At 72.5% G+C, this 115,343-nt stretch carries 90 protein-coding genes, 2 tRNA genes, 1 pseudogene and 1 riboswitch (2 of these 94 cut by a window edge); of the genes and pseudogenes, 34 read left to right on the plus strand and 59 right to left on the minus strand.

Annotation, left to right across the window (positions count from 1 at the left end; genetic code table 11):
- The 7 genes from IE241_RS11170 to IE241_RS11200 form a co-directional block, all read right to left on the minus strand.
- Window positions 1–26, minus strand: the beginning of a protein-coding gene (locus IE241_RS11170) for an allantoate amidohydrolase (protein ID WP_190021564.1). It extends 1,165 nt beyond the left edge of the window; the window shows 26 of its 1,191 coding nt (coding positions 1–26); the start codon lies at window positions 24–26; its stop codon lies beyond the left edge, outside the window.
- Between the two features lie 152 nt (window positions 27–178).
- Window positions 179–1,837 carry a urocanate hydratase gene (gene hutU / locus IE241_RS11175; RefSeq protein ID WP_190021565.1) on the minus strand — a complete coding sequence of 553 codons (1,659 nt, stop codon included), beginning with the start codon at window positions 1,835–1,837 and terminating at the stop codon, window positions 179–181.
- 62 nt (window positions 1,838–1,899) lie between these two features.
- The gene (locus IE241_RS11180; protein ID WP_190021566.1) at window positions 1,900–3,423 is read right to left on the minus strand and encodes an FAD/NAD(P)-dependent oxidoreductase; all 1,524 of its coding nucleotides are present in this window, start codon (window positions 3,421–3,423) and stop codon (window positions 1,900–1,902) included.
- Window positions 3,420–3,785: a (2Fe-2S)-binding protein gene (locus tag IE241_RS11185; RefSeq protein ID WP_190021567.1), complete on the minus strand. Its 366-nt coding sequence runs from the start codon at window positions 3,783–3,785 to the stop codon at window positions 3,420–3,422. The genes IE241_RS11180 and IE241_RS11185 overlap by 4 nt, the downstream gene beginning before the upstream one ends.
- Complete coding sequence (locus IE241_RS11190) at window positions 3,776–5,023, minus strand: NAD(P)/FAD-dependent oxidoreductase (RefSeq protein ID WP_229899121.1); 1,248 nt, start codon at window positions 5,021–5,023, stop codon at window positions 3,776–3,778. Before IE241_RS11190 ends, IE241_RS11185 begins: the two co-directional genes overlap by 10 nt.
- Before the next feature lie 134 nt (window positions 5,024–5,157).
- Window positions 5,158–5,391: a hypothetical protein gene (locus tag IE241_RS11195; protein WP_229899124.1), complete on the minus strand. Its 234-nt coding sequence runs from the start codon at window positions 5,389–5,391 to the stop codon at window positions 5,158–5,160.
- Between the two features lie 79 nt (window positions 5,392–5,470).
- A complete protein-coding gene (locus IE241_RS11200; RefSeq protein WP_190021847.1) occupies window positions 5,471–6,646 on the minus strand; it encodes a helix-turn-helix domain-containing protein in 1,176 nt (391 codons plus the stop codon).
- Window positions 6,647–7,008: 362 nt separating this feature from the next.
- Between IE241_RS11200 and IE241_RS11205 the strand changes: the two genes are divergently transcribed.
- Window positions 7,009–8,355, plus strand: a complete 1,347-nt coding sequence (locus tag IE241_RS11205) for a type III PLP-dependent enzyme domain-containing protein (protein ID WP_190021568.1) — start codon at window positions 7,009–7,011, stop codon at window positions 8,353–8,355.
- Between the two features lie 51 nt (window positions 8,356–8,406).
- Here the strand turns inward: IE241_RS11205 and IE241_RS11210 are convergent, their stop codons facing one another.
- Window positions 8,407–9,009, minus strand: a complete 603-nt coding sequence (locus IE241_RS11210) for a hypothetical protein (RefSeq protein WP_190021569.1) — start codon at window positions 9,007–9,009, stop codon at window positions 8,407–8,409.
- Window positions 9,010–9,229: 220 nt separating this feature from the next.
- On the opposite strand from IE241_RS11210, the gene IE241_RS11215 reads away from it, so the two are divergent.
- Window positions 9,230–10,636, plus strand: a complete 1,407-nt coding sequence (locus IE241_RS11215; RefSeq protein ID WP_190021570.1) for an alpha/beta hydrolase family protein — start codon at window positions 9,230–9,232, stop codon at window positions 10,634–10,636.
- 7 nt (window positions 10,637–10,643) lie between these two features.
- Here IE241_RS11215 and IE241_RS11220 read toward each other — a convergent pair whose 3' ends face one another.
- The gene (locus tag IE241_RS11220) at window positions 10,644–11,501 is read right to left on the minus strand and encodes a MurR/RpiR family transcriptional regulator (protein WP_190021848.1); all 858 of its coding nucleotides are present in this window, start codon (window positions 11,499–11,501) and stop codon (window positions 10,644–10,646) included.
- 210 nt (window positions 11,502–11,711) lie between these two features.
- Window positions 11,712–13,091, minus strand: coding sequence for an acyl-CoA synthetase (locus IE241_RS11225; protein ID WP_373300644.1), 1,380 nt, complete (start codon window positions 13,089–13,091; stop codon window positions 11,712–11,714).
- Window positions 13,092–13,199: 108 nt separating this feature from the next.
- On the opposite strand from IE241_RS11225, the gene IE241_RS11230 reads away from it, so the two are divergent.
- A complete protein-coding gene (locus IE241_RS11230) occupies window positions 13,200–13,628 on the plus strand; it encodes a hypothetical protein (RefSeq protein WP_190021571.1) in 429 nt (142 codons plus the stop codon).
- A 421-nt stretch (window positions 13,629–14,049) separates the two neighbouring features.
- Here the strand turns inward: IE241_RS11230 and IE241_RS11235 are convergent, their stop codons facing one another.
- Window positions 14,050–15,453: a cystathionine beta-synthase gene (locus IE241_RS11235; protein ID WP_190021572.1), complete on the minus strand. Its 1,404-nt coding sequence runs from the start codon at window positions 15,451–15,453 to the stop codon at window positions 14,050–14,052.
- Between the two features lie 220 nt (window positions 15,454–15,673).
- On the opposite strand from IE241_RS11235, the gene IE241_RS11240 reads away from it, so the two are divergent.
- From IE241_RS11240 to IE241_RS11250, 3 genes are all read left to right on the plus strand, one after another.
- Complete coding sequence (locus IE241_RS11240) at window positions 15,674–16,714, plus strand: SGNH/GDSL hydrolase family protein (protein ID WP_190021573.1); 1,041 nt, start codon at window positions 15,674–15,676, stop codon at window positions 16,712–16,714.
- A 553-nt stretch (window positions 16,715–17,267) separates the two neighbouring features.
- Window positions 17,268–18,488 carry an acetyl-CoA C-acetyltransferase gene (locus tag IE241_RS11245; RefSeq protein ID WP_190021574.1) on the plus strand — a complete coding sequence of 407 codons (1,221 nt, stop codon included), beginning with the start codon at window positions 17,268–17,270 and terminating at the stop codon, window positions 18,486–18,488.
- A gap of 288 nt (window positions 18,489–18,776) precedes the next feature.
- Window positions 18,777–19,637, plus strand: a complete 861-nt coding sequence (locus tag IE241_RS11250) for a hypothetical protein (protein WP_190021850.1) — start codon at window positions 18,777–18,779, stop codon at window positions 19,635–19,637.
- A gap of 207 nt (window positions 19,638–19,844) precedes the next feature.
- Here the strand turns inward: IE241_RS11250 and IE241_RS11255 are convergent, their stop codons facing one another.
- Window positions 19,845–20,198, minus strand: a complete 354-nt coding sequence (locus tag IE241_RS11255) for a hypothetical protein (RefSeq protein ID WP_229899126.1) — start codon at window positions 20,196–20,198, stop codon at window positions 19,845–19,847.
- Window positions 20,199–20,296: 98 nt separating this feature from the next.
- Between IE241_RS11255 and IE241_RS11260 the strand changes: the two genes are divergently transcribed.
- Window positions 20,297–20,527 carry a DUF4287 domain-containing protein gene (locus tag IE241_RS11260; protein ID WP_030365184.1) on the plus strand — a complete coding sequence of 77 codons (231 nt, stop codon included), beginning with the start codon at window positions 20,297–20,299 and terminating at the stop codon, window positions 20,525–20,527.
- A 169-nt stretch (window positions 20,528–20,696) separates the two neighbouring features.
- Here the strand turns inward: IE241_RS11260 and IE241_RS11265 are convergent, their stop codons facing one another.
- Both IE241_RS11265 and IE241_RS11270 read right to left on the minus strand, forming a co-directional pair.
- Complete coding sequence (locus tag IE241_RS11265) at window positions 20,697–21,557, minus strand: Bax inhibitor-1/YccA family protein (protein WP_190021575.1); 861 nt, start codon at window positions 21,555–21,557, stop codon at window positions 20,697–20,699.
- 179 nt (window positions 21,558–21,736) lie between these two features.
- Window positions 21,737–21,819, minus strand: a tRNA-Leu gene (locus IE241_RS11270).
- Between the two features lie 460 nt (window positions 21,820–22,279).
- Here IE241_RS11270 and IE241_RS11275 point away from each other — a divergent pair.
- Window positions 22,280–23,062, plus strand: coding sequence for an ABC transporter ATP-binding protein (locus IE241_RS11275; RefSeq protein WP_190021576.1), 783 nt, complete (start codon window positions 22,280–22,282; stop codon window positions 23,060–23,062).
- 73 nt (window positions 23,063–23,135) lie between these two features.
- Complete coding sequence (locus tag IE241_RS11280) at window positions 23,136–25,655, plus strand: ABC transporter permease (protein WP_190021577.1); 2,520 nt, start codon at window positions 23,136–23,138, stop codon at window positions 25,653–25,655.
- A 56-nt stretch (window positions 25,656–25,711) separates the two neighbouring features.
- On the opposite strand, the gene IE241_RS11285 is transcribed toward IE241_RS11280, so the two are convergent.
- The 10 genes from IE241_RS11285 to IE241_RS11330 all read right to left on the minus strand — a co-directional run bounded on the left by IE241_RS11285 (window position 25,712) and on the right by IE241_RS11330 (window position 36,957).
- Complete coding sequence (locus tag IE241_RS11285; RefSeq protein WP_190021578.1) at window positions 25,712–27,028, minus strand: SAM-dependent methyltransferase; 1,317 nt, start codon at window positions 27,026–27,028, stop codon at window positions 25,712–25,714.
- A gap of 194 nt (window positions 27,029–27,222) precedes the next feature.
- Window positions 27,223–28,614 (minus strand): NAD(P)/FAD-dependent oxidoreductase, encoded by a 1,392-nt coding sequence (locus IE241_RS11290; protein ID WP_190021579.1) that lies wholly within the window; start codon window positions 28,612–28,614, stop codon window positions 27,223–27,225.
- Between the two features lie 380 nt (window positions 28,615–28,994).
- Window positions 28,995–29,936 carry a Ppx/GppA phosphatase family protein gene (locus tag IE241_RS11295; RefSeq protein ID WP_190021580.1) on the minus strand — a complete coding sequence of 314 codons (942 nt, stop codon included), beginning with the start codon at window positions 29,934–29,936 and terminating at the stop codon, window positions 28,995–28,997.
- On the minus strand, window positions 29,933–30,475 hold the full coding sequence (locus tag IE241_RS11300) for a DUF501 domain-containing protein (RefSeq protein ID WP_190021581.1): 543 nt from the start codon (window positions 30,473–30,475) through the stop codon (window positions 29,933–29,935). Before IE241_RS11300 ends, IE241_RS11295 begins: the two co-directional genes overlap by 4 nt.
- 91 nt (window positions 30,476–30,566) lie before the next feature.
- Window positions 30,567–31,031, minus strand: coding sequence for an FtsB family cell division protein (locus tag IE241_RS11305; protein WP_190021582.1), 465 nt, complete (start codon window positions 31,029–31,031; stop codon window positions 30,567–30,569).
- Between the two features lie 154 nt (window positions 31,032–31,185).
- A complete protein-coding gene (gene eno / locus IE241_RS11310; RefSeq protein ID WP_190021583.1) occupies window positions 31,186–32,466 on the minus strand; it encodes a phosphopyruvate hydratase in 1,281 nt (426 codons plus the stop codon).
- Window positions 32,467–32,687: 221 nt separating this feature from the next.
- Window positions 32,688–33,431, minus strand: a complete 744-nt coding sequence (locus IE241_RS11315; RefSeq protein ID WP_190021584.1) for a LysM peptidoglycan-binding domain-containing protein — start codon at window positions 33,429–33,431, stop codon at window positions 32,688–32,690.
- 3 nt (window positions 33,432–33,434) lie between these two features.
- Window positions 33,435–33,619, minus strand: a riboswitch (cyclic di-AMP (ydaO/yuaA leader).
- Window positions 33,620–33,879: 260 nt separating this feature from the next.
- Window positions 33,880–35,004: a transglycosylase family protein gene (locus IE241_RS11320; RefSeq protein WP_190021585.1), complete on the minus strand. Its 1,125-nt coding sequence runs from the start codon at window positions 35,002–35,004 to the stop codon at window positions 33,880–33,882.
- A gap of 113 nt (window positions 35,005–35,117) precedes the next feature.
- Window positions 35,118–36,410, minus strand: a complete 1,293-nt coding sequence (locus IE241_RS11325; protein ID WP_190021586.1) for a cytochrome P450 family protein — start codon at window positions 36,408–36,410, stop codon at window positions 35,118–35,120.
- Between the two features lie 103 nt (window positions 36,411–36,513).
- Window positions 36,514–36,957, minus strand: coding sequence for a DUF6479 family protein (locus tag IE241_RS11330; RefSeq protein WP_190021587.1), 444 nt, complete (start codon window positions 36,955–36,957; stop codon window positions 36,514–36,516).
- Between the two features lie 148 nt (window positions 36,958–37,105).
- On the opposite strand from IE241_RS11330, the gene IE241_RS11335 reads away from it, so the two are divergent.
- Window positions 37,106–37,858: a hypothetical protein gene (locus tag IE241_RS11335; protein ID WP_190021588.1), complete on the plus strand. Its 753-nt coding sequence runs from the start codon at window positions 37,106–37,108 to the stop codon at window positions 37,856–37,858.
- Window positions 37,859–37,902: 44 nt separating this feature from the next.
- Here IE241_RS11335 and IE241_RS11340 read toward each other — a convergent pair whose 3' ends face one another.
- Window positions 37,903–38,874, minus strand: coding sequence for a nucleoside triphosphate pyrophosphohydrolase (locus IE241_RS11340; RefSeq protein WP_190021589.1), 972 nt, complete (start codon window positions 38,872–38,874; stop codon window positions 37,903–37,905).
- Between the two features lie 88 nt (window positions 38,875–38,962).
- Entirely contained in the window at window positions 38,963–39,583 is a 621-nt protein-coding gene (locus IE241_RS11345; protein ID WP_190021590.1) for a SurA N-terminal domain-containing protein, read from the minus strand.
- 433 nt (window positions 39,584–40,016) lie between these two features.
- On the opposite strand from IE241_RS11345, the gene IE241_RS11350 reads away from it, so the two are divergent.
- A complete protein-coding gene (locus IE241_RS11350) occupies window positions 40,017–41,492 on the plus strand; it encodes a DUF2079 domain-containing protein (RefSeq protein ID WP_190021591.1) in 1,476 nt (491 codons plus the stop codon).
- Between the two features lie 11 nt (window positions 41,493–41,503).
- On the opposite strand, the gene IE241_RS11355 is transcribed toward IE241_RS11350, so the two are convergent.
- Window positions 41,504–45,286, minus strand: a complete 3,783-nt coding sequence (locus IE241_RS11355) for a wHTH domain-containing protein (protein ID WP_190021592.1) — start codon at window positions 45,284–45,286, stop codon at window positions 41,504–41,506.
- Window positions 45,287–45,381: 95 nt separating this feature from the next.
- Window positions 45,382–48,912: a transcription-repair coupling factor gene (gene mfd, locus IE241_RS11360; RefSeq protein ID WP_190021593.1), complete on the minus strand. Its 3,531-nt coding sequence runs from the start codon at window positions 48,910–48,912 to the stop codon at window positions 45,382–45,384.
- Window positions 48,913–49,081: 169 nt separating this feature from the next.
- Between mfd and IE241_RS11365 the strand changes: the two genes are divergently transcribed.
- Complete coding sequence (locus IE241_RS11365; protein WP_229899128.1) at window positions 49,082–49,672, plus strand: Uma2 family endonuclease; 591 nt, start codon at window positions 49,082–49,084, stop codon at window positions 49,670–49,672.
- A 74-nt stretch (window positions 49,673–49,746) separates the two neighbouring features.
- On the opposite strand, the gene IE241_RS11370 is transcribed toward IE241_RS11365, so the two are convergent.
- A complete protein-coding gene (locus IE241_RS11370) occupies window positions 49,747–52,320 on the minus strand; it encodes an ABC transporter permease (RefSeq protein WP_190021594.1) in 2,574 nt (857 codons plus the stop codon).
- Window positions 52,317–53,105: an ABC transporter ATP-binding protein gene (locus IE241_RS11375; RefSeq protein WP_190021595.1), complete on the minus strand. Its 789-nt coding sequence runs from the start codon at window positions 53,103–53,105 to the stop codon at window positions 52,317–52,319. The genes IE241_RS11370 and IE241_RS11375 overlap by 4 nt, the downstream gene beginning before the upstream one ends.
- Window positions 53,106–53,465: 360 nt before the next feature.
- Between IE241_RS11375 and IE241_RS11380 the strand changes: the two genes are divergently transcribed.
- A complete protein-coding gene (locus IE241_RS11380; protein ID WP_190021596.1) occupies window positions 53,466–55,262 on the plus strand; it encodes an MFS transporter in 1,797 nt (598 codons plus the stop codon).
- Window positions 55,263–55,381: 119 nt separating this feature from the next.
- Window positions 55,382–57,154 (plus strand): lytic transglycosylase domain-containing protein, encoded by a 1,773-nt coding sequence (locus IE241_RS11385; RefSeq protein ID WP_190021597.1) that lies wholly within the window; start codon window positions 55,382–55,384, stop codon window positions 57,152–57,154.
- A gap of 412 nt (window positions 57,155–57,566) precedes the next feature.
- Here IE241_RS11385 and IE241_RS11390 read toward each other — a convergent pair whose 3' ends face one another.
- From IE241_RS11390 to IE241_RS11400, 3 genes are all read right to left on the minus strand, one after another.
- Window positions 57,567–58,472, minus strand: a complete 906-nt coding sequence (locus tag IE241_RS11390; RefSeq protein ID WP_190021598.1) for a coiled-coil domain-containing protein — start codon at window positions 58,470–58,472, stop codon at window positions 57,567–57,569.
- Window positions 58,473–58,667: 195 nt separating this feature from the next.
- Window positions 58,668–61,463 carry an SUKH-4 family immunity protein gene (locus tag IE241_RS11395; protein WP_190021599.1) on the minus strand — a complete coding sequence of 932 codons (2,796 nt, stop codon included), beginning with the start codon at window positions 61,461–61,463 and terminating at the stop codon, window positions 58,668–58,670.
- 7 nt (window positions 61,464–61,470) lie between these two features.
- On the minus strand, window positions 61,471–62,448 hold the full coding sequence (locus tag IE241_RS11400) for an HNH endonuclease (RefSeq protein ID WP_190021600.1): 978 nt from the start codon (window positions 62,446–62,448) through the stop codon (window positions 61,471–61,473).
- A gap of 403 nt (window positions 62,449–62,851) precedes the next feature.
- On the opposite strand from IE241_RS11400, the gene IE241_RS11405 reads away from it, so the two are divergent.
- Both IE241_RS11405 and IE241_RS11410 read left to right on the plus strand, forming a co-directional pair.
- Window positions 62,852–63,448: a YwqJ-related putative deaminase gene (locus IE241_RS11405; protein WP_190021601.1), complete on the plus strand. Its 597-nt coding sequence runs from the start codon at window positions 62,852–62,854 to the stop codon at window positions 63,446–63,448.
- A gap of 5 nt (window positions 63,449–63,453) precedes the next feature.
- Window positions 63,454–63,963: an SUKH-3 domain-containing protein gene (locus IE241_RS11410; RefSeq protein ID WP_190021602.1), complete on the plus strand. Its 510-nt coding sequence runs from the start codon at window positions 63,454–63,456 to the stop codon at window positions 63,961–63,963.
- 201 nt (window positions 63,964–64,164) lie between these two features.
- Here IE241_RS11410 and IE241_RS11415 read toward each other — a convergent pair whose 3' ends face one another.
- A complete protein-coding gene (locus tag IE241_RS11415; protein WP_190021603.1) occupies window positions 64,165–65,565 on the minus strand; it encodes a sensor histidine kinase in 1,401 nt (466 codons plus the stop codon).
- Window positions 65,566–65,663: 98 nt separating this feature from the next.
- On the opposite strand from IE241_RS11415, the pseudogene IE241_RS11420 reads away from it, so the two are divergent.
- The 6 genes and pseudogenes from IE241_RS11420 to pth all read left to right on the plus strand — a co-directional run bounded on the left by IE241_RS11420 (window position 65,664) and on the right by pth (window position 70,608).
- Window positions 65,664–66,400: pseudogene (locus IE241_RS11420) on the plus strand (hypothetical protein).
- 30 nt (window positions 66,401–66,430) lie between these two features.
- Window positions 66,431–66,502, plus strand: a tRNA-Gln gene (locus IE241_RS11425).
- Window positions 66,503–66,619: 117 nt separating this feature from the next.
- Window positions 66,620–68,074, plus strand: coding sequence for a bifunctional UDP-N-acetylglucosamine diphosphorylase/glucosamine-1-phosphate N-acetyltransferase GlmU (glmU, locus tag IE241_RS11430; RefSeq protein WP_190021604.1), 1,455 nt, complete (start codon window positions 66,620–66,622; stop codon window positions 68,072–68,074).
- Window positions 68,075–68,147: 73 nt separating this feature from the next.
- On the plus strand, window positions 68,148–69,122 hold the full coding sequence (locus tag IE241_RS11435) for a ribose-phosphate diphosphokinase (protein ID WP_030365148.1): 975 nt from the start codon (window positions 68,148–68,150) through the stop codon (window positions 69,120–69,122).
- Window positions 69,123–69,343: 221 nt separating this feature from the next.
- Window positions 69,344–69,916, plus strand: a complete 573-nt coding sequence (locus tag IE241_RS11440) for a 50S ribosomal protein L25/general stress protein Ctc (RefSeq protein ID WP_190021605.1) — start codon at window positions 69,344–69,346, stop codon at window positions 69,914–69,916.
- A gap of 98 nt (window positions 69,917–70,014) precedes the next feature.
- Window positions 70,015–70,608, plus strand: a complete 594-nt coding sequence (pth, locus tag IE241_RS11445) for an aminoacyl-tRNA hydrolase (RefSeq protein ID WP_190021606.1) — start codon at window positions 70,015–70,017, stop codon at window positions 70,606–70,608.
- Between the two features lie 78 nt (window positions 70,609–70,686).
- On the opposite strand, the gene ppc is transcribed toward pth, so the two are convergent.
- A complete protein-coding gene (gene ppc, locus IE241_RS11450) occupies window positions 70,687–73,431 on the minus strand; it encodes a phosphoenolpyruvate carboxylase (protein ID WP_190021607.1) in 2,745 nt (914 codons plus the stop codon).
- A 194-nt stretch (window positions 73,432–73,625) separates the two neighbouring features.
- Between ppc and IE241_RS11455 the strand changes: the two genes are divergently transcribed.
- Both IE241_RS11455 and IE241_RS11460 read left to right on the plus strand, forming a co-directional pair.
- Window positions 73,626–74,606, plus strand: coding sequence for an acyl-CoA desaturase (locus IE241_RS11455; RefSeq protein WP_190021608.1), 981 nt, complete (start codon window positions 73,626–73,628; stop codon window positions 74,604–74,606).
- Window positions 74,603–75,295: a TetR/AcrR family transcriptional regulator gene (locus IE241_RS11460; protein ID WP_190021609.1), complete on the plus strand. Its 693-nt coding sequence runs from the start codon at window positions 74,603–74,605 to the stop codon at window positions 75,293–75,295. The genes IE241_RS11455 and IE241_RS11460 overlap by 4 nt, the downstream gene beginning before the upstream one ends.
- 253 nt (window positions 75,296–75,548) lie before the next feature.
- Here the strand turns inward: IE241_RS11460 and IE241_RS11465 are convergent, their stop codons facing one another.
- The gene (locus tag IE241_RS11465; protein ID WP_190021610.1) at window positions 75,549–76,343 is read right to left on the minus strand and encodes a trans-aconitate 2-methyltransferase; all 795 of its coding nucleotides are present in this window, start codon (window positions 76,341–76,343) and stop codon (window positions 75,549–75,551) included.
- Window positions 76,344–76,431: 88 nt separating this feature from the next.
- Here IE241_RS11465 and IE241_RS11470 point away from each other — a divergent pair, with 88 nt between their 5' ends.
- Entirely contained in the window at window positions 76,432–76,929 is a 498-nt protein-coding gene (locus IE241_RS11470; protein WP_190021611.1) for a MarR family winged helix-turn-helix transcriptional regulator, read from the plus strand.
- On the opposite strand, the gene IE241_RS11475 is transcribed toward IE241_RS11470, so the two are convergent.
- The 18 genes from IE241_RS11475 to rsmI form a co-directional block, all read right to left on the minus strand.
- Window positions 76,888–77,685, minus strand: coding sequence for a response regulator transcription factor (locus tag IE241_RS11475; protein WP_229899130.1), 798 nt, complete (start codon window positions 77,683–77,685; stop codon window positions 76,888–76,890). The genes IE241_RS11470 and IE241_RS11475 overlap by 42 nt on opposite strands.
- Before the next feature lie 343 nt (window positions 77,686–78,028).
- On the minus strand, window positions 78,029–79,201 hold the full coding sequence (gene galK, locus IE241_RS11480; protein WP_190021613.1) for a galactokinase: 1,173 nt from the start codon (window positions 79,199–79,201) through the stop codon (window positions 78,029–78,031).
- Window positions 79,202–79,209: 8 nt separating this feature from the next.
- Window positions 79,210–80,184: a UDP-glucose 4-epimerase GalE gene (gene galE, locus IE241_RS11485; protein WP_190021614.1), complete on the minus strand. Its 975-nt coding sequence runs from the start codon at window positions 80,182–80,184 to the stop codon at window positions 79,210–79,212.
- Window positions 80,181–81,242 carry a galactose-1-phosphate uridylyltransferase gene (gene galT, locus IE241_RS11490; protein ID WP_190021615.1) on the minus strand — a complete coding sequence of 354 codons (1,062 nt, stop codon included), beginning with the start codon at window positions 81,240–81,242 and terminating at the stop codon, window positions 80,181–80,183. Before galT ends, galE begins: the two co-directional genes overlap by 4 nt.
- A gap of 117 nt (window positions 81,243–81,359) precedes the next feature.
- On the minus strand, window positions 81,360–82,055 hold the full coding sequence (locus IE241_RS11495; protein WP_190021616.1) for a response regulator transcription factor: 696 nt from the start codon (window positions 82,053–82,055) through the stop codon (window positions 81,360–81,362).
- A gap of 297 nt (window positions 82,056–82,352) precedes the next feature.
- The gene (locus IE241_RS11500) at window positions 82,353–84,200 is read right to left on the minus strand and encodes an outer membrane protein assembly factor BamB family protein (RefSeq protein WP_190021617.1); all 1,848 of its coding nucleotides are present in this window, start codon (window positions 84,198–84,200) and stop codon (window positions 82,353–82,355) included.
- Between the two features lie 174 nt (window positions 84,201–84,374).
- The gene (locus IE241_RS11505; RefSeq protein WP_190021618.1) at window positions 84,375–86,186 is read right to left on the minus strand and encodes an ABC-F family ATP-binding cassette domain-containing protein; all 1,812 of its coding nucleotides are present in this window, start codon (window positions 86,184–86,186) and stop codon (window positions 84,375–84,377) included.
- Window positions 86,187–86,248: 62 nt separating this feature from the next.
- A complete protein-coding gene (locus IE241_RS11510) occupies window positions 86,249–88,777 on the minus strand; it encodes an ABC transporter permease (RefSeq protein WP_190021619.1) in 2,529 nt (842 codons plus the stop codon).
- Between the two features lie 83 nt (window positions 88,778–88,860).
- A complete protein-coding gene (locus IE241_RS11515; protein ID WP_190021620.1) occupies window positions 88,861–89,115 on the minus strand; it encodes a type II toxin-antitoxin system RelE family toxin in 255 nt (84 codons plus the stop codon).
- A 32-nt stretch (window positions 89,116–89,147) separates the two neighbouring features.
- Complete coding sequence (locus IE241_RS11520; RefSeq protein WP_190021621.1) at window positions 89,148–89,330, minus strand: DUF397 domain-containing protein; 183 nt, start codon at window positions 89,328–89,330, stop codon at window positions 89,148–89,150.
- The gene (locus tag IE241_RS11525) at window positions 89,327–90,136 is read right to left on the minus strand and encodes a helix-turn-helix domain-containing protein (RefSeq protein ID WP_229899132.1); all 810 of its coding nucleotides are present in this window, start codon (window positions 90,134–90,136) and stop codon (window positions 89,327–89,329) included. Before IE241_RS11525 ends, IE241_RS11520 begins: the two co-directional genes overlap by 4 nt.
- Window positions 90,137–90,250: 114 nt before the next feature.
- Window positions 90,251–90,691: a hypothetical protein gene (locus IE241_RS11530; protein ID WP_190021622.1), complete on the minus strand. Its 441-nt coding sequence runs from the start codon at window positions 90,689–90,691 to the stop codon at window positions 90,251–90,253.
- Window positions 90,692–90,740: 49 nt separating this feature from the next.
- Entirely contained in the window at window positions 90,741–91,640 is a 900-nt protein-coding gene (locus IE241_RS11535) for a 4-(cytidine 5'-diphospho)-2-C-methyl-D-erythritol kinase (RefSeq protein WP_190021623.1), read from the minus strand.
- 566 nt (window positions 91,641–92,206) lie between these two features.
- On the minus strand, window positions 92,207–93,085 hold the full coding sequence (rsmA, locus tag IE241_RS11540; RefSeq protein ID WP_190021624.1) for a 16S rRNA (adenine(1518)-N(6)/adenine(1519)-N(6))-dimethyltransferase RsmA: 879 nt from the start codon (window positions 93,083–93,085) through the stop codon (window positions 92,207–92,209).
- Entirely contained in the window at window positions 93,082–94,671 is a 1,590-nt protein-coding gene (locus tag IE241_RS11545) for a resuscitation-promoting factor (RefSeq protein ID WP_190021625.1), read from the minus strand. Before IE241_RS11545 ends, rsmA begins: the two co-directional genes overlap by 4 nt.
- A 111-nt stretch (window positions 94,672–94,782) precedes the next feature.
- A complete protein-coding gene (locus tag IE241_RS11550) occupies window positions 94,783–95,757 on the minus strand; it encodes a TatD family hydrolase (RefSeq protein WP_190021626.1) in 975 nt (324 codons plus the stop codon).
- 31 nt (window positions 95,758–95,788) lie between these two features.
- On the minus strand, window positions 95,789–96,283 hold the full coding sequence (locus IE241_RS11555) for a hypothetical protein (protein ID WP_190021627.1): 495 nt from the start codon (window positions 96,281–96,283) through the stop codon (window positions 95,789–95,791).
- Window positions 96,284–96,445: 162 nt separating this feature from the next.
- Complete coding sequence (rsmI, locus tag IE241_RS11560) at window positions 96,446–97,324, minus strand: 16S rRNA (cytidine(1402)-2'-O)-methyltransferase (protein WP_190021628.1); 879 nt, start codon at window positions 97,322–97,324, stop codon at window positions 96,446–96,448.
- 102 nt (window positions 97,325–97,426) lie between these two features.
- On the opposite strand from rsmI, the gene IE241_RS11565 reads away from it, so the two are divergent.
- From IE241_RS11565 to IE241_RS11580, 4 genes are all read left to right on the plus strand, one after another.
- Window positions 97,427–99,238: a dolichyl-phosphate-mannose--protein mannosyltransferase gene (locus tag IE241_RS11565; protein WP_190021629.1), complete on the plus strand. Its 1,812-nt coding sequence runs from the start codon at window positions 97,427–97,429 to the stop codon at window positions 99,236–99,238.
- A 180-nt stretch (window positions 99,239–99,418) separates the two neighbouring features.
- Window positions 99,419–101,044 (plus strand): penicillin-binding transpeptidase domain-containing protein, encoded by a 1,626-nt coding sequence (locus IE241_RS11570; RefSeq protein ID WP_190021630.1) that lies wholly within the window; start codon window positions 99,419–99,421, stop codon window positions 101,042–101,044.
- Between the two features lie 123 nt (window positions 101,045–101,167).
- The gene (locus IE241_RS11575) at window positions 101,168–102,559 is read left to right on the plus strand and encodes an acyltransferase family protein (protein ID WP_190021631.1); all 1,392 of its coding nucleotides are present in this window, start codon (window positions 101,168–101,170) and stop codon (window positions 102,557–102,559) included.
- 93 nt (window positions 102,560–102,652) lie between these two features.
- Window positions 102,653–103,504, plus strand: a complete 852-nt coding sequence (locus IE241_RS11580; RefSeq protein WP_190021632.1) for an EamA family transporter — start codon at window positions 102,653–102,655, stop codon at window positions 103,502–103,504.
- 29 nt (window positions 103,505–103,533) lie between these two features.
- Here IE241_RS11580 and IE241_RS11585 read toward each other — a convergent pair whose 3' ends face one another.
- A complete protein-coding gene (locus IE241_RS11585) occupies window positions 103,534–104,355 on the minus strand; it encodes an SDR family NAD(P)-dependent oxidoreductase (protein ID WP_229899137.1) in 822 nt (273 codons plus the stop codon).
- A gap of 51 nt (window positions 104,356–104,406) precedes the next feature.
- Here IE241_RS11585 and IE241_RS11590 point away from each other — a divergent pair, with 51 nt between their 5' ends.
- The 3 genes from IE241_RS11590 to IE241_RS11600 all read left to right on the plus strand — a co-directional run bounded on the left by IE241_RS11590 (window position 104,407) and on the right by IE241_RS11600 (window position 106,781).
- Complete coding sequence (locus IE241_RS11590) at window positions 104,407–104,826, plus strand: nuclear transport factor 2 family protein (protein ID WP_190021633.1); 420 nt, start codon at window positions 104,407–104,409, stop codon at window positions 104,824–104,826.
- 133 nt (window positions 104,827–104,959) lie between these two features.
- On the plus strand, window positions 104,960–106,213 hold the full coding sequence (locus tag IE241_RS11595) for a helix-turn-helix domain-containing protein (RefSeq protein ID WP_190021634.1): 1,254 nt from the start codon (window positions 104,960–104,962) through the stop codon (window positions 106,211–106,213).
- Window positions 106,214–106,547: 334 nt separating this feature from the next.
- The gene (locus IE241_RS11600) at window positions 106,548–106,781 is read left to right on the plus strand and encodes a hypothetical protein (RefSeq protein ID WP_190021635.1); all 234 of its coding nucleotides are present in this window, start codon (window positions 106,548–106,550) and stop codon (window positions 106,779–106,781) included.
- Between the two features lie 845 nt (window positions 106,782–107,626).
- Here the strand turns inward: IE241_RS11600 and IE241_RS11605 are convergent.
- From IE241_RS11605 to IE241_RS11620, 4 genes are all read right to left on the minus strand, one after another.
- Window positions 107,627–108,808: a serine hydrolase domain-containing protein gene (locus IE241_RS11605; RefSeq protein ID WP_190021855.1), complete on the minus strand. Its 1,182-nt coding sequence runs from the start codon at window positions 108,806–108,808 to the stop codon at window positions 107,627–107,629.
- Window positions 108,809–108,899: 91 nt separating this feature from the next.
- Complete coding sequence (locus IE241_RS11610; RefSeq protein ID WP_190021636.1) at window positions 108,900–109,724, minus strand: energy-coupling factor ABC transporter ATP-binding protein; 825 nt, start codon at window positions 109,722–109,724, stop codon at window positions 108,900–108,902.
- A 50-nt stretch (window positions 109,725–109,774) separates the two neighbouring features.
- Window positions 109,775–110,566, minus strand: coding sequence for a cobalt ECF transporter T component CbiQ (gene cbiQ / locus IE241_RS11615; RefSeq protein WP_190021637.1), 792 nt, complete (start codon window positions 110,564–110,566; stop codon window positions 109,775–109,777).
- A 2-nt stretch (window positions 110,567–110,568) separates the two neighbouring features.
- On the minus strand, window positions 110,569–111,903 hold the full coding sequence (locus IE241_RS11620) for an energy-coupling factor ABC transporter permease (RefSeq protein ID WP_190021638.1): 1,335 nt from the start codon (window positions 111,901–111,903) through the stop codon (window positions 110,569–110,571).
- 157 nt (window positions 111,904–112,060) lie between these two features.
- Here IE241_RS11620 and IE241_RS11625 point away from each other — a divergent pair, with 157 nt between their 5' ends.
- Together IE241_RS11625 and IE241_RS11630 are read left to right on the plus strand one after the other, a co-directional pair.
- The gene (locus tag IE241_RS11625) at window positions 112,061–114,112 is read left to right on the plus strand and encodes an MDR family MFS transporter (RefSeq protein ID WP_190021639.1); all 2,052 of its coding nucleotides are present in this window, start codon (window positions 112,061–112,063) and stop codon (window positions 114,110–114,112) included.
- A 266-nt stretch (window positions 114,113–114,378) separates the two neighbouring features.
- Window positions 114,379–115,343, plus strand: the 5' portion of a protein-coding gene (locus IE241_RS11630) for a helix-turn-helix domain-containing protein (RefSeq protein WP_308433671.1). The gene runs 139 nt beyond the window's last position; only the first 965 of its 1,104 coding nucleotides appear in the window; the start codon lies at window positions 114,379–114,381; its stop codon lies beyond the right edge, outside the window.

Consider the following 115,343-nt stretch of genomic DNA (forward strand, 5'->3'; position numbering starts at 1 on the left):
CCGACGGCGCCCAGGTCGGCCCACATCTCGTGGAACGAGGAGGGCCCAACCGGGCCCGCACTCGGCGACGGCGCGTCCGTTCCGCCAGAGGTTTCCGCTACGGCTGCGGGCCGGTGGTCGCGTTGTGCCCACCCGTTCCGCCCTGCGGAACGATTGCCCACAACGGGGTCGGGTCCGGTCATGAGTCTTCCCGCATCGGGACGCGGACGCCCCGCTCGGAGGCGACCGACTCCGCGATGTCGTACCCGGCGTCGACGTGCCGGATGACGCCCATCCCCGGGTCGTTCGTCAGGACGCGGCGGATCTTCTCGCCCGCGAGCGCCGTGCCGTCGGCGACCGTGACCTGGCCCGCGTGGATGGAGCGGCCCATGCCGACGCCGCCGCCGTGGTGGATGGAGACCCACGAGGCGCCCGAGGCGACGTTGACCATGGCGTTGAGCAGCGGCCAGTCCGCGATCGCGTCGGAGCCGTCCAGCATGGCCTCGGTCTCGCGGTACGGCGAGGCCACCGATCCGCAGTCGAGGTGGTCGCGGCCGATGGCCAGCGGCGCGGCGAGCGTGCCGTCGGCGACCATGTCGTTGAAGCGCTCGCCGGCCTTGTCGCGCTCGCCGTAGCCGAGCCAGCAGATGCGGGCGGGCAGGCCCTGGAAGTGGACCCGCTCGCCGGCCATCTTGATCCAGCGGGCGAGCGACTCGTTCTCGGGGAAGAGTTCGAGCATCGCCTTGTCGGTCTTGTGGATGTCGGCCGGGTCGCCGGAGAGGGCCGCCCAGCGGAAGGGGCCCTTGCCCTCGCAGAAGAGGGGGCGGATGTAGGCGGGGACGAAGCCGGGGAAGTCGAAGGCGCGGGTGTAGCCCGCGAGCTGGGCCTCGCCGCGGATGGAGTTGCCGTAGTCGAAGACCTCGGCGCCGGCGTCCTGGAAGCCGACCATGGCCTCGACGTGACGCGCCATCGACTCGCGCGCCCGGGTCGTGAAGTCCGCGGGCTTCTCGGCCGCGTAGGCGGCCATGTCGTCGAAGGAGATGCCGACCGGCAGGTAGGCGAGCGGGTCGTGGGCGCTGGTCTGGTCGGTCACGATGTCGATCGGGGCGTTCATCGCGAGCAGCTGCGGGAGGAGCTCCGCGGCGTTGCCGAGGACGCCGATGGACAGCGGGCGGCGGGCGTCGCGCGCCTCGACGGCCAGCTGGAGGGCGTGGTCGAGCGAGTCGGCCTTCACGTCCAGGTAGCGGTGCTCGATGCGGCGCTCGATGGCGCGCGGATCGCAGTCGATACAGATGGCGACGCCGTCGTTCATGGTGACGGCGAGCGGCTGGGCGCCGCCCATGCCGCCGAGGCCGGCGGTCAGGGTGATCGTGCCGGCGAGGGTGCCGCCGAACTTTTTGGCGGCGACGGCGGCGAAGGTCTCGTACGTGCCCTGCAGGATGCCCTGCGTGCCGATGTAGATCCACGACCCGGCGGTCATCTGGCCGTACATGGTGAGGCCGAGGTGCTCCAGGCGGCGGAACTCCTCCCAGTTGGCCCAGTCGCCGACGAGGTTGGAGTTGGCGAGGAGGACGCGCGGCGCCCACTCGTGGGTCTGCATGACGCCGACCGGGCGGCCGGACTGGACGAGCATGGTCTCGTCCTGCTTGAGCGTCTGCAGCGTGCGGACCATGGCGTCGAACGAGCGCCAGTCGCGGGCGGCCTTGCCCGTGCCGCCGTAGACGACGAGCTTGTCGGGGTGCTCGGCCACCTCGGGGTCGAGGTTGTTCTGCAGCATGCGCAGAGCGGCTTCCTGCTGCCACCCCAGCGTGCTCAGCTGGCTGCCTCGCGGCGCTCGTACGGGTCGCGGTCCGGACATGGTGCCCTGCCTCCCTGGCGGCTCTGAATAGAACACTGCACATCTTGGGTGGCTGAATAGCTCTAGTCAATGGGTGGCGGCTCCGCGAGGTCCCCGAGCCGCACCGGATGGGCCAGCGGCCGCCGGTCCATGGCGTGCGGATCGGCGACGGGGGCACCGAGGAGCGCCGCGGCGAGCTCGGCCGTGTTGCGCCCGCAGACGCGCCCCTGGCAGGCGCCCAGCCCGGCGCGGCACGTGAGCTTGAGCGCCCGCATCCCGTCCGCGCCGCGCGCCGCGACGGCGTCCCGCAGCTCCCCGTAAGACACCTCCTCGCACCGGCACACGAGCGTGTCCTCGCGCAGCCAGCCGCGCCAGCCGCCCGGGACGGGATGCGCCCGGGCCAGCGCCCGCGCGAACCGCCGCCCGGACCGCACCCGCGAGGCGGCGGCCGCGAGGCGGGCGGGGGACGGCGGCGCGAGGTGCGCCGCGGCCTCCGCGGCCCACGGGCGCTCCGCCAGGTCGGCCAGGTCCGCCAGGTCCGCCAGGTCCGCCACCGCTGCGAGCCCCGCCAGCTCGCCCTCCGCCGCCGCGGCCGGGGCGCCCGCGACGCCCGTGAGCTCGCCCGCCGCGTACACGCCCGGGACGGTCGTCGCCTGGCGCGCGTCGACGGCCACGTGCCCGCCGCGGACCGCGCAGCCCGCGGCCAGGGGGAGCTCCAGCTGCGGGGTGAAGCCGTAGCCGACGCACACGGCGTCCACGGGCCCGATGCGCTGCTCACTGCCCGCCACCGGGTGCCAGCCCGCATCCAGGCGGGCGACGGTGACGGCCTCGACGCGGTCCCGGCCGTGCGCGGCGACGACCGCGTGCCGCGTGCGGTACGGGACGCGGTGGCGGGCCAGCCCCGCGGCGTACGAGCCCAGCTCGGCGACCCGGCCGGGGCCGCCGTCGCGCAGGGCCGCGGCGGGGCTGCGCAGCCAGCGCGCCGGGTTCCCCGCCTCGTACACGCCCAGGACCCGCGCCCCCACCTCCGGCAGGGCCAGCGCGACCGGCAGCAGGAACGGCCCGGTGCCCGACACCACGACCCGGCCGCCGACGGCCGTCCGCTGCCCCCTGGCGAGCGCCTGCGCCGCGCCCGCCGTGACCACGCCCGGCAGCTCCCAGCCGGGGAACGGCAGCGCGCGGTCGAAGGCGCCGGTGCACAGGACGAGCGCGTCGGCCGCGAGGGTGCGCACGGGGCGTCCGCGGTCGTCGGCGGGGCCCTGCTGGACGTGGACGAGATGGCGGCCGGGCGCAGGCCCCGGCTCCGGGAGCGGCTCCAGGGCCCAGACGGTGGTGCGGGGCAGGTGGGCGATGCGGGGCTGGGTGGCGACGGCCAGTTCGAGCGGGTGCGCGGCGGAGGCGTCGGGCCCGCCCGCGACGGCCTTGCCCGCGACGGCCGGCTGCCGGTGGTACTGGCCGCCGATGCGCTCCCCGCTGTCGACGAGCGCGACGCGTGCGCCGCACCGGGCGGCGCTCAGCGCGGCCCGCGCGCCGGCGGGTCCTGCGCCGACGACGACCACGAGGGGCGGGGCGGTGAGGGGCGCGGCTATGTGGGACGGGGCGCTCATGCGACCCCGTCCGCGTCGCGTACGGGCTCGCCGGGCCTGGCGCCCTGGTCCGTACCGTCGCCGTCCGTACGAGGTACACGAGGTTCCGGAGGCAGCTCCTCCGTGGGCAGCCGGGCGCCGCGCTGGGTCTCCACCCGGTCCCCGTCGCACAGTTCGCGCCGGCAGGCCCGGACGTCGGGGAGGCCGTTGACGACGACCAGGCAGTCGTAGCAGACGCCGATGCCGCAGAAGATGCCGCGCGGGCGGCCGCCGAGGCGGGTGGTGCGCCAGGACCGGCGGCCCGTCGCGAGGAGCAGGGCCGCCACCGTCTGGCCGGGCAGGGCGCGGTGCCGCTCGCCGTCGACGTACACCGTCAGTGCCATCCGTTCTCCCTTCCGAAGCGTGCGGCTGCGAAGCGCTGGACCCGGAACGGCTCCGGATCGAGGTGCGGCGGCTCGCCCGCCCAGAGTTCGGCGAGCAGCTCGCCGGTGGCGGCGGCCAGGCCGATGCCGGCGCCCTCGTGGCCCGTCGCGTGCCACAGGCCGGGGCGGCGCGGGTCCTCGCCGACGACCGGGAGGTGGTCGGGGGTGTACGGGCGGAAGCCGCCGTACGCGCGCATGACGGGGACGCCGCCGAGGACGGGGAACAGCTGCGCGGCCCCGCGCGCCAGCGCGCGCAGCACGCCGGCGCGCAGCGTCCCGTCGAAGCCGCAGCGCTGCCGGCTGGAGCCGATGAGGACCGTGCCCGCCTGGGTCGCCTCGACCACGGCCGACACCTGCAGCCCCGGGTCCGCGCTGCGGGCGGTGTCCGCGTACCCGGCGTCGTAGACCTTGTGCCGCACCGTGCCGTGCGGCAGCGGTGCCGTGACGAGGACCGTGCCGCGGCGCGGCAGGACGGGCAGGGGTGCCCCGGCGGCCGCGGCGAACTCCCCGGCCCAGGGGCCGCAGGCGTTGACCACCGCCCCGCACGGAATGCGGCCCTCCGACGTCCGGACGCCCACGGCCCGCCCGTCCCGGCCGGTCTCCACGCCCGCCACGTCCACGCCGGTACGGATCCGGCCGCCCCGCGCGCGGACCGCCGCCAGCAGCGACGTCGTCGCCAGGACGGGCTGCAGCTGGGCGTCCTGCGGGTAGTGCACGGCGGCGCGCACGCCGGGCGTGAGGTGCGGCTCGTACGCGGCGGCCTCGCCCGGCGCGAGCTCGCGGGCGTCCACGCCCGCCGCGCGCTGGGCGGCGGCGAAGTCGCACAGGGCGGCGCCCTCCGGCTCGCCGGTGGCGACGGCGAGACCGCCCTTCACCTCGTACTCGCACTCCGCCCGGCCCGGGCCGAGCTCTTCGCGCAGCGCGGCGAGCAGCCGGGGCCAGCGGCTCAGCGAGGCCTGCGCGAGGGTGAGGCCGGGGCCGGGGGCCTTGTTCGAGACGAGGAGGTCGCCCTCGCCGCAGGCGGTGGTACCGGCCGCGAGCGGACCCCGGTCGAGGACGAGTACGCAGGCCCCGCGGCGGGTCAGCGCCTCGGCACAGGCCGCGCCGACGACTCCGCTCCCGACGATGACGACGTCGGCGCCGCCGCCACCGTCGTCCCGGACTTGCCGGTCTTCCCCGTCTTCCCGCAGAACGCGCACGCCAGTAGCACCGCCGTTCCCCCAGAGGCCGCCGCGACGCTATTCGCCCCGCGCCGGGCGGGTCAACACCCGCGGCGCGGTTCCCCGGTCCACGTTTGTGCAGGGCCGCCGCGCGGCGGGAGCGGCACCACTGTTCACGGCCGCCACCGCTGCGCGGCATTGACCGTGGCCACCCTGGCCCGCAGCTCCTCGGCGACGCCGACGGGCTCCAGATCCTCAAGGGAGGCGATCCACTCCCGCCCGCCCCCGAAGGCCCGGAGGAACACACGCGACGGCGTCGTCTGCATCACCTCACCGACGCGGTCGCGCCGCTTGTCCAGCACCATCGTTCCGACCGCGGGCATCGCTGCGTTCTCGTTCGTCTGCATGACACATGACGCTAAGGACCAGGCGTTTTGCCGGGCAATGGCACTCTGTGGCGGTGGTCGACGGAAGTGCCACCGCGCGTCACATGGGGACGCCGATGGCGTCGGCCAGGGACCGTATGCCGGGGGTGAGGGTTCTCCTCCGGCTGATCACGCGACCGAGGATGTCGTGTGCGTAGCGCTGGTTGGGCAGCCACTGGGGTGCCGCGGTCCGGATGCCCTGGAGGACATCGACCGCCTCCGCGTACTGCCGTGAGCGCACGTGGGCTTCGGCTACGTCCAGGAGGTGGCGGTTGCGGTTGTTGGACGTGGGGCGCATGCCGCCTACCGGCACTCGTTCGGCGAGTTGCAGGACGACGTCCGGCCGGTCGGCGATCATCGCGTTCTCCGCGCGCTTGAGGACGACGGTCACGGGGCCGAAGGCGCGCAGGAAGTCCCTGTCCGGGGCGAACTCCCTGCCCATGGCCACGGCTGCGGCGTGCGCCAGCCGCATGGAGTCCTCGGCTTCGCCGGGCCGGTTGTCCCTGATGGACGCGGCGGAGAGGCGCAGCAGCAGCCACCCCCATGCGCTCAGCTCGGCGACGGAGGCGCGGGACATGCGCGGCTCCACCTCGTCGGCCCACTCGGCCGCCAGTTCACGGGCTGTGGCCAGCCGGCCCTGCCGGAGCAGCAGCCAGCACTGGGTGCTCACGGTGGCGGCCCCATGGAGCTGGTCCGGCGCGTCGTCCAGGGACCGGTCGAGGGCGGAGTGCGCTGCGGCGAACTGCCGTGTCTGGGTCAGCAGCCACCCGGTCAGCTGCAGGACCCGGGCGCGCACCGCCCTCCCCTCGGGCCCGGCTGCGGCCAGCGCCTCGGCGTCGCGGATCAGCGGCGGCAGCAACGTGCTCAGCTCGGCGTACCGGTCACCGGAGAAGAGCGGCACGGCCGCGTCGAGGGTGCCGAGGACTCCGGCGACCGTGGGCGGCTCCTCGGGTCCGGGCGGCAGTGTCCCTGCAGCGAGGGCCTGCCGCACGGGCTCCCACCGGTCCCCGGCCGGGGGTTCTCCCCTGGCTTCCGGTTCCGCGAGGAGGCAGCTGGTCGTGACGCCCAACGCGACGGCGAGCTGCCGGGCCGTCTCCAGACGGGTGTCGTTCCGCTCTCCCTGTTCGAGTTTGCGGATCAGCGAGAGCGAGACACCGGACGCCGCGGCAAGTTCCCGTTGGCTGAGGCCCCGGCGCTTGCGCACGTCTTGGAGCCGTTGACCGATAGTGGCACCCATGGGCATGGGGCGAGCGTACGCCCCTATGAATACGGGAAGGTTGACGAATGGCCCGGACCGTCGGCGGGGCTCTCGCCGTCTCCGAGGAGCCGAACCGATGGCGGGTCCGTGGTGCGGCCCGGCCGCGTGTGCGAGGAACGGGCAGCCCAGGTACATGCCACCGCCGAGGCGGCGCCCATCGACCGGCACCGATGAACCGGTCGAAGGCGTCCCCATGCCCGGGCCGACCCGGTTCGCACCCCGTTCCGGCCCGCGGCGGCTCCGCGCACGCGCGGGCGTGCCGTCGCGCATGGAGCTCATCGTGTGCGGAAACCGCCCGCAGCGCATGCCATTTTCGCGGCCCGGTGTGGTGGAGTGGCTCCATGTCCTCCCGTGACATCCCCCTCGGCACCGTGGTGCAGGCCGCGATCCGGCAAGGGCTGCTGCCCGCCTGGTCCCCCGTCGCCGGGCTGCTCGACGTGCAGGGGATCCGCGCGGCCACCACGTCGCTGCGGGCGGCCTTCGAAGAGGCCGGGGCGGCGCGCGATACGACCCTGCACGCGTTCGCCGTGAAGGCCGCCGCCCTCGTGCCCGTGCTGCGGCTGCTGGCCGGGGAAGGGCTGGGCGCCGAGGTGGCGAGCCCCGGTGAGCTGGCGCTGGCCCGGGCGGCGCGGGTGGCCCCGGAGCGGATCGTGCTGGACTCTCCCGCGAAGACCACGGCGGAGCTCCGTGAGGCCCTCGCGCTGGGGGTGGCGGTCAACGCGGACAGCCGCGAGGAGCTCGCCCGGCTGGACGGGCTGCTGCGGGAGGCCGCCGGCCCGCCCCGCTCCTCGCTCGGCGTGCGTGTCAACCCCCAGGTGGGCGGCGGCACCATCGACGCGCTGAGCACGGCGACGGACACGTCGAAGTTCGGGGTGGCGCTGCGCGACGAAGGGGCGCGCGCCTGGCTCGTCCGCGCCTTCGCCGAGCGCCCCTGGCTGTCCCGGCTGCACGCCCACGTGGGCTCCCAGGGCTGCCCCCTGGAGCTGATGGCGGCGGGGGTGCGGGCCACGTACGAGCTGGCGGAGGAGATCAACCGGGCCGTGGGGCGCCGGCAGGTCACCACCCTGGACATCGGCGGCGGGCTGCCCGTGAACTTCGCGTCCGACGACGTGACCCCGACCTTCCGCGCGTACGCCCGTCTGCTGGCGGACGCCGCCCCGGGCCTCTTCGACGGGCGCTACGGGCTGGTGACGGAGTTCGGCCGCTCCCTGCTGGCCAAGAGCGGGGTGGTGCTGGCCCGCGTCGAGTACACCAAGACCGCGGGCGGGCGGCGGATCGCCGTGACGCACGCCGGCGCCCAGGTGGCCGTGCGCACGGTGTTCGCGCCCGCGTCCTGGCCGCTGCGGGTGGCGGTCTTCGACGCACAGGGGCGCCCGAAGACCGGGCCGCCGGTCGACCAGGACATCGCGGGGCCGTGCTGCTTCGCGGGCGACCTCGTGGCGGTGGGCAGGCCGCTGCCCCTGCTGGAGGCGGGCGACCACGTGGCGCTGCTCGACACCGGCGCGTACTACTTCTCGAACCACTACGCGTACAACTCTCTGCCCCGCCCCGGGGTTTACGGCTACGCGTCCGCAGAAGAGGAGAGTGACGGCGTGCGGTTCGCGACCGTACGGGCCCCGCAGACCCTCGGCGAGCTCGTCGCCGAGGGCGGGGGCGCCTACGCGGCGGAGCTCAGCGCGCTTCGCTGACCGGCCCCCGGACCTCGGACCCCGGACCCCGGCGCCCTCGCCGGGCAGGCGTCAGCGCGCTTCGCTGACCGCCGTCCCGGCCGGCACCCGTCCGGCGCGGCGCCGGCCGCCACCGGGAGCGGCATCGCCCGCGGCGAGCCCCGTGGACAGATAGCCGCGCACGGGCTTGGCGGCGGGGGACGCCTGCGCCCACTCCGTGCGGACCCACAGCAGGGAACCGCTCCGGCGCTCCAGGCCGCCCAGCCACAGGGCCTTCGCCCACAGGCCCGCACCCGCTCCGGCGAGCGCCAGGCCCGCCGCGGCCGGGATCGCGAAGGAGGAGCCCACGGCGGCGAGGAAGGCCAGGAGCAGCCACCAGCGGCGGGCGCGCCGCCAGTTCCGCCGGGTCACGGCGCGGTCCTGGAGGAAGACCGACCGGCCCGCCCGTGACGCACCGCGCGCCAGGGCCGCGTACCGCCTGCGGCGCACCGCGAAGACGGCGCCCGCGACGATCAGGAACAGCGCCGCCCCGGCGAGCACGCCGATCCGCCGCCCGGTGATCCCGGGCACCAGGACGCCGATGCCCGCACTCAGCAGGCCCGGCCACCACAGCCAGCCGGCCGGCGCTCTGACGACCACCGCCACCCGCGCCAGCGCATACGAACCGCGCCCCACGTCGAAACCCGCCTTTCCCTCTGAAATCCCCTCGATCCCGACTCGTCACGCGGCAGGCTAGCCAACGAATCTGAGTGCGAGCTGAGAATCCGCGGGATGTACCTCACAGGGGTCATACCCCGGTATCACCCCGGACTTGGCTCCTCCGTATGACGTGTGCGCAGTCGTGTGGTCCCTAAGGTCGTCCCTGCCGGGGAGGGACGAGCGGGAGGAGACGACGATGGCGGTCCAGGAACGAGGGGGCGAGCAGCCGGACCGCGGGCGGCGGGACGACGGTCTCCGGCGGCGGGCTGCCGTCGCGGCGGGGGCGCTGGCCCTGACCGGGCTGCTGAGCGCGCTCGTGCCCGCGCCGGAGGCCCATGCGGCGCAGGCCCCTGCCGCAGCCGGAGCCGAGGCCTCAGCCGGAGCTGGAGCCGGGGCCGGGGCCGGGGCCGGGGCCGCCGACCAGAGCACCCGGACCGCGCTGCCCGCGCCCACCGGCCCCCACGCCGTCGGCACGACCACCCGCCACCTGGTGGACACCGGCCGCAAGGACCCCTGGAAGCCGGAGCGGGGCGACCGCCAGGTCGCGATCAGCCTCTTCTACCCGGCGGACCGGGACGGGGCCACCGGCGGGAAGGGTCCCGCGCCCCACATGGACCCCTCCTCCGCCGCCCACTTCGGCTCCGCCCGGGGCGCGGGCAGCTTCAACTACCGCGTGCACCCGGACGCCGCCGACTGGACCTCCACGCGGACCCACGCGCGCGTGGACGCCCCCGTGGCGCGCGGCAGCAGGGCGCTGCCGGTCGTGCTGTACTCCGCCGGCCTGGGCGACCCGCGCACCTGGAACACCGGCCTGGTGGAGGAGCTGGCCTCCCGCGGCTACGTCGTCGTCACCGTCGACCACACCTACGACTCCTCCGAAGTGCGCCTGGCCGACGGCAGCCTCGCGGAGTCGGCGCTGCCGGCGCTCGCCGGCGCGTCCCCGGCCGAGGTCGACGCCGCGCTCCGCAGGGCGGTGCAGGCCCGGGTGGACGACACGCGGTTCGTCCTGGACACCCTCGGCTCGGCGCAGTGGCGGCGGGGCCTGCCGGGCGGCCTGGGGGACGCGGTGGACCTGCGCCGCGTGGGCATGGCCGGGCAGTCCGCGGGCGGCTTCACGGCGGCGCAGGCCATGCACGACGACCGCCGCATCAAGGCGGGGATCAACATGGACGGCCAGATGGACTTCCCCCTCCCCGACCGCACGGGCGGCAAGCTGAGCACCGTGGCGCGCGAGGGCGTGGACCGGCCGTTCCTCCTGCTGGGCTCCGACGGCCCGGGCGCGGCCGACAACCGGGCGTCGTGGTCGTCCTTCCGGCAGCACACGCGCGCCTGGCAGGCCGAGCTGGCCATGGCGGGCGCGGCGCACGGCACGTACACCGACGCGGTGTCACTGCTGCCGGCACTCGCCCGGCAGGGCGCGCTGCCGGAGGAGGACCTCCGCCAGGACGTCGGGACCGTCCGCCCGGAGCGGGCGGTGACGGCCACGCGCGCGTACGTGGCGGCGTTCTTCGACCGCTTCCTCAAGGGGCGGGACGACCGGCTGCTGGACGGCCCGTCGCCGCGCTTCCCGGAGATGCGCTTCCGGGCGGCGCCGGCCTCCTGAGCCCCGCCTACTCCACGAACAGCCCCCGCGCGACCGCCTTGGCGTCGAACTCCTCCAGGCGCGCCTGCGCGTCCGGCAGGGCGTCGCACATCGCCTCCAGCAGCATGCGCCCCAGCAGCATCGGGGCGCATGCGGTGTCGAAGGCGAGGCCGGTGCCGACGGCGGCGGGGAGCAGCAGGTCGCTGTGGCGGGCGACGGGGGCGAAGGTGGAGTCGGCGACGGTGACGACGGTCAGGCCCTGGCCCTGCGCGTACTCCAGCGCCTCGACCACCTCGCGCGGGTGGCGGGGCAGCGCGAAGCACAGCAGCGTGCTCGCCCCGGCCCGTACGGCCGCGTCTATGCGGTCGGTCAGGAGCGTGCCGCCCTCGTCCAGGAGCCGCACGTCCGGGTGGACCTTGCGGGCGAAGTAGGCGAAGCCGCCGGCCTGGGCGCCGGCGGCGCGCAGGCCGAGCACGAGCAGCGGCCGGGACTGCGCGAGCAGCCGGCCCGCGCGGGTGACCGGGGCGGGGTCGGCGAGGACCGAGGCGAGGTGGCGGAGGTTGTCGATCTCGACGTGGACGGCCTGCTGGTACTCGTTGTACGCGGTCTCGCCGTCGCCCGGCTCGGCCGCCGCGGGGACGACGTCGCGCAGGTGCCGGCGCAGCGCCGGGTAGCCGTCGAAGCCGAGGGCGACGGCGAAGCGGGTGACCGAGGGCTGGCTGACGCCGGCCAGCTCGGCGAGCTCGACGCTGGAGAGGAAGGGCGCGTCGGCCGCGCGGCGCACCATGCAGTGGGCGATGCGGCGCTGAGTCGGCGTCAGGCGGTGCCCTTCGAAGAGCTTCTGCAGCCGTGCGGTGGCTTCCGGTTCGCCCCCGGTGTCGCTCATCGGGCCCTCCATGGTCTTCGGCGGTCTGTCGTCGGCGGTCTGTCGTCGGCGGTCTTCGGCAGTGATCATTCATCGATCCCCACCCCTGCATGGAATTATGCAGGGGTGGAGAGCCTCACGGGTCCACATCCGCAGCCGCCCCCGCGATGACAGCGCCTACAGCGCCTAAGGCGGCTACAGCGCCTACAGCGCCTACAGCGCCTACAGCGCCTACAGCGGAGGCAAGAGCTTCTTCTGGGGCTTACCCATGGCGTTGCGCGGCAGCGCGTCGAGGAAGCGCACGCGGCGGGGCCGCTTGTGCACGGAAAGGTGGCCGGCCACGAAATCGATCAGCGCCTTCTCGCTGACGCCGTCCGCCACCACGTAGGCGACGATCTCCTGCCCGAGGTCCTCGTGCTCCACCCCGACCACGGCGGCCTCGCGGACCGCGGGGTGGTCGAGCAGGGCGTTCTCGACCTCGCCCGCCCCGACCCGGTAGCCGCCGGACTTGATCAGGTCGGTGGAGGCGCGCCCCACGATGCGGTGCGTGCCGTCCTCCTCGACGGCGGCGATGTCGCCCGTACGGAACCAGCCGTCGTCCGTGTGCGCGGCCGCCGTCGCCTCCGGGCGGCCCAGGTAGCCGCTGAAGAGCGTCGGCCCGCAGACCTCCAGCTCGCCGATGCCGCCCTCGGTGGCCGCCAGGCGCGTGCGGACGCCCGGCAGCGGGGTGCCCACCGCGCCCGGCCGGCGCTCGCCGTCGGCCCGGGCGGAGACGGTGATCAGGGTCTCGGTCATGCCGTAGCGCTCGACGGGCCGCTGCCCGGTGAGGGCCTCCAGGTCCCGGAAGACGGGCGCGGGCAGGGCCGCGCTGCCGGACACCAGCAGCCGGGCCTTGGCCAGCGACCGGGCCGCCGACGGCTCGCGCACGACCCGGGACCACACCGTCGGCACGCCGAAGTAGAGGCTGCCGCCCGCCGCCGCGTACGCCTCCGGAGTCGGCCGGCCGGTGTGCACGAGCCGGCAGCCGGTGCGCAGCGCCCCCAGGACGCCCAGGACGAGGCCGTGGACGTGGAAGAGCGGCAGCCCGTGCACGAGGGTGTCCTCGGCGGTCCACTGCCACGCCTCGGCCAGCCCGTCGAGGCCCGCGGCGACCGCGCCGCGCGGGATCAGCGCGCCCTTGGGGGCGCCGGTGGTGCCGGAGGTGTAGAGGATCAGCGCGGTGCTGTCCGGGGCGGGCTCGGCGCCGGACCAGTCGCCCTGCTCCGCGAGGTCGACCGGCAGCCCCTCGTCGCCGCCGACCACCAGGGCGGCGCCGGAGTCGCGCAGGATGTGGCCGCGCTCGGCCGGCCCCGCGTCCGGCGGCAGCGGCACGACCGGCACCCCGGCGAGCAGCCCGCCCACGACGGCCGCCGCGGTCTCCGGCGACGCATCGGCGTGCACGGCGACGGCGGGGGCGCCCGCGATGCGATGCGCCACCGCGGCGGCGGCGCCCAGCAGTTGCTCCCGGGAGAGCGCCCGTCCGGCGACGGTGAGGGCGTCCGGGCGGTCCTCGCCTCCGCCTGCGGCGAGCGCGGCGAGGGAGGTCAGCAGGGGTTCGGTCGGTCCGGGCACGGAACTGCTCCTTCCAGCGGCGCCCCGGCGTTCGCGAGGCTGCCCCTACGGCGGATACGGGTGCTAGCCCCACCGACGCGGGGCACCGCCGACCGTATCGTCGTACGCATGACGGCCCGCGACCATGAGCTGAAGAAGGACCTCGCCGCCACTCTGGAGACCCGCAAGGAGCTGGGCCCGGAGTACGAGGCGGAGCTGGTGGACGCCTTCCTGGAGAAGGTCGACCGCAAACTCGACGCCGAGATCGACCGGCGGGTGCGCCGCCAGTCGGCGGAGCTGCAGATGGCCGTCGCCCGCGGGGCACGGCCGCACCTCGACGGGCACGGCCCGGGAAGCTTCGGCGAGCGCTTCGGCTTCGCCGCGGTGTCCCTCGTGCTGGCGATCCCGCTGTCCGCGATAGCCGTGGTCAACGCGCATCTGGCGGGGCTGCTGGTGACCTGGGCGGGCATCGTGGGCGTCAACGCCCTGCACGTGGCGGGGCTGTTCCCGTGGCAGCACCGGCGGACCAAGCAGGAGAGCGCGTCCGACTGGGAGTGAACCCGGCGGAGCTGACGGCGGCCCGGTGGCATGCGCGCCCGAGGAAATGCGCGAGGGACCGCCGCACCCCGGCCGAGGCCGGAGTCGGGACGACGGCGGTCCCCCACGGGGACACGGGCCGGAGTCAGGGCCGGTGGACCGCGTCCGGACGGCTGTGGAGTCCGGGAGCCGCTCCGGAGTTTCCTGCCGCCGTTCGGGTGCCGGCCGGGGCTGGCCCGGGCCGACACCTCCAATATGCCGGACGGTTGTTAAGCCGGTGCTGCGCGCGCGTGACGCATACGTACCTTTTACGGGCCGCCCGTCCGTACCCCGTCCGCACCCCGTTCACGCGGCGGCCGGAAAAGGCCGCCGCGCAACGCACCGGGACGCCGCCCGGAAGGGCGGAATCACCGGGCTCACCGGGCTCACCGGGATACCGGGACTACTTGGCGCCGTTGGCCTTCCCGGCGCTCTCCGCGAGGAACGCCAGCAGGTCCTGACGGCTCACCACACCGGTGGGCTTGCCCTCGACGAGGACGATCGCCGCGTCCGCCTCGCCCAGGACGGCCATCAGGTCGCCGACGGGCTCGCCGGAGCCGACCTGCGGCAGCGGCGGGCACATGTGCTTCTCCAGCGGGTCGGAGAGGGAGGCGCGCTGGGTGAACAGGGCGTCCAGCAGCTCGCGCTCCACGACCGAGCCGATGACCTCGGCGGCCATCACATCGGGGTGCCCCGCGCCCGGCTTGACGATGGGCATCTGCGAGACGCCGTACTCGCGGAGCACCTCGATGGCCTCGCCGACGGTCTCCTCCGGGTGCATGTGCACCAGGGAGGGCAGGCCGCCGTCCTTGCGGCGCAGCACGTCGCCCACGCGGGCGGCGTCGCCGGCCTCCTCCAGGAAGCCGTAGTCCGCCATCCACTCGTCGTTGAAGATCTTGCTCAGGTAGCCGCGGCCACTGTCCGGCAGCAGGACGACCACGACGTCGTCCGGGCCGAGGTTCTCGGCGGCGCGCAGGGCGGAGACGACCGCCATGCCGCAGGAGCCGCCGACGAGCAGGCCCTCCTCCTTGGCGAGGCGGCGCGTCATCTGGAAGGCGTCCTTGTCGGAGACCGCGATGATCTCGTCGGTCACCGTGCCGTCGTAGGCGCTCGGCCAGAAGTCCTCGCCGACGCCCTCGATCAGGTACGGACGGCCGGAGCCGCCGCTGTAGACGGAGCCCTCCGGGTCGGAGCCGATGACCTTGACGCGGCCGTCGCTGACCTCCTTCAGGTAACGCCCGGTGCCGCTGATGGTGCCGCCGGTGCCCACGCCCGCCACGAAGTGGGTGATCTTCCCCTCCGTCTGCTCCCACAGCTCGGGGCCGGTGGAGTAGTAGTGCGAAAGGGGGTTGTTGGGGTTGCTGTACTGGTCGGGCTTCCAGGCGTTGGGCGTCTCGCGCACGAGCTTGTCGGAGACGTTGTAGTAGGAGTCCGGGTGCTCCGGGTCGACCGCGGTCGGGCAGACGACGACCTCCGCGCCGTAGGCCCGCAGCACGTTGATCTTGTCAGTGGAGACCTTGTCCGGGCAGACGAAGATGCACTTGTAACCCTTCTGCTGCGCCACGATCGCGAGGCCCACACCCGTGTTGCCGGAGGTCGGCTCCACGATGGTGCCGCCCGGCTTGAGCTCGCCGGACTTCTCCGCGGCCTCGATCATGCGCAGGGCGATCCGGTCCTTCACGGAGCCGCCCGGGTTGAAGTACTCGACCTTGGCGAGCACGGTGGCCTTGATGCCTTCGGTCACGCTGTTGAGCTTCACGAGCGGGGTGTTGCCAACGAGCTCAATCATCGAATCGTGATACTGCACGGTGATCTCCGCGGTCGGGGGCACTAGCGGTCTCGCGTACCCATACGGCCAGCCTAGAACGCATCCGGCCGCTCCAACGGCGCGTTGCAGATGCGGGCGCTCGGGGCAACCTGCTCATAGCGCGCTCTGCCAAGGGTGCGGGGCGTTCATGAATGCTTTATGAAGCGTTTGTAAAACCGTGTACGCGGCTCGGAGCCCGGCTGCGGAGGAGGTCCGGCCCATGTCACCCATCACCACGTCGCGGGCGAGGGTCGCCCGGCGCATCGCCTCGGCGGCGGCCTACGGGGGCGGCGGCATCGGCCTGCTCGGGGCCACGGCGGCCGGGGTCCTGCTGACCGAGGCACGGCTGGCCAGGCGGGTGGTCGGCGGCTCGAACGACGCCCCGCCCCACGCGGACGGCCGCTACGGCTCCGCCTTCGTCCACCGGCTCGGGCGCGAGCCGCTGCTGCTCGGCCTGCTCGGCGACTCCACGGCCGCCGGCCAGGGCGTGCACCGGCCCCGGCAGACGCCCGGCGCCCTGCTCGCCTCCGGGCTCGCCGCGGTCGCCGAGCGCCCGGTGGAGCTGCGCAACGTGGCCCTGTCCGGAGCCCGCTCGCACGACCTGGACCGGCAGGTCACCCTGCTGCTCGACGACGTGGAACGGGCCCCCGACGTCTGCGTGATCATGATCGGGGCGAACGACGTCACGCACGGGATGCCGGCCGCGCGCTCCGTACGGCTGCTGTCCGACGCGGTGCGGCGGCTGCGGGAGGCGGGCAGCGAGGTCGTGGTCGGCACCTGCCCGGACCTCGGCACGATCGAGCCGGTCTACCAGCCGCTGCGGTGGGTCGCGCGGCGGCAGAGCCGGCAGCTGGCCGCGGCCCAGACCATAGGGGTGATCGAGGCGGGCGGCCGCACGGTGTCGCTGGGCGACCTCCTGGGCCCGGAGTTCGCGGCGAACCCGCGGGAGCTGTTCGGGCCCGACAACTTCCACCCCTCGGCGGAGGGGTACGCGACGGCGGCGATGGCCGTCCTGCCGACGCTGTGCGCGGCGCTGGGCCTGTGGCCGGAGGACGAGGAGCGGCCGGACGCGGCCCGCCGCGAGGGGATCCTGCCGGTGGCCCGTGCGGCGGCGGAGGCGGCGGCCGAGGGCGGCACGGAGGTCACGGCGGCCCGGGGCCGCTGGGCCCTCCTCAAGCACCGCAAACGGCGGCGCCTGCCGGCGCACACGGAGCCGACGCCGCACCACGTGTGGTCACGGGCGGCGCGGGGCGGGCCGTAGGGCGCGGGGCGCCCAGGTGAAGGGGCGCGCCCCTTCACTCCGCCGCGGCGGCGCTCGGCCACGACGGTGGGGCTCGGCGGTGCCGTACGGGCTCAGGCCGGTCCGGCACCGCCGGAAGCCACCGCTACGGTTGCGCGCCGTCGCGGCGGATTCGAGGATGCAGGCGCATCCTTGACCGAGCAGGGCCGTACGGCACCGCCGGGCTCCACCGTCGTGGCCGAGCGCCGTCGCGGCGGATTCGAGGATGCAGGCGCATCCTTGACCGAGCAGGGCCGTACGGCACCGCCGGGCTCCACCGTCGTGGTTGCTCGCCGTCGCGGCGGATTCGAGGATGCGGGCGCATCCTCGACCGCACAGGGCCCGCACGGGCAGAGGTGCCCGCGCCCACCCCGGCCGTACGCCGGAGGCGGGCCCGCACGGGCAGGCGCCCGCGCCCATCCGCGCCGTACGCCGGAGGCGAGAGTGCGAGGGGTCACAGTGACCAAGCCGTGACCCGAAGCCTACGGGCGGGTAACTTCCACCCAGTCCTGCTTTCACACGCCCTGGAGCCGTGATGCCCGAAGCCGTGATCGTCTCAACCGCCCGTTCCCCCATCGGTCGCGCCTTCAAGGGCTCGCTGAAGGGGATGCGCGCCGACGACCTGACCGCGACGATCATCAAGGCCGCGCTCGACAAGGTCCCCGGTCTCGACCCGCGCGACATCGACGACCTGATGCTCGGCTGCGGCCTCCCCGGCGGCGAGCAGGGCCACAACCTCGGCCGCATCGTGGCCGTGCAGATGGGCATGGACCACCTGCCGGGCTGCACGATCACCCGCTACTGCTCCTCGTCCCTGCAGACGTCCCGCATGGCGCTGCACGCCATCAAGGCCGGCGAGGGCGACGTCTTCATCTCCGCGGGCGTGGAGACGGTCTCCCGGACCGTCAACGGCTCCTCGGACGGCATGCCCGGCAGCCACAACCCCTTCTTCGCCGAGGCCGAGGCCCGCACCGCCGCCCGCGCCGAGCAGGGCAGCGACGAATGGCACGACCCGCGCGAGGACGGCCTCGTGCCCGACGCGTACATCGCGATGGGCCAGACCGCCGAGAACCTGGCCCGGCTGAAGGGCATCTCGCGCGAGGAGATGGACGAGTTCGGCGTCCGCTCACAGAACCTCGCCGAGGAGGCCATCAAGGCCGGCTTCTGGGAGCGCGAGATCACGCCGGTGACCACCCCGGACGGCACGGTCGTCAGCAAGGACGACGGCCCGCGCGCGGGCGTGACCATGGAGGGCGTGGCAGGCCTCAAGCCGTCGTTCCGCGCGGACGGCCTGGTCACCCCGGGCAACTGCTGCCCGCTCAACGACGGCGCCGCCGCCCTGGTGATCATGTCGGACACGAAGGCGCGCGAGCTGGGCCTGACCCCGCTGGCGCGGATCGTCTCCACCGGCGTCTCCGCCCTCTCCCCCGAGATCATGGGCTTCGGCCCGGTCGAGGCCAGCAGGCAGGCGCTGGCGCGGGCCGGCATGAGCATCGGCGACATCGACCTGGTCGAGATCAACGAGGCGTTCGCGGCCCAGGTCATCCCGGCCTACCAGGAGCTCGGCATCGACATCGACCGCCTGAACGTCAACGGCGGCGCCATCGCCGTCGGCCACCCCTTCGGCATGACGGGCGCCCGCATCACCGGCACGCTCATCAACTCGCTGCAGTGGCATGACAAGCAGTTCGGCCTGGAGACGATGTGCGTGGGCGGCGGCCAGGGCATGGCGATGGTCATCGAGCGGCTGAGCTGAGCCGGGCCGAGCCGAGCCGAGCAGCAGTGGACCCGGTCGAGCAGCCGCACTGACGGCGAACGGCCTCACGAGGCACTGACGCAACCGTGACCGAATCGCCCCCAGGATGTGACCAACGTCCCGGGGGCGATTCGTTTCCGCAGGTCAGAGATGTTGAAGGGACAACGTCCGGGACGTAAGTCCCGCCCGCTTCATGACGTTTTGCACTGGGGTCGCCTGGGAGCACGCCTCAAGCTGAGGTAGGAATCTGGGGGATCCATAGCAACCGGGAGTACGTCAGTGAGCGCCATGTCCCTTGCCCTGCTGCTGGCCGCGGCCACCGCGACGGCCGCGGGCGCCGCCGCCCTGCACGCCACTCGCGGCCTGCGCCGCCAGATCACCGCCCTGCGCACCGAGCTCGCAGCCGCCACGGCCGAGCGCCGCACGACGCACCCCACCGTGCCCGCCGCCCGCCCCGCACCCGGCGCGGAGCTCGCGGAAATACGGGCGGCCGTCGCCGACGCCCTCGCCGAGGAGCGGGAGCGGGAGCTCGCCGAGGCCCGTGCGTTCTGGGCCGCCCAGGAGGCCCGCGACCTCGGCGGAGCCGGTGACGCCCCGTCCCTGCTGGGCCTGCCCGGCCTCGGCGACGACCTCGCCGAGGGCCCCTACGGCGGCCTCTACCTGCCCCGCCAGGCCGATCTCGTCGGCCTGGAGCCGCTGGCCGAGCTCACCGAACTGACCGAACTGACCGAGCTCGCCGAGTTCTCGGAGGCCGCGGCCGCCGAGGCCGAGGCCGCGGACTCCCCCGAGCTGGCCGCCGCACGGCGCCGCCACCCCTCCCACCCCGACTTCTCGCCCGTGCCGGCCACCGGCGACCACGAGAGCACGGTGGAGCGGCTCGGCGAGCTCGCGGACGCCCGCGTCCCGCTGACCGACGTGCGCCCCGGCCCGCTGGGCACGCTCGACGTCTACGTCTTCGCCGACGGCACGACCGTCTGCATGACGCCGGGGCACCGGGAGACGGCCGAGCGCCTCGCGGACGCCCTGCGCGCCGGTGACGCCCCCGTCCTGCTGGGCGGCTCCGGGGTCTCCGGTGCGTACGCTCTGACCTTCGGTTGCGGCACGGAGAAGGTGTACGTCCTCGCGGACCGGGTGATCGCGTCGCTGTGAGGCGCCCGCCTCCATGCAGGTCAAGGATGCTTCGCATCCTTGGAACCGCCGCCGCGGCGAGCAACCACGACGGTGGAGCCCGGCGGCGCCGTACCAGCTCAGGCAGCGTCGGCACCGCCGGACAGCACCGTCGTAGCTGATCGCCGTCGCGGCGGTTCGAAGGGGCGCGGCCCCTTCACCCAGGGCGCCGAAGTGCCCACAGCACCGCTACAAACCACACCGCTTCGCCGCCGCCTCGATCAGCGCCACCGCCTCCGCCGCGCCGGCCCCCTCCGGCGACCGGTTCCCGCCGTCGGCGTTCGCGGACGCCGCGGCCAGCGCTTCGGCCAAATCGTGACCGGCCACCGCCACTTGGTCGGCGACCGCGAACATCCCCGCTTCGGGCATTTCCCTCGGCACCGTGGTGCCGGGTTCCTCGATCCGCTGGGCCCACGCCGCCAGTTCCCGGGCGAGGGACAGCGCTTCCGCAGCCGCTCCCCTGCTCAGACGGGACTGCGGCAGGGCACGCAGCCGGTCGGCGAAAGCGTCCACGGCGGCCAGAAGAGACGTCACATCATCCACAGCGCGAGCCTATGCGCCGTTGCCGGAGTGTTGCCAACGTCTGCACACTCGGGCACGGTGACATGAAGGACCATCATTCGACGCGTCCGGAGGCGCCGATGTCCCACGTCTTCTCCGACGAGACCCACCGGAACCTGCTCTCCCGAATCCCCCATTGCACCGGCCGCGAAGTAGCCGACTGGCTGCGCACGGTCGAGGAAGGCCCTTCTCTCTTCCGCTTCGAGGAGAAGGTCAGCTGGCTGCGCGGAGAGCACGACCTCGCATATGGCCACGCCAAGGCGATCGTCCACGAGTACGACCTCCGACGGGCCGCCCGGAAGCTCCTGTAGCGCGGCGCACACCGCACACGTACACCGCATACGGCGGGCGACGCCCCCGTTCGTCCGCCTGATGCAGACCGATGCAGATGCAGACCTGAAGGCGCATACGGCGAAGGGCCCGGGAAATCCTCCCGGGCCCTTCGTTTCAGACTTCGCTCACTGCCGACCGGCTAACCGGCTAGTCCTCGTTGAGGACGCCGATCAGCTGCAGCATCTGGATGTAGATCCACACCAGCGAGAGCGTGAGGCCGAAGGCCGAGAACCACGACTCCTCGCGCGGCGCACCGTACTGGATGCCGTCCTCGACCTGCTTGAAGTCGAGCGCGAGCACCGCCGCGCCGATCAGCACGCCGATGACGCCCACGCCGACGCCCAGCCAGCCCGTGCGCAGGCCGAGGCCGTCACCGCCGCCGAACACGGCGAACAGTGCGTTCACCATCATCAGCAGGACGAAGCCGATCACGGCGCCCGTCACGAAACGGGTGAAGCGGCGGTCGACCCGGATCAGGCGGGTCTTGTACGCGATGAGCACGCCGACCGAGACGAGCATCGTGCCGAGCACGGCCTGGACCGGGGCGCCCTGCGCGTAGTGGTTGAAGGCCTTGCTGACCACGCCGAGGAAGAGGCCCTCGAACGCGGCGTACGCGAGGATCACCGCGGGGACCGGCTTGCGCAGGAAGATCGACTGAGCGAAGCCCAGGAGCATCGCGACGAAGCCGGCGCCGTAGCCGAGCGCGACCGGGAGGTTCAGCCCCCAGCCGGCGGCCGCGGCGAGGATGACCAGGCCGAGCGTCATGCCGGTGCGCGTGACGACGTCGTCCATCGTCATGCGGCCCGTGGTGGCGGGGGCCTGCGGATAGCCCTGCTGGAGATCCGGGCCGCCGCCCGCGTAGGGGTTGGTGGCGTACGGGTTGGCGGGCTGCTGCGCGTAGGGGTTGCCGCCCTGGGCCGCGGTCCCGGCCTGCGGCGCCGCGTTGAAGCCCGCGTAGCCGTTGTTGCCGCGGAACCGCCGCGAGAAGACCGGGTTGCTGCTCCTCATCCTCACTCCATCCATGGCCACCCTGCGCGGCCTTGCGACCAAGAGTAATAGGTAGGCAAAAGAATGCGCTCGTGCTTGGGAAGGATCTTTTCCTGCGCACTCCCCCCGCCACTACGGGGAGAACGCAAACGGGCGGCACTCGGTTCCCTACGGAGAGTGGGGGACACCGAGCAGCCGAGTGCCCGGAGCCGGACTTGAACCGGCACGGCCCGAAGGGCCAGCGAGGTTTAAGCTCGCCGTGTCTGCATTCCACCATCCGGGCAGCGCTCTCGGGCGTACAGGCAGGGAAAGGCGCGCGAGCCTCCCTGGTAAGAGGAGAGCAGGACGAGCCTAGCCGGGGAGAGCCCCCCAAACAGCGGAACGATGACCCGAGGTTGTCTTATTTTATTGGCAACTGAGGGTGCATCAGTGCAGGAACGACGCCAAAGGCACATGCCACGGGCCGATACCCCCCGTTCACCGGAGGACCCCGTACGGCCTGCGGAATTGTCGCAATCTCGCCGCCGCCGACCGCCTCCGGGGGCCGCCGGGGGCCGCCCCGGGCGGCAGAAGCGGCGTCATACCCGGCGCCAGACCCGGCGTCATACCCAAGGAGGAGAAGCGCCTCCCGGATCAGACCGAGGTCTGCCCCGGGAACGGGAGCTGGGTCTGATCCCGGGGGGCCGGGCGGCACGGACGATGGAGGGGTACCCGAAGCCGTCGTCCCGACAGGAGCCCGCCCCGTGACCACCTCCCCCTACGGCGTCCAGACCGCCGCCCGCTCCACCGCGGTGGCGGCCCGCGCCACGGACCTCTCCAAGGTCTACGGACAGGGCGAGACCCGGGTGGTCGCCCTGGACGCGGTCTCCGTGGAGTTCCGCCAGGCCGAGTTCACCGCGATCATGGGCCCCTCGGGCTCCGGCAAGTCCACGCTGATGCACTGCATGGCGGGCCTGGACACGGTCTCCGGCGGCTCGGCCCGCATCGGTGACACCGAGCTGACCTCGCTGAACGACAAGAAGCTCACGCGGCTGCGGCGCGACAAGATCGGCTTCATCTTCCAGGCGTTCAACCTGCTCCCGACGCTGACCGCGCTGGAGAACATCACCCTGCCGATGGACATCGCCGGCCGGAAGCCCGACCGCCAGTGGCTGGACATGGTCGTCGAGACCGTCGGCCTCTCCGGGCGCCTCAAGCACCGCCCCAACCAGCTCTCCGGCGGCCAGCAGCAGCGTGTGGCCGTCGCCCGCGCGCTGGCCGGCAAGCCCGAGATCATGTTCGCCGACGAGCCCACCGGAAACCTCGACTCGCGCTCCGGCGCCGAGGTCCTGGGCTTCCTGCGCAACTCGGTGCGCGAGCTCGGCCAGACCGTCGTCATGGTCACCCACGACCCCGTGGCCGCGTCCTACGCCGACCGCGTGGTCTTCCTCGCCGACGGCCGCATCGTCGACGAGATGCGCGAGCCCACCGCGGACGCGGTCCTCGACCGCATGAAGCGCTTCGACGCCAAGGGCCGCACGAGCTGAGAGACGGCTCCGCCGCTTCCCAGCCTCCCGACGACGGCCCGGCACGGGCCCACTCCCCCAGGACACACAGACCATGTTCCGTACCGCCTTGCGCAACGTACTCGCGCACAAGGCCCGGCTGCTGATGACCGTACTCGCCGTGATGCTCGGCGTGGCCTTCGTCTCCGGCACCCTGGTCTTCACCTCGACCATCTCCGCCGCCCAGAAGAAGAGCTCCGAGAAGGGCTTCACCGGCGTCGACGTGGCCGTCCAGCCGCACCGGCAGGACAGCGACAAGGGCAACCCCGGTGACGCCCCCAAGCTCACCCAGCGGCTGCTCGACCAGGCCGCCGCGGTGCCCGGCGCGGCCGGCGCCACCGGCTCCGTCAACGGCTTCGCCGCCATCGCCGACAAGCACGGCAAGCTCATCGGCGAGGGCTTCGACTCCACCGGCGCCAACTACTACCCCGGCACCGGCGGCAAGGACGCCCGCTACCCGCTCAAGAGCGGCCGCGCGCCCCACGGCCCCGGCGAGATAGCCCTGGACGCCAAGACCGCCGAGCGCGGCGGCTACAAGACCGGCGACACCGTCCGCGTCTCCGTCGACGGCCCGGTGCTGGAGCAGAAGCTCTCCGGCATCTTCACCACCGACGACGGCAACGTCTCCGCGGGCGGCAGCCTCGCCCTCTTCGACACTCCCACCGCGCAGAAGCTCTACGGCAAGCCCGGCGAGTTCAGCGAGATCGACGTGAAGGCCGCGGCCGGCACGTCCCAGGCCGCCCTCAAGACGGCCGTCGAGAAGATCCTGCCCGCCGACGCCGAGGCCACCACCGGCAAGCAGCTCGCCGACGAGCAGGCCAGGGTGATCGCGCAGAACCAGGACATGCAGCGGAACATCCTGCTGACCTTCGCCGGCATCGCGCTCTTCGTCGGCATCTTCATCATCGCCAACACCTTCACCATGCTGGTCGCCCAGCGCACCAAGGAGCTGGCGCTGATGCGCGCGGTCGGCGCGAGCCGCCGCCAGGTCACCCGCTCCGTGCTCATCGAGGCGTTCCTCATCGGCACCGTCGCCGGTGTCACCGGCCTCCTCGCGGGCATCGGCATCGGCACCGGCCTGCGGTCCCTGCTCAAGGGCAACGGCGCCCAGCTCCCCGACGGCCCGCTGGTCGTCGAGCCGTCCACGATCGTGGTCTCCCTCGCCGTCGGCATCGTCGTCACCATGCTGTCCGCGTGGCTGCCCGGCCGCCGCGCCGCGAAGATCCCGCCGGTCGCCGCGATGAACAGCGTCCACGCCGTGCCCACCGCGCGCTCCCTGGTCGTGCGCAACTCCATCGGCGGCGCCCTCACCGCGATCGGTGCCGCCGTCGTGCTGACCGCCTCCGGCACCAGCATGATGGGCCTGGGCGCCGCCGTGGTCCTCATCGGCGTCTTCGTGCTGACCCCGCTGCTGTCGCGCCCGATGATCGCCGCCGCCGCGCCCCTGCTGCGCCTGTTCGGCATGCCCGGCAAGCTCGCCCGGCAGAACGCCGTCCGCAACCCGCGCCGCACCGCCGCGACCGCCTCCGCGCTGATGATCGGGCTCACCCTGATCACCGGCATGACCGTGATCGCCGGCAGCGTCCAGCAGGCCATCGACAAGATGGCGACGTCCTCCATGAAGGCCGACTACGTCGTCTCCATGGCGAGCATGACCTCGCTCTCCCCCGACGTGGAGAAGAAGCTGGCCGCACACCCCGACGTCACTGCCAGCAGCCCGGTGCGCATGTCCCCGTCCCGCGTCAACGGCGACTTCAAGAACCTCTCGGGCGTCAACGGCGCGACCATCGGGAAGCTGACCAAGCTCGACTTCACCGCCGGCTCGTTCGAGGGCCTGTCCGGCGACAAGGTCGTCATCGACGACGCGACCGCCCGCACGCACCACTGGAAGCTCGGCTCGTCCGTCCCCGTGACCTTCGAGGACGGCAAGAAGGGCACGCTGACGGTCTCCGGCGTCTACAAGGGCAACGACCTGATGCGCGGCATGATGGTCGACCTCAGGACCATCGCCCCGCACCAGAGCGAGATCAGCGACCGCCAGGTCATGGTCAAGACCAAGGGCGGCGCGAGCGAGTCCGCCAAGGAGACGCTCCGCAAGGCCCTCGGCGACAACCCGGCCGTCCAGATCCAGACCAAGAAGGACATCTCCAACAGCATCGCCAAGGGCATCAACCTGCTGCTGAACATCCTCTACGGCCTGCTGGCCATGGCCGTGGTCGTCGCCGTCCTCGGCGTGATCAACACCCTGGCCATGTCCGTCTTCGAGCGCCAGCAGGAGATCGGCATGCTGCGCGCCATCGGCCTGGACCGCAAGGGCATCAAGCGGATGGTCCGCCTGGAGTCGCTGGTCATCTCGCTCTTCGGCGGTGTGATGGGCGTGGGCCTGGGCGTCTTCTTCGGCTGGGCCGCGGGCGACCTCATCAGCAAGGCCCTGAACACCTACGAGCTCGTGCTCCCGTGGGGCCGGATGGGCCTGTTCCTGCTGATGGCCGCGCTGGTCGGCGTGCTGGCCGCGCTGTGGCCGGCCCGCCGGGCGGCGAAGCTGAACATGCTGTCCGCCATCAAGGCGGAGTAGCGGTACGTGCACAAGAGGGAGGCCCTGCGGCAGCGCGCCGCGGGGCCTCCGCGCGTCTAGCGCCAGTCGCGCGCCCGCAGCGGCATCCCCGCCGCGCCCGTCCCCGGCGTGCGGACGGCCAGCACCTGGTTGACGCCGATCCTGTTGCGCTCGAAGGACAGCGCCGACGCGGCCATGTACAGCCGCCAGACCCGGGCGCGGCCCGCCGAGGTGAGGTCCACGGCCTCCGCCCAGTGCTTCTGCAGGTTGGCCACCCACTGGCGCAGCGTCAGGGCGTAGTGCTCGCGCAGCGATTCCACGTCGCGCACCTCGAAGCCGGCCTCCTCCAGCTGGGCGACGGTCCGCCCCACGGGGGCGAGCTCGCCGTCGGGGAAGACGTAGCGGTCGATGAACTCGTCGACCTCGTACGCCTCCTCGTCGTGCAGGGGGCGGCGGGCGATCTGGTGGTTGAGCAGCCGGCCGCCCGGCTTCAGCAGGGCGTGGACGTCGGCGGCGTACTCGGCGTAGCGCGCCGAGCCGACGTGCTCGGCCATGCCGATGGAGGAGATCGCGTCGAAGGGGCCGTCCGAGATCTCGCGGTAGTCCTGGACCCGGATCTCGATGCGGTCCGCCAGGCCGGCCTCGGAGACGCGCTTGCGGGCGTAGGCGGCCTGCTCCTCGGAGAGGGTGATGCCGACGGCGCTCACCCCGTACTCACGGGCCGCGTGCAGGACCATCGAGCCCCAGCCGCAGCCGACGTCGAGGAGGCGCTGGCCGGGTTCGAGCGCGAGCTTGCGGCAGACGAGGTCGAGCTTGGCGCGCTGGGCCTCTTCGAGGGTGCTCTCCGGGCTCTCCCAGTACGCGCAGGAGTAGACCATGGAGGGGCCGAGGACGCGCTCGTAGAAGGCGTTGCCGACGTCGTAGTGGTGGCTGATGGACTGCTTGTCGCGGCGGAGGGTGTGCAGCGGGCCGCTCGTCCTGCGGGCCTCCTCGCGGGGCGGGCGGGGCGGCAGTCCGGGGCCGGCCAGCTTGACGAGCTCACCGCCCGCGGCGCGCAGGCGCGGGTCGCGCACGGCCGCGAGGAGGGCGGCGAGGCCGGAGCGGCGCGTCTCCTCGCCGCGCTCCCAGAGGGAGCCGGCCAGGAGTTCCAGCGCCTCGTAGAGATCGCCCTCGACGTCGATGTCGCCCGCGACCCAGGCCCGGGCGAGGCCCAGCTCCCCCGGCTTCCACAGCAGCCGGCGCAGGGCACGGCGGCGGCGGATGACCAGCACGGGGGCGCTCGGGGTGCCCGGGGGGCCGTACTCGCTGCGGTCCCAGGCGCGGATCCGGACCGGGAGCGGGGCTCCCAGGACCTCTTCCGCGAGCGCGGTGAGCCGTCGAGCGGCGTCGGCCATGTCGCACACACCTCCATGATGCAAGGTCAGGAGAAACGTTCAACTGACACCTAAACACCAAGAGTCGGCACGGTAGTCCCGTTCAGTCAGATTAGATCAACTGACGGTGGCCGGACATACGACAACGGCGTCCACCCCACGGATTGGTGGACGCCGTTGCCGACTGGTTGACCGCGGCCGAGCCGCGACCGCCGTTAGGAGGCCTTCGCCTTCTCCGAGGGAACGGAGTCGGCCTTGGGCTGCGGGGCCGGCTTCGCGGCCTCGTAGAACTCCTCGCGGGGGTTCTCCATGGCGCGCAGCGAGACGACCTCGCGCTTGAGGAACATGCCGAGGGTCCAGTCCGCGAAGACGCGGATCTTACGGTTCCAGGTCGGCATGGCCAGACCGTGGTAGCCACGGTGCATGTACCAGGCGAGACGGCCCTTGAGCTTGATCTTCATCTTGCCCATGACGATCATCGCGACGCCCTTGTGGAGGCCGAGGCCCGCCACCGCACCCTTGTTGGCGTGCTTGTACTCGGTCTGGGCGGCACCGAAGCCGCGCATCGCCGAGATGACGTTGTCGCCGAGGACCTTGGCCTGGCGCAGCGCGTGCTGGGCGTTCGGCGGGCACCAGGCGTTCTCGTTGCCCGCGGCGCGGCCGACGAGGTCCGGAACCTGGGCGTTGTCGCCCGCGGCCCAGATGTAGTCGGTGCCGTTGACCTGGAGGGTCGGCAGGGTGTCGACGTGGCCGCGCGGGCCGAGCGGCAGGCCGAAGCGGGCCAGCGCCGGGTTGGGCTTGACGCCCGCGGTCCACACGATGGTGTTGGAGTCGACCTCAAGGCCGTTCTTCAGCACGACGTGGCCGTCGACGCAGGAGTCCATCGACGTCGAGAGGTGGATCTCGATGCCGCGGCTCTCCAGGTGGGCCTTGCCGTACGCGCCGAGCTTGGGGCCGACCTCGGGGAGGATCTTGTCGGCGGCGTCGACGAGGACGAACCGCATGTCCTCGCGCTTGACGTTCGGGTAGTACTTGGCGGCGTCGCGCGCCATGTCCTCGACCTCGCCGATGGTCTCCGCACCCGCGAAGCCACCGCCGATGAAGACGAAGGTCAGCGCCTTGCGGCGGATCTCCTCGTCGGTCGTGGAGTCGGCCTTGTCGAGCTGCTCCAGGACGTGGTTGCGCAGGCCGATGGCCTCCTCGACGCCCTTCATGCCGATGCCGTTCTCGGCCAGGCCGGGGATCGGGAAGGTGCGGGAGACGGCGCCGAGCGTGACGATCAGGTAGTCGAAGGGCAGCTCGTACGCCTCGCCGACGAGCGGCGCGACGGTGGCGACCTTACGGTCCTGGTCGATGGTGGTGACGCGGCCGGTGAGGACCTCCGCCTTGGGGAGCACGCGTCGCAGCGGCACCACGACGTGGCGGGGGGAGATGCTGCCGGCAGCTGCTTCGGGCAGGAAGGGCTGGTAGGTCATGTACGAACGCGGGTCGACGACCGTGACGGTCGCCTCGCCGTACCGCATCTTCTTGAGGATGCGGCGCGCCGCGTACAGGCCGACGTACCCACCGCCTACTACGAGGATCCGTGGACGCTCCGTGGTGCTCATGATTCGAGTATCCAGCACTCTCCGCGGGCATGCTCGTGAGCCCCTTCACAAGGGGTCGGAGGGTATCTGCTACACTCCGCCGCCACCGTGACCCACGCCATACGCCCGTAAGGGAACCACTTCACCGTCGAGCGCGTTGCGAACCCCTGCTGAACTGGCCTTGCGGGCCTCAGGTTGACTAGACCACTGCCGCACCGGCGGTCGCATAAGCGTCTCTTTAACCCGCCTGAAACCGGACGGCATCGCGTCGCCGGCGCCTCCGGGAGCCCCGGAAGGGCCCATCGGGCCCCTTCGCGCCGCCAACGCTCCCTTTTTTCATGTGAAGGATTTCACGAACTTTCTTCCGGAGGCCCCCGAAGGGGCCGTCGCGGGACGCCTTCTCAGGCGATGGACCAGGCGATTCCGTCCAGAATGTCGTGTTCGCTGACGACGACCTCACGGGCGCCCACGCGCTCCATGACCGCCTGCAGGACGAGCGCTCCGGCGCAGATCACATCGACCCGGCCCGGGTGGATCGCGGGGATCGCCGCACGCTGCTCGTGCGTCGAGGCGAGCAGCTTCCCGGTGATCTCCCGGACCTGCTCCAGGGAGATCCGCGCGTGGTGGATGCGCGTCCAGTCGTACTCGGTGAGGCCCAGCGCGATCGCCGCGACCGTGGTCACCGAGCCGGCGAGGCCGACGAGCGTACGGGCCTCCTCCAGCGGGACGGTCTCCTCGGCGAGGTCCAGCGCGGCCTCGATGTCCGCGCGTATCGCCGCGATGCGCTCGGGCGTCGCCGGGTCCACCACGGCGCCCTCCGCGACGAGGTGGCGCTCCGTCATGCGCACGCAGCCGACGTCGACGCTGCGGGCCGCCCGCACATGCTCCTCGCCGACGACGAACTCCGTGGAGCCGCCGCCGATGTCCACGACGAGGAACGGCCTGGCGAGGTCGTCCCGGCCGGAGAGCTCCTTGGTGGCGCCGGTGAAGGAGAACTCGGCCTCCTGGTCGCCGCTGATCACCTCGGGCTCCACGCCCAGGATGTCCACCACGCCGCGCACGAAGTCCGCGCGGTTCTCGGCGTCCCGCGAGGCGGAGGTGGCGACGAAGCGCACCCGCTCGGCCTTCAGGTCGCGGATGACCTCCGCGAACTCCCGGCAGGCCGCGAACGTCCGCTCCAGGGCCTCCTCGGCCAGCCGGCCCGTGCGGTCCACGCCCTGGCCCAGGCGGACGATCGTCATCCGGCGGTCGAGCTCGGTGAACGCACCGGTCGCGGGGTCGAGATCGGCGACGAGCAGGCGGATGGAGTTGGTGCCGCAGTCGACCGCGGCGACGCGGGTCACGCCTCGTCACCCCCGTCCGGCGTGCCGCACGGCGTCACGCACGGGCCCTTGGCCCACCACTCCGGCAGCAGCGCCAGCGCCTCGTCGCCGAAGGGGTTCACGCCCGGGCCCGCGACCAGCGAGTGGCCGACCAGCACGTGCAGGCACTTGACGCGGTCGGGCATGCCGCCCGCGCTCGGGAAGCCCTCCAGGACCTCGATCGCGTCGCGGCGGCGGAGGTAGTCCTCGTGCGCGGCGCGGTAGGCGGCGGCGAGCTCCGGGTCGGTCGCCAGCCGGTCCTGCATCTCCTTCATCAGGCCCGAGCCCTCCAGCGTGCCGATGGCGGAGGCGGCGCGCGGGCAGGTCAGGTAGTACGTCGTCGGGAACGGCGTGCCGTCCGGCAGCCGGGGCGCGGTCTCGACCACATCGGGCTGGCCGCAGGGGCAGCGGTGGGCGATGGCGCGCAGCCCGCGCGGCGGGCGGCCCAGCTGCTCCTTGAACGCCTCGATGTCGGCGGCGGTGGGCTCGGTGGACTCGGTCTGGGGCGGAGGGGTGTCCATGTGCTCGCTCGTGTCGTCTTCGCTCGGTGGTGTCGGCAGGTCGTGCAGGAGGCAGGTCGTGAAGAAAGGGGAAGGGCCGGCGCGGGCGCGGTCAGCGCGGGGTGTCCGCGGCGTCCACACCGTCCCACAGGTTGCTGTACCAGGGGCGGTCGGCGGCGCCCTGGTCGCGGGGGCGCCGGGCGGTGCCGCTGCCGTCGACCACGCTGTAGCCCGTCTCCCCGGGGCGCAGGTAGTGCAGGTGCTCGCGCGCCTGCTGCTCGACGTACGCCGGGTCCTCCAGCCGCGCCTTCTCGTCCTCCAGGCGCTTGACCTGCTCGCGGGCGCGCTCGGACTGGCGGCGCTGGTCGGCGATGTCGGAGCGCTGGGTGACCCACTGGCGCATGGGATAGGCGAGGGCGACGACCAGCGAGCACACGACGAGCGCCAGCAGCGCCGCCCGGCCGGTGAGCCGGCTGCGGCGCGGGCCCCGCGCGCGGTAGACGCGGGCCGTGGAGCCCTGGACGAGCACCGAGCCGAGTGCCCTGAGTCTGGTCGCGGTGGAGCGTTCCGCCGCCACTTCGCCTCCCCGAGGTCCTGGTCGCCCGCAGCCTCGCTACGAACGTACGTCCCCGGCCACGGTACGGGACCGTGGCCGGGGACGTGGTGAGGCTGCCCTGAAGCGGGGTCAGATCAGCCCCTGAGGCGGGGGATCAGCCCTTGCCGGAGGGGGATCAGCCCTTGAAGCGCGGGAAGGCGCTGCGGCCGGCGTAGACCGCGGCGTCGTCCAGGATCTCCTCGATGCGCAGGAGCTGGTTGTACTTGGCGACGCGCTCGGAGCGGGCCGGGGCGCCGGTCTTGATCTGGCCGCAGTTGGTGGCGACGGCCAGGTCGGCGATGGTGACGTCCTCGGTCTCGCCGGAGCGGTGGGACATCATGCACTTGAAGCCGTTGCGCTGGGCCAGCTCGACGGCGTCCAGGGTCTCGGTCAGCGAGCCGATCTGGTTGACCTTGACCAGCAGGGCGTTGGCGGCGCCCTCCTCGATGCCGCGGCCGAGGCGCTCGGGGTTGGTGACGAACAGGTCGTCACCGACGATCTGCACCTTGTCGCCGAGCTTCTCGGTGAGGGTCTTCCAGCCGTCCCAGTCGTCCTCGAACAGCGGGTCCTCGATGGAGACCAGCGGGTACGCGGCGACGAGCTCGGCGTAGTAGTCCGTCATCTCGGCGGCCGAGCGGGACTTGCCCTCGAACTCGTACGAGCCGTCCTTGTAGAACTCGGAGGCGGCGACGTCGAGCGCGAGCGCGATGTCCTGGCCGGGGGTGTAGCCGGCCTGCTTGATGGCCTCGAGGATGAGGTCGAGGGCCTCGCGGTTGGAGCCGAGGTTCGGGGCGAAGCCGCCCTCGTCGCCCAGGCCGGTGGACAGGCCCTTGGCCTTCAGGACCGACTTGAGGGTGTGGTAGACCTCGGTGCCCCAGCGCAGGGCCTCGGAGAAGGACTCCGCGCCGATCGGCGCGATCATGAACTCCTGGATGTCCACGTTGGAGTCGGCGTGCGAGCCGCCGTTCAGGATGTTCATCATCGGAACGGGCAGCAGGTGCGCGTTCGGGCCGCCCAGGTAGCGGAAGAGCGGGAGGTCGGACGCCTCGGAGGCGGCGTGCGCGACGGCGAGGGAGACGCCCAGGATGGCGTTGGCGCCGAGCGAGCCCTTGTTGTCGGTGGCGTCCAGGTCGAACATGGCCTGGTCGATCAGGCGCTGCTCGGTGGCGTCGTAGCCGACGAGCTCCGGGCCGATCTGCTCGATGACGGCCAGGACGGCCTTCTCGACGCCCTTGCCCATGTAGCGGTTCTTGTCACCGTCACGGAGCTCGATGGCCTCGAAGGCGCCGGTGGAGGCGCCGGACGGCACGGCGGCACGGCCCGTGGAGCCGTCGTCGAGGCCGACCTCGACCTCGACCGTGGGGTTGCCTCGCGAGTCGAGGATCTCGCGAGCTACGACGACGTCGATGGACGGCACGAGGGTCTCCTTCGTGTGTGTCAGGGGTTCTGCAGCACGAGCCTAACGGGCGCCGGAGGCTCACCTCGCCGTTGGACCGTGTTTCCGGGTCGAAGAATCCGAAAATTCAGAAAAATCATCACAGCGGCACAAATGACGAGATGGCCGCACGAATGAGGTATTTACCCGGAAAACGCAAAAGAGGGGCGGCCCACTCGCGTGGACCGCCCCTCCCTGCTCGATCAGCTGAGGTGCAGCTTCTGGCCGACGAAGATCACGTCCGCGTCCTGGACGATGTCCTTGTTGCGGTCGTACAGCTTCTGCCAGCCGCCCTTGACGTGCTGGGCATCGGCGATCTTGGAGAGGGTGTCGCCCTCCTTGACCTCGTACTCGCCGTCACCGACCTTGTAGGACTGCGCGGAGTGGCCCGGCGCGGTCCGCTTCGGGGCCGGGGCCTCGTCGCGCTCGGTGGCCTGCGGCGCGGAGTGCTTCGGCGTGGTCTTCTTCGGCGCGGCCTGGCGCTCGCTGCGGTCCGCGTGGGACTTGCCCGAGACGGTGCCGCCGGAGCGGGAGGATTTGGTGGACGTGCCGGAGCCGGAGGTGTCGGCGTCGGCCTTGGCGCCGCCGACGGTCATACCCGGCACCGCGCAGCCCCAGGCGCCCGGGCCCTGCATGGCGAGCAGCTTCTCGGCCACCGCGATCTGGGCGGACTTGGAGGCGTGGTCGGCGCGGTCGGCGTACTGCTGGCCGCCGGCGGCGTTCCAGGAGGACTGCGAGAACTGCAGACCGCCGTAGTACCCGTTGCCCGTGTTGATGGCCCAGTTGCCACCGGACTCGCACTGGGCGACCTTGTCCCACGTCGAAACGGAGGCGGCGTTGGCGGAGGTGGCGACCATCAGCGGGGCGGCGACAGCTGCACCGGTGACACCGGCGAGCGTGAAGATGCGGACGGCCTTGGACGGACGACGGTGCTTGCCCTTGGACATGAGTCGTTTCCTCACCGACGCCTACGAGGTGAGCTGTCGGGTTCGGGCTGTGAGTTCGCCCGGCTTCGTGTGCGAGCACACTCGGCTTCACCCCTAGCCGGTCCCGGACCCGCGGCCTTCTTCGACCGAGGAGCCGTTCCCGGCGCCTACCTTGGTTCCCCCGCTCCTGCCTACGGCGCTTGCGCGACGACTCCAGCGGCCGTCGGCAGGATTCGGCGTGACGACCGTGGTGCCCGCGGTGGCGAGCGGTCACGACGGTAAACACAGTCGCGGCAAGGGTTCAAACCCCTCTTTCCAGCCACAGTTGCCCCTGGTTACCCAGGGGAACATCGCGTTTCCGCAGGTGAGAGACGGTTTGCCAAGTTCGGGAAGACGGCATTCCGCCATCAGGCAAAGAGACCCATGTCTCACTTTCGACTGGAACGGACATTCGCCGCGAACTGCCGGTCTATTTACCGACCTCAAGCCTCTGACCAGGAAGGATCAGGTCGGGATCGGAACCGACCGCTTTTTCATTGTGCTGATACAGGGACTGCCAACCTCCCTTGACCGCATGCTGTTCGGCGATGGCTGACAGGTTGTCACCGGGGCGCACGGTGTAGTCGGTGGGCGTGGGACTGCCGGTGCGTGCATCCCCGCCGCCCCGCGACGTACGGCCCGGGTCCTCCGAACGCGACGGGTCGGCGCGGTGCTTGCCCGTACCCGTGTCGCTGTCGTCGGGCGTCCGCCCCGCCGGCGAACCGGAATCGCCCGCGGCCGGCGTCGCAGGCGCGCCGGGGATCTGAGCCGGGTCGTCCGTGGGGGACGAGGAGGGCTTGCGGTGCCGGCCTTCCTGCGGCTCGCCGGGCGTCCCGTCGCCCGGCTTGCCCGAGGCGTCGGGTGACGGCGCGTCGGACGACGGGCTGCCGGAGGGCTGTCCCGACGGCCGGCCGGAGGACTGGCCCGGCGACGGCTTGCCGCTCGACGGCTGTCCCGAAGGCTGAGCGGAGGGGTCCGCCGAGGGCGACGCCGAGGATCCCGTAGAGGGCTTTCCGGACGGCGACGGAGTCGTGGGGGTGTCAGAAGGCTTGCCGTGACCGGTGGGCGCGGACGGCTCGGACGGCGTGGAGGGCGAAGTGGTGCGCTCCGGGGCGCGTGATGGCGTCGGGTCGCTCGCGGGGGCGTGTGTGCCGCCCGGGTTGACCTCCGCCGGGGTGCCGCCCGAGGTGAGGCCCGACTTCACGGCACAGCTCGACCAGGTGCCGGTGCCGCGGCTTTCGAGGATCTGCTCGGCGACGGCGATCTGCTGCGCACGGCTGGCGAGGTCGGGGCGGGGGGCGTACTCCCGGCCGCCGTGGCGCTCCCAGAGGTCCTGGGTCAGCTGCAGTCCCCCGTAGGCCCCATTTCCGGAGTCGGCGCTCCACAGGCCGCCGCTCTCGCACTGGGCGACACGGTCCCAGGCGCCTGCGTCGGCTGCCGTCGCGCCGGTGGCCGCCAGCAGCGGCATGGCGATTCCGGAGGCGGTCACCCCCGCGGCGACCACGATGGCGGGTATCTGACGGGGGCGGCGATGTCGGCCGTTTCCGGGTCTCATGGGCGGTTGCCTCTCGTTCGGCGGCGAATGGTGGTTGAAGATAGCGACGGCCCACCCGAGTCACAAGCCGATGTAGCGGAGGTCACGCCGAGATCACGCCGACTGACGCGAGGTCAGACGGACGGGTTCTCCCGGGTGGTTGTGTCCGCAATGTCCTCCGGTGTAAAGGCCACGGGAAGGGTGCGCAGACCGCGCATGATGAGCCCGCCGCGCCACCGCAGCTCCTCCGGATCGGCCCCCAGCCGCAGGTCGGGAAGGCGCCGCAGCAGGGTCGCCAGGGCCGTCTGTCCCTCCAGGCGGGCGAGGGGCGCGCCCAGGCAGTAGTGGATGCCGTGGCCGTAGCCGAGGTGCTGGTTGTCGCGCCGGGAGAGGTCCAGCGTGTCGGGTTCGGCGAAGCGCTCGGGGTCGCGGTCGGCGGCCGCGAGGACGACGAGGACGGGGTCGCCCTCGGCGATGCGCTGCCCGCCGATCGTCAGGTCCTGCGTGGCGAACCGCCAGGTCGCGAGCTCCACCGGGCCGTCGTAGCGCAGCAGCTCCTCGACGCCGGTCGCGAGCAGGCCCTCGTCGCCCTCGGCGAGGGCGCGCTGGAGGCGCTCGCGCTGCCCCTGATTGCGCAGCAGGGCGTAGGTTCCGTTACCGATCAGGTTCACAGTTGTTTCAAAACCCGCAAAGAGCAGGATGAAGGCCATGGCCGCGGCCTCGTCCTCGGTGAGGTGCTCGCCGTGGTCACTCGCCCTGATCAGTCCGGAGATGAGGTCTTCACCGAGATCCTCCCGCTTGCGGTGGATAAGTTCGGTCAGATAGCCCCGCATCTTCTTCACGGAGCGCGCCACCCCGCCGCGCGGGCCGCCGCCGTGGCGGATCATCATCCCGGCCCAGTCCCGGAAGTCGTCCTGGTCCTCGGGCGGGACGCCGAGCAGGTCGCAGATGGCGTAGATGGGGAGGGGGAAGGCGAACTCGTGGATGAGGTCGGCTTCCCCTCTGTCCGCGAAGCCGTCGATGAGCCGGTCCGTCAGCTCCTGCACCCGGGGCGCGAACTCGGCGACCCGGCGCGGGGTGAACGCCTTCGAGACGAGGCGGCGCAGCCGGGTGTGATCCGGCGGGTCGATGTTGAGCAGGTGCGTCATCAGATTGGCGCTGCGCTCGCCCGGGATGCCGACCTTGCCCTTGCCGTGGGCGGCCTCGGAGTGGTGCACGGGGTTCTTCGACAGGCGCTGGTCGGCGAGCGCCTGGCGGGCATCGGCGTACCGGGTGACCAGCCATGCCTCCACGCCGCTGGGCAGGGCGGTGCGGTGCACCGGGGCGTGCTCGCGCAGCCACGCGTACGCGGGGTACGGGTCGGAGGCGAACTCCCAGGTGAAGAGGGGCGGGGCGGGCGGGACCGGCGAGGCTTTCTTGTCGTGCACCCCTTGACGCTACTAGGGGCGCGGCGGGGCGGCTCAGTGGTGGCGGACCGGGGCCGGGGCTCGGTGGTGGCCGGGGCCGCGGGGCAGGGTGCGGGGCCGGGGCTCAGTGGTGGCCGGGGCCGCCGCTGCCGAAGCCGCCGCTGCCGCCCGGGTTCCACTTCTTGCGCTCCTCACTGAGCTCCTCGGCGTGGCTGCCGGGGTTGTGGACCTCGTGCGGCAGCACCCGCTCCCCGTTGGCCTCGGGGTGCAGCTCGTCCGACTCGCGGTGCTCGGTGACGTAGCCGACCCTGTTCTCCTCGTCGTCGTTGTGCCCCGGTCCGTGGTCGGGCGAGGTGGGCCCGGTGTCGTGCTCCTGCCGGGTCTGCCAGGCGCCCTGCCGGCGCTGGGGCTGGGAGGGCGGGGGCGGTTCCTCGTCGCGCTTCTTGAAGCCCTTGACCACGGCCATGATCAGCAGGGCGACGACGAAGAGGCCGACGACGAACTGGATGATCCCGCCGGCCCAGTGCGGGGCGGCGAGGTCGGCGAGGTGTACGTACTGGATGCGCATGACACCCGGGTACCCGCCTGCCGCCGGGACAAGACGGTTCGTAGGCCGAACGGGTGCCCGAGCGGGAGGGCGGCACCGACTTGTGCATACTTGCGTTCGAATTTAGGTCTTTTTGATCACTGCCGGATCTCAGCACAAAGGAACCCCTGTGTACGTTCGCCCCCGCCGGGTCGCTCTCGCGGCTCTGGTCGCCGCCTCGTCGCTGCTGCTCGCCGCCTGCGACGGCGGCTCCGATTCCGCATCCGGTTCCGGCGGCAAGAAGGACAAGGGCGCGCCCTCCGCGCCCGCCGCCCCCGCCGCCATCACCGCCGACCAGGCCCAGCAGGCGCTCGTCGCCCTGACGGACCTGCCGGCCGGCTGGAAGCTGGAGCCGAACACGGGCCTGGACAAGTCGCAGGGCGGGGAGGAGGAGATCGGGAACCCCTCCCGGCCCGAGTGCGCGCCGATCACGGCCGTCCTCAACACCGGCCGACTGGAGGAGGACCACAAGGCGAACGCCCAGGTGGTCTTCACCAAGAAGGGCGACCAGACGACCGTCGCCCAGGACGTCAGCGGCTACGAGCGCGCGGTGGCCGAGAAGGCCATGGCCGGGCTGCGGACGGCGGTCGAGAAGTGCGCGGCCTTCGACGCCAAGGAGAGCGGCAAGAAGGCCACGGTGAAGGTGAAGAAGGCGGCGGGGCAGCAGCCGAAGTACGGCGACGAGTCGGTCTCCTACTCCGTCACCGTCGTCTCCGGCGGCATGCAGATGGACTTCGACCTCGGCACGGTCCGCAGCCACGGGGCGATCACGACGGTCCTGAACAACTACAGCGACCACGGCGACCGCGGCAAGGCCGCGTTCGGCAAGGCCCTGGCCAAGGCCGCGGAAAAGCTGACGGCGGCGGCGTCGAAGACGGCCTGACCCACGGCGCGGGGTGCCCCGGGGCCGAGCGGAAAGCGAGGCCCCTAAAAACCCTCCGCGGCGCGGATCGCGTCGCGGTAGGTGCGGGCCGCCGCCCGCAGCGCCGTCTCCGGGTCCGTGCCCGCCGCCTCCGCCCGTACGGCCAGCGCCAGCAGCTCGTAGCCGATGCCGTCGCCCGCGGGGACGGCGACGTCGAGGCCCTGCGACCGCACCCGGGAGGCCAGCTTCGCCGCGAGGGCGAGCGACGGCTGGCCGAGCGGGACGCCTTCGGTCACCGACTCGCGCCCCTTCTCCTCCGCCTTCGTCCGCATCCAGTGCGCCCGCACGTCCTCCGGCGTCTCCGCCGACTCCTCGCCGAAGACGTGCGGGTGCCGGTGGATGAGCTTGTCGACGATCACACCGGCGACGTCGTCGACGGAGAACGCCTCGTCGGGGTCGTCCTGCGCGATCCGCGCGTGGAAGACGACCTGCAGCAGTACGTCGCCCAGCTCCTCGCGCAGCGCCTCGCGGTCACCGGTCTCGATGGCCTCCAGCAGCTCGTAGGTCTCCTCCAGCGCGTACTTCGCGAGGTCCTCGTGCGTCCGTATCCCGCTCCACGGGCAGGCCACCCGGATCCGGTCCATGACCTGCACCAGGTCCAGCAGCCGCGCGCCCGGCAGGTCGTACGAACCGGGCAGCAGCTCCAGCGCCGGCATCGTCTCCCGGCCGGAGCCGGCGAGCCGGGCGAGCCCGTCGGTGAGCGTGGACTCGCCCTCGGCGGAGGTCAGGACGACGGCGCTGCGCCGCCCGCTCGTGCAGAAGTCGACCAGCTCACGGGCCGTGGCCGTACCGTGCTCGACCTCGATGCCGGCCTCCCGCAGATACGGCAGCTGCGGGTGGCCGGCATCGGCGCACAGCACCCGGTCGGCGGCGCGGAGCGCCTGCCACGCGGGCCAGGACAGCAGCCCCGGGGCGACCCGGTGGCTGGTGGTGAGCAGGACGATGCGGCCAGGTGCGGAGTCGGCGGAGTCGTTCACACCGCCGAGCCTAGGCGACCGGACCGCGCACGGCCCACGCCGGGCGGACCGCCCACGCCGGGCACACCACTCGCGACCGGCACACCGCTCACGCCGGGCGTGCGGCCCCGGCCTCCGCGGCGGACCGCAGCCACGGCTCCGGCGCGGACCGGGCGGTGCCCCGCTTGCCGTCCCACTCCCCGTAGCGCGGGTTGACGTCGACGTGGAGGGCGTCGGAGGTGCGCATCAGGATCTGGTTGGTGCGGGCGGCGCCGAACTTGCCGTCCAGCTTGGCGCGCACGAGGTCCACGGCGAGGGCCTGGTCGATCTGGTCGGGGGCGATGCCGAGGGCGAGGAAGCGGGCGCGCACCGTCGCGGCCCCGCCGTTGGCGGCCTCGACGTCGGCGCGCTGGCGCTGCAGCTCCCGGCGGGTGACCTCGACGCCGTTGTCCTTGCCGGCCTTCTCCACGATCCGGTACTGGATGAGGCGGACCAGCGTGTCCTGGCCGAGCCGGGCGCTGTTCGCCGTGAGCTGCTCGCCTTGCGGGGAGGACCGCTGCGCCTCGCGTACGTCCGCGACCTCGCGTTGCAGCTGCGAGACGGTGATCCGGTCGTCGCCCACGACGGCGGCGGCCCCCGGATGAGCGGTCTGCCCGCAGGCGGTCAGGAGCGGGGCCGCGGCGAGCAGCGCGGCGGCGGTGACGGAGAGCGCGGTCCTTCGGCGGATCATGAAGCCTCCCGGCGGCGGTCGTGCGACGGTGATCGACCTGCGTTGATCGATGGTAGGGAGTCCGGGTGGCCCGGGCCACCGATTCGACCAACGATTCGCGGGGCGCGGGGATGTGCGGGTGACGCCGGGAAACCGGCCGCCGCGCTCGTCCCGTACCCCTGCCTGGGTGCTCCTATACCGGCCTGCACCTGCTCATCGGCTGACCGGCTCGTCAGCTCATCGGCTGATCAGTGACGCCCGTCACAGCAGCCGGACTTGAGAGAAGAACGACACATTCCGGCCGAACCGCTCCGGGGGGCCACTCGTCTCTCGGAAAGGGGGCCGGGCGCCGGCGAGGCTCCGCGTATCTTTTCCGACAGTCATCCCGTAAATCCAGTACATCCCGTAGACGTCCCGTCGTCATCCCACCGTCCCCGGATCAAAGGACTGCCCCATGGACTCGGCCGCCGCCACCGTTCCCGCACCGGGCGGACCCGCGGCCGAGACGGCTCCCGCCGGCAGGCCCCGCGCCGCGGCCCTGCGCGCCCCGCGCTGGGATCCCTACTGGCTCGCCGGCGTCCTCTTCGTCCTCTACACCGCGCTGTCCGTGTGCCGGCACCGCCGCATGCTCACCATGTCGTGGGATCTCGGCATCTTCGAGCAGGCCATCCGCGGATACGCGCACCTCCAGGCGCCCATAGCCGACCTCAAGGGCCCCGGCACCAACATCCTCGGCGACCACTTCAGCCCGGTCACCGCGCTCCTCGCGCCCTTCTACCGGCTCTTCCCCGGCCCCGTCACCCTCCTCGTCGCCCAGGCCGTGCTCTTCGCCCTGTCCGCGATACCGGTCGCCCGGCTCGCCGCCGGGCTCCTCGGCCGCAAGCGCGGGCTGGCCGTCGGGATCGCCTACGGGCTGTCGTGGGGCGTGCAGCGCGCGGTCGACTTCGACTTCCACGAGATCGCCTTCGCGATGCCGCTGCTCGCCTTCTCCCTCGAAGCGGTGGTGCGCGGGCGCTGGCGGGCCGCGGTCTGGTGGGCCGCGCCCCTGGTCCTGGTCAAGGAGGACCTGGGCATCACGGCGGCGGCCATCGGCGTGGTCCTCCTGATCCGGCTGCGCGGCGCGAAGGCCCGCGGCGAGGGCGTCCCGCAGAGCGCGACCCCGCTCGCCGCCGGGCTGGTGGCCTTCGGCCTGGCGGCCGCCGCGATCACCTTCGGGCTGATCATCCCCTCCTTCAACACCAGCGGCTCCTACGACTACTGGAACAAGCTCGGCGGCAGCGCCGAGCCCTCGCCCACGATCTCCGCCGGCACCGCGATACGCACCCTGCTGTGGATCCTGCTGCCCACCACCGGGCTGCTGGCCCTGCGCTCCCCCGTCCTGATCGTCGCCCTGCCGACCCTGGCGTGGCGGTTCGCCTCCCACGACGACCACTACTGGGGCACCGACTGGCACTACAACGCCGTCCTGATGCCCGTCGTCCTCATCGCGCTCACGGACGCCGTGGCCCGGGCCCGCGAGAGCCGCCGCCCGTTGCTGCGCTCCTACGCGCACCACCTGCCCGGCGCGGTCCTCGCCGCCTCGCTCGCCCTGACCTCGTCCATGCCCCTCTACGCCCTGACCGACGCCGGCACCTACCGCGTCCCGGAGCCCGTCCGCGCCGCCGAGCGGCTCCTGGACCGCATCCCGGACGGCGCGAGCGTCGAGGCCGACATAGTCCCGATAAGCCGCCTCGCCGGCCGGTGCCGGGTCTTCTGGATCGGCGACACGCGCGGCATCACGCCGGACTACATAGCGATGCGGCTCGCCGACGGCAAGACCCCGGAGGACCTCGTCGCGGACGGCGAGCGGATGCATCCCGGGGTGCGGTACGTGTTCCTGGGGGGCGAGGGGGGTTACGTGGTGCTCAAGAGGTCGGGGGCGGCCGCCTGACCCGACGGCCGTCAGGCCATGGGGACGCGGGCGAGGGCCGCGCGGATGGTTTCCGCGAGGTCGGGGACGGTGTGGCCGAGGGCGCGGAGGCGGGCGGCTACGCGGGGGAGGGGCCACTGGAGGGTGTGGGCGGCACGGAGGAGATGGAAGAGGGGGACGGGGTCGGGCCAGGAGAGCCAGCTGGCCTCGCCGTCCAGGTCTTCACTGATCAGCACGAGGTCGCTCCGCTCGGAGTCGACGGGTCCATCCCCCGGAACGAAGAAGCCCCACTCAGAGAGCCGCTCCCCCAGCATCCACAGGTCCTCGCGCAGCTCCCACACTGCCGCCAGGAGATGGCCCGGGGCGACGTCGATGCGCGGGTCGAGCCAAGGGGCACTGCCGTCCAGGTCCTTGCTCAGCAGTTTCACGTCGCACTCGGCCGGCGGACCGGCGGGTGGCGCCGGTACCTCGAAGCCGAGATCGGACAGGCGCGCCGCCAACGCTGAGCACCCTTCGTCCGCCACCGCTGCCAGCTGGATCAGCTGACCCGGCAGTACCCGCAGCCCTGGATGGAAGTGTGAGTCGCCGCGGAGGCGAGCGAGCAGGTCACGGTCCGATTCCTTGGGGTGCTCCGGCAGCCCGGCCCGCTCAACGGCAAGGCCGAGGGCCGTGAACCGGTCGCACAACTCCGTCACACTGACCCCCAGACGCAGCGCACAAGCCGCAAGGTGCGCCGGGCCGACCGGGGAGCTGCGGTAGAGGAGCCAGGGGAACTGGCCGTCGAGATCCCTACTCAGCATGAGCATGTCCTGCAGACTCAGTACGGCGGGCGGCTCCGTGAGCTCCGGCACGGTGAACCCGTACGCGATGAGACGCTCCCGCGCCTCGACCGGTGTAATCCCCAGCTTCTGCCCGACGAGGCACAGATGCATGAGCGGCACGGGGTGACCGACGCCGAGCCAGTTCGATCTCGCTCCCTGGGCGAGCAGCGTCAGATCGACCGGGTCGGGTTCAGCGGTGTCCGGATAGCGTTCAGGCACGAGGCCCGTGAAACCCAGCTCGACAGCCCGCTTCACCAGCTCCCGGGTGGGGACTCCGAGGCGCCGGGCCATCTCCAGGAACCAGCCCGGCTCAAAGCCTCCCTCCCCGGACGACTGCCGCAGCAGAGACCCGTCGCCCAGGAGCTGTGAGTCCATCGGCACGGCCGGCAGCACCTCTCCCGCTGCGGCCGCTTCCGGAACCACGGCCGCAAGGGCGGACATGCTGTCCGACTGGCCGTGGGCCAGGATCCGCCACAGGAGGAGGTGATCCGGCACGTTGTCGCTCACAGACCCGGAGGGGTGGTGGCCCTTCTTGAAGGGGGAGTTGAGCCGCCCTGCCTTCTGCAGGAGATCCACATCCCAGAGACAGCAGCCCAGCACGGCTTCCCCTGCGTCCTCATCGGTGACGGGCAGGGGCAGATGCGCTTCGACAGTTGCACGGGTCACCACGTCCCCGATCCAGCCGCTGCTCTCGGAGACGTCGCAGATCCATCCGTGGTGCGGCAGCCCGGCACCCGCACCGGCCAGTTCCCCGGCAGCCGGCTTCAGGAGCCGCTGGGTCCGGGGCACCACATCGTTCAGCACCTTGGTCCGGTCGACCGACAGGACCACGTCCTCTCCCCCGGTCAGGTTCACCACGGCGCCGCGCAGGGTCCCCAGCGGGCCGTCGCGGCCGGGCAGGCTCACCAGCAGCCCGTCCACAAGCAAGCCGCCGCCCCATTCGCACCAGAAGACCTGTCCGCCTTCGCCTTCCCAGGGCACCAGTTCCCCGTACGCGGTCAAACCGTCCCCGTAGTTCTCCCGGGGAGTCAGCTGCCCCGGCTCCCACACCTCCTCCGGCTCGTCCTCCCCCTCCCTCCACACCGTCGTGCGGAACTCCGCCACGCCCAGCAGCTTCCTCAGTGTGTCCACCGTCGAGCGGTCGCGCTTGTCCTCCCGCAGGAAGAGCTTCACCGTCGTCCCCGGCCCACCGGCGCCCCGCGCCGCCTCGCACTCGTCCACCTGGAAGAACTCACCCGGCCCGGTGATCCGCACGCGCAGCCGCCGCCCGCCGGTCTCCTCCTCGCCCGGCATGCGGCACGTGGTGACCTCGATCTCGTCCGCGAGCATGAAATAGCTGAGCACCCCGATGCCGAAGCGGCTGTTGGGGTGCAGTGTCACCGGCTCCGCCAGCGTTGCCCACTTGGCCTTCTCCGCCAGGTACTTGGGCTGGTCCACGAACCGGGCGCCGGCCTCGGAGAAGACGCCGGTCAGTTCCTCCTCGCCCATCCCGACGCCGTTGTCCGTACAGGACAGGAACGGCCGCCCGTCCTCGTCCTCGCCCTGCCGGAAGGTGATCTCCCCGTCGTAGCGGCAGGCGTCGGCAGGCAGTCCGTCGCGCTGGGCCGTGGCCCGTACGCGGGCGCGGCGGTAGCGGCAGGCGTCCAACGCATTCTGGTAGAGCTCGCGAACGGCCAGCGACGGGTCGCGGTAGAGCTGTTCGCCCACCAGCAGTTCCTGCACCGCGTTCTCGTCGAACCGGAACCGTACGGCTTCGCGCGGCGGCAGTTCGTTGCCCTGCTTGTCCACCTGCACCACGGCGTCAGCCCCCGCGTAGACCGGCAGATCGCGCAGCTCCGGCGGCCACGAACCGTGCCCTCCGGCGCGGTGCACCGCACGGAGCAGGGAATCGAGGCGTGCCGCATGCTCGCGCAGGGCGGCCATCACCGCGTTGTGGTGGCAGCGGGCGTGCAGCCGCCGCTCCTTGCCGTTCGCCCGGCGCTCCCACTCCGCCTTCTCGACCGTGTCGCGCAGCCCCGCCAGGGAGACGGGGTGCGCGATGCCGAGGTGCTGGACGATCGTCGGCGAGAGCTCGGTCATGTCGATGGCGAGTCGCTGCGCGACCGTGAACGTCACCCCGACCAGCTGCTCGCGCAGCGGCTGTTCCTGGCCTCGGTCCGGGGTGACCCAGCGGGGCGGCTCGAGGTGGGGCGGGCCGTCGATGCCGCACAGCTCGTGCGGCGAGGTGTCGGGGGCGGTGAGCAGACTCTCCAGGGACTTGGCGTCGAGGATGCCGGGGATCTCGCACGCCGGGCCCGTGACGGACAGCAGATCGGCCGGCCACGGCCCCTGCGCCAGAACCTGGTCGTGGGCCAGCCAGCGGTGGAACAGCCACCAGCCGATCTCGCGGCCCCCGCCGTCCAGGGCGCGGGCGCGCCGCACGAGGCGGTCGTTGCGGTGCAGGAAGCGCTCGTAGCGGGCCCGTTCGGCGCCCGGGGAAGGCTGGGGAGACAAGTCGAGCGGGTCCACCGGAAGGTGGGCTACCGCCCTGCGCACCAGTCGTGTGTGGTGCAGCAGCGGCAGCAGGCTGAGCAGTGCCGCCTCGGCAGGTGAGACGGCCAGCCCGGCGTCGCTCCAGACGTTCTTGAGGAGCCAGTCCGTGCGGCCCGCGATCCGCGCGGCGAGCGCGTCGTCATGCCAGGGGTCGTCCGAGAGCAGCGCGGCGGCTTCGTCGCGCGCGGCCGCCAGCCTCCGGGCGACCTCTCCCGCCTGCCGCCGCAGCGGCTCCGCCTCGTAGCCCTGCTCGACGTGCTCCCAGGCGTGGCTGCGCTCGGCCAGGGCCACCCACGGCTCGGGCGGCGGCGAGCAGCCGTCCGGCGGTAAGTACTCATCCAGGGGCGCGGGCGGGGCTGCGCCCGCAGCCCCGTAGTAGTTCACCTGGACGTACTGCCCGTTCCCCGAGCCCTGCTGGAAGGCCGCGGGGCCCCCGAATTCGTTGCCGTGCACCCCATTCACGGCAACATCTTGGGCCCGCGGTACGCGGCCGACAACCCGAACCGGAAAGCCTCCGGACTCCTACGAGCCCAGGATCCCGGAAAGCCGCCGGACTCCTACGAGCCCAGGATCGTCGTCAGGAACTCGCCCGTCCACGCCAGCAGTTCCCGTCCCACCAGCGGCTTGCCGCCGATCTGGCGCGTCGCCGGCCGGGGCACGAGGATCTGCTTCGTGGCCGGCTTCATGACCGTGCGCGGGTAGAGGCGCTTCAGGCGCAGCTCCTGGGACTCGCGCAGCTCCACGGGGCCGAAGCGGACGTTGGAGCCCTGCAGGGTGATGTCGGAGACGCCGCACGCGCGGGCGAGCATCCGCAGGCCCGCCACCAGCAGGAGGTTCTCCACGGGCTCGGGCAGCTTGCCGTAGCGGTCGGTGAGCTCCTCGCGGACGGCGCGGATGTCCTCCTCGCTGTTGGCGGAGGCGATCGCGCGGTACGCCTGCAGGCGCAGCCGCTCGCCCGGTGCGTAGTCGTGCGGGACGTGGGCGTCGACGGGCAGCTCGATCTTCACCTCCAGCGGCGGCTCCTCCTCCGCGCCGCCCTCCAGGGAGGCCCGGTAGTCGGCGACGGCCTCGCCGACCATGCGGATGTAGAGGTCGAAGCCGACGCCCGCGATGTGGCCGGACTGCTCGCCGCCGAGGAGGTTGCCCGCGCCGCGGATCTCCAGGTCCTTCATCGCCACGTACATGCCGGCGCCCATCTCGGTGTGCTGGGCGATGGTGGCGAGCCGCTCGTGGGCGGTCTCCGTCAGGGGCTTCTCCGGCGGGTAGAGGAAGTAGGCGTAGCCGCGCTCGCGGCTACGGCCGACGCGTCCGCGCAGCTGGTGCAGCTGCGAGAGGCCGAAGTTGTCGCCCCGCTCCACGATCAGCGTGTTGGCGTTGGAGATGTCGATGCCGGACTCGACGATCGTCGTGGAGACCAGCACGTCGAACTTCTTCTCCCAGAAGTCGACGACGACCTGCTCCAGCCGGCTCTCGCCCATCTGCCCGTGCGCGGTCTGGATCCGCGCCTCCGGCACGATCTCGCGCAGCCGCGCGGCCGCCCGGTCGATGGACTCGACCCGGTTGTGGATGTAGAAGACCTGGCCCTCGCGCAGCAGCTCGCGGCGGATCGCGGCGCCGATCTGCTTCTGGTCGTACGGCCCGACGAAGGTCAGCACCGGGTGGCGCTCCTCCGGCGGGGTGGTGATGGTCGACATCTCGCGGATGCCGGTGACCGCCATCTCCAGCGTGCGCGGGATGGGCGTGGCGGACATCGTCAGGACGTCGACGTTCGCCCGCAGCTTCTTCAGCTGCTCCTTGTGCTCGACGCCGAAGCGCTGCTCCTCGTCGACGATGACGAGGCCCAGGTCCTTGAACTTCGTCTCGGACGAGAAGAGGCGGTGCGTGCCGATGACGATGTCGACCGAGCCGTCGCGCAGGCCCTCCAGGACGGCCTTGGCCTCGGCGTCCGTCTGGAAGCGGGACAGGGCCTTGGTGACCACCGGGAACTGTGCGTACCGCTCGGAGAACGTGCCGAAGTGCTGCTGCACCAGCAGCGTGGTCGGCACGAGCACCGCGACCTGCTTGCCGTCCTGCACGGCCTTGAAGGCGGCGCGGACCGCGATCTCCGTCTTGCCGTAGCCGACGTCGCCGCAGATCAGGCGGTCCATGGGGACGGACTTCTCCATGTCCTCCTTGACCTCGGCGATGGTGGTGAGCTGGTCGGGCGTCTCCGCGTAGGGGAAGGCGTCCTCCAGCTCGCGCTGCCAGGGGGTGTCCGGGGCGAAGGTGTGGCCGGGGGCGGCCATGCGCGCGGAGTAGAGCTTGATCAGGTCGGCGGCGATCTCCTTGACGGCCTTCTTGGCGCGCGCCTTGGTCTTCGTCCAGTCCGCGCCGCCGAGGCGGTGCAGGGTGGGGGCCTCACCGCCGACGTACTTGGTGACCTGCTCCAGCTGGTCGGTGGGGATGTAGAGGCGGTCGCCGGGCTGGCCGCGCTTGGCGGGCGCGTACTCCACCAGGAGGTACTCGCGGGTGGCGCCCTGGACGGTGCGCTGCACCATCTCGATGTAGCGGCCGACGCCGTGCTGCTCGTGGACGATGTAGTCGCCGGCCTGGAGCGTGAGCGGGTCGATGGTCTTGCGGCGGCGGGCCGGCATGCGGCCCATGTCCTTGCTGACGGACTTCTGGCCCGACAGGTCCGTCTCGGTGAGGACGGCGAGCTTCAGGCCGGGGTCGACGAAGCCGTGGTCGATGCTGCCGCAGGAGACGTGGACGACGGACGGGGAGAGCTCGGCGATGTCGGCGTCCAGGCGGGCGGGGATGCCCTCGCCGCCGAGGACCTCGACCGTACGGGCCGCGGGGCCGTGGCCTTCCGTGACGAAGACGGTGCGCCAGCCGTCGGCCAGCCAGCCCTTGGTGTCGGCGAGCGCGCGGGCGGTGTCGCCGCGGTAGGTCTCCGGGGCGTGCATGCCGAGCTTGAGGGTGTCGCCGTCGAGCTCCTCGCCGGCTGCGAAGGGGCTCACCGACCACCACATCTGGCCGAGCTCGCGGGCGCGGTCGCGGACGTCCGCGATGCCCCACAGGGAGGCGGCGTCGACGTCGATGGGGGCCTCGCCGCCGCCGGCCGTGGCCGCCCAGGAGGCCTGCAGGAACTCCTGGCTGGTGGCGACGAGGTCCGCGGCGCGGGTGCGCACGCGCTCCGGATCGCACACGACCGTCATCGCGCCGGCCGGGAGCACGTCCAGCAGCAGCTCCATCTCGTCCACCAGGACCGGGGCGAGGGACTCCATGCCCTCCACCGCGATGCCCTCGGCGATCTTGGAGAGGAGCTCGCCGAGCTCCGGGTGCTCCTCCGCCAGGGCCGCCGCCCGCTCCCGTACGCCCTCGGTCAGCAGCAGCTCGCGGCAGGGCGGCGCCCACAGGCCGTGCTCGGCGACCTCCAGGGAGCGCTGGTCGGCCACCTTGAAGTAGCGGATCTCCTCGACGTCGTCGCCCCAGAACTCGATGCGGAGCGGGTGCTCCTCGGTCGGCGGGAAGACATCGAGGATGCCGCCGCGGACGGCGAACTCGCCGCGCTTCTCGACCAGTTCGACGCGGGCGTACGCGGCCGCGGCCAGCGCCTCGGTGACCTCGCCGAGATCCGCGCTCTGCCCGGAGCGCAGGGCTACGGGCTCCAGGTCGCCGAGCCCCTTGACCTGCGGCTGCAGCACGGACCGGATCGGCGCGACGACGACGCTGACCGGCCCTGCCGCCGGGTCGTCCTTGCTCGGGTGCGCAAGGCGGCGCAGCACGGCCAGGCGGCGGCCGACGGTGTCCGAACGGGGCGAGAGGCGCTCGTGCGGCAGCGTCTCCCAGGCCGGGAACTCCACGACGCCGTCCGGCGGCAGCAGCGAACGCAGGGCCGCCGCCAGGTCCTCGGCCTCACGGCCGGTGGCGGTCACCGCCAGGACGGGCCGCCCGGCGTCCCGAGCGAGCGCGGCCACGGCGAAGGGGCGGGCGGCGGGCGGGCCGACGAGGTCGACGTGCGGGCGGTTGCCGTCGGCCGCGGCCTTCACCGCTTCGGCGAGCGCCGGATCATTGACGACGGCGTCGAGCAGACCGTGCAGGCTCATGGAGGCTTTTTCCGTCCCGGGGTGACAACGCGAATGGCCCGACGCGTGTGGTACAGGCCGGGTGTGGGACCCAGCCTACGACGGGGTGCCGACAGCCACCGCCGGAACGATTCGCCCGGGGCGGCCCGCCGCTACGCTGTGAGACAGACGACAGCAAGGGAGGTGCCACGTGACCGCCGATCCCATCGATTGGATGCACGCGCCGTCCAGCGGCTGGACGTATGACCAGGTCAAAGGCCTGGATCTGCCGTTCGACTGGGAACTCGTGGATGGAGTGATCGTGCCCCGGGGGATGACGAATCACTGGCACGACAGGGTGCGGAACAGGCTGTACGTGCAACTTGACCAGGCCCGCCAGGATCCGTACGAGGCGGAGGCGGAGCGCTGCGTCCTGATCGACGAGTACAACCCGCCCAAACCGGATGTCATCGTCTACGACCGCACCGGTCTCGACTTTTTCGCCCTGGAGTGCGTGCCCGTCGACTCGGTGTCCCTGGCCGTCGAGGTCGTGTCCCACGGCTCACGGTCCGACGACCGCTTCCGTAAGCCCGCGATGTACGCCGAGGCAGGCATTCCTCATTACTGGCGCGTAGAGCGCGGCGAGGACAACTTCCCGATCGTCCATGAGTTCTGGCTGGACCATCCGACCGGCGTCTACAAGCCGGCCAGCCGCCCCGAGGGCGCCGTGCACACCGACCGCTTCCGCGCCGAGGTTCCCTTCCCCGTGGACATCGACCTCAAGTCGATCTTCCCGTCCTGAACGAAAACGCACCCGGCCCGGACGCGCACCCCCGTGACGCGTCCAGGCCGGGCCGTTTTCCCACCGACCGGAGGTCAGTCCGTGGCGATGGCGTTCAGGACGTTCATCCGGCCCGCCCGGAACGCCGGGACGAGCGCGGCCAGCAGGCCCACCACCGCCGAGCCCAGGAAGACCGCGGTGATCGTCGGCCAGGGGATGTCCAGGACGCCGAGGCCCTGGAGGGCCAGCAGCTTCTGGGACGTGGTGCCCCAGGCCATGCCGAGGCCGAGGCCCAGCAGGGCGCCGAAGAGGGCGATGACCACCGACTCCAGGCGGATCATGCGGCGCATCTGGCGGCGCGAGAGGCCGATCGCCCGCAGCAGGCCGATCTCCCGGGTGCGCTCGACCACCGACAGGGCCAGGGTGTTCACCACGCCCAGGACCGCGACGATGATCGCGAGGGCCAGCAGGCCGTAGATCATGTTGAGCAGCTGGCCGACCTGGTCCTGGATGAGCTTCTTGTAGTCGGACTGGTCGCGGACCTTGACCTGCGGGTACTCCTCGACCGACGCCTTGAGCGCGGCCGCGGCGTCCTTCGTCTGCCCGTCGGCGGCCTTGGCCAGGAGCATGAAGTCCAGCGGCATCTTGTCGGCCGGGAGGTAGCTCCGCGCGGTGGCGATGTTGGTGTACATCGCGCCCTTGTCGATGCTGGTGTCGTCCGAGGTGACGGCCTTGACCGTCAGCTGGGCGGTCTTGCCGTCGACCATGGCGACCTTCAGCCGGTCGCCCACCTTGACGCCGTGGTCCTTGGCGAAGCCCTCCGGTACGGACATGGCGTCCTTGGCGTAGGCGTCCTTGAGGTTGCCCTTGACCGTCTCGGCGCGCACGTCGTCGGCGTAGGTGGGGGTCACCGCGGACAGCCGCTGAGTGGCGGTCTTGCCGTCCGGGGTGGTGATCTTCGCGTTGACGAACGTGTATTCCGTGAGGTGCCCGACGTGGCCCGCGGACTTGACCGCCTTGACCACGGCCGGGCTCAGCGGCTGCTGGTTCTCGGTCTGGACGATGAAGTCCGCGCCCACCGACTTGTCGAGCTGGTCCGTGGCCGAGGCGACCATCGAGGAGCCCACCACCGACAGGGCGGCGACCAGCGCGAGGCCGATCATCAGGGCCGAGGCCGTGGCGCCCGTGCGGCGCGGGTTGCGCAGCGCGTTGCGCTCGGCGAGCCGGCCGACGGGCCCGAAGGCGCGCAGCACGATCGCGCTGATCACGCGGACGACGAACCCGGCGAGCAGCGGGCCGACGACCACGAAGCCGACGAGGGTGAGGAAGACGCCGATGCCGAGCATCCCCGAGCCCGCCGCGGCGTCGTCGGCCTTGGCGGCGGCGACCAGCGCCAGCCCGCCCGCGGCGGTCAGCACCAGGCCGATGACGGTGCGCACCTTGCCGGCCTTGCCGTCGGCCGGGGTGCCGGCGTCGCGCAGGGCTGCCATCGGGGAGATCCGGGTGGCCTTGAAGGCCGGCAGGCAGGCCGCGAGGACGGTGACGAAGACACCGATGACCAGGCCCACGACCGGCGTCGCGGCCTTGATCGTCAGCTCGCTCATGTCGAGCTTCATGCCCATGGAGCCCATGAGCTTCATCAGCCCCACCGCAAGGGCGACACCGCCGCCGATGCCCAGGACCGAGCCGACGACACCGAGCAGCACGGCCTCCACCAGCACCGAGCGCAGGATCTGCCGGCGGCTGGAGCCGATGGCCCGCATCAGGCCGATCTCCCGGGTGCGCTGGGCGACCAGCATGGAGAAGGTGTTGACGATGAGGAAGATGCCCACGAGGACGGCGATGCCGGCGAAGCCGAGCAGCGCGTACTTCATGACGTCCAGGAAGGAGCCGACGTCCTTCTTGTTCTCTTCCTTGCTCTCGGCGGCGGTCCGCAGGGCGTAGTCGTCCGCGGAGGAACCGAGGGCGGCGGCGACCCGCTCCTTGAGCTGCTCGTCGCTGACGCCGGAGACGGCGGTCAGCCCGTAGCCGCTGAACCCGTCCGTGGTGCCGAGGAGCTTGGCCTGGGCGGTCGGGGTGTCGAAGTAGAAGAGGGCCGCGCCGGGGTTCGTGGTCTTGAACGTGGCGATGCCGACGACCTTGACGGAGAAGTCGCCCGGGGCGGCGATCACCCGGAGCGTGTCGCCCGTCTTCACGCCGTGCTTGTCGGCGGTGTCGGAGTCGAGGACGGTCTCGGCCGGGCCGTGCGGCTCGTGGCCGCTGGTGATCTCGACGGACTTCTTCTGGCTCTCGTCCCAGTTGACGCCCACGGTCGGGGCGCCGGAGGTCGGGCTGAGGCTCTTCTTCTTGCCGTCGACGACGGTCAGCTGCTGGCTGTCGGCCGACGGCTCGACCTTGGCGACGCCCTCGACCTTGGCCAGCTTCGCCTGCAGCGAGGCCGGGACGGTCTCCGGCCTGCCGGTCTGCTGCGCGTCGTCGTTCTTCTTCGGGCCGACGGAGACGTCGGCGGCGGTGTTGGCGAAGAGCCTGTCGAACGTGGCGTTCATGGTGTCGGTGAAGACGAGCGTGCCGCACACGAACGCGACCGACAGCAGGACCGCGACGGCGGAGAGCGCCATGCGGCCCTTGTGCGCGAGGAAGTTGCGCAGGGAGGTCTTGAGGACGGTCACGACACCCGTCCCCGCGCATCGAAGTTCTTCATGCGCTCCAGCACCGCGTCGGCGGTGGGGCTGTACATCTCGTCCACGATCCGGCCGTCGGCCAGGTAGAGCACGCGGTCGGCGTAGGAGGCGGCCACGGGGTCGTGGGTGACCATGACGATGGTCTGGCCCAGCTCGTCCACGGAGCGGCGCAGGAAGCCCAGCACCTCGGCGCCGGCGCGCGAGTCGAGGTTTCCGGTCGGCTCGTCACCGAAGATGATCTCGGGGCGGGCGGCGAGGGCGCGGGCCACGGCGACGCGCTGCTGCTGGCCGCCGGAGAGCTGGTTGGGGCGGTGCTTGAGGCGCCCGGCCAGGCCCACGGTCTCCACGACGCGGTCCAGCCACGCCTTGTCCGGCTTGCGGCCGGCGATGTCCATGGGAAGCGTGATGTTCTCGATCGCGTTGAGCGTCGGGAGCAGGTTGAACGCCTGGAAGATAAAGCCGATCCGGTCGCGGCGGAGCCGGGTGAGCTTCTTGTCCTTGAGCCCGGTTATCTCGGTCTCGTCGATGAAGATCTGGCCGGACGTGACGGTGTCGAGGCCCGCCAGACAGTGCATCAGGGTCGACTTGCCGGAGCCGGAGGGGCCCATGATGGCCGTGAACTGCCCGCGGGCGATGTCCACGTCCACGTGGTCGAGGGCGGTGACGCGGGTCTCGCCGGACCCGTACGCCTTGACGACCTGGCGGGCCCTCGCCGCGACGGCCGCATGTCCTCCACTGCCCCCGGTCTTGGGAATCGATACAGCCGTTGTCACGGTGGGTCTCCTAAAACGTGCTCACTAGGGGGTACGGTCCACAGCCTGCTGGAAGGCGGGGGCCCGGGGCGATGGTGCTCGTCCGTGTATCCGAGGTGGGGTTAGCCCCACCACCGCCCTCTCCGGCCGCCCTCGAAAAGGCTAGGCAGCGCAGGTCCCCGGCTCCTCCCCCTGCGGTACGAACCGGGTGGCGGGAGGAGCAGGAGAAAGCCCGGAACGACCCCTAGGGGTTCCGGCGCCGCAGGGACCGCTCTTCTCGGGGTTGAACGGAACCCGAGCATGCACCCTCCCGCTGCGTAAGGCTCAAGTGAGACCCTGACCGACGATTGCGTGCAAGGGGAAACGACCTCGGGGGGCGGCATGGGTGGCATAGGCGACGGCACAGGCGACGGCACAGGCGGCACGGGCGACGACACGGGCGACGGCACACGCACACGCGGCAAGGGCGGAGGCGCGCCCGGCAAGGACGGGGACATACCCGGCAAGGGCGGCGGCGGGAGCGGGGACGGCAGCAGGAGCGAGGACGGCAGCGGCGCCCGCCGCGGGCCCGTCGTCGCCGCGCTCATGCTCACCATGGCGCTCGCCGCCCTCGACGGGACCGTCGTCTCCACGGCCGTCCCCCAGATCGTCGCGGACCTCGGCGGCTTCACCGTCTTCTCCTGGCTCTTCTCCGGCTACCTCCTCGCCGTCACCGTCACCCTCCCCGTCTACGGCAAGCTCTCGGACACCTTCGGCCGCAAGCCCGTACTCCTGGCCGGGATCGTCCTCTTCCTCCTCGGCTCGGCCCTGTGCGCCGCCGCCTGGAGCATGCCCGCGCTCATCGCCTTCCGCGTCCTGCAGGGCCTCGGCGGCGGCGCCCTCCAGGGCACCGTGCAGACGGTCGCCGCCGACCTCTACCCGCTCAAGGAGCGCCCCAGGATCCAGGCCAGGCTGTCGACGGTCTGGGCCACCGCCGCGGTGGCCGGGCCGGCGCTCGGCGGCGTGCTCGCCGGGTACGCCGACTGGCGCTGGATCTTCCTCATCAACCTGCCGGTCGGCGCGGTCGCCTTCTGGCTGATCAAGCGTCACCTCCACGAGTCCGCGGCCCGTACCCGTATCGGTGCTGCCGGTACCGGGACCGGCAGCACCGACGCCCACGCGCGCCCGCGCGCGCGTGTCGACTGGCCCGGCGCGCTCGGCGTCTTCGCCTGCGGCGGCCTGCTGCTCTGCGCGCTCGTGCAGGGCGGCGTCGCCTGGTCCTGGCTCTCCGCGCCCTCCCTCGCGCTCTTCGCGGGCAGCGCGGTGTGCGCGGCCGTGACCGCCGCCGTCGAGCGGCGCGCCGCCGAGCCGGTCATTCCGGGCTGGGTCTGGCGCCGCCGCTCCATCTGCGCGGTCAACCTCTCCTTCGGCGCGCTCGGGCTGCTGATCATCGCGCCGACGGTCTTCCTGCCGACGTACGCCCAGGCCGTCCTCGGCCTGGGCCCGATCGCCGCCGGGCTCGTGCTGTCCGTGATGACGCTGAGCTGGCCGATCTCCGCCGCCCTCAGCAGCCGCGTCTACAACCGCATCGGGTTCCGCAACTGCGCGGCCCTGGGCATGAGCCTGGGCGCGCTGATCCTGCTGTCGTTCCCGCTTCTGCCGCACCCCGGTGCCGCCTGGCAGCCGGCGCTGGTGATGCTGGCGCTCGGTGCGGCGCTCGGCCTGTTCCAGCTGCCGCTGATCGTGGGCGTGCAGTCGTCGGTGGGCTGGGCGGAGCGGGGCACCGCCACCGCGTCCATCCTCTTCTGCCGGCAGGTGGGGCAGAGCGTCGGGGCGGCGCTCTTCGGGGCCGTCGCCAACGGCACGCTCGCCGCGCGCCTCGCGGACGCCCCGGCCTCCGTACGGCCCGGGCTGCCCACGGACCTCGACTCCGTCTCACGCGCCCTGGAGCACGCGAGCACGTCCCTCACGGCGGAAGCGGCCGGATATCTACGGCAGGCCGTCTCCGCGGCGGTCGACCACGTCTATCTGGGAGCCGCCGGTGCGGCCGGACTGGCGCTGCTGGCCCTTCTGACCCTGGCGCCACGGCAGTTCCCCGTGCACGCGGGGGACTCCCCTGCGGAATCCGCCGCGGACAAATACCAGGAAACGGGCAAAGAGGCGGGAGTTGAGGGGGAACGAAGGGCGAATAATACGTGAAGGCGTGCACCCGGCAAGACAATTGGGGCCACAGGGAATTAGTGTTCGGGGTCATGGCCGAGGGGGGAAGTCGTGCACCCCCTTCGCACGGGCCGCAGGTCTCCGAAGGAAGCAGCATCGTGAAGATTCTCCCTACGCGCGCTGCCAGCGTCTCCCGGCAGGGTCTGTGCACGGCCCTGCTCGTAGCCAGCCTGACGGCTGCGGTGGGCGTCAGCCCCGCGCACAACACCGCGGACGCGGACGACCCCGCCAAGGACCCCAAGAACCCGCAGGGCCTGCCGCACGGCACCCCCAACCTCACGCTGCCCGACCTCAGACCGAAGGGGCCCGCCGGCCTGCCCGGCGCGCGCGGCGAAGGCAAGGACGACGCCAAGGACGCCGCCACGGGCATCCCCGCGACCGCCCTGGACGCCTACCGCAAGGCCGCCCAGCGCGCCGCCGCCGACATGCCGAACTGCCACATGCCGTGGGAGCTCATAGCCGGCATCGGCAACGTGGAGACGCACCACGGGACCTACCAGGGCACCCGCATGACGTCCGACGGCACCACGGACAAGCCGATCCTCGGCCCGCCGCTCAACGGCAACGGCTTCGCCCTCGTCAAGGACACCGACGGGGGCGTACTCGACGGCGACAAGGTCTACGACAAGGCCGTCGGCCCCACGCAGTTCCTCCCGTCCACCTGGGCGCTTTACGGCGCCGACGGCAACGGCGACGGCAAGAAGGACCCCAACAACATCTACGACGCGGCGCTCGGCACCGCCAAGTATTTGTGCGCGGGCGGCAAGGACATGAACAGCGCCGCGGATCTCGACAAGGCGATCCTCAGCTACAACCCCTCGCGCGATTACGTGAACGCCGTCACGTCCTGGATGCGCGCGTACAAGGAGGGCAACGTGCCCTCCCTGCCGGACCTTCCGGGGACGCCGTCGGGCAACACACCTCCGGGGGACCGGACTCCGACGGCTCCTCAGACGCCCGGGACGTCGAAGCCGGTCCCGCCGTCGAAGCCGACGCCTCCTTCCAAGCCGACCCCGTCCTCGCCCTCGCCCTCGCCCTCAAAGCCGACCCCGCCGCCGAACGGCGGGAACGACAAGCCCGGTGGCGGCGACAACAAGCCCGTCCCGCCGGCCCCCGCGAGCCGCCTGGAGCGCGTCGGCGAGAGCCGCGTCTGGGAGGCCTACGCCGGCGAGGCGTTCAAGGAGCAGGCCCGCGTCGTGGCCAGGGACAAGTCCGGCAAGCCGGTGGCGGACGCCCGCGTACGGTTCGAGATCGGCGGCGAGGCCGGGGCCGAGGCCGCCTTCGCGGACGGCTCCACCACGATCACCGTCTCCACGGCGAAGGACGGCACGGCCACCGCGCCGCGTGTCGTGGCCGGGCTCAAGGGCGGCAAGGTCACGCTGACCGCGACGGTGGTCGGCCGGGACATCCCGGCGGTCGGCTGGGCGGGCATGGTCAAGGTGCGGGCGGCGAAGCAGATCGTCGTCGTGGACAGCTCCAAGCTGAAGGCCGAGCGCAACAGCGCGTTCCCCGACCGGATCCAGTTCAAGGTCCTCGGCGAGGACGGCAAGGACGTGATCGGTGCGGTCGTCACCGTGTCGGTGACCAAGACCGACGGCGAGACCGTCCCCAAGGAGGGCGGCCCCTACTTCAAGGGCACCGACGGCAAGCCGGTACGCATCGTGAAGGCGGGCACGACGGACAAGGACGGCGTCCTGACGCTCCCGAAGCTGCTGGCGGACGACAAGGCCGGCGCGTACATGCTCCGCTTGGAGACGGCTGACGGGAAGGTGGAGACCGTCCACCTGACGGTGGTCGCGACACAGACCCAGACGCCGCCGACGACGCCCCCGGCAACGCCCACGCCTCCGGCACCGAAGCCGACCGCGTAGCCGCCAGGGCGGCGCCGGCCTGCGGCCAGGTGAAGGATGCAGCCCGCATCCTTCACCCCGCCGCAACAGCGAACGGCCACAGCGGCGGAACCCGGCGGTGCCGAACTCGCCTCCGTCCGGGACGGCACCGCCGGACCCCACCGTCGTGGCTGCGCGCCGCCGCGGCGGATTCAAGGGTGCGCACCCTTGACCTGCCAACAGGGCGGCGTCGGCCTGCGGCCAGGTGAAGGATGCAGCCCGCATCCTTCACCCCGCCGCAACGGCGATCAGCCACAGCGGCGGTACTCGGCGGTGCCGAACTCGCCTCCGTCCGGGACGGCACCGCCGGACCCCACCGTCGTGGCTGTGCACCGCCGCGGCGGATTCAAGGGTGCGGGCACCCTTGACCGTCGGGGGCCCGCCGCGCAGGCGGCTACGCGTCGCCCGTGCCCAGGTCCTCCGCCACCGGCTTGCCCGTCAGGGCGGCCAGGCTGTGGCGGACGTGGGCCATGTGGGCGCGGAGCTCCTCGCGCCGTTCCTCGTGTTCGCGGAGGATCCGCTCCACGTCCCGGACGACCCGCTCCTCCCGCACCCGCGCCTGTGCGATGAGCGCCGCGCCCTGCGCGTCCGCGTCCTCCTGCCCGTGCCGCGCCGCCTCCTCCGCCTCCGCGTAGCGCCGCTGCGCCTCGGCGAGGGTGTTGCGCGCGTACTCCTCCATCGCCGCGATGCGCGTGTCGAGCGCGGCCTCCCGCTCGGCGATCTCCCGCCCCGCGGTCTCCCAGCGCTCGGCGTGGTCCTTCTCCTGCTCGGCGAGCGCGGCGGCGGTACGTTCCCGCATCTCGGCGAGCGCCGCCGCCGCGTCCTCGCGCCGCTGCTTGGCGTCCCGGCGCGCGACGGCCACGACGTCGTCGGCGACGGTCTCGGCGGCGACGAGGGCCTGCCGCGCCCATTCGTCGGCCTCGGCGCGCAGGGCCGTCGCCTCGTGGTGGGCGGCGTCGCGGACGGCCCGCCCGTGCGCCTCCGCCGCGTCCATCATCTCGGCGGCCGCGGCCTCGGCCCGCTCCCGCAGCCCGGCGGCCTCGGCCTGGGCCGTGAGGAGCAGGCCCTGCGCCCGCTGGCCGAGGGACTCGTACGTCTGCGGCGGGAGCTGCGCCACCACCTGCCCGAGACGCTGGGCCTCCTCCTCCATCTCGCGCGCGAGTACGGTCAGCCGCGCCACCCGCTCCCAGGCCGCGTCCCGCTGCCGCGCGAACTCGGCGAGAGCGCGATCCACCTGCTCGGGCCGGTAACCCCGGCCCCGTACGACGGCGAAACCGTCGGGAGACACCGATGCACTCATCCTTGAAGCCCCTTATATCCCGGATGTCCGGTATGTGACGCAGTCTGGCGCACATCATCCCCGGACCACGGGAAGTGCCGATGACGCGACACTCCGCCCGCTTCTTGTGTCAAGGATGCGCCAACCTACGACACGGGGCGTCCGACCCTCATCCCGGATCGGACGCCCCGCGCCGCAGGCGCCCGGCCGCCGTGGCTAGAACAGGCCGTCCCACATCTGCTCCACCAGCACCGACCACCAGTTCTCCGGCGACGCCAACGCGGCGCTGTCCAGCGCCATCAGCTGTTCCTGGAAATCCACCGTCCAGCGGCCCGCCTGCTCGGGCGTCAACCCGTAGCGCCAGCGCCACATCTTCCCGAGCAGCGCCAAAGAGCGAACGAACTGAGGCAGGCTCGTGTTGACGAACTGCGGCGGAACGGACGAACCGCCCGGCCCCGCCTCCAGCGGCACCGCCACGATGTGCGCCGTGCCGTACTGCACGCACAGCTGCTTGCCGAAGTCCGTGCCCATCACCAGGTACGAGCCCGCGTCCGGCGCCGCCTGCACGCGCCGCTCCGCCGCCAGCTCCGCCAGCGTCGGCACCGGCCGGCCCGGCTGCGCCTGGCCCCAGAAGAACGGCCCGCAGTCCACGGGCACGCCCGCCCACACCAGCGTCTGCGCGACGACGTCCGGCACGCCCTGGCGCGACACCGCGCGCTGCTCGAACCGGAACACGCCCTGCGGGCCGAAGGACTCGGCCAGCTCCCGGGCGATCACGTCCGGGCCGACCGGCGGCGCCTGCTGCACCTGGCCGGGGTGCGGCAGCGGCACCCGGTTCGGCGCCGGGCGGGCCGGGCCGTCGGCGACCTGGTGCAGCTCGCCCTGATGCTCTATCAGGTGCCGGACGCCCTGCTGGCGCGTGGCGAGGTCGCGGCCGTACGGGGCCGTGTGACTGACCGTCGCCTGCGGCCAGTTCTCCCGCACCATACGGGCGCAGTAACCGCCCGGGCCGTCGCAGGACTCCAGCTCCGTGTGCAGCTCCAGCACCTGCTCGCGCGGCACGTTCAGCGCCATCAGCTCGTGCAGGATCTGCCACTCCGGGTGCGGCGTGCCCGGCGCGCTGCGCCGGATGAGCTGCTGCTCGGAACCGTCGTGCGCACGGTAGCGCAGGACCGCCATGTAGCCCGGGCCGACGGTCGGGAGACCGGTGGGCGCCTGGGGGTAGCCGTACGCCGGGGCGGGGGCCGCAGGGCCCGGGCCCTGCGGGGCGGCCGGGCCCTGCGGCACCGGGGGCATGCCGGGCCCGCCGGGGCTCGCGAGCATGGTGGCGGCGTGGTGCACCCCACCGGGGCCCGCGGGCGGCGTGCCCGGGCCCTGCGGCGGCGTGCCCGGGCGACCCGGGGCGGCCGGAGGCTGACCCGGCGCACCGGGAGCACCGGGAGCACCGGGAGCGCCCGGAGCCCCAGGGGCCGCCGGTCCGCCGGGTGCGCTGGCGAGCATGGTCGCCGCGTGGTGCACCCCGCCGGGCCCGGCGGGCGGCGGCGTGGGCTGACCGGGCGCGGCAGGCGGTACGGGGGCGCCGGGCGCGGCAGGCGCGGCGCCGGGCATGCCCGGCGTACCGGGACTGGCGAGCATCGTCGCGGCGTGGTGCACCCCGCCGCCGGGGGCGGCAGGCGCACCGGGAGCACCGGGCGGCGTGGGACCGCCCGCACCCGGCTGCTGCTGACCGGGAATCCCGGGGGCAGCGGAAGCAGCGGCGGCACCAGGGGCGCCGGGAGCGGCGGGAGGCGCCGGCGGCATGGGCGCACCGGCACCCGGACCGCCCGGCCCCTGCGGAGCACCGGCACCGGGCGCGCCGGGCGGCACCGGAGCACCGGGCTGCCCCGGCACGTAAGGCGCACCGGCACCCGGCCCCGGAGGCGGCGGGACCGGAGCCCCGGGCGCACCGGGACCGAGGGGCGGCGGAACAGGCGCACCCGCGCCCGCGCCGGCACCGCCCGCACCGGGCGCGCCGCTCGCTCCCCCGCCCGCCGGCAGGTCGTCGATCGCGGGCGCGATCGCCGTCCTCGGCAGCGCGCTGCCCGACGCCATCAGGGCCGTCTTCGCCTCCGGACCGACACCCGGCGGCGGCGTGTCGTCCTCGTCCGTTCCCGACAGGGCCGGCGCCAGCACCGTGGCGGGCAGGCCGACCGAGCGGTCGTCGTCGTCCTCCGCGGTGTGCGTGTCCGCCACGGCCCACGGCGTGGCGGCGGACTCGGGATCCCCGGATGCCGCAGCGGGGGCGGGCTCGGGAGAGGGCGGAGGCGGAGGCGGCACCACAGGCGCAGCAGGCGCAGCAGGGGCGGCAGGGGCGGCAGGGGCGGCAGGGGCGGCAGGAGCAGCCGACGCCGCAGGAGCAACCGGCTCACTCGGCACGCTCGACGCGCCCGGCGCAGCAGGCGCAACCGGAGCAGGAGCAACCGGCGCCGGCGCAGGCGGCACCACAAGCACCGGCCCACCCTGCGACGCATCCGAGGACGCCCCCGAACGCGCCGCCGCAGCCGAGCCCCCGGACGTGTCGGACGTACCGGACGCACCGTCAGACGCACCGCCGGACGTACCGCCCGAAGTCCCCCCGTCCGTCCTGCGGTCCGGGATCCCCATCGCGTCGGCCGCGTCCTGCAGCCACTGCGGCGGGCTCAGCAGGAACGACGTCGCGTTCAGGTCCACCCGTTTCGGCGGCGCGTCCGACGGTTCCGGTTCCTCCACGGCCACGGCCCCGTACTCCTCCTCGTAGCGCCGGATGACCTCGCCGACCGGCAGCGCCGGCCACAGCGTCGTCTCGCCGCTGTCCCGGGCGATCACCAGCCGGACCCGGCCGCCGTCCGACGTCGGACCGTCCTCGCGGTCCTCGGCCCACACCACGAAGCCCAGGTCGAACTCGCGGACCCGCACCTCCCGGTGCAGGTACGCCGGCACGTCACCGTTGGCCCAGCGCTCACCGCGCTCCTGCGCCTGCGCGAACGTCACCACTGCGCGCTCACCCCTCCACCGGGACGGCATAGGCGAAGCCGCCGTCCACCATCAGGCCGGCGACCGTCTCCAGCTCCGGCGGACCACCCGCCAAACGCGACAAAAACACGTCGAAGTCCTCACCACAGGGCAGCAGCAGCCGCTCCACCCGCTCCTGCACCGTCCAGCCGTCCTGGTCGCGCGCGTCGTCGTAGGGGCAGAACCACACCGAACCGATCGCCTCGCCCTTCACCTTGACGGCGAGCACACCGCCCTGGACGAAACCGACGCCCAGGTAGTCCTTGGTGAAGTGGTCGCGCAGACACTTGTTGACGTAGACGAGGTCGTTCACGGCGGCCTCGTCGCGCACGGTGAAGAACGGCTGGTCGATCAGCAGGCCCAGCTCGGCGTCCAGCGCGGCGCCCACCGGCGCGCACCCGCCCGCGGCCTTCAGGAACGCCCGGTACGCGCCGGGCAGGCGGTAGCCGAGGTCCTCCTCGACGCCCTGGACCTGCTCCTCCGTCACCGCGAGGTCCCGCTGCGGCAGTACGAAGTGCACCGGCCGGGTCTCCTGCAGGGGGCGCGTGCCGCGCTTGTCCTGTTCCACGGCGGCCGTCGCCAGCCCGCCGTGGTGCCGCAGCAGCGCCTTCACCTCGGCGGGCACCAGCTCCAGCCGGCGCGTGCCCACGACGTGGTGCCACGTCCAGCCGTGCGGCGTGGCCACCGAGGGCAGGCTGGCCCACAGTTCGTGGCCCGCGGCGTGCAGCGCGGCGTTCGCCGACACGTAGTCGGTCAGCCGCAGCTCGTCCACGCCGAAGCCCTCGGGCGGTTCCGCGATCTCCGCGGCGGCCCGTGCGTACGGCGAGAAATCCGGATGGCCCTCGTCGTCCATCCGCACCCCCTTGGGGTAGCGGCTGGCGCGGACCGGGTCCGGGAAGTGCACGACCTGCCCGGCGTAGGCCGCATTCGGTGGCGCGGCCTGCTGCCCGAGCCGACCTGTCGTCATGGCGGAAGCCCCCTGCTGACTGTGTGTCTCCGAAAGGCCCCGACGAACGCGGCGGTCGCCGCGAGTCACCGGACCCCCGCCCGGGCCACGGGGCGGCCCGGCCGGCCGGTGTCCCCATGGCCGAGAACACCCCGTGCGGCACAGCCTATGCGGTACCGCAAGGCGGGGACCGCGCCCCGGTCCGCCCGCACCGCCGCCGCACCGCCGCCGCCCGGCCGCCGGCCCGGCCGTCACGCCCCGTGAAGCCCTCCCGGCCGCTGCGCCGCCGCCCTCACCGGTCGGACCATCCGACGCATGAACATCACACGGCAACCGCCCAACCCCGACCTGACTTCCACACCTGCCGTCCCGTTTGGCAGTCTGATCCCCGCAACAGGGGGATTGCAGGGAGGGAAGAACCACCATGCACACGACTCAGGACCGACCGCCCGCCGACGATCACGGCACGGCGGCCTCCGGTGATCCCCGGCTCACCTGGAGCACCGAGGACGCCGACCGGCCCCCCGCCCTGCTGCACCGCCGCGACGGCATACTGCCCGCCGTGGCCGCCGCGCTGTCCGTCCGCGGCGAGACGCTGACCTGCACCGGCGGCAAGGCCGACGTGCCGCCCGCGCTCCATCCGCTGGTCCAGGACTTCCTCGACACCCTCACCAGCGACCGGCGCGAGCGCTTCACCGGCCGATGTCCCGAGGCACTGCTGCTGACCCGCTTCCTCACCGCCCACGAGGGCGGCCGCAGCAAACGTGCCGCCCGCAAACCGCTGACCCACGGCGAGGCCCGGCGCGCCCTCAAGCACGCCAAGCTCACCGCCCGGCACATCCGCGAGGACGGCGACCCGCGGCACGGCGCGTACGCCCCGCCCTGCCGCTCGTGCACGGCCCTGCTGAGCCACTTCGGCGTACGCAGCGTCGACCTCGCGGCCCCCGCGAAGGCCTCCCCCGCCAAGGCCGCCATCTCCAAGGCCGCCACGAAGGCCGCGATCACCAAGGACAAGAGCTGACCGACATGCGCGCCTTCGACCGCACCGCGGCCACCCGCTTCCCGGCCGCCGTGGACGCCGCCCTGCGCGAGGCCGGGTGGCAGCCCGGTCGCTGGGACATCAAAGCCGCCGAGAACTGGGCCGACGCGCTGCGCGCCCACACCTCCCCGGCCGGGCACCGGCACACCGTCTTCCCCGCCGCCGTCGAGGCCTGGGCGGAGTTCGGCGGCCTGCACATCGCCGGGAGCGGGCCCGGGCGGCACATCGCCCCCACGCCCTTCCAGATCGACCCGCTGCACGGGCTCCACCTCGCACGCACCGTCGCCGACCTGGGGCGCGCGCTGGGGGCCGACGTGTGCCCGCTCGGGCAGGAGGCGGACGGGCAGGCGCTGCTCGCCATCGACGCCCACGGCCGCGTCTACAGCCTCGACCACACCGGCGACTGGTACCTCGGCTCGGACATCGACCACGCCATCGCCACGCTCGTCAACGGGACCCGGCCTTCGCGGCTGTCGGCGGGCATCGGACGCCGCTGACGCGTCTCCCCCTGCCGGGGGCTCCGGGGGATGCGCTGACCGGAGCAGCGCGAACCGGCCAAAAGCCAGGCGAGAACCGGCCGAATTCCGGGCGCGGACATCCAGGCCCGGACCGGCTGAAAGACAGGCGAACCGTAGGCCGCCGCAGCCGGGACCTACGAGCCCCCGCCCGCCCTGCGCGGCCACCGCGGCCACCGCGGCCTACGAGCCCACGCCGCCTTCCACGGCCGCGGCCGCCGGGATCACCGCCGACACCCGGAAGCCGCCCGCATCCGTAGCCCCCGACACGAAGACCCCGCCCAGGGCCGAGACCCGCTCGCGCATCCCCACCAGGCCGTTCCCGCCGCTCGGCAGGCGCGGCGCATCGGCGCCGCTCTCCGACGGCCCGTTCTCCACCTGCAGCGCGACCTCCTCCCCGCGGTGCGCCACGCGCACGACGGCCTTCGCCCCCGGCGCATGCTTGTGGACGTTGGTCAGCGCTTCCTGCACCACGCGGTACGCCGTGCTCTCCACCCGTGCGCCGTACGAACGCTCCTCGCCCTCCACGGACAGCTCGACGGCCATGCCCGCCGCCCGCGACTGGCCGACGAGGTCCTCCAGGCCGTCCAGACACGGGCCGTCACCGGACGCAGCCCCCTCGCCCGCCGGCCCGGGCCCGCCCGTACCGCCGGCGCCCACGCCCGCGGACACCCGCGCCGAGGCCGCCGCCGCGACCTCCGCCAGCCGCCGCGAGTCGGCCGCCGAGGAGGCCTCCGGCACCATGCCCTCGGAGGACGTCCGCAGCACGCCGAGCATCTCCCGCAGCTCCGTCAGCGCCTGCCGGCCCATGTCGCCCACCAGGCCGGCGTTCCGCGAGGCCTTCTCGGGGTCCTTCAGGGCCACCGCCTGCAGCGCGGCCGCGTGGACCACCATCAGCGACACCCGGTGCGCCACGACGTCGTGCATCTCACGCGCGATCCGCGTGCGCTCCTCGTTCCGCGCCCACACCGCGCGCTCCTCGGCCCGCTCCGCGAGCAGCGACAGCTCGCGCTCCAGGCCGTCCGCGCGCTCCCGCAGGCTCTCCACGAGCCGGCGCCGCGCCCCCACGTAGAGCCCCAGGAGCACCGGGGGCGCCGTGAGCCCCAGCGCCACCAGCGCCGAGAAGAACAGCATCATCCAGGGGCCCGGCTGGTATCCCTCCCCGGCGGCTATGTCGCGGTGGAACTTGAGGAACGTCACGAGGAACGTCCCCGCCACCGACACCCCCGCGAGAACGACGGTCAGCCGGCGCGGCACGTCCGAGGCGGCCAGCGTGTACAGGCCGACGATGCCGAGCATGAAGCCCAGCTCGGCCGGGGTGATCGCGATGCCCAGCAGCACCACGGCCACCGGCCAGCGCAGCCGGAACAGCAGGGTGCCGCCGACGAGCGCCCCCACCACGATCCCGAGGCCCACCGGGCCCCCGTGCCCCGACGCGAAACCCGCGCCCTCGGCCGCGCACTCCAGAGCGGACACCAGCGCCAGCACGACGTCGAGCACCATGCTCCGGCGCCGCGCCCACCACCAAGGCCCATCAGGCGCGCCACGCACGCCCGCCTCCGCGTTTGCCCCCGTTGTGGTCATACCACCCAGACTACGGAAGCCCGCCACCCCATTTCCTGCCCGAGCCGCAGCACGGAGCGGGTTCACTCACGGGCGAAGAGGCTGCCCTTTCGCTCGAACTGGTGAACCATCCACGCTTTCGCACCACGCCCCCCCGCATCCCTCCCAAAGCTGTACGCATGACGCAAGCGAAAACGGAGCTGCAGAGCCGGGCGCGCGAGCTGCGGCGAGCAGGCAGGACGTATGACGAGATCGTGGCCGAGCTGGGGGTGTCGAAGAGCTCGGTGTCGCTGTGGGTGAGGGATCTCCCGAAGCCCGACCGGAAAAGGGCACACGCCAAGCTCATGGCGGAGGCACGCCGGGAGCCCCTCCGCAGGGCCCGCGAGCTGAAACGCCGACAGGCGAAGGAAGCAGCCAAGGGCGAGATAGGCAGGCTCGCCGACCGGGAGCTGTTCATTGCGGGCATCGCCCTGTATTGGGCCGAGGGCACGAAGAGCAAACCGCATCACACATCCGAGCGCGTCGTCTTCGTGAACAGCGACCCGGACATGATCAGTCTCTACCTCGCCTGGCTGCGACTCCTGGGCGTCGACGGGAGCCGCCTGCGGTTCCACGTGATGATCCACGAATCGGCCGATGTCACCGCAGCCGAGAGCTTCTGGGCGGAGCACGTCGGACACGTGGGCCACTTCGGCAAGACGACCCTCAAGAAGCACAATCCGAAACTGTCCGCAAAAACGTCGGTGACGGCTATCGCGGCTGCCTCACCGTGCGAGTACTGGACAGCGCGGACCTGTACCGTCGCATCGAAGGCTGGTGGTACGGCATAGTGGTGGGGGCCAGGTCGACGATCTAGAGGATTTGTCCGATTTGGAGGGCTTTGCTATCCCCTGTGGTGTAATTGGCAACACTATGGGTTTTGGTCCCATCATTCCAGGTTCGAGTCCTGGCGGGGGAGCTCAAAGTTCGAATGCATCGGGTCCTGACCGCCCAGGTCGGGACCCGCCCGCGTTTCAGCAGTAAAACGCACCGGTATCCTTCGGATGTCCACCACCCGAAGCCGAAGGGCACACCCGTGAGCGCCAACCGCCCGGCAGCCGTCGTCGTTCTCGCAGCGGGTGAGGGCACCCGCATGAAGTCGGCGACCCCCAAGGTCCTGCACGCCATCTGCGGACGTTCCCTCGTCGGCCACGTCGTCGCCGCCTCCCGCGAGCTGGACCCCGAGCACCTCGTCGTGATCGTCGGGCACGCCCGCGAGCAGGTCTCCGCACACCTCGCGCAGATCGACCCCGAGGTCCGCACGGCCGTGCAGTACGAGCAGAACGGCACCGGCCACGCCGTGCGCATGGGCCTGGAAGAGCTGTCGAACAACGGGATCACCCTCGACGGGACCGTGGTCGTCGTCTGCGGCGACACCCCGCTGCTGACCGGCGCCACGCTCAAGGCCCTCAGCGACACCCACGCCGCCGACGGCAACGCCGTCACCGTGCTGTCCGCCGAGGTCCCCGACGCCACGGGCTACGGGCGGATCGTCCGTGACGACAGCGGCGCCGTGACCGCGATCGTCGAGCACAAGGACGCCACGGAGGAGCAGCGCGCGATCCGGGAGATCAACTCCGGGGTCTTCGCGTTCGACGCCCAGCTGCTGACGGACGCCCTCGGCAAGGTGCGCACGGACAACAGCCAGGGCGAGGAGTACCTGACCGACGTCCTGGGCATCCTGCGCGAGGCCGGGCACCGCGTCGGCGCCGCGGTCGGCGGCGATCACCGGGAGATCCTGGGGATCAACAACCGCGTCCAGCTCGCCGAGGCCCGCAAGCTGCTCAACGAGCGGCTGCTGCACGCGGCGATGATGAGCGGCGTGACGGTCGTGGACCCGGCGTCGACCTGGATCGACGTCACGGTCACCGTCGAGCCCGACGTGCTCGTCCACCCCGGCACCCAGCTGACCGGCGCCACGAGCCTGGCCACCGGCTGCGAGGTCGGCCCGAACACGCGCCTGGCGGACACCACGGTCGGCGCCGGCGCCCGCGTCGACAACACCGTGGCGGACTCGGCACAGGTCGGCGAGGGCGCGACCGTCGGCCCGTTCGCCTATCTGCGCCCGGGGACGAAGCTCGGCCCGAAGTCGAAGGCCGGCGCGTACGTCGAGATGAAGAACGCCGAGATCGGCGAGGGCACCAAGGTGCCGCACCTGTCGTACGTCGGTGACGCGACGATCGGCGAGTACTCCAACATCGGCGCGGCGAGCGTCTTCGTGAACTACGACGGTGTGAACAAGCACCACACGACGATCGGCTCGCACTGCCGTACCGGATCGGACAACATGTTTGTGGCTCCGGTCACGATCGGGGACGGCGCGTACACCGCCGCCGGCTCGGTCATCACCAAGGATGTGCCCCCGGGTTCGCTGGCCGTCGCACGAGGACAGCAGCGGAATATCGAGGGCTGGGTGGCACGTAAGCGCCCGGGAAGCGCAGCCGCACAGGCCGCTTCCGCCGCTCGCCGGGAGACCGACGGCGAGCAGTGACCGTGACACGGGGGCGCCGTGCGGGGCGTACCGTGATAAGCGCACACAAAGCGACATCCAAGGAGACTGTGCTGTGACCGGGATCAAGACGACCGGCGAGAAGAAGCTGATGCTCTTCTCCGGCCGCGCCCACCCCGAGCTTGCCGAGGAGGTCGCGCACCAGCTGGGCGTCGGCCTGGTCCCGACCAAGGCATTCGACTTCGCCAACGGCGAGATCTACGTCCGCTTCCAGGAGTCGGCGCGCGGCGCGGACTGTTTCCTGATGCAGAGCCACACGGCCCCCATCAACAAGTGGGTCATGGAGCAGCTGATCATGCTCGACGCGCTCAAGCGCGCGTCGGCCCGCTCCATCACGGTGGTCGTGCCGTTCTACGGCTATGCCCGCCAGGACAAGAAGCACCGCGGCCGTGAGCCGATCTCGGCCCGTCTGATCGCCGATCTGTTCAAGACGGCGGGCGCGGACCGGATCCTCACGGTCGACCTGCACACGGACCAGATCCAGGGCTTCTTCGACGGCCCCGTCGACCACCTGTTCGCGCTGCCGATCCTCGCGGACTACGTGGGCGCCAAGGTCGACCGCGAGAAGCTGACGGTCGTCTCCCCGGACGCCGGCCGTGTGCGCGTCGCCGACCGCTGGTGCGACCGCCTCGGCGCCCCGCTGGCCATCGTCCACAAGCGCCGTGACAAGGATGTCGCCAACCAGGTGACGGTGCACGAGGTCGTCGGTGACGTGAAGGGCCGCGTCTGCGTCCTGGTCGACGACATGATCGACACCGGTGGCACGATCTGCGCCGCCGCGGACGCCCTGTTCGCCAACGGTGCCGAGGACGTCATCGTGACGGCCACGCACGGTGTGCTCTCCGGCCCCGCCGCGGACCGCCTGAAGAACTCCAAGGTGAGCGAGTTCGTCTTCACCAACACCCTGCCGACGCCGGGTGAGCTGGAGCTCGACAAGATCACGGTGCTGTCGATCGCGCCGACGATCGCGCGCGCCGTGCGCGAGGTCTTCGAGGACGGCTCGGTCACGAGCCTCTTCGAGGAGCAGTGAGCCTCCGGCAGCGCTAGCCTGCCGGCTGCAAAAACGATCGGCCTGGGACCGGGACGGTCCTGATCGATTTCTGAGCGGCCTCCCCCGCCGGGTACACTCCACGAGTTGCTCGGCGAGGGAGGCCGCACTCATGTGCGGCGGTCCGTTATCGACGCGCTCTTCGTAGCAGGTCCGTATGTGGCCGGGTAACGGCCCATATCCATACCTCCGAGGAGTGCACCATGGCTGAGATCAAGATCCCCTCCCAGGTCCGTGCCGAGTTCGGCAAGGGCGCCGCCCGCCGCATCCGCCGCGCCAACCAGGTTCCCGCCGTCGTCTACGGCCACGGTGGCGAGCCGGTCCACATCACCCTGCCGGGCCACGAGCTGATGATGGCTCTGAAGACCCCGAACGTCCTGCTGTCCGTGGACATCGAGGGCCGCGACGAGCTCGTCATCCCCAAGGCCGTCCAGCGTGACGCCCTCAAGGGCTTCCTCGAGCACGTCGACCTGCTGGTCGTCAAGCGCGGCGAGACCGTCACGGTCGAGGTCCCGGTCCAGACCGAGGGCGACCTGGCCCCCGGTGGCAACCTGCTCGAGCACACCCTGACCGCCCTGCCGGTCGAGGCCGAGGCCACCCACATCCCCGAGGCCGTCACCGTCTCCATCGCGGGCCTTGAGGCCGGCGCCTCCGTCCTGGCCAAGGACGTCGTCCTGCCGGCCGGTGTCGCCCTGGCCGTCGACGCCGACGCCGTCGTCCTGCACGTCGTCGCCGGTTCCACCGAGGCCGCCCCGGCCGAGGGCGCCGAGGCCTGATCCTCGCCCCTCCCGGCTTTCTTTTCGACCGCCGTCCCGCTCCACCGGAGTGGGGCGGCGGTCGGCTTTGAGCGGTTGGTTATGAAGGAGACATGCAGATGACGGACGACTCCAGCCCCTGGCTGATCGTGGGCCTGGGCAACCCCGGGCCGGAGTACGCGGGCAACCGCCACAACGTGGGCTTCATGGTCGCGGACCTGCTCGCGGAGCGCATGGGCGCGAAGTTCAAGGCCCACAAGGCCTCGCGGGCCCAGGTGGTCGAGGGGCGGCTCGGCGCGCCCGGGCCTTCCGGCCGCCGCGTCGTGGTCGCCAAGCCCATGTCGTTCATGAATCTGTCCGGCGGGCCGACGGCGGCCCTGCGCGACTTCTACAAGGTGCCCGCGGGCCGGGTGATCGCCGTCCACGACGAGCTGGACATCGACTACGGGACGCTGCGGCTGAAGCTCGGCGGCGGCGACAACGGCCACAACGGCCTGAAGTCGATCACGAAGGCCCTGGGCCCGGACTACTGCCGGGTGCGGTTCGGCATCGGCCGGCCGCCGGGCCGGATGCCCGTCGCGGACTTCGTCCTGAAGGACTTCTCGTCCACAGAGCGCAAGGACCTCGGCTACGAGGTGGACCGGGCCGCGGATGCGGTGGAGTCCCTGATCGTGGACGGTCTGGAGCGCGCGCAGAGCACGTACAACACCTGACGTACGCGAAGCGGCCCCCTGCCTGGTGGCGGGGGGCCGCTTCGTGTGGGTGCGTCAGCTGTGTGTCGGCTGTGTGCGTCAGCCCGTGTTGCGGAGACCGGCGGCCACGCCGTTGACGGTCAGCAGCAGGGCCCGCGCCAGCAGCGGGTCGGCGGGCTCGCCGCGCTCGGCGGCCTGGCGCTGGCGGTGCAGCAGCGTGACCTGGAGGTAGGAGATCGGGTCCAGGTAGGCGTCGCGGATGTGGAAGGTCTGGCGCAGGACGGGGCTCCCGTCCAGCAGCCGGGCCTCGCCCGTGATGCGCAGGACCTCCTGGACGGTGAGCTCGTGCTCGGCCTTGATGGCGTCGAAGACGTGCTTGAGCTCGTCGGGCACGAGGGTGTCGACGTAGTGCTGGGCGATGCGCAGGTCCGTCTTGGCGAGCGTCATCTCGACGTTGGACAGGAAATTCTGGAAGAAGTGCCAGTGCTCGTGCATCTCGTCCAGGACGGTGTCCAGGCCGGCCTCGCGGGCGGCCTTGAGGCCCGAGCCGACGCCGAACCAGCCGGGCACGATCTGCCGGGACTGCGTCCAGCCGAAGACCCACGGGATGGCCCTCAGGCCGTCCAGGCCGGCGCCGGAGTCCGGGCGGCGCGAGGGGCGCGAGCCGAGGTGGAGCTCGGCGAGCTGGTCGACGGGGGTGGAGGCGAAGAAGTACGCCGGAAGGTCGGGGTCCTCGACGAGGCGGCGGTAGGCGGCGTGGGCGGCGTCGGAGACGGTGTCCATGGCCGCGTCCCAGCGGGCGAGGGCCTCGTCGGACTGGCGGGGCGCGGTGTGCAGGGCGGAGGCCTGCAGGGTCGCGGCGACCGTCAGCTCCAGGTTCTCCCGGGCGAGGGCCGGGATCAGGTACTTGTCGGAGATGACCTCGCCCTGCTCGGTCACCTTGATCTCGCCCTCCAGGGTGCCCCAGGGCTGGGCGAGGATCGCGTCGTGGGTGGGGCCGCCGCCGCGGCCGACGGTGCCGCCGCGGCCGTGGAAGAGGCGCAGGCGGACGCCGTAGCGGTGGGCGACGTCGCGCAGGCGGCGCTGGGCGCGGTGGATCTCCCACTGCGAGGTGGTGATGCCGCCGAACTTGGAGGAGTCGGAGTAGCCGAGCATGACCTCCTGGACGTCCCCGCGGAGGGCGACCAGGCGCCGGTAGGAGGGGTCGGCGAGCATGTCGTCGAGGATGCGGTCGGCTTCCTTGAGCTCGTCCGTGGTCTCCAGGAGCGGCACGATGCCGATCTTCGCCCAGCCGGCGTGCAGATCGATCAGGCCGGCCTCGCGGGCGAGGACGGCGGCGGCGAAGACGTCGTCCGCGCCCTGGCACATGGAGATGATGTACGACTCGACGACCTCGGGGCCGAACTTCTCCAGCGCCTCGCCGATGGTGCCGAAGACGCCGAGGGTCTTGGCGCCGGCGGCGTCGAGGGGCGCGGGGCTGGGGGCCAGCGGGCGGCGCGAGCGCAGCTCCTTGGCGAGGAGCTTGCGGCGGTAGTCGCGCGGCATGTCCGCGTAGCGCCAGGACTCCTCGCCGAGGCGGTCGAAGAGCTGCCCGAGGGCGTGGTGGTGGGCGTCGGCGTGCTCGCGGACGTCCATGGTGGCCAGGTGCAGGCCGAAGGCGGCCAGGGTGCGCAGGGCGCGCTCCAGGCGGCCGTCGGCGATCAGGCGGCCGCGGTGGGCGCGCAGGGAGTCCTGGATGATCTGCAGGTCGGCGAGGAGCTCGGTGGTGCCGAGGTAGTCGCGGCCCTCCTCGTGCGGGGTGTTGCGGGCCAGGCGCTCGCGGGTGTTGACGAGCTTCTGGCGGATGCACGTCGCCTTGAGGCGGTAGGGCTCCTCGGCGTTGAGGCGCTTGTAGCGGGGGCTGATCTCCGGCAGCAGTTCGAGGTCGCGCTGGAGGGAGGCGAGGAGCTCCTCGGTGGCGCCGCTGTTGCGGATGGAGTTCGACAGGGCGCCGCGCAGGACGTCGACGAGCTCCAGGGCGTCGGTGATGCCGTGCTCGTGCTGCAGGATCAGCACGTCCCAGGTGACCTGGGGGGTGACGTTGGGGTTGCCGTCGCGGTCGCCGCCGATCCAGGTGCCGAAGGTCAGCGGGCGGGTGGTGGGCGGCAGGGCGACGCCGACGCGGTCCAGCTCGGCGGCCAGGTCCTCCAGGACGTCGCCGACGGCGTTCGCGTGCAGCTCGTCCAGATAGTAGATCGCGTTGCGGGCCTCGTCCGTGGGCTCGGGGCGGGCCACGCGCAGCTCGTCGGTCTGCCAGAGCAGGTCGATGTTCTCGGCCAGGCGCAGGTCGGTGCGGCGCCGGTCGCCCGCGCCGCCCGTGCCGCCCGCGGCCCGGGCGTCCAGGGTGTCGAGGAGCTCGGCGATGCGGCGGAGCTTGTTGAGGACGCTGCGGCGGGCGGCCTCGGTGGGGTGGGCGGTGAAGACGGGACGCACGCCGAGGTGGTCCACGGTCTCCCGGATGTGCTCGGGGTCGGCTTCCTTCAGCTGGTCCGCGGTGCGGGCCAGGATCGAGCCCTCGGCGGCCCGCTTGGCGGCGAGCTCGCGCCCGCGGTGCACCTGCTCGGTGACGTTCGCCAGGTGGAAGTACGTGGAGAAGGCCCGTACGAGCTTGGCCGCGGTCTCCAGATCGGTGGCGCCGAGCAGCTCGGCGGCGGCCTCGCCGTCGGTGCGGGTCAGGGCGCGGACGCGCTCCACGAGGTCGAGGAGCTCTTCCCCCTCCTGGCGGACCAGGGTCTCGCCGAGGAGATCGCCGAGGCGGCGGATGTCGGCGCGCAGGGCGGCGTTGGTGTTGTCGGCACTGCTCACAGGTGCTGCTCCTTGCAGAGTTTCCGGCACGTCTGGAGGGGTTGCGGACCGCGCTGTCCGACGCCCACCAGCATAGGTCGCCCTCCGACGCGCGGTTGTCCACAGCCCTCTTGCTCCGCGCTCCCGCCCTGCCATACTTACGAAGCCGTAGGTTACGGAACCGTAGCCATGCCCCGACCCCCATGAGGGAACCCATGACTGCAAGCCCCGACGTGATCGAAGACGCGCCGAAGGCCCAGGAAGCCCCGCTCCCCTCCGCCACGCTCGGTGGCGACAGCAAGCGTTCCGTCGAGCAGATCGCCCTGCTGCTGTTCATCACCGTGCCGTTCATCGCCCTGGTCGCGGCGGTCCCGCTGGCCTGGGGCTGGGGTGTGAGCTGGCTCGACCTGGGCCTGATGGTGGCCATGTACTACATCGGCTGCCACGGCATCACCATCGGCTTCCACCGCTATTTCACGCACGGCTCCTTCAAGGCCAAGCGGCCGCTGCGGATCGCTCTGGCGATCATGGGGTCGATGGCGGTGGAGGGTCCCGTGGTCCGCTGGGTCGCCGATCACCGCAGGCACCACCGGTTCTCCGACGCCGAGGGCGACCCGCACTCCCCCTGGCGCTTCGGCGAGACGGTGCCGGCCCTGATGAAGGGCCTCTGGTGGGCTCACGTCGGCTGGATGTTCGACGAGGAACAGACCCCGCAGCACAAGTACGCCCCCGATCTGATCAAGGATCCCGACATCCGGGCGGTCTCCCGCCAGTTCGTGCTGTGGACGTCGGTGTCCCTGCTGATCCCGCCGTTCGTCGGCGGCCTGGCCACCTGGTCCTGGCAGGGGGCCGTGACGGCGTTCTTCTGGGGTTCGCTGGTGCGGGTGGCGCTGCTGCACCATGTGACGTGGTCCATCAACTCCATCTGCCACGCCGTCGGCAAGCGGCCGTTCAAATCGCGCGACCGCTCGGGCAACGTGTGGTGGCTGGCGATCCTCTCCTGTGGTGAGTCCTGGCACAACCTTCACCACGCGGACCCGACCTCGGCCCGGCACGGCGTGCTGAAGGGGCAGCTGGACTCCAGCGCCCGCCTCATCCGCTGGTTCGAGCAGGCAGGCTGGGCGTACGACGTGCGGTGGCCGAAGGCGGACCGCTTGGAATCCCGGCGGAAGGAGAGTGCCGCTCAGGCGGCATGATTGACAGCGTGGCGATCGACAGCAATACCACCAGTAACAAGGACCGGGCCCAGGCTGCGGGGGCCCGTCGCACCCGGCGGGTGCGCATGACCGGCGCGGAGCGCCGGGAGCAGCTGCTGGACATCGGTCGCACACTCTTCGCCGAGCGGGGCTTCGAGGGCACGTCCGTCGAGGAGATCGCGGCCAAGGCCGGGGTCTCCAAGCCCGTCGTCTACGAGCACTTCGGCGGCAAGGAGGGGCTGTACGCGGTGGTCGTCGACCGCGAGATGCGGCAGCTGCTGGACATGGTCACGGGGGCGCTCACCGCGGGGCACCCGCGGGAGCTTCTGGAGCAGGCGGCCTTCGCCCTCCTCGACTACATCGAGACGTATACGGACGGCTTCCGCATCCTCGTCCGCGACTCGCCGGTCGCCCAGTCCACGGGCACGTTCGCGTCGCTCATCAGCGACATCGCCACCCAGGTCGAGGACATCCTCGGCCTGGAATTCAAGGCCCGCGGCTTCGACGCGAAGCTGGCCCCGCTGTACGCCCAGGCCCTCGTCGGCATGGTGGCCCTCACGGGCCAGTGGTGGCTGGACGTCCGCAAGCCGAAGAAGGCGGAGGTGGCGGCACACCTGGTGAACTTGGCGTGGCACGGTCTGGACGGCCTTGAGCCGAAGCCGCGCCTTGTTGGGCACAGGCGCGCCTGAGACCACGGAACGGGGGCGGCGCCCCCGTCGCCCGAACCCGCCGCGGCGGGGTGAAGGGGCAGCCCCTTCACCCCTCGCTCACAGCACGGGTTCACGCAGGTTCGCGCAGGTCAAGGATGCCCCGCATCCTTGAACCCGCCGCCGCGGCGGAATTGAAGGGGCGAGCCCCTTCAACCGAGTGAGAACCGGCGCCGTCAACGCACCGGTCCGCGCGGGGCGGCGAGCTGTACGTGGTCGAGAGCGCTGATCACCGTCACTCCCCCTTCCGGCCCACGACGAAGATCCGCCGGAACGGGAAGAGCGTGCCGTGCGGGCCCGGCGGGTACGCCTCGCGGAGGAGTGCGCCGTATTCCGACAGGAAGCGCGACGTCGCCTCCGTGTCGCCCGCCAGGGCCGTCAGGACCGGCCGCAGCGTCGTGCCCTTCGTCCAGTCCAGGACGGCGTCCTCGCCGGGGAGCACGTGGACGTACGTCGTCTCCCAGGCGTCCACCGCCAGCCCCAGGCCGGCGAGCCGTTCCAGGTACGCGGCGGGCGTCAGTACGTGCCCGGGCTGCTGGAGCCCGCCCAGCCGGCTCCGCCACGCCGCGCTCTCGCAGAGCTCGTGCAGGAGCACATGGCTCGGGGCGTCGAAGTTCCCCGGGATCGTGAAGGCGAAGACCCCGCCGGGGGCCAGCCCCGCAACCCACCCCGGGAACAGCTCGGCATGCCCCCGCACCCACTGGAACGTCGCGCTGGAGACGATCAGGTCGTACGTCCCGTCCGGCGTCCACTCCCGCAGGTCGGCGTGGGCGAAGTCCACACCCGGCACCCCGGCCCGGGCCTGCCTCAGCATCGCCTCCGAGTTGTCCAGCCCCGTGACCCGCGCCGCAGGCCACCGCTCCGCGAGCAGCGCCGTGACATTGCCCGGGCCGCAGCCGAGGTCGGCGATCCGCGCGGGGTCGCGCAGCGGGATACGGGCGAGGAGGTCGTGGAAGGGCCGGGACCGGGGGCCGGAGTGACGCAGGTACTGCTCGGGGTCCCAGACAGGCGTGGCAGCGGTCGTCGTCATGCCTCCAGCATCACGCTCCAACTATCTCGATGTCAAGAGACTTCACATCAAGAGACTTCATGTCGACAGACCCTCTACACTGATCAGCATGGAGGACGAGGTCGATCGGCTGGTTTCAGCATGGCGCCGCGAGCGCCCTGACCTCGACGTGGAGCCACTCGAGGTGCTCAGTCGTGTGAGCAGGCTCGCCCGCCACCTCGACCGGGCCCGCCGCCTGGCCTTCGCCGAGCACGAGCTCGAGCCCTGGGAGTTCGACGTCCTGACGGCCCTGCGCCGCGCCGGGGCCCCGTACCAGCTCTCCCCCGGCCAGCTGCTCACCCAGACGCTGGTCACCTCCGGCACCATGACCAACCGGATCGACCGCCTCGCGAAGAAGGGCCTCGTACAGCGCGAGCCCGACCCGAGCGACCGCCGCGGCGTGCTCGTGCGCCTCACCGACGAGGGCCGGGACCGCGCCGACGAGGCCCTGGCCGGGCTCCTGGAGCAGGAGCGCGCCATCCTCGCCGAGCTGTCCCGCACCCAGCGCCGTGAGCTGGCCGATCTGCTACGCCAGCTGACCGCCCCGTTCGACAACACTCCCGGTTAGGTCCACCGGCCCGACCCCGGCCCGCCGCGCCAGCGCGACGGCCGCGAGCGTGGAGTGCACGCCCAGCTTCCCCAGGACGTTCTGCATATGCGTGCGGACGGTGTGCGGGGAGAGATACAGCCGCTCGGCGACGGCCTTGCGGCCCAGCCCGGCCACCATGCAGCGCAGCACCTCGCGCTCGCGCGGCGTCAGGGACTCCACCAGCCGCTCGCTCTCCGTACGGTGCTTGCGGGCGGCCGTGAGCTCCCGCAGCACGCCCGTCAGCAGGGCGGGCGGCAGATGCGTCTCATCGCGCAGGACGCCGCGGATGACGGCCAGCAGCCGCGACAGCGAGCAGTCCTTGGCCACCCAGCCGCCGGCGCCCGCCTGCAGGGCCGCCGCGGCCCGCCGCGGGTCATCGCGCTCGGCGAGCACCACCGTGCGCACCGCGGGGTGCGCGCTGCGGACTCCGGCCACGAGGGAGATGCCGTCGACCGCGCCCTCCCCCGGCCCTCCGCCCTCGTGCACGGAGCCGTGGGCCGGGCCCCTGAGCTGCCCGGACACGCCGCCGTCCTGCGCGACCGTGCCCAAGTCGGCGTCGATGAGGAGCACATCGAAGCGGCGCCCCTCCGCTGCCGCCCGCTCCAGCGCGCGCAGCGCCGCCGGCCCGCTGCCGGCCGCGGAGACCTCCACGTCCTGCTCGGCCGCGAGGGCGGCGGCGAGCGACTCGGCGAAGATGCGGTGGTCATCGACCACCAGTACCCGAATACGTGCCACTGCCACCCCCATATCCCGGGCGGCGGCCAGTGCGGGTACGGCGCCCGGTCCGGGGCCGCCACACGCCGCACGGCCGCCGCCGCGCTGATGACTTACACCCCGCCCCGGGCGTCGTACCTGCCTGTCTCGCCCCCTGATCAGCGCCGGCCCCCACCGACGCTGTGCATCAGCGTACGGCGGGGGTCCCGCAACGGAAGCCGATTGGCAAAACTGCTCGACCCGCCTGTTTATGGTGAGCTTTCTGTTCAGTATTGAGGCAGTGAACGACATGGAACGACGCGAAGTTGACCATGCCCGACTGCACGATCACGGAGGGGTCCGCGGCGGCCGCGGCCGCTCCGCCTCACTCCCCACCTCGGCACACCCGCCGCGCACCGCCGCCCGCCACCGCTGCGAAGACCCGCGGCGACCGGTGCCCGGCCGCCGCGAACGCAGCCGTGACGGCCCCGCCGACCGCCTCCGCCGCCGTCTCCTCCACGAGCGCCAGCGCCGAGCCGCCGAACCCCGCGCCGGTCATCCGCGCCCCGAGCGCGCCCGCTTCGTTCGCGACCGCGACGGCCAGGTCCAGCTCCGGGCAGGAGACCGCGAAGTCGTCGCGGAGGGAGGCGTGTCCGGCGGTCAGCAGCGGCCCGGCCGCGCGCGGCTCGCCCGCGGCGAGGAGCGCGACGACCCGCCGCACGCGCTCCCCCTCGCTCACCACGTGCCGCACGAGCCGCCGCACGCCCGCATCGGCGAGCCGGGCCAGCGCGGCGTCCAGCTCCCCGTACGGCACGTCCCGCAGCGCCCGCACGCCCAGCGCCCGGGCCCCCGCCTCGCAGCCCGCACGCCGCGCCGCATACGCACCGTCGGCCAGGGCGTGCCGGACGCGGGTGTCCACGACGAGCAGCCGCAGCCCGTGCGCGGCCAGGTCGAACGGCACGTGGCGCAGCGCGAGGTCGCGGGTGTCCAGGTGCAGGGCGTGGCCGGCGGTGCAGCAGGCGGACGCCGTCTGGTCCATGGGCCCGCAGGGGACGCCCACGAAGGCGTTCTCGGCACGCTGTGCGAGCCGGGCGAGGGCGGGGCGGTCGCAGGCGGCGCCGTACAGCTCGGTCAGCGCCAGGGCCGTGGCGATCTCCAGGGCGGCGGAGGACGACAGGCCCGCGCCCGCCGGCACGTCGCTCTCGACGTACACGTCGGCGCCGCCCACCGGCAGGCCCGCCTCGCGCAGCGCCCAGGCGACGCCTGCAGGGTAGGCGGCCCACCCCTCCACCCGGCCGGGGGCGAGCGCCGCGAGTGACAGCTCGGCCGTGCCCGCACCCGCCGCCTCGCGCGAGCGCAGGCGCAGCACGCCGTCCGTACGGGCGGAGGCGGCCGCCCGGGTGCACTGCGGGAGGGCGATCGGCAGGACGTGGCCCTCGTTGACGTCGGTGTACTCGCCGATGAGGTTGACCCGGCCGGGCGCGGCCCAGACGCCCTCGGGGGCGTACCCGTAAGCGCGCTCGAAGCCCTCGGCCGTGCTGCTCGCCGTGCTGTTCACCGTTCCGGTCACTGTTCCGGCCCGCGGCGGGCGAACTCCCAGGCGTCGGCGACGATCCCGGCGAGGTCCGGACGGCCGGGGGTCCAGCCGAGGGTCTCGCGGGCGCGCTCGGCGGAGGCCACGAGGACGGCCGGGTCCCCGGCGCGGCGCGGGGCGGTGGTCTGCGGCACCGGGTGCCCGGTGACCTTGCGGACGGTCTCGATCACCTCGTGGACGGAGAAGCCGTTGCCGTTGCCCAGGTTGCAGATGAGGTGCTCGCCGTCGCGTGCGGCGGAGAGGGCGCGCAGATGGGCCTCGGCGAGGTCGGCGACGTGGATGTAGTCGCGGACGCAGGTGCCGTCCGGGGTGGGGTAGTCGTCGCCGTAGACCGCGATCGCCTCGCGCTCGCCGCGGGCCACCTGCAGGACGAGCGGGATGAGGTGCGTCTCGGGGGCGTGCCGCTCGCCGTAGCGCCCGTACGCGCCCGCGACGTTGAAGTAGCGCAGGGAGACGGCGGCCAGGCCGTGGGCGGCGCACTCGCCGCCGATCATGTGGTCGACGGCGAGCTTGGTGGCGCCGTAGGGGTTGGTGGGGGCGGTGGGGGCGTCCTCGGTGATGGGGACGGCGGCCGGTTCGCCGTAGGTGGCGGCGGTGGACGAGAAGACGAGGGTGCGCACGCCGGCGTCGCGCATGGCGGCCAGCAGGTCGGCGGTGCCGCCGACGTTGTTGCGCCAGTACGGCTCGGGGTCGGCCACGGACTGGCCGACCTGCGAGAACGCCGCGAAGTGCAGCACGGCGTCGTAGGAGCTGTCGAGCCACCGGCCCGCGTCCTGCACGCGGCCCTCGATGAAGACGGCGCCCTCCGGGACGGCGGCCCGGTGCCCGGTCGAGAGGTCGTCGAGGACGGTGACGGCGTGCCCGGCGGCCAGCAGGTGCGCCGCCACGACGCTCCCGACGTAGCCCGCGCCGCCCGTGACCAGGCACTTCCTGCTGCTCTCGCTCATTGGCTCGCTACCTCTCGCAGTCGCTCCGCCGCGGCCTCGGGCGGCACATCGTTGATGAACACGTTCATGCCGGATTCGGAACCCGCGAGGAACTTCAGCTTGCCGGGAGCCCGGCGGACGGTGAAGAGCTCAAGGTGGAGCGCGAATTCACTCCTGCGGGGGTCCTGGAACGGGGCCTGGTGCCAGGCGGAGACGTACGGGGTGGGCGGCAGGGACGGCTCGTCGCCGAAGATCCGGTCGAACCGGCGCAACAGTTCCAGGTAGACCTGTGGGAACTCTGTGCGGGCCGCGTCGTCGAGCGCGAGCAGGTCGGGCACGCGGCGGCGGGGGTAGAGGTGCACCTCGTACGGCCAGTGGGCGGCGTACGGGACGAAGGCCGTCCAGTGGTCCGAGGCGAGGACGATACGGCGGCCGTCCTCGCGCTCGGCGGCCACGATGTCGTCGAACAGGTTGCCCCTGCCGTTCGTGCGGGCCGCGTGCGCGGCGGCCGAGGCGAGCATGCGCTCGGTGCGCGGGGTGACGAACGGGTACGCGTAGATCTGGCCGTGCGGGTGGCCGAGGGTGACGCCGATCTCCTCGCCGCGGTTCTCGAAGCAGAACACCTGGCGTACGGAGGGGAGCGCGGCGAGCTCGGCGGTGCGGTCGGTCCAGACGGCGAGGACGAGGGCCGCGCGGGCGTCGGTGAGGCCGGCGAAGGAGGCGTGGTGGTCGGGGGTGAAGCAGACGACTTCGCACCGTCCTGCGGGGCCCGCGAGGGACGGGAAGCGGTTCTCGAAGACGGCGACTTCGTAGTCGGACGCCGGGATTTCCGTGGGGCGGCCGGGACTTGAGGGGCAGAGGGGGCAGGCTTCGGCGGGTGGGAGGAAGGTGCGGGTCTGGCGGTGGGAGGCGATGACGACGTCGTCGCCGAGGAGGGGGTCGTGGCGGACTTCGGTGACGGTGGTGGTGGGGGGAAGGGGGCGGGGGTCTGTGGCGTCGCGTAAGACGGCGACGCCGTCGTGGAGGTCGTAGTAGATCAGCTCACGGCCGTCGGCGAGCTTGGTTGCCGTCTTCCTCACGGGGCTCACGGGTTTCTTCTCCCCACCCCGCCCCTTCCCGTAACTGGGGGCAAGCCCCCAGCCCCCCGTATCGCGCTGAACGCGCTCGCCCTCAATCGCCGGACGGGCTAAAAGATTTCAACCCCTCTGCGGGGGCAGCGGGGCGGACCCCGCCGCCGCCCGGTCCAAAAGCCCCGTCCGCGCGGCAAGCGCAGCCGCCTCCAGGCGCGACCCCACCCCCAGCTTCATCAGCACCCGCTGCACATGCGTCCGCGCCGTGCTCGGCGCTATGCCCATGCCCGCCGCGATCAGCCGCGTATCCTCGCCCTCCGCGACCCGGACCAGCACCTCCACCTCCCTCGGGGTGAGGAGCTGCAGCAACCGCGCGCCTTCGTCGTCGGGCTGGGCGGCGGGGTTGAGGAGTTCCGTGAACGCCCCTTGCAGGAGCTGGGGGTCGACCGCGGCCTCGCCCGCCCGTGCCTTCATCATGGCGCGCTCGACGCCCTCGATCCGCTCGTTGTGCCGCACATAGCCCGACGCGCCCGCCGCGAACGCCGCCGCGATGCCGAGCGGGCTCGGCACCGGGCCGAGCACCACGACCGCCACCTGCGGCCGGTCGCGCTTGATGCGGACGATCGGATCGAAGACACCCGGCTCGGCCGGGGTGGCGGTGCCCAGCAGGCACACTTCGGGCGCGCGGCTCACCACCAGATCGGCGGCGCCCGCGCTCGGCGCGGCCGCGGCCAGGACCCGGTGGCCGCGCAGTTTCAGTGCCGAGGCGAGCGCCTCGGCCAGCAGTCGGTGATCATCGACCACCATGAGCCGCACGCCCATGCGCTTGCCCCCTGTCGCCCCGCGTACGTCTCTACGTCTCCTTGTCGACCCCTCGACCCCGGAAGCTACACGCTTGTTCGACGTTGCGCGCCCCTTACCGGTGAGAAGTCCCCCGGAATGCCGAAATCCCTGCCAATCACGTGTACTTCGCGACTGAAACGGATCGTTCAGGCACGGCAGCGCGAGGGGCAGGGATACGACGTCAATTGTGCTTGATCACGGCGCCAAGCGGTCGGAAACCGCCGTCCCGGGGGCGCCGTGATCATGTGGTGTCAACGGAGGCGTCAGCCTCGTGCGTCAGCTCTCACCGAAGATCATCATGGTGTACTGCTTGCCGAGCCCGGCCGAGCTGCGGTGCGCGTAGTTCGTACCGAGGTAGAGCCGGCCCTGGGCCCACAGGCCCTGCTGGAAGTCCGGCGACAGCTCCCGCTCCGGGCGGGACGTCTCGTCGGCGTTCTTCAGCAGCACGTCGGCCTTGTACGTCTTGGGGTCGATGCGCAGCACCTTGCCGCCCGCGTCGTACGTCGGGATCTGGTACGCGATCGGGTAGCCGTCGCCGTCGATGCCGAGGGGCACCATGGTGGAGCCGGCCGTGCCGTCCGTCTTGCCCTTGGTCTGGCCGCTGGACAGGTCGAAGGCCACGATCTCGTTGACCCGGCCGGACTGGTTCGGGTCGCCGGAGGAGTGGTCCTCCGTCGGCATGTAGAGCGTGTCCTTGGTGACGATCATCTTGGTGCAGCCCTCGACCTCGGTCGCCGGGCAGCGCGGCTCGTACTTGCCGTTGTCCGTGGAGATCTTGCTGCGCAGCTTGCCGTCCTTGGCGCTGTCGTCGATCACGAAGAAGTCGGACGCGCCGTTGCCCTTGCTGCCGCCCGCGTTGGCGCCGACGACCAGCGGGTCGGTCGAGGCGATGTGCGGCCAGGCGAGGCCGGGCGGCATCTGGTACGAGGACTTCACCGCACCGGACTTGGGGTCGAGCGTCTGGATCTTGACGATGCCGCGCTCGATGTCACCGCAGCGGCGCACGGCCACGAGCTTGCTGCCGCCGCCGTAGCCGCCGTCGCGGCAGTCGTCGCCGTCGGCCTTGGGCGCCCACAGCTCCTTGCCGTCCGCCAGCGACCAGGCGGCTCCGCCGCTGATGCCGCCCGCGGCGACCGTGCCGCCGCCGATGGTGACCTCGGAGAAGCTCACGTCGCGGTCACCGGACTTGGTGGACTTCTGCCAGAGCTTGGTGCCCTTGTTGACGTCGAAGGCGATGACCTGGGTGCAGGGGCCGCCGTACTTCTTCTCGTTGCTGGGCTTGCCGTCGCTGACCAGGACGACGGCCTTGCCGTCCTCGGTGGCCTGCGGGTTGGCCCAGCAGACGGCGCCGTCGAGCGGGAGCTCCCACTTCTTGCCGCCGGACAGGCCATAGCCGACGATCTTGTAGACGTCGGCCTTGGCCACGGCCTGGTCGGTGGCCCACATGCCCTTCATGTTGACCATGTCGTCGACTTTTTCCTGCTCGACGTTGAAGAGCAGCTTGCCGGCGCCGGTCTTGGGCTTCTCGCCGCCGCCACCGCCCTTGCCGCCCTTGTTGCCGGTGCCGCCGGTCTGGCCGGCACTGGAGACGTTGGGCGCGTCGTCGTCACCCTTGCCGCTGGTGGCGAACCAGATGCCGCCGCCGGCGAGGACGAGGACCGCGGCCACGGCACCGGCGATGATCGCCATGCGCTTCTTCTTGGCGCCGTCGTTGTTGTTGCCACCGAAGCCGTTGCCTGCGGGCGCGCCGGGGTACTGGCCGGGCGCCGCACCGTACGGGCCGGGCTGCTGCTGCGGGTAGGTGTTGTACTGCGGGTACCCCTGCGCGGGCTGCCCGGCGGGCGGCTGGCCCGGGCCCGGGTAGCCGTAGCCGCCGGGGGGCGGCGTCTGCGGCGCACCCGGCGGGGGCGGCGGCGGCTGCGGAGCCCCGGCGGGCGGTGCGGGCGGCGTCTGCGGATAGCCGTAGCCGGGCGGCTGCGGGGCCGCCTGGGGCGGCTGCGGCGGGGACTGGGGCGCCGGTGCGCCCGGCGCGGGCTGCTGCGGCGGATAGCCGTACGAGGGGCTGGGTGCCCCGAAGCCCGGCGGCGGCTGGTTGGGCGGCTGGGGCGGGGGCGGTGTTGACATCAGCTTTCCTCGTTGCGGCAGGGCGAAGCGGATGTTCTTTTTATCACCCGGTACTGACGGGACACGGCTCGATACCGGGCCGTGACAAGACTGTTGCCGGTGCCGCACAACCATCCGCCCGCCAGGCAGGTGAAGGGTGGCGTGGCCACCCTTCACCTGCCGTGACGGCAAGGCCTACGCGTCTTCCGCCAGTTCGAGCCAGCGCAGCTCCAGGTCCTCGCGCTCGGCCGCCAGCTCCCGCAGCTCCGCGTCCAGCTTGGCGACCGCCTCGAAGTCGGTCGCCTGCTCGGCGATCCGCGCGTGCAGCTTCGCCTCCTGCTCGCTGATGCGGTCCAGGCGGCGCTCGATCTTCTGCAGCTCCTTCTTCGCCGCGCGCGCGTCCCCGGCCGACTTCTGCTTCACGGCGCTCGCCGCGGCCGCGGCCGGAGCGACGGCGGGCACGGCAGCCTCGATGACGCGCTGCCGCCGCTCCAGGTACTCGTCCAGGCCGCGCGGCAGCATCCGCAGCGCCTGGTCCCCGAGGAGCGCGAAGACGCGGTCGGTGGTGCGCTCCACGAAGTACCGGTCGTGGCTGATGACGACCATCGAGCCCGGCCAGCCGTCGAGGAGGTCCTCCAGCTGGGTCAGCGTCTCGATGTCCAGGTCGTTGGTGGGCTCGTCGAGGAACAGGACGTTCGGCTCGTCCATCAGCAGGCGCAGGATCTGCAGCCGCCGGCGCTCACCGCCGGAGAGGTCGCCGACCGGCGTCCACTGCTTCTCCTTCGTGAAGCCGAACTTCTCGCACAGCTGTCCCGCCGTCATCTCCCGGCCCTTGCCGAGGTCGACGCGGTCGCGCACCTGCTGGACGGCCTCCAGCACCCGCTTCGCCGGGTCGAGTTCCGCGACCTCCTGGGAGAGGTACGCCAGCTTGACGGTCTTGCCGACCGCGACCTTGCCCGCCGCCGGCTGCTTCTCGCCCTCGCTGCCCGCCGCCTCCGCCAGCGCCCGCAGCAGCGAGGTCTTGCCCGCGCCGTTGACGCCCACGAGACCGATCCGGTCGCCCGGGCCGAGCTGCCAGGTCAGGTGCTTGATGAGCACCTTCGGGCCCGCCTGGATCGTCACGTTCTCCAGGTCGAAGACCGTCTTGCCCAGCCGCGAGCTCGCGAACTTCATCAGCTCGGCGCTGTCCCGCGGCGGCGGCACGTCCGCGATCAGCTCGTTCGCGGCCTCGATCCGGAAGCGCGGCTTGCTCGTGCGGGCCGGGGCGCCGCGGCGCAGCCAGGCGAGCTCCTTGCGCATCAGGTTCTGCCGCTTGGCCTCCTCCGTCGCCGCGATGCGCTCGCGCTCCGCCCGCGCGAAGACGTAGTCGCTGTAGCCGCCCTCGTACTCGTGGACGACACCGCGCTGCACGTCCCACATGCGCGTGCAGACCTGGTCCAGGAACCAGCGGTCGTGCGTGACGCACACCAGCGCCGAGCGGCGCCCCCGCAGGTGGCCCGCGAGCCAGGAGATGCCCTCGACGTCGAGGTGGTTGGTGGGCTCGTCCAGGACGATCATGTCCTGGTCGGCGATCAGCAGCTTCGCGAGCGCGATGCGGCGGCGCTCGCCACCCGACAGCGGGCCGATGACCGTGTCCAGGCCGTCGGCGAAGCCCGGCAGGTCCAGCCCGCCGAAGAGGCCGGTCAGCACGTCGCGGATCTTCGCGCTGCCCGCCCACTCGTGATCGGCGAGGTCGCCGATGACCTCGTGCCGGATCGTGGCGGCCGGGTCCAGCGAGTCGTGCTGCGTCAGCACGCCCAGGCGCAGGCCGCCGGCGTGCGTGACGCGGCCCTTGTCCGCCTCCTCCAGCTTGGCGAGGATGCGGATCAGGGTGGTCTTGCCGTCACCGTTGCGGCCGACCACACCGATCCGGTCACCCTCGTTCACGCCGAGGGAGATGCCGTCGAGCAGTGCACGGGTGCCGTACACCTTGTCGACGGCTTCCAGATTGACGAGGTTGGCTGCCATGCCGCTCCTTGTGTGGGGTTCCTGGCTTCCAGGATCCCATGCCGGGAATCGTCGCCCGGAGGTCAGGCCCGGGCCGCCTCCACCGGCCGGGACCGCAGCGCCCACCAGGTGGGGATCAGGGTCGCGGCCAGCGTCAGGGCGGCCGCCGCGCCGATCACTGTCAGGGCGATCTCCGGCGGGCCGGAGATCGCCCCCGCACCGCCCAGCGCGTACCCGAACGGCACGAGCGTGCTCGCCGCGGCCACGCCGCCCAGGAGGAGGCCGACCAGGGCCACCAGGCCGCCCTCCACGGCCATCATCCGCAGCACCTGCCCCCGCGTCGCCCCCGTGAGCCGCTGCAGGGCGAATTCCTTGCGGCGGTTTCCCACGGCCACGGCCGTCGTATTGACGACCGACAGCGCCGTGTACGCCACGAGCATGCCGATGATCAGGTAGTTCACGGACGCCTGTGTACGGCTGCTCTCCGCGTGCGCGGCCGTCACCGCCTCCCGCCCGGCGACCTTCAGCCCCGGGTGCCGCTCGGCGAGCGCGCCGAGGTCGGCCATCAGCCGGCCGCGGTCGCCGGCCGCCCGCACCAGGAGCTGCGACGGCAGCCCCGCCGTCGTGTGCGGCGCCAGCAGCTCCGCGCTCGTCAGCGCCGTGTCGAACCCCTCGCGCCCCTTGAACAGCGCGACGATCCGTACGTCCGCGCGCTCCCCGTCCCCCAGGCGCAGGGTGATCGTGTCCCCCACGGTGCGGTGCATACGGTGCGCCACGGTCTCGGGCAGGGCGACCGCGTTGCCGCGCAGGGCGGCCAGGCTGCCCGTGCTCGCCTTGACGGCGAGGGTCTGTCCGACGCCCTCCGCGCTCACTCCCTGCAGAGGCAGGCCCTTCTTGTTCTCGTCGCCGTCGTGCGGCTTCTCGGTGTGCACGGTGCTGGTCACGTACGCGCTTGCTGCGGCGACGGACGGCAGGGCGCGTACGCGGGCGAGCAGCGCCGGGTCCACCCCGCCCGCGGCGGAAGTGAGGACGGCGTCGGCCCGCAGGTTGTCCGAGAAGGCCTTGTCGGCCATGGCCGCGGTGGTCGTCTGCAGGTACAGGTTCCCGGTGGCGATGGCGCTCGCGAGCATGACCGGCGTCGCGATCGCGGCGACCTTCGCCGTACGGGCACGGCAGTTGAGCGCGGCGAGGCGCCCGGAGGGGCCGGTCAGAAGGCGTACGGGCCAGTGCAGGAGGAGAGTGACGGCTTTGGCGAACCAGGGGCCGAGGAGGGCGAGCGCGATCGCACAGCACATGACCGTCGGCCCTGCGGTGCTGGCGGCCACCGGCCCGCGCAGGACCAGTGCCGTGACGAGCGTCAGGGCGACCGTCCCGGCCAGGAACAGCAGCCCCGCAGCGATCCGCACGGGGTGCAGGCCCGGCTTCTGCACGGCCGCCTCCCCGAGCGCCTCCACGGGCTTCGCCCGCACCGCCCGCACACTGCCGAGCAGCCCGCCGCCCACGGCGGTCAGGAGCAGCGCCCCGTAGGCGGGCATCGCCGGGATCCATCCCTGACTGAACCGGACGGTGTCCGCGACCATGCCGCTGTCGACGAGCGTGCCGAAGAGCCGGCGCCCTACGAGGGGCCCTGCGGGCCAGGCTGCGGCGCCCGCCAGCACCATGACCATGAGCGTCTCCCCGAGCAGCATCCGCCGGAGCTGTCCGGTACTCGTGCCGATCGCCCGCAGCAGCGCCAGCTCACGGCTGCGCTGGGATGCGGCCAGGGCCACGGTCCCGGCGACGACGAACGCCGCGACGAGGATGACGAGCCCGCCGACGACGCCCGAGAGCGCGACCAGGTCCTCGCCGCCCTGCGGCACCTCGGGGTGCTCGACGGCACCCCGGTCGTCCCCGGAGAGGAGAGTGACGGGCGCCTGGCCGGCGAGGGCCTCCCGTATGCCCTTACGGACGGCGTCCGGCTGCGCGCCGGGGGCGAGAGTGACGGCGATATCCGCAACGGTCTCCGGCCGCCCGGAGAGGCGGGTCGCCTCCGGCGGGGAGAGGAAGAGGGTGGCCTGCGGGACGCCTCGTGCGGCGGCGACCCCGCTCACCCGGTAGGCGGCGGAGCCGCCGTGCGCGGCGATCCGTACCCGCTCGCCGGTCGTCACGCCCGCGCGGCGGGCGGTGGCGTCGTCCAGCACGACCTCGCCCCCGGCGGGCGCGCTGCCTGACGTGAGCGCGTACGGGGTGAGCGCCGCGGACTCCCAGCCGTGGGCTTGAACCGTGACCGCTTCGGCGCCGAGCACGGCGGCGTCGAACGTCCGCTCACCGGTGACGGACCGGACGCCGGGCACGGCGCGCACCTTGTCCACGGCAGAGGCCGGTAGCTCGACCCGTTCCGGGAGAGGGACCTTCTTCTTGTGCTTCTTGCTGGTCGCGACCTCGTGCGTGCGGTCGCCGGTGACGAGCAGGTCGGCCCCGGCGAGGCGCTCCGGAGGCGCGACATTACGAATGCCGGTCTCCATCAGGCCCCCGCAGGCCATGACGAGCGTGGCGCCGATGAACAGCGCGAGGAAGGTGGCGGTGAAACCGCCGATTCTGTAGCGCAGCGACCGCGCTGCGAGCTTGCCCATCACGGGATCCAACGCTAGGGACGCGGAGCGTTTCGCCCCATGGGATCAGCAGGTGAAACGGGGGTGGGGGTAGCCCTACCCGACTACCCGAGGGCGTCCCCCCGGTCGAACACCGCCAGTGCGAGGATCACCACGAGCCCGTGGAGGATCGCGTACTGGGCGAGGACGTCATTGGTGAGCCGCACGTGCCGGACGTACCCGCCCATGGGCACCGACTTCTCGTGCCGGGGGCACTCCGCTAGGGCGGTGATGGCGCGGTCGAATGTCTTGCGACGCTGCGCGTCGAGGCCGTCGCGCTGGGCCGCGGCTTCTTCGCTGTAGCGGATGGCATAGCGCATGCGGCAGCCTCTCGGCCCCCTTGGGGCGCTACTCAGTCGACCTGCACGTGGGCGACGAATGCCTCCCACGTGTGGGGAGCTATGGCGAGTTGGGGACCGTCTTTGCGTTTGGAGTCGCGTATTCGGACGGCTTGGGGAAGGCAGGCCACTTCAACGCACACGTCTCCGTCGGTGCCGCTGTAGCTGGACTTCACCCATGACGGCTCGGCTATCACAGCTCTTCCGCCACCTTTCTGATGAACTGGGCTGAAGCTTCGGTGTCAAGCGCTTGCATACGGATCATGGCGTGCCGCTTCACCAGGTCGCCCACCTTTTCCGTGTCGGTGAACAGCATGTGGGATCCCTGCGCCTCCTGGTATGCGTACTGCCTGTGGTCGGCAGTCTCCAGCAGAGCGAAGGCGCCGCTGATCCCGGGAGTGGCCCCCTGGCCGAGGGGCAGCACTTGGATCGATACGTTGCGCAACTCACCCACCTCCAAAAGATGGTTGAGCTGAGCCTTCATCACCTCAGGGCCGCCCACAAGCCCCCTCAGGGCGGCCTCGTGGATCACAAAGCTGAACAGCGTGGTCGTCTTTTTCAGCAGCTCGCCACGCTCGACCCGTCCCGATACACGTGCCTCGACGGTCTCGTCGTCCACCGGCGGACAGTGGCTTGCCATGAGCGCCCGTGCGTAGTCCTCGCTCTGCAGCAGGCCAGGGATGAGCAGGACGTCGTACCAATGGAAGGCAACCGCCTCCGCCTCGATGGCCAGGTACTCGCGCACGCGATTGTTGAACCGCTCAGGTTCCAAGTAAGGGTGCGCCGACTCCAGCTTCCCGTTGGCGCCGAACATCGCGTCCGCCACCTGCAGCAGGTGCTGGGACGGCCTGCGCCGTCCCATCTCCATCGACCTGACGGCCTCGACCCCGTACCCCGCCTCCGCCGCGAGCTCCTCGCGAGAGACGTTGGCGGCTTGCCGCCACAGCTTGATCTGATTGCCGCACAGCCGCCACGCCATCGGCGAATCGGGTCGCAGTTCCATCCCGGCATCCCGCCCCTTCTGCCTACCTCTGTCGGTAGCAACGGACGCTAAGGCGGGCAAGCCGCAAACACGCCGGGCTCGAAGAACTTCTCCCCGAACGGGTGAACGGGGGAACTAAAGCCACTGCTGGCCAGAACCCTGGTTGGGTATCTGCCCAGGAGTCGGCGGCGGAAGCTTCTGCAGCTTCGACTTCACCGTCATGTTCCAGATCAGCGTGAACGGCGTGAAGATCGCCAGGGACATCGGGCCCCACCAGCCCTGCCACAGCGTCTTGCCTGTCATCTCACGCTCGACCGCGAGACCGCAGTTCCGGCAGAACGGTCCCTTGAGATGCATGAAGGTCATCCAGAGGAGGACACCCCGGTGCTGGCGGATCGTCGCCTCGACGGCCGGGAACCCGCCGCACATGCGGCACGTGAGCCCGGCAGGCATCGGGCCGGGCGCAGGCGCATAACCCGGCGCGACGTAACCGTACGGGTTCTGCCCCTGACCGTAAGGGTTCTGTCCCTGGCCGTACGGATTCTGCTGCTGATAGGGCGGCGGTGGAGTCGCCATGGTGAAACCCCCGATTCAGGCGCCCCCTCGGGGCGCGGAATCGCAGAGCCTAACCGACAGTGATCGTCGCCCCGGCCACCGGCCCGGCCGCCACCCGTACCGCCCGGCACGTACCGGACACACGCAGCGCCTCCGCGACCTTCTCCGCCTCCGCCTCGTCGCTCACCAGGAACGCCGTCGTCGGACCCGAGCCCGAGACCATCGCCGCCAGCGCGCCCGCCTCCGTACCCGCGTCCAGCGTCGCGCGCAGCGACGGCCGCAGCGACACCGCCGCCGCCTGCAGGTCGTTACTCACCGCACCCGCCAGCGCCACCGCGTCGCCCGCCCGCAGCGCCTCCATCAGCGCAGGCGACGGGTCCGGCTCCGGCACGAACGAGTCGCCCCGCAGGCGATCGCACTCCCCGTACACCGCCGGGGTCGACAGCCCGCCGTCCGCGACCGCGAACACCCACCAGAAACTCCCGCCCGTCTCGACCGGCGTCAGGAGCTCGCCCCTCCCCCGCCCCAGGGCCGTGCCACCCACCAGACTGAACGGCACATCACTGCCCAGCTCGGCGCAGATCTCCAGCAGTTCCTCGCGCGAGGCACCCGTGCCCCACAGCGCGTCGCACGCCACCAGCGCGCCCGCGCCGTCCGCACTGCCGCCCGCCATGCCGCCCGCGACCGGGATGTCCTTGTCGATGTGGATGTGGACACCGGCCTCCCGGCCGTACCGCCGGGCCAGCTCCAGGACCGCCCGTGCCGCCAGGTTGGACGCGTCCAGCGGCACCTTGTCCGCATCCGGGCCGGAGCACGTTACCCGCAGCGCATCCGCCGGCGTCACCGTGACCACGTCGTACAGGCCGACCGACAGGAAGACGTTGGCCAGGTCGTGGAAACCATCAGGCCGCAGCGGGCCCACCGCCAGCTGGACGTTGACCTTGGCGGGGACGCGAACGGTCACGGACACGGAGCGGGCTCCTCGGGGTGCGGATGATAGCGGCCACCCCGATCGTACGGCCGAGTCGTAGCGAGATCGGAGTCGGCCATGTCCCCGAGGCACGGGTTTCCGGTACCGTGAGGGGCACGTAGGCCCCCGCCCAAGGCCCGGGAAGACCCAATGGGCGGGAGCCCGGAAGTCAGAACAGGGTTACTGTCCTGAGCCTCGTACTTTGGGGCTCAGGTCACCCCTTGAACCACCTCCCCAGCTTCCCCGCGATCCGGACCAGAAGGTCCTCGGCGCGCTGCCGGAGTGATGGCTTCGACTTCCCGTGACGCCCCATCGGCGCCTCCCGTCAGATCAACCGCCGAGATTCCCGGTCGACGGTTTTTCTTCGGTTCGGGCCGGGCCCCGAGGGGACGGGGCCCGGAGACGATCCATGACGGGAGGCGCCTTGAGGGGAGGCGCACCGTGGCGCGCCGTGGAAGACGTTACTGAGACTGCGCGGACCGGGGATCCGCTGTTCATCAACTTGAGCGGCGTTCAGCCACTTGTGCGCGCCGTGGCGCGCCCGTGGCCCATACTGCCCGCCGCCGCTACACCGCTTGCTTGTTCTCCGCGATCGCCGCGAACTCGTACACCGTCAGCGCCTCGCCCCGCGCCTGCGGCGAGATCCCGGCCGCGACCAGCGCCGCCTCCGCAGCCGCGGCCGAACCGGCCCAGCCGGCCAGCGCGGCCCGCAGCGTCTTGCGCCGCTGTGCAAACGCAGCGTCCACCACAGCAAAGACCTCGGCCTTGCTCGCCGTCGTCTCGATCGGCTTGTCGCGGCGCACCAGCGACACCAGCCCCGAGTCGACATTCGGCGCCGGCCAGAAGACGTTCCGCCCGATGGCGCCCGCCCGCTTGACCTCCGCGTACCAGTTCGCCTTCACGGACGGCACGCCGTAGACCTTGTTGCCGGGCCGGGCCGCAAGCCGGTCGGCGACCTCGGCCTGGACCATCACCAGCGTGCGCTCGATGCTGGGGAAACGGTCCAGCATGTGCAGCAGCACCGGCACGGCGACGTTGTACGGAAGGTTGGCGACGAGCGCCGTGGGGGCGGGCCCCGGCAGCTCCTGCACCTGCATCGCGTCACTGTGGACGAGCGAGAAACGCTCCGCCCGCTCCGGCATGCGCGCCGCGATCGTCGACGGCAGCGCCGCCGCCAGCACGTCGTCGATCTCCACCGCGACGACCCGGTCGGCCGCCTCCAGCAGGGCGAGGGTCAGCGACCCCAGGCCGGGGCCGACCTCGACGACGACGTCGTCGGGCCGGACCTCGGCGGTGCGGACGATGCGCCGGACCGTGTTGGCGTCGATCACGAAGTTCTGGCCGCGCTGCTTCGTCGGCCGTACGCCGAGGGCTGCGGCCAGCTCGCGGATGTCGGCAGGGCCGAGCAGGGCGCCGGACTCGTCTGTACTGGGGCTGGAGCTCACCCGTGAAGTTTACGGCCGCACACGGGCCACGGGCTCGCCCCCCGGCTGACGTACAGCTTCTTGGCCCGCAGGGTCTGCTCGGAGGCGGGCGCGTCCTGGGGGCGCCCGGCGCCGCCGAGGGCGTGCCAGGTGTGGACGTCGAACTGGTACAGCCCTCCGTACGTACCGGACGGATCGACGGCGTTCGGGCGGCCGCCCGCCTCGCACTGGGCGAGCCCGTCCCAGTTCAGGCCGTCCGAGCTCTGCACCGAGACGGGCCGGTCCTTGGTGCCGACCTTGACGATCTGGGTGCGGGGCTCCCGCACGGTCTCGGACGCGACGCGACGCGGCTTCTGCTTGACGCCGTTCACCGTGCGCAGGGCGTACGTGATGCGTTCCACGCCCTTCTCGCCGCGCTGGGTGACGACCTCGGTGCCCTTGAACAGGTCGGGGTCGTCGTGGCGCTCGGTGGTGAAGTCGATGGGCTCCTCGCGGACCTCCTCGCTGCCGGTGATCCGCATGACGGAGATCGTCTGGCCTTCGCGGGGGAAGCTGTCGGGGCTGACGGAGGTGGTGTCCTCGTCGTGGAGGGTGATGCCGGCCTGCTCGACGGCCTCGTGGACGGTGGCGGCGTTGGTGCGGATGGTGCGCTCGCGGCCGTCGGCCATGAAGGTGACGGTGCGCTCGGTGCGCACGTTGAGGTCGAGGCCCTGGCGGCTGATGGGGGCGGACCGGGCCTCGGACAGGTAGGCGCCTTCGGCGCGCACGCCGAGCTGGCGCAGGGCGCCGTCGACGGTGCGGGCGGTGGTCCACATGCGCTGGTGCTCGCCGTCGAGGGTGAGGGTGACGGGGCGGCCGTAGCGGACGGTGATCTCGTCGCCGCGGGCGAGGTCGTGGCCGTGGCCGGGCGAGACGGCGTCGTGCTCGCCCAGGGACATGCCCTCGTCGGCGAGGAGCTCGTCGACGTCGTCGGCGAAGGTGTGCAGCTCGCGCGAGGTGCCGTCGATGTTCAGGCGGACGGTCTTGTCGTCGGCGACGAAGGCGGAGGTGCCGCCGGCCAGGAAGGCGACGACGAGGGCCTGCGGGATGAGCTTGCGCAGGGCGTCGGGGCGGTCGCCGGGGCGCTTGCGGCCACGGCCGCCGGAGCGGCGGGGGGCGGGGGAGAGCTCGTCCGGGGCGGGATCCGTCGCCGTGCCCACGGCGACGCCCACAGCGACGCCCTCGTCCACGTCGACCGCCGCCCCGTCGGCGTGCCCCCGCGTGGCGGGCTGACGCGGCAGGTGGGGCGCGGTCGTATGGGGCCCGTCGTACGCCCGCTCGTGACCGCCGCCGGCCGCCTCGCGGGGCTCGGGCAGGAAGGGGTCGTACGGGCCGGGGCCCCCGGCACCACCACCAGGCGCACCGCCGGCCGGCCCGGCGGGGACGGGTTCGTATATCGGGTAGGGCCCGACGGGGGCCACATAGGCGGCGTACACGTCGTAGCGGCCCTCGTGCGGGTCGTACGGGTCGTACGGCGCATACGGGCTGTAGGGGTCATACGGGTCGTACGGCGGTGCTTCCGCCGCACCGCTGCGTGCGGCGCGGGGGCTGCCCTGTGCATGAGTCACGTGACGCTCCCCTGGGTCGGGCTTCGGCCCGGGACTGTAGCGGAGGGAGCGTCACTCTCCAAAGTCACATCATCACACGGTGTCGCGGCGGAAGGGGTAGCGGGGTGACCGTCAGTAGCCGAAAGCCCGCGCGGTATTCGCCGCCACGGCTGTGGCCAGGGCGTCCTCGCCGATGCCCTTGAAGCCCGCCATGGCGCGCAACGTGACCGGAATGAGGTACGGGGCGTTGGGCCGTCCGCGATAGGGGGCGGGCGTCAGGAACGGCGCGTCGGTCTCGACGAGGATCAGGTCGAGGGGGGCCACGGCGAGGGCGTCGCGGAGCGGCTGGGCGTTCTTGAAGGTGACGTTGCCGGCGAAGGACATGTAGTAGCCGTTGTCGGCGCAGATCTTCGCCATATCGGCGTCGCCGGAGTAGCAGTGGAAGACGACGGCGTCGGGCGCGCCCTCCTCGTCCAGTACGCGCAGGACGTCGGCGTGGGCGTCGCGGTCGTGGATGACCAGGGCCTTGCCGTGGCGCTTGGCGATGTCGATGTGGCGGCGGAAGGAGTACTCCTGGGCGGCCATGCCCTCCGGGCCGGTGCGGAAGAAGTCGAGGCCGGTCTCGCCGACGCCGCGGACGTGCGGCAGGGCGGCGAGGGTGTCGATCTCGGCGAGGGCGGCGTCCAGGGCGGCGTCGCCGCCGGCCGGGCGGGCGCCCTGGCGGGACCAGCCGTCGGGGTCGCCGTGGACGATGCGGGGCGCCTCGTTCGGATGCAGGGCGACGGTGGCCCAGACGCTGTCGTGCGCGGCGGCCGTCTCCGCGGCCCAGCGGGAACCGGCCACGTCGCACCCCACCTGGACGACGGTCGTCACGCCGACGGAGGCGGCCTTGGCGAGGGCTTCGGCGACTGCGTCGTGGCGGTCACCACGGGTGGGGGCACCTCCCAGCGGTAGCTGGGGGAGCATGTCGAGGTGGGTGTGCGAGTCGGCGACGGGCACATTGAGCGGTGCCGGAAGCGGCGGAGGGGCGTCCTTGTCGTTCTTGTCGTTCTGACTCCGCGCGCTGCCGGACTTGCCGCTGTCGTTCGATGCTGTCGTTGCCGCCATGCCCGAGATTCTAGGGAGGGCGGAGGAGGGACTAGCTGCCGCGATGCGAACGGAAGGGGTGCAGGAGATCCGAGAGGTGCCAGTGGTGCTGCCGGTCGGGGTGCTCGTCCGGGCGCCCGGGCCCGCCGGCGTGGAGCGGCCCGGCAGGGGCCTGCTGGGTGGCCGGAACCTCGTGCGCGGGCCGGTGCAGGACGTCCGCGATCAGGGATACGCGGCCGGACCGCATGATGCGTACGACGTGCTCGCCGCAGTTCACGCAGGTGGGGCGGGTCAGCGGGGACGGCACGCGCTCGCCGTCCGCGTAGTAGATGACGAAGGGCCGACCCTCGGCGTCCGTGTGGTGCTTGATCTCGTACGACTGCTCCCAGCCGTGGCCGCACCGCATGCAGGCGAAGGAGTACGACTCGTGGACCGTCTCGGTCTCCAGCGCGGTGGGGGGTGCGGCGGCGAATGTGCTGCGCTCGGGGACCGGCTGCGGGCCGGCTATCGAGTGGACACCGTTCGAGGTTCCTGCGATCTCGCTCATGGCAGCTCCTCTTGTCCTGAGGACAAGTCTCTCCGGGACCGGACGTCCCACAACCAGGGAACGCCCTTCCCGGCGAAGACGCAGCAGCCTAGCCCCCGAATTGGGGCAAACTTGGCGTCGTGCTGCCCAAAGTGCCAGGCTGCAAGGCCTAAGCTTTGCTTTTCAGATTATCCCTTTACCCTGCGATGGGGCCTGCTGTGGCGCATTTTTTGCCGCCACGACTGCATCGAATACCTCGCGCTTGGGTAGGCCTGCTTCCGCAGCTACGGCCACGATGGCCTCCTTACGGCGCTCGCCGGCCTCCTCGCGCGCCCGCACACGGCGCACGAGCTCCTCGGGGGTCAGGTCCTGCGGGCCGGGCTCGGGGGCGCCCTCCACGACGATGGTGATCTCGCCGCGCACGCCCTCGGCCGCCCAGGCGGCCAGATCCTTCACGTGGCCGCGCTTGACCTCTTCGTAGGTCTTGGTCAGCTCGCGGCAGACGGCCGCGCGGCGGTCCGGGCCGAAGGCCTCGGCCATGGCGGCCAGGGTGTCGTCCAGGCGGTGGGGGGCCTCGAAGTAGACGAGGGTGCGGCGCTCGGCCGCGACCTCGCGGAGGCGGGCCAGGCGCTCGCCCGCCTTGCGGGGCAGGAAGCCCTCGAAGCAGAAGCGGTCCACGGGGAGGCCGGAGACGGCCAGGGCGGTGAGCACGGCGGACGGGCCCGGGACGGCCGTGACCTTGATGTCCCGCTCCACGGCGGCGGCGACGAGGCGGTAGCCGGGGTCGGAGACGGACGGCATGCCGGCGTCGGTGACGAGGAGCACGCGGGCGCCGCCCGCCAGCGCCTCCACCAGCTCGGGCGTGCGGGCGGACTCGTTGCCCTCGAAGTAGGAGACCACCCGCCCGGTCGTGTGCACCCCCAGCGCCTGCGTCAGCCTGCGCAGCCGGCGGGTGTCCTCGGCGGCGATCACCTCGGCGGCGGCGAGCTCGGCGGCGAGGCGCGGGGGCGCGTCGGCGACGTCGCCGATGGGGGTACCTGCAAGTACGAGCGTTCCAGTCACCCGTCCATCCTCGCAGGCCCGCGGTTGCCCCGGCCTCCGGCCGCGAGGAGCACGGCGCCGCAGCGGACCTCGCCGCAGCGGACCTCGGCGTTCCCGGGGAACATGCCCCGGCGTGATCCGCCGTCCCACAGGGTCGTTCCCTACGATGGCGCGGTGACCAGTGACACCGCTACCCACGCCCCGCAGGGCCAGACGGCAGATGAGCGACCGCCACCGTGGCAGCTCAGACTGCGTCGGTTCGGCTACGCGGCCCGGCCGCAGCCGGATGTGCGGGCGCGGCTCGTACCGCCCTTTCCCGAGCCGGGGACGCGGGTGTGGGCGGCGCTCGGCCTGCGGCCGGACGCGGCGCAGCGGCTGGCGCGCCGGTCGGGCTGGACGGGCCCGCTGCTGGTCGCCCTCTTCGCCGGCCTGATCCGGTTCTGGCACCTGGGCAGCCCCAAGGCGGTGATATTCGACGAGACGTACTACGCCAAGGACGCCTGGGCGCTGTGGAAGTACGGCTACGAGGCGAAGTGGCCGGACGACATCAACGACAAGGTCATCGCGGGCTGGACGAACGTCCCGGACGCGCCGGGCTACGTGGTGCACCCGCCGATGGGCAAGTGGGTCATCGGCCTCGGCGAGTGGTTCTTCGGGCTGAACCCCGTCGGCTGGCGCTTCATGGTGGCGCTGCTCGGCACGCTGTCCGTGCTGATGCTGTGCCGCATCGGCCGCCGCCTCTTCCGCTCCACCTTCCTCGGCTGTCTGGCCGGCGCCCTGATGGCCGTGGACGGCCTGCACTTCGTGATGAGCCGCACCTCGCTGCTCGACTCGGTGCTCATGTTCTTCGTGCTGGCCGCGTTCGGCTGCGTCCTGGTGGACCGGGACAGGTCGCGGGCCCGTCTGGCCGCCGCGCTGCCGGCCGGCGAGGACGGCGTGGCGCGCCCCGACGACGCGGTCGGTGACGGCCTGCGCCCGGGCCTGCGCCCGTGGCGCATCGCGGCGGGCGTGTTCCTGGGCCTGGCGTGCGCCACGAAGTGGAACGGCGCGGTGTTCCTGGCCGCGTTCGGCCTGATGATCGTCCTGTGGGACGCGGGCGCACGGCGCACGGCGGGAGCCCGCCGCCCCTTCCGTTCGGCGCTGCGGCGCGACGTGCCGTGGGCGTTCCTGTCGACGGTGCCGGTGGCGATCGGCGTCTACATGGCGTCGTGGACGGGCTGGTTCGTCAACAGCGGCACGTACAGCGAGAAGAACGGCTGGCAGCACAGCGGCTACAACCGGCACTGGGCCGAGAACGACGGCGGCCACAGCCCGGACGGCTTCCTCGCCGGGGTCCTCAACCCCCTGCGCAGCCTGTGGAAGTACGAGCAGGACGTGTGGGACTTCAACACCACGCTCTCCTCGCCGCACACGTACCAGTCCAACCCGTGGAGCTGGCTGGTCCAGGCCCGCCCGGTCTCGTACTTCTACGAGTCGCCGCAGCCCGGCCAGGACGGCTGCCCGGCGGACGCGACCGACAAGTGCGCGCGCGAGGTGCTCGCGCTGGGCACCCCGCTGCTGTGGTGGGCGGCGTGCTTCGCGGTGCTGTACCTGCTCTACCGGTGGGCGCTGCGGCGCGACTGGCGCGCGGGCGCGGTGCTGTGCGGGGTCGCGGCCGGGTACCTGCCCTGGTTCATGTGGCAGGAACGCACCATCTTCATCTTCTACGCGGTGGTGTTCCTGCCGTTCCTGTGCCTGGCGCTGGCCATGATGATCGGCGCGCTGCTGGGGCCGCCGGGGTCCTCGGAGCGGCGGCGGGTGGCGGGTGCGGTCGGTGCGGGCACGCTGGTGCTGCTGATCGCATGGAACTTCATCTACTTCTGGCCGATTTACACCGGGCATGCGATTCCGATGGAGGCGTGGCGGAACCGGATGTGGTTCGACTCGTGGATCTGAGTCGATCCGGTCCGACGGGGCATCACCTGCCCTGAAGGACCAGTTCCGGCCATTTCGCCCTCCCTCGCCCCACCCTTCCCGTACAGTGCCGACGCAGAGGTTTTAATCGGATGATTAAACCGGGGCGAGGCCTGGGCCTGGGGGGCCCGGCGGCCCGGGGGGCTCGGAGGGGGCTGACACATGCACAAGGGTGCGAAGATCGCCATCGGCGTCGTGGCCGCGGCCGTGGTGGGAGCGGCCGGCATGGGCGCGTACAACCTCGTGGACGCCGTGGCGGGTGACGGCTCGACAGGCGCGCACGGGGAGCCCGCCCCCCTGAGAACCGGGCCGCCGACAGCGGACGAGATCGAGAAGACGGCGCGCGACTTCCTCACCGCCTGGGAGGCCGGCGACACCTCCAAGGCCGCGGGCCTCACCGACAACGCGGGCGCGGCGACCACCGCCCTCACCGGCTACCGCGAGGTCGCCCACGTCGAGAAGGTGGCGCTCAAGCCGGGCACGCCGCAGGGCGCCAAGGTGCCGTTCTCCGTGAGCGCCGAGATCTCCTACGGCAAGCAGCGCTCGACCTGGACGTACGACTCCTCGCTCCAGGTCGTCCGCGGCCGCAGCACCGGCCACGCGCTCGTCGACTGGCAGCCCACCGTCGTCCACCCCGAGCTCGCGCACGGCGAGAGCCTGAAGACCGACGCGGGCGCGCCCCCGGAGGTCGCCGCCGTCGACCGGAACGGCACGAAGCTGGACGCCAAGGACTACCCCTCGCTGGCATCCGTCCTGCCGCAGCTGCGCAAGCGGTTCGGGGAGAAGGCGGGCGGCGAGCCGGGGGTGGAGGTGCGGGCCGTGCCGGAGGGCGGGGGCGCCGCCGCCGAGCCCAAGACCCTGCACGTCGTCTCGCGGGGCAAGTCCGCCACGCTCAAGACGACGCTCGACGCCGGTGCGCAGCGGGCGGCGGAGTCCGCCGTCGGGCGGCACACCGATGCGTCCGTCGTCGCGGTGAAGACCGGTACGGGCGAGATCCTGGCCGTCGCCAACTCCAGGAAGACCGAGTTCAACACCGCGCTGATGGGCCAGACCGCGCCCGGCTCCACGATGAAGATCGTCACGTCGGCGATGCTGCTCGAACAGGGCAAGGCCTCGCCCGGCAAGCCGCTGCCCTGTCCGAAGTACGCCACGTACGGGATGCGCTTCCACAACGTGGAGGAGAGCGAGAACCCCGGCGCCACCTTCGCGCAGGACTTCGCGGCCTCCTGCAACACCGCCTTCATCTCGCTGGCGGGCGATGTCGGCGACGGGGCGCTCGCGGCGGAGGCTCGGGACGTCTTCGGGCTCGGGCTGGAGTGGAAGACGGGCGTCGCCACGTTCGACGGCAGCGTGCCGGCCGAGTCCGGCGCGGGCAAGGCGGCGGCGATGATCGGGCAGGGCAAGGTGCAGATGTCCGCGCTGAACGTGGCCTCCATGGCGGCCACGGTGCGCGCGGGCTCCTTCCACCAGCCCTACATCGTCGACCCGTCCCTCGACGACCGGCAGCTCGCCCGCGCGCCCCGGTCCCTGCCCGGCTCGGTCGCGGAGCAGCTGCGCTCGATGATGCGGCTGACGGCGACGTCGGGCACGGGCGCCCGGGCCATGTCCGGGCTCGGCGGCGACATCGGCGCGAAGACGGGCTCGGCGGAGGTCGACGGCCAGGCCAAGCCGAACGGCTGGTTCAGCGCGTACCGCGGCGACGTGGCCGCGGCGGCGTACGTCCAGCAGGGCGGGCACGGGGGCGACTCGGCGGGCCCGGTGGTGGCGGCGGTCCTGAGGGCGTCGTAAGACGTCCCGTGTCCCGTGGTGACGGGGTTCGTCGTAAGACGTCCCGTGGCGCCGGGGTACTCAGCCGCGATCTGAGTACCCCGGCGGTGGTGCCGCCGCCGGGGCCCGCGTGAGAGTGGGCGCATGGGACAGAAGATCAGTGCACGGGAGCTCGCCGCGGCGACCCCCGGGGCGCGCGACCGCGTCATCGATCTGCTGCGCGTGGCCTCCCTCGGGACCGTCGTGCTCGGGCACTGGCTCATGGCCGCCGTGACCGTGGGCGACGACGGCCGCGCCGCCGTCGGCAATCTGCTCGCCGTCGAGCCGAGGCTGCAACTCCTCACCTGGGTGCTGCAGATCATGCCGGTGTTCTTCTTCGTCGGCGGCTTCTCCCACGCCCTCTCCTACCGTTCGCTGACGCGCCGCACCGGCGGCCCCGCCTACGCACTCTTCCTGCGCGCCCGCCTCCAGCGCCTCCTGCGCCCCACGATGCTCTTCGTCGCCGTATGGGGCGCGGGCGCGCTCGCCCTCCAGCTGAGCGGCCGGAGCGGAGCCCTCGCGGACGTCGCCGCGCGCCTCGTCGCCCAGCCCCTGTGGTTCATCGGCATCTACCTCGCCATGGTGGCCTTCACGCCGCCCCTCCTGCGCCTCCACGAGCGCTGCGGCTGGTACGCCTTCGCCGCCCTGGCCGCCGCGGCGGCGGCCGTGGACGTGCTGCGGTTCGCGGCCGGCGTCCCGTACGTGGAGTTCCTCAACTTCGGCTTCGTCTGGCTGGCCGTCCACCAGCTCGGCTTCCTGCGGGCCGACGGGCGCCTGCGCCTCCGCGTGCCGTGGGCGCTCGCCGCAGCCGGGCTCGCGGGCGCGGTCGGCCTCGTGGCCTTCGGGCCGTACCCGCTGTCCATGGTCGGCATGCCGGGCGAGAAGATCAGCAACATGGCGCCGCCCACCGCCGCCCTGCTCTGCCACGGCATGTGGCTGATCGGCGCGGTCGAGCTGCTGCGCGGCCCGATGACCCGCCTGGTGGCCCGGCCCCGCGTCTGGCGCACCGTCATCGCCGCGAACGGCGTGGCGATGACGGCCTTCCTGTGGCACCTCACGGCGATGCTGGGCGTGTACGGGGCGCTGCTGGCCCTGCGCGTTCCCCTGCCGGAGCCGGCGGGCGCGGCCTGGTGGCTGCAGGTGCCGGTGCGGATCGCGGCGGCCGCGGCCGTCACGGCGCTCCTGGTCGCGGTCTTCCGCAAGGCGGAGCAGCCGCCGGCTCCGGCCGCTACGGCTGCTCCGGCCGCTCCGGCCCCGGGGGTCGCCCCCGCCCGCCGTGGCACCGGACCGGCCGCCGCCGTCGGCGTCACGCTCACCCTCTTCGGCGTGCTCGGGCTGTCCATGGTGGGCTTCGGCGGGCTGCTGGACGGGCACTCCGCCGTCCTCGTCGCCGTACGCGTCACCGCGCCCGTCACCGTCGCCATGTGCGCGGCCGGCTGGCTGCTCGTCGAGCGGGCGGGAAAGAGCCCGGATACGAAGACGGCGACTGCGTCTTGATCGGATCTGCACCCGGATCCGCATCCGGATCCGCATCTGCGTGAGGCACGCAACATCGCGTGCGCCCCGCGCGCGGCGCTAGCGTCGGTGACCATGCCCCCCTTGGTCGCCGCAGCCGTCCTCATAGCCGCCGTCACCCACGCCAGCTGGAACGCCATCGCGCACGGCATCAAGGACCAGCTCCTCGCCTTCACGCTCGTCGGGGGCGGCGGAGCGGCGTGCGGGCTGGCGATGGCCGGCTTCGTACCGCTCCCGGACGGGGCGGCGTGGCCGTACCTGCTGGCGTCCGCCGTCCTGCACGTCGTCTACCAGATGCTGCTCATGCGGTCGTTCACGCTCGGCGACTTCGGGCAGATGTACCCGATCGCCCGCGGCACCGCCCCGCTCGCCGTGACCGTCCTGGCCGCCGCCTTCGCCGGGGAGACGCCCGGCGGCTGGCAGGCGGCGGGCGTGGCCGTGGCCTCGGCCGGGCTGGTCGGGCTCGCCCTGTGGGGCATCCGGGGCTCGGGGTCCCGGCCGCAGTGGGCGGCCATCGTCGCCGCCGCGGCGACGGGGCTGGCCATCGCCGCGTACACGGTCGTCGACGGCCTGGGCGTACGCGCCTCCGGTACGCCCCTCGGCTACATCGCCTGGCTGATGATCCTGGAGGGGACGCCCATCCCGCTGTACGCGCTGGCGGCGCGGCGGGGCGCGTTCGTGGCGCAGATCAGGCCGTTCGCGGTGCGCGGGCTGGTGGGCGGGGTGCTGTCCGTGTCCGCGTACGGGCTGGTGCTGTGGGCGCAGACGCGCGCCGACCTCGCGCCCATCTCGGCGCTGCGCGAGTCCTCGATCCTGGTGGGGGCGGCGATCGGGGCGCTGTTCTTCAAGGAGCGGTTCGGGGCGCCGCGGATCGCTGCGGCGGGGCTGATGGTGGCGGGGATCGGGATGATGCTGCACGCGGGGTGACGGCGCCCGGCACCGCGATCCCGGCCGGTTCACTCCCCCTTGAACGCCCGCTGCAGGCCGATGTTGCCGATGAGGATGCCGCCGTCCACGGGGAGGGTGACGCCCGTGATCCACGCGGCGTCGCGCGAGGCGAGGAAGGCGACCGCGGCGGCGATGTCCCCCGGCTCGCCGACCCGCCCCAGCGGGTACAGCGGAGCCGCACGCTCCAGCGCGCCGGGGCGGTCGTCCCAGCCGTGGGTGCGGACCGTGCCGGGAGCGACGAGGTTGACGCGTACCCCGCGGGACGCGCACTGCCCCGCCAGCGTCCGGGTCAGGCCCGCAAGGCCCGCCTTGGCGGCGCTGTAGGCGTGGTTGCCGTAGTCCTGCTCGCCGTTGACGGAGCCGATGCTGACGACCGCGCCACGGGCGCCGGGGGCCCGGGCGAGGTGCGGCATCGCCGCCCGGACGCAACGGAAGGCGCCGGTCAGGGTGATGTCGAGGTCCTGGGCCCAGGCCTCGTCGGTGACGTCCTCCACGAGCGGGGGGTCGGGGTGGAACGCGTAGGCGTTGTTGACCAGGACGTCCAGGCCGCCGAACCGTTCGACGGCGTGGGCCACCGCGCTCTCGACGGCCGCCCGGTCGCCCACGTCACAGGCCAGCGGCTCGGCGGCGAGGCCGTCCTCGCGGATGCGGGCGGCGGAGCGGGCGGCACGCTCGCCGTCGATGTCCGTGACGAGGACGCGCGCGCCCTCGGCGGCGAGGCGGTGCGCGGTGGCGGCGCCGATGCCGCGGCCGGCGCCGGTGACGAGGGCGGCGTAGCCGTCGAAGCGTGGCAGGTGCGCGATGGGCGGCACGGGCGGCGTGGGCTGCATGGGTCGATACCGTAGGCACCCGCCGCCCCGAGGAGAAGAGGACCGACCGCCATGGACCACGATCGATCCGACGCCACCCGCAGCGCGGTGCAGGCGTTCCTCACCCGCTTCGGGGAAGGCGACCCGGAGCGGACCGCCGCGCTCTTCGCCGGAACGGTCGACTGGATGATCGTCGGCGATCCGGCGGTCGTGCCGTGGGTACGGGCCCGCTCGACGCGCGCCGACGTCGCCGCGCACTTCCGCGAACTGGGCGAGAACGTCACCCAGGCGGAAGGCTCGCCTGTGGTCGACGCCCTCCTGGCGGACGGCCGCGATGCGGTGGTGACGGGCGTCATCATCGCCACGATCCGCGGCACGGGGAAGGACTTCCGGACGCCCTTCGCGCTCCGGCTGAGCGTGGAGGACGGCCTGCTGACGCGCTTCCACCTGTACGAGGACAGCTTGGCGGTGGCGCGGGCGGCGGGGTTGTAGCCACGGCCCCGCGCTCGCCTAGTACCAGCTAGTACCAGCACGTACCGAGACGGTCGACTCTTCGCTGCCCGGCCTCCCCACTCCGGGCGTACCGTGGCGTCAAGGCATCAACCACGGCTCTGGGCAGGGGAGCATGTCGAAAGAACTCGGGGAGAACGTCAAGAAGCACCGGCGCACAGCGGGACTCACTCAGGAGACCTTGGCCCTTGCCGCTGGAGTCGCGCCATCCACAGTGGCCAAACTGGAGCAGGGCGGAAACGTCCGCATCGAGACTCTGCATCTGCTCGCCCGCGCCTTGCATGTAAAGACGTCACAGCTGATGGCGTCCGACACCCCCGCTCCCGTCCGCGAAGAGGACCCCACGAAGGTCGGACTCGTTGAATTGCGGAATTCCCTGACGCCCGCTATCGGCCTCGCGGCCCCGGTGACCGAGACTCCCGAGCAAGAGCCGGACCTGGAGGCTCTCCTTGATTTGGTACGCCGAGGCTCGGCAGCCTACGACTCGGATAGATTCGGTTCTGTGGCGACTACACTGCCGCAGATCATCAGCGATGCCAATTCGGCCGTGTCCTACTACGATCACGGCGGGGAGCACGAAAAGGCGCTTTCAGCGCGCGCCGAGGCATACTTGCTGGGCGGCCGGTACCTGACTCAGGTTCGGCAATACGACCTTGCCTACCACGCCTTGTCCGGCTCCATCCGTGACGCGCAAGAGGTGAACGATACAAACACGGCAGCGTACGCAATCGTCATCATGTCATGGCTACTGCTGCGGCAAGGCCGTTTCGATGATGCGGAAAACCTGGCCGTCGAGACGGCGGACCACATCGAGCCCCGCATTTCGAAGGCCTCCCCTGAGCGTCTGGCAGTCTGGGGCTGGCTGGCACTCCAAGCCGCAGCCGCAGCCGTGCGGAACAACCGGGAAGATCACGCAACTGGTGCCCGACGCATTGCCGCCTCTGCCGCCTCTGCGCTCGGAACAAAGTCCGCTGACGCGCGGCACAGGTACGGCCGATTTGATCTCAAGGTTGCCGCAATGAAGGGGCTCGAAGACGAGCTGATCAAAGAGGGTGGCGATCCGTACCGCGTCATCGAGGAATCGACAGGGCGGGCACCCTTGTCCGACAGGTCGATGAAGGCTCTCAGCGTCCCTGAAACCGACAAGGAATGGAACCGGCACCGCCTAACCGTGGCAACCGCTTATTCAAAAACCGGAGACCACGAGAGCGCAATGGAGAGGTTGACTGCCATTGAGTACGCGAACGGCGAATGGCTTCGGCACCAGCGGACCGCCACGGATGTCATGGAAAGCATTGCCCGGAAGCGCAAGAGGACTCTGACCGGCGAAATGCGCCGGATGATGTCACTGTTGGGAGTCACGGCCTAACCGCCTTGTTCCGCAGTAGTTAGGCCCTTGCCGAGCAGGCTCGTGGTGCACTGCGTGGGGGTCACCAACACCGGCGCGGTAAGGTGCTACGAAACGCTCGTGACGTTCAACCTCCCTGAGTCCTACGGTCGTTCAGACCTACTCGACGGACTCAGGGAGTCAGCGTGGTCACCAACCCGCAGACCGGAGCTGAACGCCCCGTACAGCGCGACGTAAGGCGTACTGACACTGATAGGGCGCGGCGGAGGACGCTTGCCGACGCGGCCGCTGGTATGCACCCCTTCTCGCCGCTGCTGCCTGCCGTGTCGATCGGCTGTCAGCACCGGGGGCACTCGTGACGCGGAAGCCGGGGGCGGCGCTGTGGACCGGCTACCGCGCCGGCGCTCTGGTCGTGGACAGGGACACCGGCCGTATGGGCGTGATGCAGGCGCGTACGGAGGACGGCTACCCGATCGCACCGGTTGACGGGAGCGGCGGCCGGTGGACGGCCCGCAGCATGGACCGATTGCGTATCGCGACCAATGAGGAGCGCAAGGCGCTCGGGCTCAGTCCGCGGAGAGTGGACTGATGCCCACCTCTGTGGGGGCTCGCCCTTCCGCACTGCGCCGGACTGTGGATGGCCTCGCCCGGCCCCGCCGACCCGCCTCCCTGCCGTGAGTGCATTGCCTTGAGCACTGACCTTCGGGAAGCCCAAAACAGCAACGACGAGATCGGGTTGCTCGTGGTGCGCGCCCGGATCACGCGACACTTCAAGACCACGCACGGATCGAAGGTGGACGCGTGACCGATCAGCATCCCGCCGATGCTGACGGCGCATGCCCGGGGCTGGTGGCACCCCGGACGGTCCGGGAAGCCCGCGCGGAACGGCGCGCCGCGGAGAAGGCCGCCAAGAAGAAGTGACCCACCACGACTTACCCCGCCGTCCGCGCACCCGCGAGGCGAGCCCGACACAGACTCCCGCCCGGTCGCTCCAGTGATGGGCGCATGAGGTCAGCGACCGGGTGGGTTCCCGTGATACCCGACGAATGGAGTCTCACCATGGGTGGCAAGGATGAAGTCAACGGGTACGACGTGTTCGAAGAGGAGATCGTCACCGCGTCGGAGCCGGAGCCGGACACGCAGGAAGGCGACGATGACTGATGACTGACACCCCGTTCCCGGACGAGCCACTGAGCAACCGGGTCCGGATCGGCATGCTGATCAAGCGTGATCTCCCCGACCGGTCCGGACCTTCTGAGTGGTGCGGTAAGCACCCGAAGGAACGGACTCGGCTCGTGGCTCGTAAGGGATGGGTCTGTCTCGACTGCGTGCGGGAAGAGAGCAAGAACCAGCCATAGGCAGCCACGCCTTGCCCCGTCCGCGCCCTCACTGCGAGGCACACGGGCGGGGCTCGGTTGCACCCGGCCAGGGACTTTAAAGGGCGAGAGACTTCGAGAGAGCTCGCACCAGCACCTGGGCCCTGGGGTCCGCCGTGACGTTCTTCTGCATGCCGTTCGTGACGTAGCCGAAGGAGACGCCCGACTCCGGGTCCGCGAACGCCAGTGAGCCCCCGCGGCCCGGGTGGCCGAAGGAGCCCGGGGCCAGGAGCGGCGAGGACGGGCCGTGGAGCATGTAGCCCAGGCCGAAGCGGGTGTTCACGACGAGGACGCGGTCCGGGCCCGCCGACTCCTCCGTGCGGGCCAGCGTCAGCGTCGCCGGGGCGAAGAGGCGGCGTACGCCGTCCACGTCCCCGATCAGGGAGGCGTAGAAGCGGGCGAGCGCGTCCGCGGTCGCGATGCCCGCCGAGGCGGGCAGTTCGGCGGCTCGGTACGCCGGGTCGTTCTCGTCCGCCGCCGGGGAGATCGCCGCGAAGGCCCGCCGCGTCAGGGACTCCGGGTCGTTGTAGGCGTCCGTGACGGACTGCTTCGGGCGTACCCGCAGCCCCGCCGAGGACGGGGCCGCCGGCGCCTCGATGTCCGCGATGCGCCCGACCCGGCCCGCCTGCCGCTCGGACTCCGGCAGGCCCACCCACAGGTCCAGGCCCAGCGGCCCGGCCACCTCCTGGGCGATCCAGCGGCCTATCGAGCGCCCGGTGATGCGCTCGATCAGCTCGGCGAGCAGCCAGCTGTACGTCTGCGCGTGGTAGCCGTGCGCCGTGCCGGGCTCCCACGCCGGGGCCTGGGCTGCCAGCGCCACCGGGCCGCTGACGCCGTCGACGGCCTGCGCCGGGGTGAGGGGCACGTCGAGCGCGGGCAGGCCGGCGCGGTGCGACAGCAGGTGCCGGACGAGGACCCGCTCCTTGCCGGCCGCCTTGAACTCGGGCCAGTACGTGCCGACGGGCGCGTCCAGGTCCACCTGTCCGCGCTGGTGCAGGAGCAGCAGGACCGCCGCGGCCACACCCTTCGTGGCGGAGCGGACGATCTGCGCGGTGCCGTGCCGCCACGGCTCCTCGCCGCCGTCGGCGTCGCGGACGCCGCCCCACAGGTCGACGACCTTGCGCCCGTCGCGGTAGACGGCGACGGCCGCACCCCGCTCGCCGCGCCGGGCGAAGTTCTCCGCGAAGGCGTCCCGGACCGGTTCGAAACCGTCCGTCACCGTGCCCTGGACGTCCACCACTGTTGCCTGCTCCTGTGCCGATTGCTGCAAATTCCTCCACCATGGTGCAACGTCGCGGTCAATGCGCGTAGACCGGGGTGGAGGGACCCCCTCACCTTCCGGCGCCGCGGGCGGCCCCGTCAGGCCGCACCGGCCGTGCCGTGCGCGGGTCGAAGCCGAACGGCAGCTCCAGGCGGTGCGCGCGCATGAGGTCCTCGTCACACAGGAGGTCGCGGGTCGGACCGTCCGCCGCGATGACGCCCCCGCTGAGGACGACGGACCGCTCGCAGAGCTCCAGCGCGTACGGGAGGTCGTGGGTGACCATCAGGACCGTCACGTCCAGGGAGCGCAGGACGTCCGCGAGCTCGCGGCGCGAGGCCGGGTCGAGGTTGGACGACGGCTCGTCCAGGACGAGGATCTCCGGCTCCATCGCCAGGACCGTCGCCACGGCCACGCGCCGCCGCTGGCCGAAGGAGAGGTGGTGCGGCGGGCGGTCCGCGAAGCCGGCCATGCCGACCTGCGCCAGCGCCTTCTCCACGCACGCCTCCAGCTCCGCGCCGCGCAGGCCCGCCGCGGCGGGGCCGAACGCGACGTCCTCGCGGACGGTCGGCATGAACAGCTGGTCGTCGGGGTCCTGGAAGACGATGCCGACCCGGCGGCGGATCTCGGCGAGGTTCCGCTTCTCAACCGGCAGGCCGGCGACCCGGACGCCGCCCAGGCCTCCGCCGAGGATGCCGTTGAGGTGGAGGACGAGGGTGGTCTTGCCGGCGCCGTTCGGGCCGAGCAGCGCGACGCGCTCGCCGCGGGCGACCTCCAGGTCGACACCGAAGAGGGCCTGGTGGCCGTCGGGGTAGGCGTAGGCCAGACCCGACACCTCCAGGGAGGGCGGGGAGGGCGGGGAGGGTGTAGCGGGCGGGGAGGACGGGGCGTCGGTCATGGGAGGTCCTTCCGGTCGGGGCGTACGGCGAGCAGGGGTGGGGGCCGGGGTCAGCTTCCGGCGGCCCACGGCAGGCCGCCCGTCACCACCCACGCCGCCAGCAAGACCGCGAGCGCGGCCAGCGGAAGCGCCGCCGCGTACGCCCACTGCGTACGACTCGCCGCGGCGTCGTCGAGCACCGGCATCGTTCCCGCGTACCCCCGGCTGACCATCGCCAGGTGGACCCGCTCCCCGCGCTCGTAGGAGCGGATGAAGAGCGCGCCCGCGGACCTGGCCAGGACGCCCCAGTGGCGCACGCCGCGCGCCGTGACGCCGCGCGATTCGCGGGCGATGCGCATACGGCGCATCTCGTCGGTGACCACGTCCCCGTAGCGGATCATGAAGGAGGCGATCTGGACGAGCAGCGGGGGCATGCGCAGGCGCTGCAGGCCGAGGAGGAGCGAGCGGAGCTCCGTCGTCGAGGCGAGCAGGACGGATGCGGCGACGCCCAGCGTGCCCTTGGCGAGGACGTTCCAGGCGCCCCAGAGGCCGGGCTCGCTGAGCGACAGCCCGAGGACGTGCGTCTTCTCGCCCGGGACGACGAACGGCATCAGCAGCGCGAACGCCACGAACGGGATCTCGATCAGCAGCCGGCGGAGGAGGAAGCCGGCCGGGATCCGGGCCGCGACCGCCGCGGCGGCGACGAGCAGGGCGTACAGGCCGAAGGCCCATACGGCCTCGCGCGGTGTCGCGACGACCGTCAGGACGAACGCGAGGACGGCTGCGATCTTGCAGTGCGGGGGGAGGGTGTGAACGGGGGAGTGCGCGTGCCGGTAGAGCTTGTGCGCGTGGCCGGCGCCCATGCTCAGGCGCCCTCGGCGGACGGGGCGGCCGGGGCGGCGCGGCGGCGCCGCACGACCACGAAGACGGCGGTGCCGACGGCCAGGGTCGCGCCGACGCCGATCACTCCGGCGAGGCCGCCGGAGATGCGCTCGTCGGCGACGTCCTTGACCTGGTAGTCGGCGAGGGGCGAACCCTTGGCGGCGTGCTCCTCGGCCTTGCTGTCGATGCCCTTGTCGTGCGCGACCTTCTCCAGGCCGTCGGGGCTGGTGGAGGCGTAGTAGCTGACCCCACCGGCACAGACGAGCGCGACACCGAGCCCGACGAGCCACAGGCGACGCGCGGAGCGGGGCGTTGCCGCGGGCCCGGCGTTGTCCGGTGCCTCGGGAGCGTCCGCGCCCGCAGGCTCCATGCCGGCTTTGGCCACCGAATCCGCCGCGACGGCGGCCGGCCCCTCACCGCCTGACCGGCGGTGCCCGGCCTCCTCGCGGCCGTCCGGCACCGCCGGGCTGCGCCGCTGAGGCTGATCGCCGTCGCGGCGGAGGGAGGTTGCCGGGCTTCCCGGCACCGCGGGTGCCCCCGAGCCCGCAGGCCCGGCCGCGGCGTCCGGCACCGCCGGGCTGCGCCGCTGGGGCTGGTCACCGCCGCGGCGGAGGGAAGTCGCCGGGCCCGCCGGCTCGGTCGGCGGCGCCGTGCGCAGTTCCAGGGGACGGAAAACGTCCCGCGCCGCGTGGATCAGGTCCGGGCGGACGGCCGCCACCGCGCTGACCGTCAGGGCCGTGATCGCCGCCTCGCCCAGGCCGATGAGGACGTGGACGCCCACCATCGCCGTGAAGACCTTCCCGACCGGGACGTCCGTCGTGCCGCCCACCGCGTAGATCAAAGTGAACGCGGCGGCCGCGGCCGGGACGGAGACCAGGGCCGCGGCGAAGGAAGCCGCGGTCAGGCTCGCGCGCCCCCGTGGCAGCAGCCTCACCAGGCCCCGGAACACCGCGTACGCCACGACCGTCGTGACGACGCCCATGTCGCTGATGTTGACGCCGAGCGCCGACAGCCCGCCGTCGGCGAAGAGCACGCCCTGCATGAGCAGGACGACGGATATGCAGAGCACCCCCGTGTACGGCCCGACGAGGATCGCGGCGAGCGCCCCGCCCAGCAGGTGCCCGCTCGTGCCCGCCGCCACCGGGAAGTTCAGCATCTGGACGGCGAAGATGAACGCCGCGACCAGGCCCGCCAGCGGCGCGGCCTTGTCGTCCAGTTCGCGCCGTGCGCCGCGCAGGCTCACGGCGACGGCGCCCGCGGCCACCACGGCGGTGGCGGCCGAGACGGGCGCGTCGATGAATCCGTCGGGTACGTGCATGACGTCACTCCCTCTACCACCGTGGCCGGAACCGCTCGATGATAGGGGCTCTCTGCGAATCTCTCGCAAGAGCTTGTGCAGCGCTCCTGCGCGCCCCTCGCTCACCCGCGCGCCGCCCCGGTGGCGGCCCCGGCCCCCTGCCCGAATGCTGGGCAGTATGACCACGGCCCCCGCGCCCCCGGCGGACGTCCCCGCGGCCGCCCCGCCGCCGCTCAGTCGCCGCCGCACGAACCTGGTCTTCGTCACGATCGTGCTCGGCATGCTGCTCGCGGCCCTCGACCAGACGATCGTCTCGACCGCGCTGCCGACGATCGTCGCGGACCTGGGCGGCGGCGGGCACATGGCGTGGGTGGTCACGGCGTACCTGCTCGCCGAGACCGTCTCGACCGTCCTGGTCGGCAAGTTCGGCGACCTCTTCGGCCGGAAGGTCGTCTTCCAGCTCAGCGCCGTCGTCTTCACCGCCGGATCGGTCTTCGCGGGTGTCGCCGACTCCATGCTGATGCTGATCGCCGCGCGCGCCCTGCAGGGCGTCGGCGGCGGCGGTCTGATGGTCACCGCCATGGCGCTGATCGCGGACGTCATCCCGCTGCGCGAGCGCGGCAAGTACCAGGGCGCGCTGGGCGCGGTCTTCGGCGTGACGACGGTCGTCGGCCCGACCCTGGGCGGCGTCTTCACCGACCACGCGACGTGGCGGTGGTGCTTCTACGTCAACGTGCCCGTGGCGATCGTGATGGTCGTCATGGCGGCCCGCACGATCCCGGTGGTCCGCTCGGCCGTCCGCCCCGTCATCGACTACCTGGGCATCGCCCTGGTGGCCGCCGGCTCCTCCGCGCTGGTCCTCGGCCTGGAGTGGGGCGGCAACACGTACGCGTGGAGCTCGGCGGTCGTCGTCGGCCTGTTCGCGGGCGCGGTCGTCCTCCTGACCGGCTTCGTCCTGGTGGAGCTGCGGGCGAAGGAACCGATGCTCCCCATGCATCTGTTCCGCAACCCCGTCTTCACCGTCTGCTCGCTCCTCAGCTTCATCGTGGGCTTCGCGATGCTGGGCGCGCTGACGTACCTGCCGACGTACCTGCAGTACGTGGACGGGGTGTCGGCCACGATGTCGGGCGTGCGGGCGCTGCCGATGGTCGCCGGGCTGCTGGGCGCGTCCATGCTCTCGGGCATCGTCGTCAGCCGCACCGGCCGCTACCGGATGTTCCCCGTGGCGGGCATGGCGGTGATGGCGCTGGGGCTGTACCTGATGTCGACGATGGGGGCGTCGACGGGGGCGTGGCTGGAGTCGCTGTACATGTTCGTGCTGGGCGTGGGCATCGGGCTGGCCATGCAGGTGCTGACGATCGCCGTGCAGAACACCGTCCCATACCACGAACTGGGCACGGCCACCTCGGGCGTCACCTTCTTCCGCACGCTCGGCAGCTCCTTCGGCACGGCCATCTTCGGCACGCTCTACAGCAACCGGCTGAAGCCCAATCTGACGGAGGCGCTGTCCCGCTCGCCCGGCGTGCCGCCGTCCGCCGTGATCAGCCCGCAGGGGCTGGCCGCGCTGCCGCCGGAGCAGGCGCGGCCGGTCGTCGACGCGTACGCGCAGACCGTGAACTACGTCTTCCTGTGGGTGGTGCCGGTGGCGCTGGCGGGCTTCGTCGCCGCGTGGTTCCTCAAGGAGGTGCCGCTGCGCGACAGCGCGCGGGCCGGCGCCTCCGACATGGGCGAGGGCTTCGCGGCGCCGGACTCCGCGGAGGCCGAGCGGCAGCTGGAGCGGGCGGTCGCGGGCGTCATGCGCAAGGCCAAAGGGCCGGTGAGCCGCCAGGTGCTGGCGGAGTCGGGCAGCCCGCTCGGCCCGGCCGAGGCGTGGACGCTGAGCCAGATCCACTGGCGGCTGTGCGTGCGCGGCGAGGCGGCGCTGTCGTCGGTGGCGGCGGCGCACCGGATGCCGCCGGAGGTGCTGCAGCCGGCCTTCGCGCGCACGGCGGAGGCCGGGTACGCGCGCGTGGACGGCGACCGGCTCTCGCTGACGCCCGCGGGCGAGGCGGAGATCGAACGGCTGGGCACGACGTGGCGCGCGTGGCTGGCCGCCCGCCTGGACGACTGGGACGTCGGCGACCCCGAGGACCGCGCCCGGCTCGACCGCGCCCTGGACGCGATGGCGGAGCGGCTGCTGGAGGAGGCGGAGGCGGCGGAGGAGGAGGGGCAGGAGCGGATCACCGTGTAGGCCGTACAGGGCGCGTGAGCCCGAAGGGTGAGTCAGGCGCGTGAGCCCGAAGGGTGAGTCAGTGGCCCCGGGAGAATTTCCCCCCTCCCGGGGCCACCCCCCTCGGAACACCTGGTGCAGGGCAGGTGTCCGGTCCGTGTGCGCACGCGTGACCGTGCGCGCGCCGGGCGTCGGCGTGCACCCCCGTGGCACGTCGCGGCCCGAGCGGCCGGTCCCCAGCCTCGTACGGAAGCCGGGCCTCCACTAGTGGCATTCCTAGGGGCAAGATGGCTCCCGTGGAGATCGGAGAACTGGTCAGGGAGCTGCGCAAGGCGCGCGGATGGAGCCAGGGGCGGCTCGCGGCGGAGATCAACGACGCGTTCGGCACCGCGCTGGCCCGGGAGTACGTGAGCGGCTGGGAGCGGGGCAAGGTCCGGCCCGGGCCGTTCTACCTGCGCGCCCTCGCCCGGGTGCTCGACGTGCCGGCGGCCGCGCTGGCGGGCGGCGGCCCGGCGGACGGTGCCGCGGCGGCCGCGCTCGCCCCGGCCGTCGCCTCCGACCTCCTGAGCACGGGCTTCGCCGCCCGCCTGCGCGGCGGCCCCTCGGCCGGGGAGTGGGAGGGCCGGCTCACCGCCTACGGCACCGACTACATGTCCTCGCCCGCCGCCGATCTCCAGCGCCGGGTCGCCGAGGACCTGGTCGTCGTCCAGCAGCAGCTCGACGACCCGCGGATGTGGTCGGTGGCCGCCCGGCTGATGACGGTGTACGCCACGACCTTCTCGCGGCAGGAGTGCGCGAAGACCGTCATGTGGTTCCGGATGGCCGCCGACGCGGCGGACCGCTCGGGCGACACCGGCGTACGGGTCTGGGTCCGCGGCCGGGGCGCCCTCACCCTCGGCTACGGCGGCACGTCCACGGGCCTCGCCGAACTCCTGGCCGACCAGGCCCTGGCCCTCACCGGCAAGCCGTCCGTGGGCCTGCTGCACGCCACGCTCGGCAAGGCGTACGCGGCGGCCCTGCGCGGCGACCGGGCGACGGCCCTGCGGCTGGCCGACCGGGGACGGCGGATCTTCGACGCCGCGTACGACCCGTCGGCGCAGCTCAGCGACTACAGCATTCCCTCCTGGCGCATGAACGGCTTCCTGTCGCTGCTGTCCGCGCGGCTGGGCGACGAGAAGCAGGCCACGGAGGCGCGGGAGGCGGCGCTGCGCGAACTGCCCGAACGCCTGCCGCGCTTCGCCACGCACCTGGA

The sequence above is a fragment of the Streptomyces hiroshimensis genome (assembly GCF_014650335.1).
In the GTDB taxonomy this organism is placed as follows: Bacteria; Actinomycetota; Actinomycetes; order Streptomycetales; family Streptomycetaceae; genus Streptomyces; species Streptomyces hiroshimensis.

Excerpts from the sequence above, each read along its gene's own strand:
- hutU (WP_190021565.1), bottom strand. The coding sequence starts at position 1,837 with ATGTCCGGACCGCGACCCGTACGAGCGCCGCGAGGCAGCCAGCTGAGC.
- IE241_RS11180 (WP_190021566.1), bottom strand. The coding sequence starts at position 3,423 with ATGAGCGCCCCGTCCCACATAGCCGCGCCCCTCACCGCCCCGCCCCTC.
- IE241_RS11185 (WP_190021567.1), bottom strand. The coding sequence starts at position 3,785 with ATGGCACTGACGGTGTACGTCGACGGCGAGCGGCACCGCGCCCTGCCC.
- IE241_RS11195 (WP_229899124.1), bottom strand. The coding sequence starts at position 5,391 with ATGCAGACGAACGAGAACGCAGCGATGCCCGCGGTCGGAACGATGGTG.
- IE241_RS11200 (WP_190021847.1), bottom strand. The coding sequence starts at position 6,646 with ATGGGTGCCACTATCGGTCAACGGCTCCAAGACGTGCGCAAGCGCCGG.
- IE241_RS11205 (WP_190021568.1), top strand. The coding sequence starts at position 7,009 with ATGTCCTCCCGTGACATCCCCCTCGGCACCGTGGTGCAGGCCGCGATC.
- IE241_RS11215 (WP_190021570.1), top strand. The coding sequence starts at position 9,230 with ATGGCGGTCCAGGAACGAGGGGGCGAGCAGCCGGACCGCGGGCGGCGG.
- IE241_RS11220 (WP_190021848.1), bottom strand. The coding sequence starts at position 11,501 with ATGAGCGACACCGGGGGCGAACCGGAAGCCACCGCACGGCTGCAGAAG.
- IE241_RS11230 (WP_190021571.1), top strand. The coding sequence starts at position 13,200 with ATGACGGCCCGCGACCATGAGCTGAAGAAGGACCTCGCCGCCACTCTG.
- IE241_RS11240 (WP_190021573.1), top strand. The coding sequence starts at position 15,674 with ATGTCACCCATCACCACGTCGCGGGCGAGGGTCGCCCGGCGCATCGCC.
- IE241_RS11245 (WP_190021574.1), top strand. The coding sequence starts at position 17,268 with ATGCCCGAAGCCGTGATCGTCTCAACCGCCCGTTCCCCCATCGGTCGC.
- IE241_RS11250 (WP_190021850.1), top strand. The coding sequence starts at position 18,777 with ATGTCCCTTGCCCTGCTGCTGGCCGCGGCCACCGCGACGGCCGCGGGC.
- IE241_RS11260 (WP_030365184.1), top strand. The coding sequence starts at position 20,297 with ATGTCCCACGTCTTCTCCGACGAGACCCACCGGAACCTGCTCTCCCGA.
- IE241_RS11265 (WP_190021575.1), bottom strand. The coding sequence starts at position 21,557 with ATGAGGAGCAGCAACCCGGTCTTCTCGCGGCGGTTCCGCGGCAACAAC.
- IE241_RS11280 (WP_190021577.1), top strand. The coding sequence starts at position 23,136 with ATGTTCCGTACCGCCTTGCGCAACGTACTCGCGCACAAGGCCCGGCTG.
- IE241_RS11285 (WP_190021578.1), bottom strand. The coding sequence starts at position 27,028 with ATGGCCGACGCCGCTCGACGGCTCACCGCGCTCGCGGAAGAGGTCCTG.
- IE241_RS11290 (WP_190021579.1), bottom strand. The coding sequence starts at position 28,614 with ATGAGCACCACGGAGCGTCCACGGATCCTCGTAGTAGGCGGTGGGTAC.
- IE241_RS11300 (WP_190021581.1), bottom strand. The coding sequence starts at position 30,475 with ATGGACACCCCTCCGCCCCAGACCGAGTCCACCGAGCCCACCGCCGCC.
- IE241_RS11315 (WP_190021584.1), bottom strand. The coding sequence starts at position 33,431 with ATGTCCAAGGGCAAGCACCGTCGTCCGTCCAAGGCCGTCCGCATCTTC.
- IE241_RS11320 (WP_190021585.1), bottom strand. The coding sequence starts at position 35,004 with ATGAGACCCGGAAACGGCCGACATCGCCGCCCCCGTCAGATACCCGCC.
- IE241_RS11330 (WP_190021587.1), bottom strand. The coding sequence starts at position 36,957 with ATGCGCATCCAGTACGTACACCTCGCCGACCTCGCCGCCCCGCACTGG.
- IE241_RS11345 (WP_190021590.1), bottom strand. The coding sequence starts at position 39,583 with ATGATCCGCCGAAGGACCGCGCTCTCCGTCACCGCCGCCGCGCTGCTC.
- IE241_RS11350 (WP_190021591.1), top strand. The coding sequence starts at position 40,017 with ATGGACTCGGCCGCCGCCACCGTTCCCGCACCGGGCGGACCCGCGGCC.
- mfd (WP_190021593.1), bottom strand. The coding sequence starts at position 48,912 with ATGAGCCTGCACGGTCTGCTCGACGCCGTCGTCAATGATCCGGCGCTC.
- IE241_RS11380 (WP_190021596.1), top strand. The coding sequence starts at position 53,466 with ATGGGTGGCATAGGCGACGGCACAGGCGACGGCACAGGCGGCACGGGC.
- IE241_RS11390 (WP_190021598.1), bottom strand. The coding sequence starts at position 58,472 with ATGAGTGCATCGGTGTCTCCCGACGGTTTCGCCGTCGTACGGGGCCGG.
- IE241_RS11400 (WP_190021600.1), bottom strand. The coding sequence starts at position 62,448 with ATGACGACAGGTCGGCTCGGGCAGCAGGCCGCGCCACCGAATGCGGCC.
- IE241_RS11405 (WP_190021601.1), top strand. The coding sequence starts at position 62,852 with ATGCACACGACTCAGGACCGACCGCCCGCCGACGATCACGGCACGGCG.
- IE241_RS11410 (WP_190021602.1), top strand. The coding sequence starts at position 63,454 with ATGCGCGCCTTCGACCGCACCGCGGCCACCCGCTTCCCGGCCGCCGTG.
- IE241_RS11415 (WP_190021603.1), bottom strand. The coding sequence starts at position 65,565 with ATGACCACAACGGGGGCAAACGCGGAGGCGGGCGTGCGTGGCGCGCCT.
- IE241_RS11440 (WP_190021605.1), top strand. The coding sequence starts at position 69,344 with ATGGCTGAGATCAAGATCCCCTCCCAGGTCCGTGCCGAGTTCGGCAAG.
- pth (WP_190021606.1), top strand. The coding sequence starts at position 70,015 with ATGACGGACGACTCCAGCCCCTGGCTGATCGTGGGCCTGGGCAACCCC.
- IE241_RS11455 (WP_190021608.1), top strand. The coding sequence starts at position 73,626 with ATGACTGCAAGCCCCGACGTGATCGAAGACGCGCCGAAGGCCCAGGAA.
- IE241_RS11460 (WP_190021609.1), top strand. The coding sequence starts at position 74,603 with ATGATTGACAGCGTGGCGATCGACAGCAATACCACCAGTAACAAGGAC.
- IE241_RS11465 (WP_190021610.1), bottom strand. The coding sequence starts at position 76,343 with ATGACGACGACCGCTGCCACGCCTGTCTGGGACCCCGAGCAGTACCTG.
- IE241_RS11470 (WP_190021611.1), top strand. The coding sequence starts at position 76,432 with ATGGAGGACGAGGTCGATCGGCTGGTTTCAGCATGGCGCCGCGAGCGC.
- galE (WP_190021614.1), bottom strand. The coding sequence starts at position 80,184 with ATGAGCGAGAGCAGCAGGAAGTGCCTGGTCACGGGCGGCGCGGGCTAC.
- IE241_RS11495 (WP_190021616.1), bottom strand. The coding sequence starts at position 82,055 with ATGGGCGTGCGGCTCATGGTGGTCGATGATCACCGACTGCTGGCCGAG.
- IE241_RS11500 (WP_190021617.1), bottom strand. The coding sequence starts at position 84,200 with ATGTCAACACCGCCCCCGCCCCAGCCGCCCAACCAGCCGCCGCCGGGC.
- IE241_RS11505 (WP_190021618.1), bottom strand. The coding sequence starts at position 86,186 with ATGGCAGCCAACCTCGTCAATCTGGAAGCCGTCGACAAGGTGTACGGC.
- IE241_RS11510 (WP_190021619.1), bottom strand. The coding sequence starts at position 88,777 with ATGGGCAAGCTCGCAGCGCGGTCGCTGCGCTACAGAATCGGCGGTTTC.
- IE241_RS11515 (WP_190021620.1), bottom strand. The coding sequence starts at position 89,115 with ATGCGCTATGCCATCCGCTACAGCGAAGAAGCCGCGGCCCAGCGCGAC.
- IE241_RS11525 (WP_229899132.1), bottom strand. The coding sequence starts at position 90,136 with ATGGAACTGCGACCCGATTCGCCGATGGCGTGGCGGCTGTGCGGCAAT.
- IE241_RS11530 (WP_190021622.1), bottom strand. The coding sequence starts at position 90,691 with ATGGCGACTCCACCGCCGCCCTATCAGCAGCAGAATCCGTACGGCCAG.
- IE241_RS11550 (WP_190021626.1), bottom strand. The coding sequence starts at position 95,757 with ATGGCGGCAACGACAGCATCGAACGACAGCGGCAAGTCCGGCAGCGCG.
- IE241_RS11555 (WP_190021627.1), bottom strand. The coding sequence starts at position 96,283 with ATGAGCGAGATCGCAGGAACCTCGAACGGTGTCCACTCGATAGCCGGC.
- IE241_RS11565 (WP_190021629.1), top strand. The coding sequence starts at position 97,427 with ATGCCCCGGCGTGATCCGCCGTCCCACAGGGTCGTTCCCTACGATGGC.
- IE241_RS11570 (WP_190021630.1), top strand. The coding sequence starts at position 99,419 with ATGCACAAGGGTGCGAAGATCGCCATCGGCGTCGTGGCCGCGGCCGTG.
- IE241_RS11575 (WP_190021631.1), top strand. The coding sequence starts at position 101,168 with ATGGGACAGAAGATCAGTGCACGGGAGCTCGCCGCGGCGACCCCCGGG.
- IE241_RS11580 (WP_190021632.1), top strand. The coding sequence starts at position 102,653 with ATGCCCCCCTTGGTCGCCGCAGCCGTCCTCATAGCCGCCGTCACCCAC.
- IE241_RS11585 (WP_229899137.1), bottom strand. The coding sequence starts at position 104,355 with ATGCAGCCCACGCCGCCCGTGCCGCCCATCGCGCACCTGCCACGCTTC.
- IE241_RS11590 (WP_190021633.1), top strand. The coding sequence starts at position 104,407 with ATGGACCACGATCGATCCGACGCCACCCGCAGCGCGGTGCAGGCGTTC.
- IE241_RS11595 (WP_190021634.1), top strand. The coding sequence starts at position 104,960 with ATGTCGAAAGAACTCGGGGAGAACGTCAAGAAGCACCGGCGCACAGCG.
- IE241_RS11610 (WP_190021636.1), bottom strand. The coding sequence starts at position 109,724 with ATGACCGACGCCCCGTCCTCCCCGCCCGCTACACCCTCCCCGCCCTCC.
- cbiQ (WP_190021637.1), bottom strand. The coding sequence starts at position 110,566 with ATGGGCGCCGGCCACGCGCACAAGCTCTACCGGCACGCGCACTCCCCC.
- IE241_RS11620 (WP_190021638.1), bottom strand. The coding sequence starts at position 111,903 with ATGCACGTACCCGACGGATTCATCGACGCGCCCGTCTCGGCCGCCACC.
- IE241_RS11625 (WP_190021639.1), top strand. The coding sequence starts at position 112,061 with ATGACCACGGCCCCCGCGCCCCCGGCGGACGTCCCCGCGGCCGCCCCG.